The sequence below is a fragment of the Citrobacter sp. Cf125 genome (genome assembly GCF_030333935.1).
In the GTDB taxonomy this organism is placed as follows: domain Bacteria; phylum Pseudomonadota; class Gammaproteobacteria; order Enterobacterales; family Enterobacteriaceae; genus Citrobacter; species Citrobacter freundii.
On the sequence record NZ_JAOWEY010000024.1, the window covers coordinates 85,420 to 200,762 of the forward strand.

At 53.0% G+C, this 115,343-nt stretch carries 98 protein-coding genes and 1 riboswitch (2 of these 99 only partly in view); of the genes, 44 read left to right on the forward strand and 54 right to left on the reverse strand.

What is annotated here, in order from left to right; translation table 11 throughout:
- From OGV89_RS14745 to hrpB, 4 genes are all read right to left on the reverse strand, one after another.
- Nucleotides 1-616, reverse strand: the 5' portion of a protein-coding gene (locus tag OGV89_RS14745; protein ID WP_171279009.1) for a fimbrial biogenesis chaperone. 98 nt of this gene lie to the left of the window's left edge; the window shows 616 of its 714 coding nt (coding positions 1-616); its start codon is at nucleotides 614-616; its stop codon lies off the left edge, out of view.
- A 50-nt stretch (nucleotides 617-666) separates the two neighbouring features.
- A complete protein-coding gene (locus tag OGV89_RS14750; RefSeq protein WP_003837506.1) occupies nucleotides 667-1,209 on the reverse strand; it encodes a fimbrial protein in 543 nt (180 codons plus the stop codon).
- A 566-nt stretch (nucleotides 1,210-1,775) separates the two neighbouring features.
- Nucleotides 1,776-4,313, reverse strand: a complete 2,538-nt coding sequence (mrcB, locus tag OGV89_RS14755) for a bifunctional glycosyl transferase/transpeptidase (RefSeq protein ID WP_003018611.1) — start codon at nucleotides 4,311-4,313, stop codon at nucleotides 1,776-1,778.
- Nucleotides 4,314-4,490: 177 nt separating this feature from the next.
- Nucleotides 4,491-6,920, reverse strand: coding sequence for an ATP-dependent helicase HrpB (gene hrpB, locus OGV89_RS14760; protein WP_200002772.1), 2,430 nt, complete (start codon nucleotides 6,918-6,920; stop codon nucleotides 4,491-4,493).
- Nucleotides 6,921-6,993: 73 nt separating this feature from the next.
- On the opposite strand from hrpB, the gene thpR reads away from it, so the two are divergent.
- The 9 genes from thpR (at nucleotide 6,994) to panD (ending at nucleotide 14,152) form a co-directional block, all read left to right on the forward strand.
- Nucleotides 6,994-7,524: an RNA 2',3'-cyclic phosphodiesterase gene (gene thpR / locus OGV89_RS14765; RefSeq protein WP_016149571.1), complete on the forward strand. Its 531-nt coding sequence runs from the start codon at nucleotides 6,994-6,996 to the stop codon at nucleotides 7,522-7,524.
- Between the two features lie 15 nt (nucleotides 7,525-7,539).
- Nucleotides 7,540-8,244, forward strand: a complete 705-nt coding sequence (gene sfsA / locus OGV89_RS14770; RefSeq protein ID WP_048216831.1) for a DNA/RNA nuclease SfsA — start codon at nucleotides 7,540-7,542, stop codon at nucleotides 8,242-8,244.
- Nucleotides 8,245-8,421: 177 nt separating this feature from the next.
- The gene (gene dksA / locus OGV89_RS14775) at nucleotides 8,422-8,877 is read left to right on the forward strand and encodes an RNA polymerase-binding protein DksA (RefSeq protein ID WP_003018625.1); all 456 of its coding nucleotides are present in this window, start codon (nucleotides 8,422-8,424) and stop codon (nucleotides 8,875-8,877) included.
- A 69-nt stretch (nucleotides 8,878-8,946) separates the two neighbouring features.
- The gene (gene gluQRS, locus OGV89_RS14780; RefSeq protein ID WP_003837490.1) at nucleotides 8,947-9,843 is read left to right on the forward strand and encodes a tRNA glutamyl-Q(34) synthetase GluQRS; all 897 of its coding nucleotides are present in this window, start codon (nucleotides 8,947-8,949) and stop codon (nucleotides 9,841-9,843) included.
- A 71-nt stretch (nucleotides 9,844-9,914) separates the two neighbouring features.
- Nucleotides 9,915-11,312 carry a polynucleotide adenylyltransferase PcnB gene (pcnB, locus tag OGV89_RS14785; protein ID WP_203237415.1) on the forward strand — a complete coding sequence of 466 codons (1,398 nt, stop codon included), beginning with the start codon at nucleotides 9,915-9,917 and terminating at the stop codon, nucleotides 11,310-11,312.
- Nucleotides 11,309-11,788, forward strand: coding sequence for a 2-amino-4-hydroxy-6-hydroxymethyldihydropteridine diphosphokinase (gene folK / locus OGV89_RS14790; protein WP_003845772.1), 480 nt, complete (start codon nucleotides 11,309-11,311; stop codon nucleotides 11,786-11,788). The genes pcnB and folK overlap by 4 nt, the downstream gene beginning before the upstream one ends.
- 120 nt (nucleotides 11,789-11,908) lie before the next feature.
- On the forward strand, nucleotides 11,909-12,700 hold the full coding sequence (gene panB / locus OGV89_RS14795) for a 3-methyl-2-oxobutanoate hydroxymethyltransferase (protein ID WP_003018636.1): 792 nt from the start codon (nucleotides 11,909-11,911) through the stop codon (nucleotides 12,698-12,700).
- A 121-nt stretch (nucleotides 12,701-12,821) separates the two neighbouring features.
- A complete protein-coding gene (panC, locus tag OGV89_RS14800; protein WP_003018638.1) occupies nucleotides 12,822-13,676 on the forward strand; it encodes a pantoate--beta-alanine ligase in 855 nt (284 codons plus the stop codon).
- Between the two features lie 95 nt (nucleotides 13,677-13,771).
- Nucleotides 13,772-14,152 (forward strand): aspartate 1-decarboxylase, encoded by a 381-nt coding sequence (gene panD / locus OGV89_RS14805; RefSeq protein WP_003018640.1) that lies wholly within the window; start codon nucleotides 13,772-13,774, stop codon nucleotides 14,150-14,152.
- Nucleotides 14,153-14,158: 6 nt separating this feature from the next.
- Here panD and OGV89_RS14810 read toward each other — a convergent pair whose 3' ends face one another.
- The 4 genes from OGV89_RS14810 to OGV89_RS14825 form a co-directional block, all read right to left on the reverse strand.
- Nucleotides 14,159-15,388, reverse strand: coding sequence for a polysaccharide deacetylase family protein (locus tag OGV89_RS14810; protein WP_003018642.1), 1,230 nt, complete (start codon nucleotides 15,386-15,388; stop codon nucleotides 14,159-14,161).
- A gap of 61 nt (nucleotides 15,389-15,449) precedes the next feature.
- The gene (locus OGV89_RS14815) at nucleotides 15,450-15,890 is read right to left on the reverse strand and encodes a PTS sugar transporter subunit IIA (RefSeq protein WP_003845769.1); all 441 of its coding nucleotides are present in this window, start codon (nucleotides 15,888-15,890) and stop codon (nucleotides 15,450-15,452) included.
- 103 nt (nucleotides 15,891-15,993) lie between these two features.
- Entirely contained in the window at nucleotides 15,994-16,764 is a 771-nt protein-coding gene (locus tag OGV89_RS14820; protein WP_003018647.1) for an ABC transporter permease, read from the reverse strand.
- Nucleotides 16,761-17,687, reverse strand: a complete 927-nt coding sequence (locus tag OGV89_RS14825; RefSeq protein WP_003837480.1) for an ABC transporter ATP-binding protein — start codon at nucleotides 17,685-17,687, stop codon at nucleotides 16,761-16,763. Before OGV89_RS14825 ends, OGV89_RS14820 begins: the two co-directional genes overlap by 4 nt.
- 108 nt (nucleotides 17,688-17,795) lie before the next feature.
- Here OGV89_RS14825 and can point away from each other — a divergent pair, with 108 nt between their 5' ends.
- Complete coding sequence (gene can, locus OGV89_RS14830) at nucleotides 17,796-18,458, forward strand: carbonate dehydratase (RefSeq protein ID WP_003018654.1); 663 nt, start codon at nucleotides 17,796-17,798, stop codon at nucleotides 18,456-18,458.
- Nucleotides 18,459-18,551: 93 nt separating this feature from the next.
- Here the strand turns inward: can and hpt are convergent, their stop codons facing one another.
- The 3 genes from hpt to cueO form a co-directional block, all read right to left on the reverse strand.
- On the reverse strand, nucleotides 18,552-19,088 hold the full coding sequence (gene hpt / locus OGV89_RS14835; RefSeq protein WP_003018658.1) for a hypoxanthine phosphoribosyltransferase: 537 nt from the start codon (nucleotides 19,086-19,088) through the stop codon (nucleotides 18,552-18,554).
- A 251-nt stretch (nucleotides 19,089-19,339) separates the two neighbouring features.
- Entirely contained in the window at nucleotides 19,340-20,995 is a 1,656-nt protein-coding gene (gene tcp / locus OGV89_RS14840; RefSeq protein WP_032937569.1) for a methyl-accepting chemotaxis citrate transducer, read from the reverse strand.
- Nucleotides 20,996-21,179: 184 nt separating this feature from the next.
- Nucleotides 21,180-22,799 (reverse strand): multicopper oxidase CueO, encoded by a 1,620-nt coding sequence (cueO, locus tag OGV89_RS14845; RefSeq protein ID WP_003837475.1) that lies wholly within the window; start codon nucleotides 22,797-22,799, stop codon nucleotides 21,180-21,182.
- A 153-nt stretch (nucleotides 22,800-22,952) separates the two neighbouring features.
- Here cueO and OGV89_RS14850 point away from each other — a divergent pair, with 153 nt between their 5' ends.
- Nucleotides 22,953-23,300, forward strand: a complete 348-nt coding sequence (locus tag OGV89_RS14850) for a YacC family pilotin-like protein (RefSeq protein ID WP_003018667.1) — start codon at nucleotides 22,953-22,955, stop codon at nucleotides 23,298-23,300.
- A gap of 33 nt (nucleotides 23,301-23,333) precedes the next feature.
- On the opposite strand, the gene yacL is transcribed toward OGV89_RS14850, so the two are convergent.
- Nucleotides 23,334-23,696 (reverse strand): protein YacL, encoded by a 363-nt coding sequence (yacL, locus tag OGV89_RS14855; protein ID WP_003018670.1) that lies wholly within the window; start codon nucleotides 23,694-23,696, stop codon nucleotides 23,334-23,336.
- Nucleotides 23,697-23,870: 174 nt separating this feature from the next.
- Complete coding sequence (acnB, locus tag OGV89_RS14860; RefSeq protein WP_286558865.1) at nucleotides 23,871-26,468, reverse strand: bifunctional aconitate hydratase 2/2-methylisocitrate dehydratase; 2,598 nt, start codon at nucleotides 26,466-26,468, stop codon at nucleotides 23,871-23,873.
- Nucleotides 26,469-26,916: 448 nt separating this feature from the next.
- Here acnB and OGV89_RS14865 point away from each other — a divergent pair, with 448 nt between their 5' ends.
- Nucleotides 26,917-28,506, forward strand: a complete 1,590-nt coding sequence (locus OGV89_RS14865) for a DUF3300 domain-containing protein (protein WP_286558867.1) — start codon at nucleotides 26,917-26,919, stop codon at nucleotides 28,504-28,506.
- Nucleotides 28,507-28,516: 10 nt separating this feature from the next.
- Entirely contained in the window at nucleotides 28,517-29,311 is a 795-nt protein-coding gene (locus OGV89_RS14870; RefSeq protein WP_137348072.1) for a DUF2950 family protein, read from the forward strand.
- A gap of 63 nt (nucleotides 29,312-29,374) precedes the next feature.
- On the opposite strand, the gene traT is transcribed toward OGV89_RS14870, so the two are convergent.
- The 5 genes from traT to pdhR all read right to left on the reverse strand — a co-directional run bounded on the left by traT (nucleotide 29,375) and on the right by pdhR (nucleotide 37,396).
- Complete coding sequence (traT, locus tag OGV89_RS14875) at nucleotides 29,375-30,106, reverse strand: complement resistance protein TraT (protein WP_003837465.1); 732 nt, start codon at nucleotides 30,104-30,106, stop codon at nucleotides 29,375-29,377.
- 194 nt (nucleotides 30,107-30,300) lie between these two features.
- Entirely contained in the window at nucleotides 30,301-31,725 is a 1,425-nt protein-coding gene (gene lpdA, locus OGV89_RS14880) for a dihydrolipoyl dehydrogenase (protein ID WP_003018686.1), read from the reverse strand.
- A 175-nt stretch (nucleotides 31,726-31,900) separates the two neighbouring features.
- Nucleotides 31,901-33,790 carry a pyruvate dehydrogenase complex dihydrolipoyllysine-residue acetyltransferase gene (gene aceF / locus OGV89_RS14885; RefSeq protein ID WP_003018689.1) on the reverse strand — a complete coding sequence of 630 codons (1,890 nt, stop codon included), beginning with the start codon at nucleotides 33,788-33,790 and terminating at the stop codon, nucleotides 31,901-31,903.
- A 14-nt stretch (nucleotides 33,791-33,804) separates the two neighbouring features.
- Entirely contained in the window at nucleotides 33,805-36,468 is a 2,664-nt protein-coding gene (aceE, locus tag OGV89_RS14890) for a pyruvate dehydrogenase (acetyl-transferring), homodimeric type (RefSeq protein WP_003845758.1), read from the reverse strand.
- 163 nt (nucleotides 36,469-36,631) lie between these two features.
- Nucleotides 36,632-37,396: a pyruvate dehydrogenase complex transcriptional repressor PdhR gene (gene pdhR, locus OGV89_RS14895; RefSeq protein WP_003018699.1), complete on the reverse strand. Its 765-nt coding sequence runs from the start codon at nucleotides 37,394-37,396 to the stop codon at nucleotides 36,632-36,634.
- A 564-nt stretch (nucleotides 37,397-37,960) separates the two neighbouring features.
- Between pdhR and aroP the strand changes: the two genes are divergently transcribed.
- The 3 genes from aroP (at nucleotide 37,961) to OGV89_RS14910 (ending at nucleotide 41,848) form a co-directional block, all read left to right on the forward strand.
- Complete coding sequence (gene aroP / locus OGV89_RS14900; protein WP_085951556.1) at nucleotides 37,961-39,334, forward strand: aromatic amino acid transporter AroP; 1,374 nt, start codon at nucleotides 37,961-37,963, stop codon at nucleotides 39,332-39,334.
- Between the two features lie 157 nt (nucleotides 39,335-39,491).
- Nucleotides 39,492-40,898 (forward strand): glycoside-pentoside-hexuronide (GPH):cation symporter, encoded by a 1,407-nt coding sequence (locus OGV89_RS14905; RefSeq protein ID WP_003845756.1) that lies wholly within the window; start codon nucleotides 39,492-39,494, stop codon nucleotides 40,896-40,898.
- Entirely contained in the window at nucleotides 40,898-41,848 is a 951-nt protein-coding gene (locus OGV89_RS14910) for a glycoside hydrolase family 43 protein (protein WP_213354397.1), read from the forward strand. The genes OGV89_RS14905 and OGV89_RS14910 overlap by 1 nt, the downstream gene beginning before the upstream one ends.
- Before the next feature lie 92 nt (nucleotides 41,849-41,940).
- On the opposite strand, the gene ampE is transcribed toward OGV89_RS14910, so the two are convergent.
- Both ampE and ampD read right to left on the reverse strand, forming a co-directional pair.
- Nucleotides 41,941-42,795 (reverse strand): beta-lactamase regulator AmpE, encoded by an 855-nt coding sequence (ampE, locus tag OGV89_RS14915; RefSeq protein ID WP_003845752.1) that lies wholly within the window; start codon nucleotides 42,793-42,795, stop codon nucleotides 41,941-41,943.
- The gene (gene ampD, locus OGV89_RS14920; protein ID WP_003018719.1) at nucleotides 42,792-43,355 is read right to left on the reverse strand and encodes a 1,6-anhydro-N-acetylmuramyl-L-alanine amidase AmpD; all 564 of its coding nucleotides are present in this window, start codon (nucleotides 43,353-43,355) and stop codon (nucleotides 42,792-42,794) included. Before ampD ends, ampE begins: the two co-directional genes overlap by 4 nt.
- Nucleotides 43,356-43,442: 87 nt before the next feature.
- Here ampD and nadC point away from each other — a divergent pair, with 87 nt between their 5' ends.
- The 4 genes from nadC to hofC all read left to right on the forward strand — a co-directional run bounded on the left by nadC (nucleotide 43,443) and on the right by hofC (nucleotide 47,601).
- On the forward strand, nucleotides 43,443-44,336 hold the full coding sequence (gene nadC / locus OGV89_RS14925) for a carboxylating nicotinate-nucleotide diphosphorylase (protein WP_003837454.1): 894 nt from the start codon (nucleotides 43,443-43,445) through the stop codon (nucleotides 44,334-44,336).
- 243 nt (nucleotides 44,337-44,579) lie between these two features.
- Nucleotides 44,580-45,017: a prepilin peptidase-dependent pilin gene (gene ppdD / locus OGV89_RS14930; RefSeq protein ID WP_003018724.1), complete on the forward strand. Its 438-nt coding sequence runs from the start codon at nucleotides 44,580-44,582 to the stop codon at nucleotides 45,015-45,017.
- Between the two features lie 9 nt (nucleotides 45,018-45,026).
- Nucleotides 45,027-46,409 carry a type II secretion system protein GspE gene (gspE, locus tag OGV89_RS14935; protein WP_139935097.1) on the forward strand — a complete coding sequence of 461 codons (1,383 nt, stop codon included), beginning with the start codon at nucleotides 45,027-45,029 and terminating at the stop codon, nucleotides 46,407-46,409.
- Nucleotides 46,399-47,601 (forward strand): protein transport protein HofC, encoded by a 1,203-nt coding sequence (gene hofC / locus OGV89_RS14940; RefSeq protein ID WP_139935096.1) that lies wholly within the window; start codon nucleotides 46,399-46,401, stop codon nucleotides 47,599-47,601. The genes gspE and hofC overlap by 11 nt, the downstream gene beginning before the upstream one ends.
- A 56-nt stretch (nucleotides 47,602-47,657) precedes the next feature.
- Here the strand turns inward: hofC and OGV89_RS14945 are convergent, their stop codons facing one another.
- A complete protein-coding gene (locus OGV89_RS14945) occupies nucleotides 47,658-48,701 on the reverse strand; it encodes a GMP reductase (protein WP_003829510.1) in 1,044 nt (347 codons plus the stop codon).
- A 225-nt stretch (nucleotides 48,702-48,926) separates the two neighbouring features.
- Between OGV89_RS14945 and coaE the strand changes: the two genes are divergently transcribed.
- The 3 genes from coaE to yacG are packed head-to-tail and all read left to right on the forward strand — an operon-like array spanning nucleotide 48,927 to nucleotide 50,494.
- A complete protein-coding gene (gene coaE, locus OGV89_RS14950; RefSeq protein WP_286558870.1) occupies nucleotides 48,927-49,547 on the forward strand; it encodes a dephospho-CoA kinase in 621 nt (206 codons plus the stop codon).
- Nucleotides 49,547-50,290 (forward strand): cell division protein ZapD, encoded by a 744-nt coding sequence (gene zapD, locus OGV89_RS14955; RefSeq protein WP_003837445.1) that lies wholly within the window; start codon nucleotides 49,547-49,549, stop codon nucleotides 50,288-50,290. The genes coaE and zapD overlap by 1 nt, the downstream gene beginning before the upstream one ends.
- A gap of 9 nt (nucleotides 50,291-50,299) precedes the next feature.
- Nucleotides 50,300-50,494 (forward strand): DNA gyrase inhibitor YacG, encoded by a 195-nt coding sequence (gene yacG, locus OGV89_RS14960; protein WP_003018740.1) that lies wholly within the window; start codon nucleotides 50,300-50,302, stop codon nucleotides 50,492-50,494.
- A gap of 88 nt (nucleotides 50,495-50,582) precedes the next feature.
- Here yacG and mutT read toward each other — a convergent pair whose 3' ends face one another.
- From mutT to leuO, 23 genes are all read right to left on the reverse strand, one after another.
- Entirely contained in the window at nucleotides 50,583-50,972 is a 390-nt protein-coding gene (mutT, locus tag OGV89_RS14965) for an 8-oxo-dGTP diphosphatase MutT (protein ID WP_003837443.1), read from the reverse strand.
- A 56-nt stretch (nucleotides 50,973-51,028) separates the two neighbouring features.
- A complete protein-coding gene (gene secA, locus OGV89_RS14970; protein ID WP_003018746.1) occupies nucleotides 51,029-53,734 on the reverse strand; it encodes a preprotein translocase subunit SecA in 2,706 nt (901 codons plus the stop codon).
- 60 nt (nucleotides 53,735-53,794) lie between these two features.
- The gene (gene secM / locus OGV89_RS14975; protein ID WP_003018748.1) at nucleotides 53,795-54,301 is read right to left on the reverse strand and encodes a secA translation cis-regulator SecM; all 507 of its coding nucleotides are present in this window, start codon (nucleotides 54,299-54,301) and stop codon (nucleotides 53,795-53,797) included.
- A 283-nt stretch (nucleotides 54,302-54,584) separates the two neighbouring features.
- The gene (lpxC, locus tag OGV89_RS14980; RefSeq protein ID WP_003018750.1) at nucleotides 54,585-55,502 is read right to left on the reverse strand and encodes a UDP-3-O-acyl-N-acetylglucosamine deacetylase; all 918 of its coding nucleotides are present in this window, start codon (nucleotides 55,500-55,502) and stop codon (nucleotides 54,585-54,587) included.
- A gap of 100 nt (nucleotides 55,503-55,602) precedes the next feature.
- Nucleotides 55,603-56,754: a cell division protein FtsZ gene (gene ftsZ / locus OGV89_RS14985; protein WP_003018753.1), complete on the reverse strand. Its 1,152-nt coding sequence runs from the start codon at nucleotides 56,752-56,754 to the stop codon at nucleotides 55,603-55,605.
- Between the two features lie 62 nt (nucleotides 56,755-56,816).
- Nucleotides 56,817-58,079, reverse strand: coding sequence for a cell division protein FtsA (ftsA, locus tag OGV89_RS14990; protein ID WP_003018755.1), 1,263 nt, complete (start codon nucleotides 58,077-58,079; stop codon nucleotides 56,817-56,819).
- Nucleotides 58,076-58,909, reverse strand: a complete 834-nt coding sequence (gene ftsQ / locus OGV89_RS14995) for a cell division protein FtsQ (protein ID WP_003018758.1) — start codon at nucleotides 58,907-58,909, stop codon at nucleotides 58,076-58,078. Before ftsQ ends, ftsA begins: the two co-directional genes overlap by 4 nt.
- Before the next feature lies 1 nt (nucleotide 58,910).
- Nucleotides 58,911-59,831, reverse strand: a complete 921-nt coding sequence (locus OGV89_RS15000) for a D-alanine--D-alanine ligase (RefSeq protein ID WP_003837439.1) — start codon at nucleotides 59,829-59,831, stop codon at nucleotides 58,911-58,913.
- A complete protein-coding gene (murC, locus tag OGV89_RS15005) occupies nucleotides 59,824-61,299 on the reverse strand; it encodes a UDP-N-acetylmuramate--L-alanine ligase (protein WP_003018763.1) in 1,476 nt (491 codons plus the stop codon). Before murC ends, OGV89_RS15000 begins: the two co-directional genes overlap by 8 nt.
- A gap of 51 nt (nucleotides 61,300-61,350) precedes the next feature.
- Nucleotides 61,351-62,418 carry an undecaprenyldiphospho-muramoylpentapeptide beta-N-acetylglucosaminyltransferase gene (gene murG / locus OGV89_RS15010; protein ID WP_003018767.1) on the reverse strand — a complete coding sequence of 356 codons (1,068 nt, stop codon included), beginning with the start codon at nucleotides 62,416-62,418 and terminating at the stop codon, nucleotides 61,351-61,353.
- The gene (ftsW, locus tag OGV89_RS15015) at nucleotides 62,415-63,659 is read right to left on the reverse strand and encodes a cell division protein FtsW (protein WP_003018770.1); all 1,245 of its coding nucleotides are present in this window, start codon (nucleotides 63,657-63,659) and stop codon (nucleotides 62,415-62,417) included. Before ftsW ends, murG begins: the two co-directional genes overlap by 4 nt.
- Nucleotides 63,659-64,975, reverse strand: a complete 1,317-nt coding sequence (gene murD, locus OGV89_RS15020) for a UDP-N-acetylmuramoyl-L-alanine--D-glutamate ligase (protein ID WP_200082696.1) — start codon at nucleotides 64,973-64,975, stop codon at nucleotides 63,659-63,661. Before murD ends, ftsW begins: the two co-directional genes overlap by 1 nt.
- A gap of 2 nt (nucleotides 64,976-64,977) precedes the next feature.
- Complete coding sequence (mraY, locus tag OGV89_RS15025) at nucleotides 64,978-66,060, reverse strand: phospho-N-acetylmuramoyl-pentapeptide-transferase (protein WP_003018774.1); 1,083 nt, start codon at nucleotides 66,058-66,060, stop codon at nucleotides 64,978-64,980.
- Nucleotides 66,054-67,412 carry a UDP-N-acetylmuramoyl-tripeptide--D-alanyl-D-alanine ligase gene (murF, locus tag OGV89_RS15030; RefSeq protein ID WP_204529145.1) on the reverse strand — a complete coding sequence of 453 codons (1,359 nt, stop codon included), beginning with the start codon at nucleotides 67,410-67,412 and terminating at the stop codon, nucleotides 66,054-66,056. The genes mraY and murF overlap by 7 nt, the downstream gene beginning before the upstream one ends.
- Nucleotides 67,409-68,896 carry a UDP-N-acetylmuramoyl-L-alanyl-D-glutamate--2,6-diaminopimelate ligase gene (gene murE / locus OGV89_RS15035; RefSeq protein ID WP_003018780.1) on the reverse strand — a complete coding sequence of 496 codons (1,488 nt, stop codon included), beginning with the start codon at nucleotides 68,894-68,896 and terminating at the stop codon, nucleotides 67,409-67,411. The genes murF and murE overlap by 4 nt, the downstream gene beginning before the upstream one ends.
- On the reverse strand, nucleotides 68,883-70,649 hold the full coding sequence (ftsI, locus tag OGV89_RS15040; protein WP_286558872.1) for a peptidoglycan glycosyltransferase FtsI: 1,767 nt from the start codon (nucleotides 70,647-70,649) through the stop codon (nucleotides 68,883-68,885). Before ftsI ends, murE begins: the two co-directional genes overlap by 14 nt.
- 15 nt (nucleotides 70,650-70,664) lie before the next feature.
- Nucleotides 70,665-71,030: a cell division protein FtsL gene (gene ftsL, locus OGV89_RS15045; RefSeq protein WP_000625651.1), complete on the reverse strand. Its 366-nt coding sequence runs from the start codon at nucleotides 71,028-71,030 to the stop codon at nucleotides 70,665-70,667.
- Nucleotides 71,027-71,968 carry a 16S rRNA (cytosine(1402)-N(4))-methyltransferase RsmH gene (gene rsmH, locus OGV89_RS15050; protein ID WP_003018789.1) on the reverse strand — a complete coding sequence of 314 codons (942 nt, stop codon included), beginning with the start codon at nucleotides 71,966-71,968 and terminating at the stop codon, nucleotides 71,027-71,029. The genes ftsL and rsmH overlap by 4 nt, the downstream gene beginning before the upstream one ends.
- A 1-nt stretch (nucleotide 71,969) precedes the next feature.
- Nucleotides 71,970-72,428, reverse strand: a complete 459-nt coding sequence (gene mraZ, locus OGV89_RS15055; RefSeq protein WP_003018792.1) for a division/cell wall cluster transcriptional repressor MraZ — start codon at nucleotides 72,426-72,428, stop codon at nucleotides 71,970-71,972.
- A 613-nt stretch (nucleotides 72,429-73,041) separates the two neighbouring features.
- Nucleotides 73,042-74,046, reverse strand: a complete 1,005-nt coding sequence (gene cra, locus OGV89_RS15060; RefSeq protein ID WP_003018794.1) for a catabolite repressor/activator — start codon at nucleotides 74,044-74,046, stop codon at nucleotides 73,042-73,044.
- A gap of 180 nt (nucleotides 74,047-74,226) precedes the next feature.
- Nucleotides 74,227-74,718: an acetolactate synthase small subunit gene (gene ilvN / locus OGV89_RS15065; protein WP_003829566.1), complete on the reverse strand. Its 492-nt coding sequence runs from the start codon at nucleotides 74,716-74,718 to the stop codon at nucleotides 74,227-74,229.
- Between the two features lie 2 nt (nucleotides 74,719-74,720).
- Nucleotides 74,721-76,445: an acetolactate synthase 3 large subunit gene (ilvI, locus tag OGV89_RS15070; protein WP_174500997.1), complete on the reverse strand. Its 1,725-nt coding sequence runs from the start codon at nucleotides 76,443-76,445 to the stop codon at nucleotides 74,721-74,723.
- A gap of 318 nt (nucleotides 76,446-76,763) precedes the next feature.
- The gene (gene leuO, locus OGV89_RS15075) at nucleotides 76,764-77,711 is read right to left on the reverse strand and encodes a transcriptional regulator LeuO (protein ID WP_003837423.1); all 948 of its coding nucleotides are present in this window, start codon (nucleotides 77,709-77,711) and stop codon (nucleotides 76,764-76,766) included.
- Nucleotides 77,712-78,365: 654 nt separating this feature from the next.
- Between leuO and leuL the strand changes: the two genes are divergently transcribed.
- The 5 genes from leuL to leuD all read left to right on the forward strand — a co-directional run bounded on the left by leuL (nucleotide 78,366) and on the right by leuD (nucleotide 83,225).
- Nucleotides 78,366-78,452 (forward strand): leu operon leader peptide, encoded by an 87-nt coding sequence (leuL, locus tag OGV89_RS15080; protein WP_048998978.1) that lies wholly within the window; start codon nucleotides 78,366-78,368, stop codon nucleotides 78,450-78,452.
- A 91-nt stretch (nucleotides 78,453-78,543) separates the two neighbouring features.
- Nucleotides 78,544-80,115, forward strand: a complete 1,572-nt coding sequence (gene leuA, locus OGV89_RS15085; protein WP_003837421.1) for a 2-isopropylmalate synthase — start codon at nucleotides 78,544-78,546, stop codon at nucleotides 80,113-80,115.
- Nucleotides 80,115-81,206: a 3-isopropylmalate dehydrogenase gene (gene leuB / locus OGV89_RS15090; protein WP_286549033.1), complete on the forward strand. Its 1,092-nt coding sequence runs from the start codon at nucleotides 80,115-80,117 to the stop codon at nucleotides 81,204-81,206. Before leuA ends, leuB begins: the two co-directional genes overlap by 1 nt.
- A gap of 2 nt (nucleotides 81,207-81,208) precedes the next feature.
- Nucleotides 81,209-82,609: a 3-isopropylmalate dehydratase large subunit gene (gene leuC / locus OGV89_RS15095; protein WP_086538719.1), complete on the forward strand. Its 1,401-nt coding sequence runs from the start codon at nucleotides 81,209-81,211 to the stop codon at nucleotides 82,607-82,609.
- 10 nt (nucleotides 82,610-82,619) lie between these two features.
- Complete coding sequence (gene leuD / locus OGV89_RS15100; protein WP_286558875.1) at nucleotides 82,620-83,225, forward strand: 3-isopropylmalate dehydratase small subunit; 606 nt, start codon at nucleotides 82,620-82,622, stop codon at nucleotides 83,223-83,225.
- Nucleotides 83,226-83,270: 45 nt separating this feature from the next.
- Here the strand turns inward: leuD and idnR are convergent, their stop codons facing one another.
- From idnR to sgrT, 5 genes are all read right to left on the reverse strand, one after another.
- On the reverse strand, nucleotides 83,271-84,263 hold the full coding sequence (gene idnR, locus OGV89_RS15105) for a DNA-binding transcriptional regulator IdnR (protein WP_044699207.1): 993 nt from the start codon (nucleotides 84,261-84,263) through the stop codon (nucleotides 83,271-83,273).
- 82 nt (nucleotides 84,264-84,345) lie between these two features.
- A complete protein-coding gene (locus OGV89_RS15110) occupies nucleotides 84,346-85,629 on the reverse strand; it encodes an MFS transporter (RefSeq protein ID WP_003845721.1) in 1,284 nt (427 codons plus the stop codon).
- Between the two features lie 58 nt (nucleotides 85,630-85,687).
- Entirely contained in the window at nucleotides 85,688-86,452 is a 765-nt protein-coding gene (idnO, locus tag OGV89_RS15115) for a gluconate 5-dehydrogenase (RefSeq protein ID WP_003845719.1), read from the reverse strand.
- 277 nt (nucleotides 86,453-86,729) lie between these two features.
- A complete protein-coding gene (locus OGV89_RS15120; RefSeq protein WP_048219722.1) occupies nucleotides 86,730-87,908 on the reverse strand; it encodes a sugar efflux transporter in 1,179 nt (392 codons plus the stop codon).
- A 373-nt stretch (nucleotides 87,909-88,281) separates the two neighbouring features.
- Nucleotides 88,282-88,410, reverse strand: coding sequence for a glucose uptake inhibitor SgrT (gene sgrT / locus OGV89_RS15125; RefSeq protein WP_003018817.1), 129 nt, complete (start codon nucleotides 88,408-88,410; stop codon nucleotides 88,282-88,284).
- A gap of 99 nt (nucleotides 88,411-88,509) precedes the next feature.
- Here sgrT and sgrR point away from each other — a divergent pair, with 99 nt between their 5' ends.
- From sgrR to thiQ, 4 genes are all read left to right on the forward strand, one after another.
- Nucleotides 88,510-90,165, forward strand: coding sequence for an HTH-type transcriptional regulator SgrR (sgrR, locus tag OGV89_RS15130; RefSeq protein ID WP_003837406.1), 1,656 nt, complete (start codon nucleotides 88,510-88,512; stop codon nucleotides 90,163-90,165).
- 33 nt (nucleotides 90,166-90,198) lie between these two features.
- A riboswitch (TPP riboswitch) is annotated at nucleotides 90,199-90,322 on the forward strand.
- Nucleotides 90,323-90,352: 30 nt separating this feature from the next.
- Nucleotides 90,353-91,336 carry a thiamine ABC transporter substrate binding subunit gene (gene thiB, locus OGV89_RS15135; protein ID WP_003845717.1) on the forward strand — a complete coding sequence of 328 codons (984 nt, stop codon included), beginning with the start codon at nucleotides 90,353-90,355 and terminating at the stop codon, nucleotides 91,334-91,336.
- Nucleotides 91,312-92,922: a thiamine/thiamine pyrophosphate ABC transporter permease ThiP gene (thiP, locus tag OGV89_RS15140; RefSeq protein WP_003845716.1), complete on the forward strand. Its 1,611-nt coding sequence runs from the start codon at nucleotides 91,312-91,314 to the stop codon at nucleotides 92,920-92,922. Before thiB ends, thiP begins: the two co-directional genes overlap by 25 nt.
- Nucleotides 92,906-93,604 carry a thiamine ABC transporter ATP-binding protein ThiQ gene (gene thiQ, locus OGV89_RS15145; protein ID WP_003845713.1) on the forward strand — a complete coding sequence of 233 codons (699 nt, stop codon included), beginning with the start codon at nucleotides 92,906-92,908 and terminating at the stop codon, nucleotides 93,602-93,604. Before thiP ends, thiQ begins: the two co-directional genes overlap by 17 nt.
- Nucleotides 93,605-93,701: 97 nt before the next feature.
- Here the strand turns inward: thiQ and OGV89_RS15150 are convergent, their stop codons facing one another.
- Both OGV89_RS15150 and araC read right to left on the reverse strand, forming a co-directional pair.
- Complete coding sequence (locus OGV89_RS15150) at nucleotides 93,702-94,469, reverse strand: DedA family protein (RefSeq protein ID WP_003837398.1); 768 nt, start codon at nucleotides 94,467-94,469, stop codon at nucleotides 93,702-93,704.
- Between the two features lie 119 nt (nucleotides 94,470-94,588).
- Entirely contained in the window at nucleotides 94,589-95,434 is an 846-nt protein-coding gene (gene araC, locus OGV89_RS15155; protein WP_003018834.1) for an arabinose operon transcriptional regulator AraC, read from the reverse strand.
- Between the two features lie 339 nt (nucleotides 95,435-95,773).
- Here araC and araB point away from each other — a divergent pair, with 339 nt between their 5' ends.
- The 3 genes from araB (at nucleotide 95,774) to araD (ending at nucleotide 99,789) form a co-directional block, all read left to right on the forward strand.
- On the forward strand, nucleotides 95,774-97,483 hold the full coding sequence (araB, locus tag OGV89_RS15160) for a ribulokinase (RefSeq protein WP_003845711.1): 1,710 nt from the start codon (nucleotides 95,774-95,776) through the stop codon (nucleotides 97,481-97,483).
- 10 nt (nucleotides 97,484-97,493) lie between these two features.
- Nucleotides 97,494-98,996 (forward strand): L-arabinose isomerase, encoded by a 1,503-nt coding sequence (gene araA / locus OGV89_RS15165; RefSeq protein ID WP_016149540.1) that lies wholly within the window; start codon nucleotides 97,494-97,496, stop codon nucleotides 98,994-98,996.
- Nucleotides 98,997-99,093: 97 nt separating this feature from the next.
- The gene (gene araD, locus OGV89_RS15170) at nucleotides 99,094-99,789 is read left to right on the forward strand and encodes an L-ribulose-5-phosphate 4-epimerase (RefSeq protein ID WP_049002749.1); all 696 of its coding nucleotides are present in this window, start codon (nucleotides 99,094-99,096) and stop codon (nucleotides 99,787-99,789) included.
- Nucleotides 99,790-99,829: 40 nt separating this feature from the next.
- Here araD and OGV89_RS15175 read toward each other — a convergent pair whose 3' ends face one another.
- On the reverse strand, nucleotides 99,830-100,213 hold the full coding sequence (locus OGV89_RS15175) for a DUF4751 family protein (RefSeq protein ID WP_044699003.1): 384 nt from the start codon (nucleotides 100,211-100,213) through the stop codon (nucleotides 99,830-99,832).
- 596 nt (nucleotides 100,214-100,809) lie between these two features.
- Between OGV89_RS15175 and polB the strand changes: the two genes are divergently transcribed.
- The 3 genes from polB to rluA all read left to right on the forward strand — a co-directional run bounded on the left by polB (nucleotide 100,810) and on the right by rluA (nucleotide 106,870).
- Nucleotides 100,810-103,161, forward strand: a complete 2,352-nt coding sequence (gene polB / locus OGV89_RS15180; protein WP_060855462.1) for a DNA polymerase II — start codon at nucleotides 100,810-100,812, stop codon at nucleotides 103,159-103,161.
- A 131-nt stretch (nucleotides 103,162-103,292) separates the two neighbouring features.
- Nucleotides 103,293-106,199, forward strand: a complete 2,907-nt coding sequence (rapA, locus tag OGV89_RS15185; protein ID WP_003837386.1) for an RNA polymerase-associated protein RapA — start codon at nucleotides 103,293-103,295, stop codon at nucleotides 106,197-106,199.
- An 11-nt stretch (nucleotides 106,200-106,210) separates the two neighbouring features.
- Nucleotides 106,211-106,870: a bifunctional tRNA pseudouridine(32) synthase/23S rRNA pseudouridine(746) synthase RluA gene (gene rluA, locus OGV89_RS15190; RefSeq protein WP_162648361.1), complete on the forward strand. Its 660-nt coding sequence runs from the start codon at nucleotides 106,211-106,213 to the stop codon at nucleotides 106,868-106,870.
- A gap of 95 nt (nucleotides 106,871-106,965) precedes the next feature.
- On the opposite strand, the gene djlA is transcribed toward rluA, so the two are convergent.
- Nucleotides 106,966-107,781 (reverse strand): co-chaperone DjlA, encoded by an 816-nt coding sequence (gene djlA, locus OGV89_RS15195; protein WP_003837382.1) that lies wholly within the window; start codon nucleotides 107,779-107,781, stop codon nucleotides 106,966-106,968.
- Nucleotides 107,782-108,036: 255 nt separating this feature from the next.
- Here djlA and lptD point away from each other — a divergent pair, with 255 nt between their 5' ends.
- From lptD to apaH, 6 genes are read left to right on the forward strand one after another with little or no spacing between them, the layout of a single operon-like run.
- The gene (gene lptD, locus OGV89_RS15200) at nucleotides 108,037-110,394 is read left to right on the forward strand and encodes an LPS assembly protein LptD (RefSeq protein WP_016149536.1); all 2,358 of its coding nucleotides are present in this window, start codon (nucleotides 108,037-108,039) and stop codon (nucleotides 110,392-110,394) included.
- A gap of 53 nt (nucleotides 110,395-110,447) precedes the next feature.
- A complete protein-coding gene (gene surA / locus OGV89_RS15205) occupies nucleotides 110,448-111,734 on the forward strand; it encodes a peptidylprolyl isomerase SurA (protein ID WP_046670923.1) in 1,287 nt (428 codons plus the stop codon).
- Nucleotides 111,734-112,726: a 4-hydroxythreonine-4-phosphate dehydrogenase PdxA gene (gene pdxA, locus OGV89_RS15210; RefSeq protein WP_003837378.1), complete on the forward strand. Its 993-nt coding sequence runs from the start codon at nucleotides 111,734-111,736 to the stop codon at nucleotides 112,724-112,726. The genes surA and pdxA overlap by 1 nt, the downstream gene beginning before the upstream one ends.
- Entirely contained in the window at nucleotides 112,719-113,540 is an 822-nt protein-coding gene (gene rsmA, locus OGV89_RS15215) for a 16S rRNA (adenine(1518)-N(6)/adenine(1519)-N(6))-dimethyltransferase RsmA (RefSeq protein ID WP_003018865.1), read from the forward strand. Before pdxA ends, rsmA begins: the two co-directional genes overlap by 8 nt.
- Before the next feature lie 2 nt (nucleotides 113,541-113,542).
- On the forward strand, nucleotides 113,543-113,920 hold the full coding sequence (gene apaG, locus OGV89_RS15220; protein ID WP_003018867.1) for a Co2+/Mg2+ efflux facilitator ApaG/CorD: 378 nt from the start codon (nucleotides 113,543-113,545) through the stop codon (nucleotides 113,918-113,920).
- Nucleotides 113,921-113,930: 10 nt separating this feature from the next.
- Nucleotides 113,931-114,779 carry a bis(5'-nucleosyl)-tetraphosphatase (symmetrical) ApaH gene (gene apaH / locus OGV89_RS15225; RefSeq protein WP_003018869.1) on the forward strand — a complete coding sequence of 283 codons (849 nt, stop codon included), beginning with the start codon at nucleotides 113,931-113,933 and terminating at the stop codon, nucleotides 114,777-114,779.
- 96 nt (nucleotides 114,780-114,875) lie between these two features.
- Here apaH and folA read toward each other — a convergent pair whose 3' ends face one another.
- Nucleotides 114,876-115,343, reverse strand: the 3' portion of a protein-coding gene (gene folA / locus OGV89_RS15230) for a type 3 dihydrofolate reductase (protein WP_003018873.1). 12 nt of this gene lie beyond the right edge of the window; only the last 468 of its 480 coding nucleotides appear in the window; the start codon falls outside the window, past its right edge — the gene reads right to left on this strand; the stop codon is at nucleotides 114,876-114,878.

Sequence of the window (115,343 nt, forward strand, 5' to 3'; positions counted from 1 at the left end):
GCTCACCAAATGGAGCGACCATCATCGTTAATGCCGTCGGAGAGGACTGGTTTGTAGCCGGTTTAATCGCTTTTCCCGCCACAGAGATCTGTCCGAAGGTGACATAGAAGGGTGTGGGGTTTTTCACCACCAGTTGATTTTGATGGCGGCTAAATTGCAACGATTGCCAGGCCATTTTTGCCTCGTCTTCTGTCAATGAGGCCGGGCGATAAAACAGTTTTAATTTAGTTTTAATGGCAAATTGTAACGTGTTCTTGTCATGCAATACCTCTGGGATCGCTGCAACAGATTTGATGTTCGCCATAAATAATGACTCACGATCCTGAGGCAGCGCCGATTTATTTCCGGTATAAACCACGTGTAGCAGCGTCTGGCGGTTTTCGTCCAATTTGTAAATTGGCGGTATCATAATAAATGGCGCTTTGCTGTCATCAATATTACTGACCCAGCTCTGCACCAGATAACGTTTATCATTATCTTTATTTTTTAAAGCAATCTGTACTTCAGACTGGTTAGCCGGATATATAATTCGTGTGCCACCCACTACTACGCCAGCTTGAACCGAATTTAATCCCGAGGTTAATATAAATATTAATGCTGTGAAAAGTCGTTTCATCTTTCCATTCCATTGAAATACTGGCCCTGCCTGGGCCAGGTTTATGATGATTAACGATAAAGCAGAGTATAGGTCGCTTGTGCGGTATAATCACCGGTAGTTGGTAAAGTGCTACCAACCTGGATAACCTCAGCTTTATAATTAAAAACCACGCTCTCGCCGTTAGTCTTATTCAGTGCCGCTTCAGGATCTGAGCCATCAAATTTCACGTAGTTGCTGCTCCCTTCAGGAAGCATACGTACCCCGAGGTTCTGCGCAGTCCCTGTCGCCTGCAAGACTTCATCGTCGTATCCGGCAATACGCGTCCCATCAAATTTGATATTGAGGTTGGCAACCGCAGCATCACATTCTGTCAGCGTAATCGCAAAAGATTGCGTGTCGCCGACTTTTTTATCTTCGCCAAACGCAGTTTGAGAAAGGTTGTTAAACGTCACAGTACCGTTTGTCGCTGTACCATTTACATCAACCACGCAACTATCGGGAAGAATTTTCCCATTAAACGTTACCGTCCCGGTATCAACGGCAAAAGCAGATGTTGCTACAGTTGCCATTGCACTACTGACAAGCAACGAGATGATAATTTTTTTGCACATAACGTATTCCTTACATATGTTCACAAAAATCAATGAAGAGAAAAGTTAACACAGAGGGGAAATAGACAATGGCTGGAGAAGTGCTGGAATATAAATCCAACAACATCATAGATATAATATATCTTTATCAACTCATTCAGTTTAAAACATTCCCTTGTGTCATCTATTCTACGTACCATGATGAATAAAAGCTAATCAACACATTCACCAAAACTAAAGAAACAACACACAACATCTTGTTTTAGCAGAACAATTTATGGAAATGATATTTTCTTAATGGTGATTTTAGCCAGCATGAATATATTCATAAAAACAATATTACCCACATATGCATACGGGCAGATAATAAAAAAACGCAGAAAAAAATAGAATAAAATCAACCAACCGATGATATATACAAAAAAAATAATATATTGAATTTATGATTAAACGGAAAATATAGGCAGGAAACACCATCACTGTTAACCCTATCCTGAGCTTGCTATACAGACCGAAATGCGAATACAGCAAGAGGGAGAATTCCCCCACATCAGCAGGCACCGATGCGGGGGAGGACAGCTAAAAAATCAGTTACCGCCAAACATATCTTTTATCCAACCAGCCACGCCATCGCTGTCTTTCTTCTCTTGCTGCGGCGGTTGCTGCTGTTGAGGCTGCTGCTGCGGCTGTTGAGAAGATTGATCGAACGGATTCCCCGACTGCTGCAGCATTTCACCCTGCTGACACAGCGAATCAGGATCGGTGGTCCATACCGGAAGCGTGCGCATCCCGCCGCTACAAACGAAGTTACCGTCGTAGTCTACGCCCATATCCACCACATCCTCCGGTGGCGTCAGCACCAGCGGTGTTGGCGTCTGGTTAGCCAGATAACGCTGATAAATCGACATCGCGCCGCTGGCACCGTACAGCTTGGTTGGCTGGTTGTTATCGCGGCCCACCCAGGTGATGGTCACCTGGCTGCCGTCGATCCCGGCAAACCAGGTATCCACGTTGTTGTTGGTGGTCCCGGTTTTCCCTGCCAGATGCAAGCCAGGATATTTCGCGCCAAGCTGACGACCCGTACCACGCTGAACCACCTGCTGCATGGTCCACAGCGTCATATACGCCGCCTGCGCCGGAACGGCACGCTCAGCCTGCGGGAAGCTCTGGTACAGCACGGTACCATCTTCGGCAATCACCGAACGCAGCGCCGACAACGGCGCACGGTTCCCGCCGCTGGCGATAGTCTGGAACGCCTGTGCTACTTCGATTGGCGTCAGGTTCAACGCCCCGAGCAGCATGGCCGGAACCGGGTTAAGCTGATCTTTCGGCGCGCCCAGCTTCAACCAGGTATCAGTCACGGCAGGCAAGCCCAGCGCCATCCCCAGATTTACCGTCGGTACGTTCATGGAGCGGGTTAACGCATCCACCAGCATCACTCTTCCGCTTTCGCTATAGCGACGGTCATCGTTCTGCGGTGACCACACCTGGCCGTTCGGCTGGCGCAGCGCAATCGGCGCATCGGCAATCCAGGTATTCAGGCGGTAAAGCTTCGGCTGGCTGAGCGCAGTCAGATAGGTCGCCGGCTTCGCCAGAGAACCAATCGAACGACGCGCCTGCATCGCACGGTTATAGCCCGCGAACTGCGGCTCTGCCCCGCCAACCATGGCGCGAACTTCGCCACTGAATCGGTCAACCACCACAATCGCGGTTTCCAGATCGCTCAGCTTACGCTGTTTCTTCAGCACCGGAATGCCTTCCACCGCCGCTTTTTCCGCAGCGTCCTGCGCCACGGAATCAAAGGTGGTGAAAATTTTCACGCCGGAGAGATCTTTAACTTTATCGCCCAGCTTCGCCTGAAGCTCCTGACGCACCATCTGCATAAAGGCTGGCTGTGGCGAGATTACTCCACCACGCGGCTGTACGCCTAACGGACGCGCGCTCAGCATGTCATACAGATCCTGATCGATGATCTGCTGCTGTTGCAGCAAACGCAGCACGAGGTTACGACGCTCCAGCGCCAGCTTCGGATTACGCCATGGGTTATAGATTGACGCCCCTTTAACCATCCCCACCAGCAACGCCTGCTGGTCGAGACTCAGTTCTTCCACCGGACGACCGAAATAATAGAGGCTCGCCAGCGGGAAGCCGCGAATTTCATTATCGCCGCTTTGACCGAGATAGACTTCGTTCATGTACAGCTCAAGAATGCGATCTTTGCTGTAACGCGCATCCATCAGCAGCGCCATGTAGGCTTCGTTGGCCTTACGCCAGTAAGAACGTTCGCTGGACAGGAACAGGTTCTTCACCAGTTGCTGAGTCAGCGTACTCGCCCCCTGCACCGTGCGACCGGCCGTCAGGTTGGCCAGCACCGCACGACCAATCGAGTAGAGGCTGACGCCATCATGCTCATAGAAGTGACGGTCTTCGGTTGCCAGCAGCGTATCTACCAGCAGATCCGGAAATCCACTGCGCGGGACAAACAGGCGCTGCTCGCCGTTAGGTGAAGAGAGCATGGTAATCAGGCGTGGATCGAGACGGAAGAAACCGAACTGGCGGTTGTTATCCATATTCTCGATAGTGTCCAGATGATCGCCATCAAAGGTCAGACGTGCGCGCACCTGCCCTTCTTTACTGTCCGGGAAGTCAAACGGACGACGAATCATCTCAATGCTCTTCGCCTGTACGGTGAATTCGCCCGGACGCGTCATCTTCGAGACCTGACGATACTGCGTGGCCTCTAGCAGCTTCACCATCTCGTTCTTGCCGATGGGCATTTCTGGCTCAAGGTTAACCATGCGGCCATATACTGCCGCCGGAAGCTGCCAGACTTTACCGTCGATACGGCTACGGATTTTTTGGTCCAGATAGACGCCGTAAATGGCGATCAGCACCAAAAAAACAATCGACAGTTTTACCAGCAGCCAGAACCAGCCGCGTTTACCACGAGGCTTACGCCCTTTGCCTTTACCCTTACGCGGCATCGGTTCTTCATCCTCATAGTCATCATCATCATAATCGTCGTCATACTCTTCATCTCTGAGTTGACGACGGCTCACCTTTTGTTTCACCGGACGTGAGGGTTTCCCTTTACGTCCAATTGGCTCGCGGTCATTCCCCGCCATGCTTTTTCTCCGCAACATTCAGGCGCAAAGGCCCGATTCTCTGTTCTTCCGTCCTGCGACAGAAGAAGAAATCTCTCAATTTTCAGCTGTATTCATGCCAGATGGCGGCGTAAAACGCCTTATCCGGCCTACGTTCGCCCTGATAAGCGCAGCGCCATCAGGCAACCACGCATACAGCTATGAATACTTTTTGGTGCGCCGCGTTGGCGCGGTATTCGCCGGATCGTCCGGCCAGACATGTTTGGGATAACGCCCTTTCATCTCTTTTTGCACCTCGCGGTACGATCCCTGCCAGAACGCGCTTAGATCGCTCGTCACCTGTAGCGGTCTTTGGGCCGGAGACAACAGCTCCAGTACCAGCGGCACGCGTCCCTGGGCGATAGTCGGGGTGTTTGCTTCACCAAACATTTCCTGCATCCGAACGGCCAATACAGGAGGATTATCCTCATGATAGCGAATGGCAATCCGGCTTCCCGTTGGCACAGTGTAATGCGCTGGCAGTTCACTATCCAGACGTTGCAGCATTGACCAGTCCAGCAAACCGCGCAATGCCTGACCCACATTGAGTGCTTTTAACGCGCGTAAAGAGTGCACACCGCTCATGTGCGGCAACAGCCAGAGCTCCAGCGTCTTCAGCAGAGAATCCTCATCTACCGCAGGCCAGTCGTACTCCGGTAACCAGTTTGCCGCACATTGCAAACGCAGCCGAAACTGCTCGGCCTCCGGCGTCCAGTTGAGCACACTTAGCCCTTTATCGCGAATACCATTCAGCATCGCCTGATGCAACTCTTCTTCCGAGGGCTTGGCCAGCGGCTGTACTTTTACCGTCAACTGGCCGATACGCGACCGACGCAGTGCTTTTAACGTTCCCTGGGCTTCATCCCATTCGATGGTGTCGGACTGTTGCAGCAGTTCAGGACACGTCTGCATCAACGCTTCAATATCCAGCGGCAACGCTAACAAAATACGCGCATCTGGCGATGCGCTACCCTGCAGTAACAGCGGCGCTATCAGCCACTCATGGCGCCCCAGGGCGTCATCAGCATCCAGCATCGCGCCCATACCGTTGGCCAGTTGATAGCGCCCTTCTTGTCCACGTCGACGGGCGATCCGATCGGCGAACGCTTGCGCCAGCAACAAAGGGAGCAACGCGATGTCGGGCTGCCCGCTGCGTACGTTAAGTCGTTTCAATAATTGTTGACTGCGCTGCTGCCTGGCGGACTGATTTCGTGAAAACGCAACAGCTAAATCGGTGCTGCCCCCGCGCGGCGGTTCTTCCAGAATTGCTGCCAGTTTTGCCGCCGTTGCGGCTTCATTGTCATTGTTGGCGCTAACCAGCATAGCCGCTAAACGGGGATCATTACCCAATGCCGCCATTTTCTGCCCACGGGCGCTGAGCCTGTCGCCCTCAAGCGCGCCCAGCATCTGCAACAGCCGTTTTGCCGCCTGCAGGTTGATAGCGGGCGGCGTATCCAGCCAGTTCAGTTGCTCAGGATCGGTACATCCCCATTGCAGCAGCTCCATCAGTAGTCCGGACAGATCGCTCTGTAATATCTCAGGCTCTCCCTGCGCCGCCGCTCTTTCCGCCTGCTCTTTGGCAAGCAAATGTAGGCAGATACCTGGCTCCAGACGACCAGCTCGCCCGGCTCGCTGTGTCATCGATGCCTGGCTAATGCGCTGGGTAATCAACCGCGTTAAACCGGTACACGCGTCATAGCGCGCCACGCGCTCCTGGGCGCAATCCACCACCAACCGGATGCCTTCAATCGTTAAGCTGGTTTCGGCAATATTGGTCGCCAGCACCACTTTGCGCTTACCTTGCGGCGCGGGCAAAATCGCCTGACGCTGCTCAGCCAGCGTCAACGCGCCGTACAACGGACATAACACAACATCGCCGCCCACACGCGTTGCCAGTTGTTCCTGCACACGCAGGATTTCCCCAACGCCCGGTAAAAACAGCAGCAGCGACCCGCTTTCATGGCGCAGTAGCTCCGCCGTGGCTATCGCCACCGCTTCGTCAAAACGCAGATGTGCCGCCAGCGGCTGATACCGTCGCTCGACGGGGAATGTGCGGCCTTCAGAGATAATCATGGGCGCATCGGGCAATAACTGCTGCAAGCGCCCGTTATCGAGCGTTGCGGACATGATCAATAGTTTCAGATCGTCACGAAGACCTTGCTGTACATCCAGCAACAGCGCCAGCGCTAGGTCGGCCTGCAAGCTCCGTTCGTGAAATTCATCGAGGATCACTAACCCGGCGCCAGTGAGTTCGGGATCGCGTTGGATCATGCGCGTCAGGACGCCTTCCGTCACCACTTCCAGCCGGGTCTGCGACCCCACGCAGCTTTCCGCGCGCATGCGATAACCCACGGTCTCACCGGGCTTTTCGTTCAGCAACTCCGCCAACCGCTGCGCCACGTTGCGTGCCGCCAGACGACGCGGCTCCAGCAAAATAATCCGCCCCTTGATGCCACCATGTTCAAGCAGTCGCAACGGCAGCCAGGTCGATTTCCCGGCACCGGTCGGCGCGGTCAGCAGCACCTGCGGCGAGGCATCAAGGGCGGTAAACAGTTCAGGCACTACGGCGGCAACGGGCAACGACGTCACAAATAGCTCCAGAGGGTTAACATTCTTCGCGCTGCATTGTAGCATCGCGTTAATTCATAACCGAGTATCCATCATGTCTGAGCCAAAAAGGCTGTTCTTTGCGATTGAATTGCCAGGCGGGGTTCGGGAACAGTTAATCCACTGGCGAGCCGCGCAGTTCCCTCCTGAAGCAGGCCGTCCCGTCGCCGCCGAGAATCTGCATCTGACGCTGGCCTTTTTAGGTGATGTCAGCGCAGAGAAACAACAGGCGTTGTCGCAACTAGCCGGACGCATTCGCCAGCCAGGTTTTACGCTCAAACTGGATGATGCCGGGCAATGGCTGCGTTCGCGGGTCGTGTGGCTGGGGATGCGTCAGCCACCGCGCGGACTGTTACAACTGGCGAATATGCTGCGGGCGCAGGCCGCACGCAGCGGATGTTATCAAAGCCCGCAGCCGTTTCACCCACATATCACGCTGCTGCGCGATGCCGGACACGCGGTTCCCATCCCCCCACCGGGCTTTGGCTGGTCATTTCCGGTCACGGAGTTCGCACTTTACTCCTCTTCATTCGCACGAGGACGCACGCGTTATACGCAGCTGCAACGCTGGACGCTGACTGAATAATTAAAGGGACTGTTTATGCAATTTTCTCCACCTTTACAACCTGCAACGCTCATCCAGCGCTACAAGCGTTTTTTAGCGGATGTGATCACACCGGATGGCTCAACGTTAACGTTACACTGCCCAAATACTGGCGCGATGACCGGATGCGCCACCCCGGGTGATACCGTCTGGTATTCGACATCAGAAAATACTAAACGGAAATATCCACATACCTGGGAATTAATGCAAACCCAATCCGGGGCATTTATTTGTGTTAACACGCTGTGGGCCAATAGATTAACGAAAGAGGCGATTCAGCAGTCGTTAATTTCAGAAGTTTCAGGCTACAGCGTCTTGAAAAGTGAAGTAAAATACGGCGCCGAAGGGAGCCGTATCGACTTTTTGTTACAGGCAGATTCCCGACCTGACTGCTATATTGAAGTGAAATCAGTCACGTTGGCAGAAAAAGAGCAGGGTTATTTTCCCGATGCCATCACTGAACGAGGTCAGAAGCATCTTCGGGAATTGATGAGCGTAGCGGCTGAAGGCAAGCGGGCAGTGATATTTTTCGCCGTGCTGCATTCAGCTATTACACGGTTTTCACCCGCGCACCATATCGATGCAAAATATGCGCAATTATTAGTTGAAGCACAGCTTAAGGGGGTAGAAATTCTGGTTTATAAAGCGGAACTTTCTGCCCATGGCATGACTCTTAAAGAGCCGTTGCCCATTACCTTGTAATGGTGTAAACATTTGGTTAATTAGTATTCTGGACGCGTGGGCAAATACGCTTTTCCTCACAGGGTTGTCAAGTGTTACGTTTAGATAATTGCTATCCGGAAAAGCATCTGCTATTTATAGCGACCTGATTTTTCCCCCGAACATGGGGATCGATAGTGCGTGTTAAGGAGAAGCAACATGCAAGAAGGGCAAAACCGTAAAACATCGTCCCTGAGTATTCTCGCCATCGCTGGGGTGGAGCCGTACCAGGAGAAACCGGGCGAAGAGTATATGAACGAAGCCCAGCTGTCGCACTTCAGGCGTATTCTTGAGGCATGGCGTAATCAACTTAGGGATGAAGTTGATCGCACCGTATCTCATATGCAAGACGAAGCGGCTAACTTCCCTGATCCGGTGGACCGCGCCGCGCAGGAAGAAGAATTCAGCCTTGAGCTGCGTAACCGTGACCGTGAGCGCAAACTGATCAAAAAGATCGAGAAGACGCTGAAGAAAGTAGAAGACGAAGATTTCGGCTACTGCGAATCGTGCGGCGTAGAAATTGGTATTCGCCGTCTGGAAGCGCGTCCGACAGCCGATCTGTGTATCGACTGCAAAACGCTGGCAGAAATCCGCGAAAAACAGATGGCAGGTTAATCCGGTCATTTTTACCACATTTACTACAGGCGGGAGTTTCTCCCGCCTTATTATTTGTCAGTCCGTAAAATGAGCGATTCACACTATATTGGCCGCTTCGCCCCTTCCCCCTCCGGCGAACTGCACTTCGGTTCACTGATTGCCGCCCTCGGCAGTTACCTGCAGGCTCGTGCCCGGCGCGGAATCTGGCGAGTACGCATTGAAGATATTGATCCCCCTCGTGAAGTTCCCGGTGCCGCAGATACGATCCTGCGTCAGCTGGAACATTACGGCCTGCACTGGGATGGCGATATTTTATGGCAATCCCAACGCCATGAAGCCTACCGCGAGGCGCTTACCTGGCTGCATCAGCAGGATCTGAGCTATTACTGCACCTGCACGCGAGCGCGTATTCAAAGCGTCGGCGGTATTTACGACGGTCACTGCCGTGAGTTACGCCTCGGGCCAGAACAGGCGGCCGTCCGTATTAAACAACGCCATCCCGTGATGCAGTTTACTGACCGGCTACGCGGTGTGATTCAGGCTGACCCGCAACTTGCTGGTGAAGATTTTATCATCCACCGCCGCGACGGGCTGTTTGCCTATAACCTCGCCGTGGTAGTTGATGACCACTTTCAGGGCGTAACGGAGATTGTTCGCGGCGCCGATCTCATAGAACCCACGGTGCGGCAAATCTCTTTGTATCAGCAGTTTGGCTGGCAAGCGCCTGACTATATTCATCTTCCGCTGGCGCTCAACGAACAAGGCGCTAAACTTTCAAAACAAAATCATGCACCTGCGCTACCACAAGGCGATCCGCGCCCGGTGATTATTGCCGCGCTACGCTTTCTCGGCCAGCGTGCCGATATCCCGTGGCAGGAGATGCGTGTGGACCAGATCCTGGAGTTTGCCGTTGAGAACTGGCGTCTGACAACAGTGCCAGAATCAGCGATCTTAAATCCGGCATTCTCAAATGCGCCACGCTGAGCTATGATTAGCCGCTATTTTTACACAGCAACACTTGTTCTGATTGAAGTTTGACACTACCGAGGTGCACTATTTTTACCCGAGTCGCTAATTTTTGCCGCAAGGTGCTAAGCCGCGAGGAGCGCGAGGCTGAGCTCGCCGTCGCCCGTCCACATATGACGGTAATTCCGCGTGAGCAGCACTCTATCTCCCGCAAAGATATCAGTGAAAATGCCCTGAAGGTAATGTACAGGCTCAATAAGGCCGGATACGAGGCATGGCTGGTTGGCGGTGGTGTACGCGATCTTTTGCTGGGCAAAAAGCCGAAAGATTTTGATGTCACTACTAACGCAACGCCGGATCAGGTGCGTAAACTGTTTCGTAACTGTCGCCTGGTCGGTCGCCGTTTCCGTCTGGCTCATGTCATGTTCGGCCCAGAAATTATCGAAGTGGCGACGTTCCGCGGCCATCATGAAGGCAGCGAAGCCGATCGCACCACGTCGCAACGCGGGCAAAACGGTATGTTGCTGCGCGACAACATCTTCGGCTCCATTGAAGAAGATGCCCAACGTCGCGATTTCACGATAAACAGCCTGTATTACAGCGTGGCCGATTTCACCGTACGTGATTACGTCGGCGGTATGCAGGACCTCGAAGAGGGCATCATTCGCCTGATCGGTAATCCGGAAACCCGCTATCGCGAAGATCCCGTGCGTATGCTACGCGCCGTGCGCTTTGCCGCCAAGCTCGACATGCGTATCAGCCCGGAAACCGCAGAGCCGATCCCGCGTCTGGCAACGCTGCTGAACGACATTCCTCCCGCACGCCTGTTTGAAGAAGCACTTAAGCTGTTACAGGCGGGCTATGGGTATGAAACCTATAAAAAACTGCGTGAGTACAGCCTGTTCCAGCCACTGTTCCCAACCATTACACGCTACTTCACCGAAGACGGTGACAGCCCGATGGAACGCATTATCGCTCAGGTGCTGAAGAATACCGATAACCGCATTAACAATGATATGCGCGTTAACCCGGCGTTCTTGTTCGCCGCGATGTTCTGGTATCCGTTACTGGAAGCCGCGCAGAAAATTGCGCAAGAAAGCGGTTTGGCCTACTACGACGCTTTCGCGCTGGCAATGAACGACGTGCTGGACGAAGCCTGCCGCTCGCTGGCGATCCCGAAACGTCTGACCTCGCTAACCCGCGATATCTGGCAGTTGCAATTACGTATGTCCCGTCGTCAGGGTAAACGCGCCTGGAAGCTGATGGAACATCCAAAGTTCCGCGCAGCTTACGACCTGTTAGCACTGCGTGCCGAAGTAGAACACAACGCTGAACTGCAACGACTGGCGAAATGGTGGGGTGAATTCCAGGTTTCCGCGCCGCCGGAACAAAAAGGCATGCTGAACGAACTGGATGAAGAGCCTGACGTACGCCGTCGCCATCGCCGCCCGCGTAAGCGTGCGCCGCGTCGCGAAGGTAGCGCGTGACCGTCGTTTATATCGCCATCGGCAGTAATTTAGCTTCTCCCCTGGAGCAGGTGAATGCTGCCGTGCAAGCGATCGGCGAAATCCCTGACAGCCGTATCGTTGCGGTTTCTTCGTTTTATCGTACCCCCCCGTTGGGTCCACAGGATCAGCCCGACTATCTGAACGCCGCCGTAGCTCTGGATACCGCTCTCGCCCCCGAAGCGTTGCTGGATCATACCCAGCGAATTGAACTGCAACAGGGCCGGGTGCGCAAAGCTCAACGCTGGGGACCGCGAACGCTGGATCTGGATATTATGTTGTTCGGCGATGAGGTGATTAACACGGAACGTTTAACCGTGCCGCACTACGATATGAAAAACCGTGGTTTTATGCTGTGGCCGTTATTCGAAATTGCGCCTGAGCTTATTTTTCCGGATGGTATCAGACTGCATCAGCACCTCACCCATCTTGGTACTGCAAAACCTGCACACTGGTAAAGTATCTCCTCCCCTTTAGCGTTTACTGCTTTAGCGCCAAACGATTGCTTAAAACAATTGCCCCCCTGAATGTGACTGTTAGAATGCCGATAAATATGACTTTCATCATCAGGAAATGTTATGAAACCCACTACCATTTCACTGCTGCAGAAATGCAAGCAAGAGAAAAAACGCTTCGCGACAATTACCGCCTACGACTACAGCTTTGCCAAACTATTTGCTGACGAGGGCATTAACGTGATGCTGGTTGGCGACTCGCTGGGCATGACGATCCAGGGACATGACTCCACTCTGCCTGTCACCGTTGACGATATCGCCTACCACACTCGCGCTGTGCGTCGCGGCGCCCCTAACTGTCTACTGCTTTCCGATCTCCCATTTATGACGTACGCCACCCCGGAACAGGCGTTTGAAAACGCCGCGGTGGTTATGCGTGCGGGCGCCAACATGGTCAAAATTGAAGGCGGCGCGTGGCTGGTTGATACGGTGAAAATGCTCACCGAACGCGCCGTACCGGTTTGCGGCCATCTGGGGTTAACCCCGCAGTCGGTGAACGTGTTTGGCGGCTATAAAATTCAGGGCCGCGGCGATGCCGGACAAGTGCTGCTGGATGACGCGCTGGCCTTAGAAGCCGCTGGCGCTCAGCTGTTGGTGCTGGAGTGCGTGCCGGTTGAGTTGGCGAAGCGCGTCACTGAAGCACTTTCTATTCCGGTTATCGGTATTGGCGCAGGTAACGTCACGGACGGGCAAATTCTCGTTATGCACGATGCGTTTGGCATTACCGGTGGTCATATCCCGAAATTTGCGAAGAATTTCCTCAATGAAGCAGGCGACATGCGCGCCGCAGTGCGGCAGTATATGACTGAAGTGGAGTCCGGCGTTTACCCGGGCGAAGAACACAGCTTCCATTAATTTATCTGCCAGCACGCCATTACGCCGGATGGCGACGCTACGCGCCTTATCCGGCCTACATCTTCACACGTAGGCCTGATAAGCGAAGCGCCGTCAGGCATCGTATTTAAGGAGTCTTGTTGTGTTAATTATTGAAACCCTGCCGCTGCTGCGCCAGCATATTCGTCGTCTGCGTCAGGAAGGTAAACGCATCGCACTGGTTCCCACCATGGGAAATCTGCACGACGGCCATATGAAGCTGGTCGATGAGGCAAAAGCCCGGGCTGATGTGGTAATCGCCAGCATTTTCGTCAACCCGATGCAGTTTGACCGACCGGACGATCTGGTGCGTTATCCGCGCACACTGCAGGAAGATTGTGAAAAGCTGAACAAGCGCAAAGTCGATTATGTTTTTGCACCAGCCGTTGAGGAAATCTATCCACAGGGTCTGGAAGGCCAGACTTTTGTTGAGGTTCCCGGTCTCTCCACCATGCTGGAAGGCGCCAGCCGTCCGGGCCATTTCCGCGGCGTTTCCACTATCGTCAGCAAGCTGTTCAACCTTATCCAGCCTGACCTCGCCTGCTTCGGCGAGAAAGATTTCCAGCAGTTGGCGCTGATCCGCAAAATGGTGGCGGATATGGGTTATGACATTGAGATCGTTGGCGTGCCGATTATTCGCGCCAAAGACGGCCTGGCGCTTAGCTCACGTAACGGTTATCTGACCGCAGAACAGCGTAAAATTGCGCCGGGTCTGCACAAAGTGATGAATAGCATCGCAGAAAAACTGATTGCGGGTAATCGTGAGTTGCAGGAGATTATTGCTATTGCCGAGCAGGAGCTGAATGAAAAAGGCTTCCGCGCCGACGATATTCAGATTCGTGATGCCGACACGCTGCTGGAGCTGACGGAAACCAGCAAACGCGCGGTGATTCTGGCTGCCGCCTGGCTGGGTCAGGCGCGTCTGATCGATAATCAAAGCGTTACATTAGCCCAGTAGACAGGGGTTAAAAATCGGGCAATACTGCCTGAGAATTTCTCAAAGCAGGCCAGTTTCGTCTGCTTAGCCAAGGTAAACGACAGGGTATAGAAGTTATGATTCGCACCATGCTGCAAGGCAAGCTCCACCGCGTAAAAGTCACGCAGGCGGACCTGCATTACGAAGGCTCCTGCGCCATCGACCAGGATTTCCTCGATGCCTCAGGTATTCTGGAAAACGAAGCTATTGATATCTGGAACGTAACCAACGGTAAACGTTTCTCAACCTATGCAATTGCGGCTGAACGCGGCTCCAGAATCATCTCGGTGAACGGAGCAGCGGCGCATTGCGCTGATGTTGGCGATATTGTAATTATCGCCAGCTTCGTCACCATGTCTGACGAAGAAGCCCGCACCTGGCGTCCGAAAGTGGCCTATTTTGAAGGCGACAACGAGATGAAGCGCACCGCGAAAGCTATTCCGGTACAGGTTGCCTGACAGTACTTACCCCTGCGGCTGATTGACTATCAGCCGCGACATCGTCTCCAGCGAATCCGTCCTTAAAATATAAAGCCTTTTCAATAAGAACCGATTATCTCCCGGCTTAACCTTCCCTCTCACCGTAGTGACCGCCATGTGGAATCCCGCGTCGCCTGCTGCTTTTACCGCCGTGGCGTTATAACCCCCAAACGGATACGAAAGATACAGAACGTGAGGATTAAACTGGGACAATGCCCGGCGCGAACGGGCGAAATCGAACAGAATATTATGATAGCTGCGACTCAGTAGGATCGGCCGGCGATTCGCATCAACCCGATGCAAAAAATGGGTATGCGACTGGAAGTCGAACACGTCCCGGATCTCGTTCAGTTCAGAGAGACTCATAAACTGCAGCGATTTCGGATCCCACTTCTGCGGGTGGCGCTTGATGCGTGAGGAGATGATAAACGCCGTGGCCTTCATGCCGTGCTGCTTCAAAATGGGGTAAGCATAACGGCTCACCGACTTGAGACCATCATCAAAGGTCAGCACCACCGCCCGCGCCGGGAGATTCATTTTATTCTGCACGTAGCCTTCCAGTTGATACATCGTCAACGTGGTGTAGCCGCGATCCTGGAGCCAGGCCATCTGGTTGCTGAAAGCGCGTACGGAGGTTGTGGTGGAGGTATGGCGAAAGCGGGTATTCTCTTCATCGCGCAAAATATGATGGTAGGTTAACACCGGGATACCGTTGTCTTCCTGCGCATCCAGCGCGCTAACATAGGCCAGTCGGCCACCAATGCGAATCTGGTACCAGGTCTGGTTGAGTCGGTCTTTAAGCTTGCTGATAATCGGATAACGCAGATTATCCGCCAGCACGCCAAACGGGGCGCTACCGACATCCGGAGCGTTATAAACCGATGTATCTTTCCAGGTTATCAGACTTTGGTTACTGAGCGGTTTATTGAGATCGCCCAGACCATCATCGACTTTCTGCCGCCCCTGAACGGGCTCCAGGTGTCCCTTATCAATAAACCCGGTGCCAAAACCAAAGGAAAATTCGTAATAGTCTGCCGCAATAGGCTCAACAGCGAGGATCTGCCCGGCGCGAATATTCCCAACCGTCACCATCTTATTGCCAATCTGCGCCCATACGGCGGCGGCTTCGGTGGTTTGCATATAACGAGCAGGCAAAGCCGCAGCGACGCTGCCAGAAAACAGGAGCAATAAAACAAGCAGAACGCGCATAACCATATGAGATAACCGAGGCGAGTAACCTCGGCTATTGTAGCAAAAGCATCATCAATACCAATGATTAATACTCATACAAATCATGCTTCAATACGAAGGGGGGATTTTTTTGTTGTTGATGCCAGAGGCTGGAGACTTCGGGGCCTCCAAGTGCGACGATGCAATCCCGAAACGCAGAACTGCTCAGCGATTTCCGTGACGAAATCATTCGCTCAAGCAATGGATAGCTGATACCTGAAATCACTTCACACTGGGGGTGTTTATGACTCATTAACGACGCTACACGGTAAGGCGCAGCCCCAGCCATATCCGTCAGAAATACCACACCCTCACCTGAGTCTGTGGCATGCAGGGCGTGACACATCATGCGGCTTAGCATATTCGAGCTGAGTCCACGCCAGAAACTTACCGCCTGACATTGGGCCAACGGGCCGTACTTTTTCTCCAGACGATGCAGCATATCCTGTGCCTTATCGTCATGACAGGTAATTACCCAACCTAACATTGCCTACCTCCTTAGCAGGCAAGTAGTTTATCAGTGTGATAAATCCGTAATGGTGACAAGCATCAAAAGTCTTCCTCTCCCAGGCAAGGAGAGGAAGAAAGAATTAGCTGCGCAGGCCGCGTCCGCGCTGAATCAGGTACCAGCACAGCAAATAAAACGCAGCGATAAACACCACCAGCACACCAAACGTGGTGACTAGCGGAACATCATGAATCCCCAGGAAGCCGTAGCGGAAACCGCTAATCATGTAGACAATCGGGTTCAGATGCGACAGCCCCTGCCAGAACGGTGGCAGCAGCGTTAGCGAATAGAACACGCCACCCAGATAGGTCAGTGGTGTCAGTACGAAGGTTGGGATCAGGCTGATATCGTCAAAGGTTTTAGCAAAGACTGCGTTCAGCAAACCGGCCAGCGAGAACAGTACCGCCGTTAACATCAGCGTAAGCGCCACAAAGACCCAAGAATGCACCTGGAAAGGCACGAAGAACAGTGAAATAGCCGTTACCAGAATGCCTACGCACAAGCCACGTGCCACGCCGCCGCCGACGAAACCGGCGATGATCACGTGCGTTGGTACCGGGGCGACCAGCAGCTCTTCAATATTGCGTTGAAACTTAGCGCTGAAGAATGACGATGCCACGTTCGCGTACGAGTTGGTGATCACCGCCATCATAATCAGCCCCGGCACGATAAACTGCATGTAGCTAAAACCATGCATTTCGCCGATACGCGAGCCGATCAGGTTACCAAAGATAATAAAATAGAGCGTCATGGTGATGACGGGGGGAACCAGAGTCTGAACCCAGATACGCATAAAGCGGTGGATCTCTTTCGCCCAGATGCTTTTCAGCGCCACCCAATAAAGCTGCATCATGCGCGATCTCCTTGTTTTTCATGAACCAGAGAAACAAACAGTTCTTCCAGTCGGTTCGCTTTGTTACGCATACTCAATACCTGAATGCCCTGCGCGCTCAGCTGAGAGAAGACGCTGTTAACCCCCTGTTCACGCAGCACCTCCACTTCCAGCGTGGAAGTGTCTACCAGCCGGTACTGATAACCGTCCAGTTTCGGCAACGGGCTTTTCGGCGCCAGATCGAGGATAAAGGTCTCGGATTTCAGCTTGGAGAGCAGACCCTTCATCGAGGTGTTTTCCACCAGCTCGCCGTGCTGAATAATGCCGATATTGCGACACAGCATTTCTGCTTCTTCGAGGTAGTGAGTGGTCAGAATAATGGTGGTGCCTTTGTCGTTTAAATCCTTTAAAAAGCCCCACATTGAACGACGCAGTTCAATGTCGACACCCGCCGTTGGTTCATCCAGGATGAGTAATTTTGGTTCGTGCATCAGAGCACGAGCAATCATCAGACGGCGTTTCATCCCGCCGGAAAGCATGCGTGCACGCTCGTTACGTTTTTCCCATAAATCGAGCTGCTTTAAATATAATTCGCTGCGTTTGACCGCCTCTTTATGCTCAACGCCGTAGTAACCGGCCTGGTTGACCACGATCTGCTGCACGGTTTCAAACGGGTTAAAGTTAAACTCCTGCGGTACCAGACCAAGCTGGCGTTTCGCGTTAACCGTATCTTTTTCGAGATCGTATCCGAAGACGCTCACCCGCCCGGAGGTTTTGTTCACTAGCGAGCTGATTATTCCAATGGTGGTGGACTTTCCTGCGCCATTCGGTCCCAAAAGCGCATAAAAATCACCCGCTTCGACTTGCAAATCTATCCCGCGTAACGCTTGAACGCCACCGGGATAGGTTTTTTTAAGTTGTTGAAGTTCCAGAGCAATGGTCATGGTTTTTTACTTACCTTACGTTCTGACATTTTATATATAGTTTAATTAATGCTGGAGTTACCCTATATTAGCCCATCGAATTTATCTGGCTTCGGGTCGTACAACTCCATGAAAGACATAGATACACTCATCAGCAACAATGCACTATGGTCAAAGATGCTGGTAGAAGAGGATCCCGGATTTTTTGAAACGCTGACGCATGCACAGAATCCGCGTTTTCTATGGATTGGATGTTCCGATAGCCGCGTTCCCGCTGAACGATTAACCGGTCTTGAACCGGGCGAATTATTTGTTCACCGCAATGTTGCCAATCTGGTTATTCACACTGACCTGAACTGTCTCTCAGTCGTTCAGTATGCGGTGGATGTGCTGGAAGTGGAACATATTATTATATGCGGCCACTACGGATGCGGCGGCGTCCAGGCGGCGATTGAAAATAAAGAACAAGGGCTGATTGATAACTGGTTACTGCACATCCGCGATATCTGGTTCAAACACAGCTCACTGCTGGGCGAAATGCCGCAGGAACGTCGCATGGACACCCTATGCGAACTGAATGTCATGGAGCAGGTCTACAACCTCGGCCACTCAACCATTATGCGTTCAGCCTGGAAGCGCGGTCAGAAAGTTACCATTCACGGCTGGGCTTACGGTATTCATGACGGTCTATTGCGCGATCTCGACGTCACCGCCACCAGCCGCGAAACGCTGGAGCAGCGCTATCGCCAGGGGTTGTCTAACCTGAGTCAGAAACACAGCAACCATAAATAATGTGACATTGCCGGGAGGCGGAGACGCCTTACCCGGCCTACAAACCTACGCCGTAGGTCTGATAAGCGAAGCGCCATCAGGCGCTCCCGCCAATTACTCGTCCAGCAGCACCACTTTGCCAACATACGGCAGATGGCGATAACGCTGGGCATAGTCAATGCCGTAACCGACCACAAACTCATCTGGAATAGAGAATCCGATAAACTCGACCGGAACATTCACTTCACGACGAGAAGGTTTGTCCAGCAGCGTGCAGATAGCCAGGGATTTCGGCTCGCGCAGGCTCAGAATTTCACGCACTTTGGACAGCGTATTGCCGGAGTCGATGATGTCTTCGACAATCAGCACGTCTTTGCCACGAATGTCTTCATCCAGGTCTTTCAGGATCTTAACATCACGCGTAGTAGACATTCCGCTGCCATAGCTGGATGCCGTCATGAAATCGACTTCGTGGGAGACATGCACTTCACGGCACAGATCCGCCATAAACATAAATGAGCCACGTAACAGACCAACCAGCACCATATCGCTGCCGCTGTCTTTGTAACGTTCGTTAATCTGGCGCCCCAGTTCAGCAATACGCGCTTTGATCTCCGCTTCCGGGATCATCACTTCAACAGTATGTTTCATAAACCCTATAACTCACTGATTTTTATCAGTTGACACATCATGCAGATCGAAAGAAAGCGCTTACGTTGATACACCGACTGACAGACGGCGACCCGCTCTAACCACAAAACTTGCGACAGCATACAAACAATTCAGTTGATGAAGTATACCAGTAAAGAGAGCGGGTTCCTCTGATAGTTCACAGGAGAACCCGTTTGCGTCGTTTTTTGTATGCTTATTAATCAAAACCAGGTTCGCACGACAGCATGCGGCTAAAACGTTTCCCAATGCGGGTCTTGTGTCGTACTCCCTGCAGAGGTTGCTTGCGGAGCATCCTTAGGCGGTTTCCGATGCTCACTGTTGGAGGTATCGCGAGTGATGCGAAATGCTGCCACGGCCAGGCGTAACTGTTCAGCTTGTTGTTCCAACGAAGCGGCGGCAGCGGCAGACTCTTCTACCAGCGCGGCGTTTTGTTGTGTAACACTGTCCATCTGCGAGACCGCGAGACTCACCTGCTCAATCCCCCGACTCTGTTCCTCTGAGGCTGAGGCGATTTCCCCCATGATGTCCGTCACGCGGGTGACCGCAGCGACAATCTCTTTCATCGTTTTACCCGCGTCCGACACCTGCTGAGATCCCATCCCCACGCTGTGAGTTGAGTTATCAATCAACGCTTTGATCTCTTTGGCTGCCTGAGCGCTACGGCTTGCCAGAGTACGGACTTCACCCGCTACAACAGCAAATCCTCGTCCCTGCTCTCCTGCTCTGGCTGCCTCAACCGCCGCGTTGAGCGCCAGGATATTGGTCTGGAAAGCAATACTGTCGATGACGCTGGTGATCTGCGCAATTTGCTGTGAACTACCGGCAATTTCACTCATCGTGTGCACGACAGTATCAACAACCCGTCCACCACGCGCGGCAGTATCAGACGCATTCTTAGCCAATTGAGTCGCCTGTTTCGCATTGTCCGTATTTTGCTTCACGGTTGCAGTAAGCTGTTCCATGCTGGCGGCAGTCTCTTCAAGTGAAGCAGCCTGCTGTTCGGTACGCGAAGACAGATCGTTGTTACCTGACGAGATTTCCGCTGCACCGCTATGAATCGTTTCTGAGCTGTTACGCACCGACGTGACTGTCGAAATCAGCGACTGTCGCATTTCATCTAACCCCGTCGCCAAACGCCCCATTTCATTACGTCCCTGGACGTCGAGTTGATGGGTCAAATCACCACGGGTAATAATGCGAATATGCTCCATAATCTGCGCCAGGGGTTTAAGCAGCATATGCTGCAACCCACTCCAGATCATGCCCAGAACGATGAGCACAGCGACGACAATTGCCCCTAATGTCCATTGCATGCGGGTAAAGCTGTGCTGATTCTCCGCCGCCGCGTGCTGAAGCAACGCGTTATTTTCGTTACGCCACTGGTCATAGCTGGCTTCCATTTCATCTTGCGCCTTCTGAGCATCAAGATCGCCATAGGCCTGATAGTTATTCGCGCGCAGATACTCTATCGATAACGCCATCACGTCGTGCATCTGCCGATACTGTTTTTCCATTTCAGATGCAATTTGCGGATTCTGCCCCGACACCTGCGGCAATGACTGATAATGCGCGAAGTATCCCTCAGCCTTCTTCATCGACTCACTCGCCGTTTTTAGCAAAGTATCAATTGCCGCCAGTGAGGCCGGATCGCGTTGGTTCTTTAAGAAACGAATTGCTACGCGGGTTACCGTTACCCGGGTTTTAATCAGCGTATTGACGCTATCACTCAGATTTTCCTGTTGGGCATTCAGGGTGCCTGAGTTCTGGAAATTATGGCGATCATTGTTTACTGCAGAATAAAAAAAACTTCCTGTCACGACCTGTAGCAAACAGAAAATGGCGAGAACCAGAAGAATGCCGGTAATAACGCGCACATTTTTAATCATAGTATTTCATCCATTGAACTCACATTGGGTACCCAATGATTATCGGCTCTAAAGGCGATTACTTTATGTGCAATAGCAGAATTAGCAGGAGGAGGGAGTCGTGCGATGAAACGCTGTAAAGAGACTGTGTCTCATCCGGCTTACGAGAGATTTCTGTAGGCCGGATAAGCACAGCGCGATTTTTTTAGACGGTGAAGCCGAGCATCATCCCGGTATCTTCATGCTCTAACAGATGGCAGTGCGCCATATAGGCATGCTCTTTTGGCGCGTCATGGTCAAACTTAACCAATACCTCGCTCACGCCGCCTTCTACCCGCACCGTGTCCTTCCATCCCGCACGGTGTGCGGCAGGCGCTTTGCCATTCTCAGACAGAATGCGGAACTGCGTGCCGTGAATGTGGAACGGATGCAGCATCATGTCGCCCTGACCAGAAATCACCCAGCGTTCATGCTGCCCTTTTGCCGCGGCAAACATCGGTTTATTCATATCAAACGCCTGACCATTAATCCGGTTGGCATTATGGAAATCAAACGATCCGCCATGCTTCATGTTGCCCATGTTGCCATGCTGCATATTCCCCATCTCACCGTGGTTCATATTGCCATGATTCATATTGCCGTGGTCCATATTGTCATTATTCATATGGCCCATCATCTTTCCATGATCCATACCAGCCATGGCCTGACCGCCGAATTTCTTCATTAGCATTTGCATGCCCATCATATCGAGCATCGGATCCATCGACAGTTGCAGCTTGCGCACCGTCAGACCTTCCAGTGACGGCAGCGATGGCATGGATGTCAGCGTATCCGGCAGCGTGCCGGAAGCGGTAATCAGCAGCGGCTGAACACGCATCACCGGGTGCGGCTTATCAAATGGCGCAATTGCCATCCCCATCTGGCTGACTGGCAGAGTTACCAGATCAAAAGCTTTGCCGTCACTGACATCCACCAGCACTTCAAAGCGCTCGCCCATCAGCATAGGAAGCTCGGTCACTTTTACCGGTTCCGCCAACAGTCCACCGTCGCTAGCAATGACGTACAAAGGACGATTGTCGCTGGCCGCAATGTTCAGCGAGCGCGCGTTACAACCATTCAACAGACGCAGGCGCAGCCAGCCGCGCGGTGCGGCATGCTGAGGATAAATCGCCCCATTGGTCAGCAGCGTATCGCCAAACCAGCCGACTGCGGCGGTCATGATGTCCAGTTGATAATCAACCTGCCCATCAGCAGAGAACTGTTTGTCCTGAATAATTACCGGCACATCATCAATTCCCCACTGCTTAGGCAGCATCAGCTTGCGAATCTCTTCGTCTTCAATCAGCACCAGTCCGGCCAGCCCCATCGCTACCTGATGACCGGTCTTTCCATGCTGATGAGGGTGGAACCAGCAGGTTGCCGCGCGCTGATCCGGCGTGAAGGTCACTGAACGTTTCCCGCCCGCCGGGATTATGCCTTGCGGCCCACCGTCGACTTCACCAGGGATTTCCAGCCCGTGCCAGTGCAACGTCGTCTCTTCGGCAAGCTGATTATGGATATCCACGTTCACCGATTGCCCTTTGTTCAGCTTGACCGCAGGTCCGAGCAGATTGCCGTTATATCCCCAGGTCGTGGCCGTCTTACCGGCAAAGTTTGACTGCCCGGCTTGCACGATCAGCTGGATGCGATTCGAAGCATCGGCGGTTAACAGATCAGGAATGGGTAAGGCGGGACGGTCGGCGGCAAATACGCTCCGGCTCCACAGAGGTAACGCTGACGCGACACCCAGTGCCACGGAGTACTTTAAAAAGTCACGACGTTGCATTCTCACTTCCTTATATTCAGCAGCTTAAGCAGGCTATCTTTTAAGCATAAGCCTTCCCCTTACGGGAAGGTCAAGTGAACGGCTAATAATAAAGGTCGTCGCTTCGCTCGCAGTATGCTAACGTTTAAATTCCGTGATGCAGTGGTAGAAGCAATGAAGACGTTTTTCAGAACAGTTTTGTTCGGTAGCCTGATGGCCGTATGCGCAAACAGCTACGCGCTCAGCGAGTCCGAAGCCGAAGATATGGCCGATTTAACGGCAGTTTTTGTTTTTCTGAAAAATGACTGTGGATACCAGAATTTGCCTAATGGGCAGATCCGTCGCGCACTGGTCTTTTTTGCCCAGCAAAACCAGTGGGATCTGAGTAATTACGACACCTTCAATATGAAAGCGCTGGGTGAAGACAGCTACCGCGATCTCAGCGGTATCGGCATCCCCACGGCAAAGAAATGCAAAGCACTGGCGCGTGATTCTTTAAGCCTGCTGGCGTACGTGAAGTAACAGACATAGCGGAGCCCGCTGGCTCCGCATGAATTAACGCTGTTGCACAAATTCGCGGTATGCCGCCACAACCTGAAGAAAGTCCTCTACACCACAAAGTGAAAAACTTTCTTCGTCGTAATAGCTCATCCCCTCTTCCATCTCATCTCCAGAGAACTCCAACTGATTAGCGCGAACCATCACTTCTTCGCCATCCAGCCAGAGCGTGTATTCATGCCCTGCTCGCTGCCAGGAGCGCTCACTGCCCTTAACCGCACGCGCCGCCTGCTCCACTTCATCAAGTAAGGCCAGGTTTTCTTTCACTTCTTCATTAAACCAGTGCCCCACCACCTCGTGGCCCATGGACATACGCACTTTTACCACCCCGGTAATATCGCGCAGAAATTCGTAATCCATAATGTCTTCCTCTACTCCCGGCAATGCGCCAATACCGCATCGCGCCTTGCTGTAATTATCGCAGCAGCGCGGCAGAAAAAAAGCGTAGTGGGTATAAGGAATAGAAATAAAAATGCCCGGAGAAGCAGACTTCTCCGGGCATTGATGTGTTTTTACACAAAACGCGTTAGCGCATTACACCGCGGTCTGGAAAATCACACCATCGGCTTTCTCCGTATACTGAGACAGCTGGTCGAAGTTCAGATAACGGTAAGTATCCACGGCAGTTTTATCCACCTGCGCCACATAGGTCTGATACTCTTCCGCTGTCGGCAGTTTGCCGATCAGCGCCGCAACTGCCGCCAGCTCCGCAGAAGCCAGGTAGACGTTTGCCCCGGTACCTAAACGGTTCGGGAAGTTACGAGTAGAGGTCGAGACCACCGTTGCGCCGTCGGCAACACGCGCCTGGTTACCCATGCACAGAGAGCAGCCTGGAATTTCGATACGCGCACCGCTCTTACCGAACACGCTGTAATAACCTTCCTCGGTCAGCTGTGCCGCATCCATACGGGTTGGCGGAGCCACCCACAGACGTGTCGGCAGTTGGCCTTTGCGCGCATCCAGCAGCTTACCTGCGGCACGGAAGTGGCCGATGTTAGTCATACAGGAGCCGATGAACACTTCGTCAATCTTCTCACCCTGTACGTCAGACAGCAGACGCGCGTCGTCCGGATCGTTCGGTGCACACAAGATTGGTTCTTTGATGTCAGCCAGGTCAATGTCGATCACCGCCGCGTATTCTGCGTCAGCGTCGGCTTCCAGCAACTGCGGATCCGCCAGCCATTTTTCCATGCCCTGCACACGACGTTCCAGCGTACGACGGTCGCCGTAGCCTTCCGCGATCATCCACTTCAGCAGAACGATGTTAGAGTTCAGATACTCAATGATCGGCTCTTTGTTCAGCTTGATGGTACAGCCCGCAGCAGAACGCTCTGCGGAAGCATCGGTCAGTTCGAACGCCTGCTCCACTTTGAGATCCGGCAGACCTTCGATTTCAAGGATGCGGCCAGAGAAGATGTTCTTCTTACCTTTCTTCTCAACGGTCAGTAGACCCTGTTTGATCGCGTACAGCGGAATGGCGTGAACCAGGTCACGCAGAGTGATACCCGGCTGCATTTTACCTTTGAAGCGCACCAGTACCGATTCCGGCATATCCAGCGGCATCACGCCGGTCGCTGCAGCAAACGCCACCAAACCAGAACCTGCCGGGAAGGAGATCCCGATAGGGAAACGGGTATGGGAGTCACCACCGGTACCTACGGTATCCGGCAGCAGCATACGGTTCAGCCAGGAGTGGATAACGCCGTCGCCCGGACGCAGGGAGACACCGCCACGGTTCATGATGAAGTCTGGCAGCGTATGGTGCGTATTGACATCCACCGGCTTCGGATAGGCAGCGGTGTGACAGAAGGACTGCATCACCAGGTCAGCTGAGAAGCCCAGGCACGCCAGGTCTTTCAGTTCGTCACGGGTCATTGGGCCGGTGGTATCCTGAGATCCCACGGAGGTCATCTTCGGTTCGCAGTACGCGCCCGGACGGATACCTTTCACGCCGCAGGCGCGGCCAACCATTTTCTGTGCCAGGGAGAAGCCACGGCTGCTTTCCGCCACGTCTTTCGCCTGACGGAAGACGTCTGAGTGCGGCAGACCCAGCGCTTCGCGCGCTTTGGTGGTCAGGCCACGACCGATGATCAGCGGAATACGACCACCAGCACGTACTTCGTCGATCAGGACTTCGGTTTTCAGCTCAAAGCTGGCCAGCAGTTCGCCTGTTTCGTGGTTGCGTACTTCGCCTTTGAACGGGTAAACGTCAATCACGTCGCCCATGTTCATGTTCGACACGTCCACTTCAATCGGCAGTGCGCCCGCATCTTCCATGGTGTTGAAGAAGATAGGTGCAATTTTGCCGCCGAGGCACAGGCCGCCGCCGCGCTTGTTCGGCACATGAGGAATGTCGTCACCCATGAACCACAGCACGGAGTTGGTCGCGGATTTACGCGAAGAACCGGTACCGACAACATCACCCACATAAGCCAGCGGGTAACCTTTTTTCTGCAATTCTTCGATCTGTTTGATCGGGCCAACTACGCCCGGCTGATCCGGTTCGATACCTTCACGGGCGTTTTTCAGCATCGCCAGCGCGTGCAGCGGGATATCTGGGCGGGACCATGCGTCCGGTGCCGGAGAAAGGTCATCGGTGTTGGTTTCACCGGTCACTTTAAAGACGGTAACGGTGATTTTTTCAGCCAGAGCCGGACGGTTCAGGAACCATTCGGCATCAGCCCAGGATTGCATTACCTGCTTCGCATATTCGTTGCCCGCTTTGGCTTTTTCTTCCACATCGTAGAAGTTATCGAACATCAGCAGCGTTGAAGAGAGCGCTTTGGCGGCAATCGGTGCCAGTTTGGCGTCATCCAGCGCGTCGATCAGCGGATGAATGTTGTAACCACCCTGCATGGTGCCCAGCAGTTCAATGGCTTTTTCTGGGGTAACCAGCGGGGAGGTGGTGTCGCCTTTCGCGACGGCAGCGAGAAAACCAGCTTTAACATAAGCGGCTTCATCTACGCCAGGAGGAACACGGTTGATCAACAGGTCTAACAGGAATTCTTCTTCGCCCACAGGCGGGGTCTTCAGCAGCTCGACAAGTGCGGCCATTTGGGTTGCGTCTAAAGGTTTTGGCACAATCCCCTGGGCAGCACGCTCAGCTACGTGCTTACGGTATTCTTCTAGCACGACGATATCTCCTCGCTCTCATTGTCATAATGCGGCGCTTTTGTAGATGGGCGATTCTCTTCACGCTCCTGTGAGACAGTAGTTAGTAGGGTAAATGCCCGGTACCGCATAAGGCACAATAACAGGATTTTCATTAAGTGTTAATCCGTTTACAAAAAAGCAACATAAAAAATTGGCTGAATCGTTAAGAATGGTGTAGCGGCAAGGAGGAACGCAATTCAGGCTACCTAAAACCACCCTGAAACGGTTGATTTTCAAGCGCGAGATGCTGAATTTTCCAGCGACTTTTCAGCCATCAGATATAATTGTGTAATAAATCCTCACACTCTTTTTCCGGACCTACCGGGTGAATCCCCAATAAAAGTCAAAACTGTCTAACACGGGTGAATAATACTCGCGGCAACAGGAACGCCTCACGGCACAGCGCTTGTCTCGTTGGAGTCATTTTATGAAGTTGCCCCTTAAGCCACATCTGCTTGTCCTTTTGTGCAGTGTCGGGCTGTTTGCCGCCTCAGGCGTGATGTTCGTTAAAAGTCGTGCTATGGAGCCTGCAGCTCCGGCCCCCGTTGCACAGCAACCGTCAGCACCGGCTCCAGCGCCCGTAGCGGCCCCTGCCCCGGCCGACCAAACAGCGCCCGTCGTGGCACCAACCTACTCGGCAGCACAAATCGATCAGTGGGTTGCACCTATCGCACTCTATCCAGACTCGCTGCTGTCGCAAATTTTGATGGCCTCAACCTATCCGGCTAACGTCATCCAGGCCGCACAGTGGTCAAAAGACAATCCCAAAATGCAGGGCGATGCCGCCATTCAGGCCGTTGCCAGCCAGCCCTGGGATCCCAGCGTGAAATCGCTGGTCGCCTTTCCTCAGTTGATGTCGCTGATGGGTGAAAATCCGCCGTGGGTACAAAGTCTGGGCGATGCTTTCCTTGCGCAGCCAAAAGATGTTATGGATTCCGTTCAACGCCTGCGTGCACTGGCGCAACAGACCGGTGCGTTGCAATCGACACCGCAGCAGACAGTCACCACCGTGACCAAAGCGGCGCCGGCTAAAACCGTCACCAGCGAGTCGACGACCAGTTCAGCGACCACAACAGCCACGACCGCCTCAACAAGCCCAACGGTAATCAAAATTGAATCCGCCGATCCGCAGGTGGTGTACGTTCCTACCTATAACCCGAATACGGTTTACGGTACCTGGCCGAACACCGCCTATCCGCCAACCTATCTGCCGCCAACGCCCGGTGAGCAGTTTGGTAACAGCTTCGTTAATGGTTTAGGCTTCAGCCTCGGTGTTGCCACAACCTATGCCATCTTCAGCAACATCGACTGGGATGACGACGACGATCACCATCATAATGATGACTGGGATAACCATGGCGGCTATAACCGTAATGGTGATAACAACATCAATATTAACGTTGATAACTTTAATAAAATCAGTGGGCAACGACTGACAGACGCCAACCGTACCTGGCAGCACAACCCGGCCTATCGTGAGGGTGTGCCATACCCAAATAACCAGCTCAATAACCGCTTCCACTCCACTAACACGGCTACAGGTTTAAGTTCAACCCAGCAAAGACCGGTCAACCGTGATAGCCAACGCCAGGCTGCGATGAGCCAAATGGAAAAATCAACGGGAAAAACATTCCCGCAGACGGCGCGTACGGGCACGAAAGACGCCCAGCGTCAGGCATCCAGCCAACAGCTGAAGCAAATTTCCCAACGTAATAACTACCGTGGTTACGATACCAAACCGCAAACCGCGAAACGGACAAGCACACAGCAACGTGAGAATCGTCAGGCAGTCGCCCAGCGACAGGAGAAACGGGTCACGCAACCGGCGCAGCAGCGCAATCTTCAACAACGGACCAGCCAGCCACGCGCCAATGCGCTGAGCGGGAACGACAGTCGCTCCGCCAACTGGCAGGCGCAGCAACAGCGGGGGGCACAGAGCCGGCAGGTCGCCCGTAATCAGCCATCGCGCCAGCCTTCTGGCGGGCGTGCTGAACACCGTGAATTCCGTCATCGTTAAGGGAACCGACATGAAAAATAAACTACTCAGTGGAATTGTGTTGTTCATGGTTTCGGCTGCCGCGATGGCACAACAATCCTTCAGCACACCAGACCAGGCGACCGATGCGCTGGCAAACGCGATTAGTGAGCAAAATGAAAGTGCAATGAGCAACCTGCTCGGGGAAAACTGGCGTGATTTTCTACCGCCAGAAGGCGTCGATCCTGATGCGGTTGATCGTTTCCTGCGCGACTGGAAGGTTCGCCATAATACCGTTGTCGACGGCAATACCGCGCATCTGGTGGTCGGGGATAGCGACTGGCAACTGCCAATCCCGGTCGTCAAAAACGCTTCAGGCTGGCAATTTGATATCAAGGAAGCGGCCGAAGAGATCCTGACCCGTGAGATTGGACGTAACGAACTCGCGGCTATCGAGGCGTTACACGCTTATGTAGACGCCCAGCAGAGCTATTTTGCGATGAACCAGAAATACGCGCAAAAGATTGTCAGTTCTGAAGGGAAAAAGGATGGTCTGTACTGGCCTGTTTCGCCCGGCGAAGCGCCAAGCCCGCTCGGTCCGGCCTTTAGTCCACAGGAACCTGGCACGGGCTATCACGGCTATCATTTTCGTATCCTTCCCGACAAAACCAGCGGTTTTGCCATGGTGGCCTGGCCTGTTAGCTATGATCACACCGGCGTGATGAGTTTTATGATTAACGGTGATGATAAAGTCTATCAGGCCGATCTCGGCGTTGATTCTCAGCAAAAAGCACAGGTGTTAACCACATTCCATCCGGATAAAACCTGGCAGCCCGTAGCGCCCTGATACCAATTCGAAAGATAAGTTGGCCGGGTAAGGCGTAGTCGCCCCCCGGCAACCCACAGCAAATTACAGGATGTTAGCGACAGATTTCGCCAACTGAGCTTCCAGAACCGGCTTCGCTTCTTCGAACTTCAGATTCACTTTGTTAGCATTAGACACGACGCGAGTCTGATATTTTGCACGATCGCCTTGCGCGCTGCTGGTTTGCAACTTGATACCGGATGTCCCTTGACGCAACGCCGCAACGTTATCCGTTGTCACTTTCGCTTTGCTGCGTTCAGAGATCTGCAGGTCAGTGACCATGGTGTAGTTTACATCTTCCACCATCGCATCCGCAGCCATGCCGATCAGCCCCGCCGCGATACCAACACCCAGCGCCGCACCAGAGGAGTTGCTATTGTAGGCGGTAATCCCCGCACCCAACGCTGCGCCCATCGCGGCACCTTCATAACCCGTTTTCAGGAAGCCCTGAGCTTCACGCAGATCCATTTTGTCCGCTTTCAATACGTTCGCCTGTACCCAGTAATAAGCGCTGTCTGGTGAGCTGGTCACCTTATAACCTTTCGCGGACAGGTCATTTGCCAGCAGAGTTTGCAGGTTACTCATGTCTTTGTCAGAGGTATTTTTTACCTGAATGTAGACGGTCTTCTCGCTGGAAGGCTCCAGCCAGATGGTTTCACTCATCTGCGTTTTCACTTCAAGGTTACGTTTTTTAACGGCGGTGGTCATCGCGCCACAACCGGTCAGTGTCATTGTCGCGACAATCATGCCAACAACCGCGATTTTTTTTAAAGACATGTATTTTCCTTTTTTCGTGTAATAGAGAGTCCAGAGCCTCTTAACCGCGCGGCCAGTAGCCACACAATGGCGAAAAAAGTATCGGCAGTTGCGCAATTTTTTTTAGTGGAGATATCAATAAGATGACTACCAGAACTGGTAGCTTTCGGGAAAAAAAACGCCTCCGAAGAGGCGTTTTCACAAAAGCGGGAAGATTACTTTTTCTTCGCTTTCGGGTTCGGCAGGTCGGTGATGCTACCTTCGAACACTTCAGCTGCCAGACCAACGGACTCGTGCAGAGTCGGGTGAGCGTGGATGGTCAGCGCGATGTCTTCAGCGTCACAGCCCATTTCGATCGCCAGACCGATTTCACCCAGCAGCTCGCCGCCGTTGGTACCGACAATCGCACCACCGATCACACGGTGAGATTCTTTGTCGAAAATCAGTTTGGTCATACCGTCTGCGCAGTCAGAAGCGATAGCTCGGCCAGAAGCAGCCCACGGGAAGGTGGCGGTTTCGTAGCTGATGCCTTTTTCTTTCGCTTCTTTCTCAGTCAGGCCAACCCATGCAACTTCTGGTTCAGTGTACGCGATGGATGGAATAACTTTCGGATCGAAGTAGTGTTTCTTACCGGCGATAACTTCAGCGGCAACGTGACCTTCGTGAACACCTTTGTGCGCCAGCATCGGCTGACCGACGATATCGCCGATAGCAAAGATGTGCGGCACGTTGGTGCGCAACTGTTTGTCAACGCGGATGAAGCCACGGTCATCAACTTCAACGCCAGCTTTGCCCGCGTCGAGGTTTTTACCGTTCGGTACACGACCGATAGCTACCAGCACAGCATCGTAACGCTGAGCTTCGGCAGGGGCTTTTTTGCCTTCCATGGAAACGTAGATACCGTCTTCTTTCGCTTCAACGGCGGTCACTTTGGTTTCCAGCATCAGGTTGAATTTCTTGCTGATGCGCTTGGTGAAGACTTTAACCACGTCTTTGTCGGCAGCTGGGATAACCTGGTCGAACATTTCAACCACGTCGATCTCTGAACCCAGTGCATGGTACACGGTACCCATTTCCAGACCGATAATACCGCCGCCCATAACCAGCAGGCGCTTAGGAACAGTTTTCAGTTCCAGCGCGTCAGTGGAGTCCCACACGCGCGGATCTTCGTGCGGAATGAACGGCAGTTCGATCGGACGGGAACCCGCCGCGATGATCGCGTTGTCGAAGTTGATTACGGTTTTGCCGTTTTCGCCTTCAACTTCCAGGGTGTTCGCCCCGGTAAATTTACCCAGACCGTTAACCACTTTCACTTTACGGCCTTTGGCCATACCAGCCAGACCGCCAGTCAGTTGAGTGATAACTTTTTCTTTCCAGGTACGAATCTTGTCGATATCGGTTTTCGGCTCGCCAAAAACGATACCGTGTTCAGCCAGCGCTTTGGCTTCTTCGATAACTTTTGCTACGTGCAGCAGCGCTTTAGAAGGGATACAGCCGACGTTCAGACAAACACCACCGAGGGTGCTGTAACGTTCTACGATGACGGTCTCCAGACCTAAATCTGCGCAACGGAAGGCAGCAGAGTAACCTGCAGGGCCTGCCCCAAGTACCACGACCTGAGTTTTGATTTCAGTGCTCATCATGACCTCTTAATTTATACCCGTCGTCCACCGGGTCGTTCTATCCGCCCGTATTTTACAAAATTGTTAACAATTTTGAAACAACAAACGGCAACCGATTTGTCTTTCGCACAATAACCTCACTGACTTCATGAGATTACCAGAAAAAAGCCGGCCGTCGGGCCGGCTTTTTCGCTTACATCACCAGGCGGCGAATGTCAGACAGCATGTTGTTGATGATGGTGATAAAGCGCGCACCATCCGCACCGTCAATTACACGGTGGTCGAAGGAGAGCGAAATCGGCATCATCAGACGCGGCATAAACTCTTTACCGTTCCACACTGGCTCCATAGAGGACTTGGAGACACCGAGGATAGCCACTTCCGGCGCGTTCACAATCGGCGCGAAGTGGGTAGTACCCAGGCCACCGATGCTGGAGATGGTGAAGCAACCGCCCTGCATTTCGCCAGCAGTCAGCTTGCCATCACGCGCTTTCTTGGAGATCACGGTCAGTTCACGAGACAGCTCGGTAATGCTCTTCTTGTTCACGTCTTTGAAGACCGGAACAACCAGACCATTCGGAGTATCAACCGCTACACCGATGTTGATGTATTTCTTCAGGGTCAGGCGCTGACCGTCTTCAGACAGGGAGCTGTTGAAGCGCGGCATCTGTTCCAGAGCTGCGGCAACGGCTTTCATGATGAAGACTACTGGGGTGAATTTCACGTCCAGTTTACGTTTTTCAGCTTCGGCGTTCTGCTGTTTACGGAACGCTTCCAGATCGGTGATATCGGTCTTATCGAAGTGAGTAACGTGCGGGATCATCACCCAGTTACGGCTCAGGTTAGCACCAGAGATTTTCTGGATACGGCCCAGTTCCACTTCTTCGATTTCACCAAACTTGCTGAAGTCCACTTTCGGCCAAGGCAGCATGCCCGGGATACCGCCGCCTGCTGCTGCAGCCGGAGCCGCTTCAGCACGCTTGATAGCGTCTTTCACGTAAGCCTGAACGTCTTCACGCAGGATACGACCTTTACGGCCAGAACCTTTCACTTTCGCCAGGTTCACACCGAATTCGCGCGCCAAGCGACGAATCAGCGGTGTTGCATGAACGTAAGCGTCGTTTTCAGCAAACTCAGATTTGCCTTCCGCTTTCGCGGCCGGAGCTGCGGCTTGCGCAGGCGCTGGTGCTGCGGCCGGAGCCGGAGCAGCTGCTTGTGCTGGAGCGGCTGCAGGTGCTGCGCCTTCGACTTCGAAGACCATAATCAGAGAACCGGTTTTAACTTTGTCGCCGGTGCTGATTTTGATTTCTTTCACGGTGCCCGCGAACGGTGCCGGAACTTCCATTGACGCTTTATCGCCTTCAACGGTGATCAGTGATTGCTCAGCGGCAATTTTATCGCCCACTTTAACCATCACTTCAGTGACTTCGACTTCGTCACCGCCGATATCCGGTACGTTAACTTCTTTCGAGCCGGAAGCAGCCGGAGCCGCCGCTGCTGCTGGAGCAGCCGCCTGAGCCGGTGCAGCAGCAGGCGCTGCGCCCGCTACTTCGAAGACCATAATCAGGGAACCGGTAGACACTTTGTCGCCAGTGTTGATTTTGATCTCTTTAACGGTACCTGCGAACGGTGCCGGAACTTCCATTGACGCTTTGTCACCTTCAACGGTGATCAGAGACTGTTCAGCCGCAACGGTGTCGCCCACTTTAACCATGATCTCGGTAACTTCAACTTCGTCGCCGCCGATGTCCGGTACGTGTACGTCTTTCGCCGCCGCAGCAGCAGGTGCTGCTGCCGGAGCCGCTTCTTTCTTCTCTTCTGCCGGAGCAGGTGCAGCTGCTGCTGCACCGTCGGCGGAATCGAAAATCATGATCAGTTTGCCGGTCTCAGTTTTATCGCCAACAGAGACTTTAATCTCTTTAACGATACCAGCCTGAGGAGACGGAACTTCCATAGAGGCTTTGTCGCCTTCTACGGTGATCAGCGACTGTTCAGCTTCAACTTTGTCGCCCACTTTGACCAGGATCTCGGTGATTTCAACTTCATCAGCCCCGATGTCCGGTACATTGATTTCGATAGCCATTATTCTTTTACCTCTTACGCCAGACGCGGGTTAACTTTATCGGCATCGATGTTGAATTTGGTGATTGCGTCTGCAACCACTTTCTTATCGATTTCGCCACGTTTAGCCAGTTCGCCCAGGGCCGCTACAACCACGTAGGAAGCATCAACTTCGAAGTGGTGACGCAGGTTTTCACGGCTGTCAGAGCGACCGAAACCGTCAGTACCCAGTACGCGATAATCATCAGCCGGTACATAAGTACGAACCTGTTCGGCAAACAGTTTCATATAGTCAGTAGATGCTACTGCCGGAGCGTCGTTCATCACCTGAGCGATGTACGGAACGCGCGGAGTTTCCATCGGGTGCAGCATGTTCCAGCGCTCACAATCCTGGCCATCACGCGCCAGTTCAGTGAAGGAGGTTACGCTGTAAACGTCAGAACCTACACCGTAGTCGTTCGCCAGGATCTGTGCTGCTTCACGGACGTGACGCAGGATAGAACCGGAGCCCAGCAGCTGAACTTTACCTTTCTTACCTTCGAGGGTTTCGAGTTTGTAGATACCTTTACGGATACCTTCCTCGGCACCTGCTGGCATTGCCGGCATGTGGTAGTTTTCGTTCAGCGTGGTGATGTAGTAGTAAACGTTCTCTTGTTTCTCACCGTACATACGCTCCAGACCATCGTGCATGATGACCGCAACTTCGTACGCGTAAGACGGATCGTAAGAGATACAGTTCGGGATAGTCAGAGACTGAATATGGCTGTGACCATCTTCGTGCTGCAGACCTTCACCGTTCAGCGTCGTACGACCGGAAGTACCACCAATCAGGAAGCCACGAGCCTGTTGGTCGCCGGCCTGCCAGCACAGGTCACCGATACGCTGGAACCCGAACATGGAGTAGTAGATGTAGAACGGAATCATCGGCAGATCGTTGGTGCTGTAAGAGGTCGCAGCCGCCAGCCAGGATGCGCCAGCACCCAGTTCGTTGATACCTTCCTGCAGGATCTGACCTTTCTCGTCTTCTTTATAGTAAGCAACCTGCTCACGGTCCTGCGGGGTGTACTGCTGACCGTTCGGGCTGTAGATACCGATCTGACGGAACAGACCTTCCATACCGAAAGTACGTGCTTCATCAGCGATGATCGGAACCAGACGATCTTTGATCGACTTGTTCTTCAGCATCACGTTCAGGGCACGAACGAAAGCGATAGTGGTGGAGATTTCTTTGTTCTGCTCTTCCAGCAGCGCACCGAAGTCTTCCAGAGCCGGCAGTTCCAGCTTCTCGGTGAAGTTCGGCTGACGAGCTGGCAGGTAGCCATGCAGTTTCTGACGCTGAGCGTGCAGATAAGTGTGCTCTTCAGAACCTTCCGGGAAGGTGATGTAAGACAGGTTTTCAACCTGCTCATCGGTCACAGGAACGTTGAAACGGTCGCGGATATAACGCACGCCGTCCATGTTCATTTTCTTAACCTGGTGAGCGATGTTTTTACCTTCAGCGGTGTCACCCATGCCGTAACCTTTAATGGTATGGGCCAGGATTACAGTTGCTCTGCCTTTGGTTTCCTGCGCTTTTTTCAGTGCAGCGTAAACTTTCTTCGGATCGTGACCACCGCGGTTCAGAGACCAAATCTGCTCATCAGTCCAGTCAGCAACCAGTGCTGCGGTTTCCGGGTATTTACCGAAGAAGTGCTCACGTACATATGCGCCATCTTTGGATTTGAAGGTCTGGTAGTCGCCGTCAACGGTTTCGTTCATCAGCTGGATCAGTTTACCGCTGGTGTCTTTACGCAGCAGCTCATCCCAACGACCGCCCCACATGACTTTGATAACGTTCCAGCCAGCGCCCGCGAAGATGCCTTCCAGTTCGTTAACAATCTTGCCGTTACCGGTTACCGGGCCGTCAAGACGCTGCAGGTTACAGTTGATAACAAAGACCAGGTTGTCCAGTTTTTCACGGGTCGCGATGGTGATCGCACCTTTTGATTCTGGCTCATCCATCTCGCCGTCGCCCAGGAAGGCGTAAACGGTTTGTTTAGAGGTATCTTTCAGACCACGGTGTTCCAGATATTTCAGGAATTTAGCCTGGTAGATAGCACCGATTGGGCCCAGACCCATAGATACGGTCGGGAACTGCCAGAATTCTGGCATCAGTTTCGGGTGCGGGTAGGAAGACAGGCCTTTGCCATGTACTTCCTGACGGAAGTTGTTCATCTGCTCTTCAGTCAGACGACCTTCCAGGAATGCGCGTGCGTAGATGCCCGGAGAGATGTGACCCTGGAAGTACACCAGATCGCCGCCATCTTGCTCGTTGCGTGCACGGAAGAAGTGGTTGAAGCAAACATCATATACCGTTGCGGAGGACTGGAAGGATGCCATGTGGCCACCCAGCTCGAGGTCCTTTTTAGACGCGCGCAGTACGGTCATGATGGCGTTCCAACGGATAGCAGAACGAATACGACGTTCCAGCTCCAGATTGCCCGGGTATTCCGGTTCATCTTCAACGGCAATAGTGTTTACATAATTGCTGGCCCCTGCACCTGCCGCTACTTTCACGCCGCCTTTGCGGGCTTCTGAAAGCAGTTGGTCGATCAGATACTGAGCACGCTCAACACCTTCTTCACGGATGACCGATTCGATCGCCTGTAGCCAGTCGCGAGTTTCGATCGGATCCACGTCATTTGGGAAACGTTCTGACATGGGGGTATTCCTTATCTATCTAATACGTTGAGTTATCTGGAACCTGTCCCATTACGTTCTCGCCAGAGAGCGTAATAAGACAGGTTCTGCGTTTAGTTGCCGCGCACTTTATATGGCGCTTGATTTACAACATCTTCTGGTTAACGTTCTGCCAGAAAAATCACTAATTCTTTCGTTGCTCCAGACGGCGTAAGGCGCGTTCACGACGGCTTTCCTCACGGCTTCTGTCCAGCAGAATCTCTTCGATAAACGCCAGGTGACGGTGGGACGCTTCACGCGCCTCTTCCGGCTTCCCGGCAATAATTGCTTCAAAAATACGGGTACGGTGACTGCTAACCAGTGGCAGCATTTCACGACGCGCATACAGCAATTCGAAGTTTTGCCGAACGTTCTGGGCCAGCATCGGCTCCATACACCTTAGCAAATGGAGCAGCACCACATTATGTGCCGCTTCGGTGACAGCAATTTGATACTGGAGTACTGCATCAGATTCACCGTCAAGATCGCCGGACTGTTGAGCAAGCTCGATCGCATGGTGGAGTTCACGGATACGCGTTTTGTCTTCATCCGTGCTGCGCAGTGCAGCGTAATAAGCTGCAATACCTTCCAGCGCATGGCGCGTCTCAAGCAGGTCAAACTGGGATTCAGGATGGTCGGAGAGCAGCTCTACCAGTGGGTCGCTAAAGCTCTGCCACAGGCTGCTCTGAACAAAAGTGCCACCGCCCTGACGACGAAGCAGTAACCCCTTCGCTTCAAGGCGTTGGATCGCCTCGCGTAAGGAGGGGCGGGAGACGTCGAACTGTTTTGCCAGCTCGCGTTCCGGTGGGAGTTTTTCTCCGGGGCGAAGCGTCCCCTCAAGAATTAAAAACTCCAGCTGCTGCTCAATCACATCGGAGAGTTTTGGTTGGCGGATTTTGCTGTAGGCCATGATTTCCTGTCTTAAGCCATTTGCCCGGAGTCAATTGGTCTTACCAATTTCATGTTCTTGACGCTAAAGTAACAAAGTATTCACCTTCTGTCCATACAGGTTTTGATTGAAATCAGTAAAGGAGGCATATTTTAACAACATTACAGAAATAACGTTTCAAACATGTAACTATGCACAAATGTTAAATTTACCCACCTCGAGGTAGTTTTAACGGAATTGAAACGAAAAATTATCTCATCTGAACCGATTCACCTGCTTATTTATCGATACTTAAACCACTATTAATGAATAGAAATTCAAAATGGAAATTTTGTGGTAGATAAACTCGCATTTACAAATGGTTTCTTTTTATTCAACTCGTCATCTTCCCCGCATAAAGCAGGTGCATTCGCGCTCGCATATCATTATTCTGATCAAGACAAAAGTATTAAGGCAACATTTTATCAAAAGCATCTGTAAACAAATTAATACAACAAACGGAATTGCAAACTTACACACGCATTGCTGCGTAGTTCAAAAAATAAGTACTCGAAATATGAAGAGTAAAACCACACACGAGGTTTCATGATGGAAAGTCAACAGCATGGCGATCAGCTCAAGCGCGGTCTTAAGAACCGCCATATACAGCTAATCGCGCTGGGTGGCGCGATTGGTACCGGGTTATTCCTCGGTAGCGCATCCGTTATCCAGTCTGCAGGACCGGGTATTATTCTGGGTTACGCTATTGCCGGCTTTATCGCCTTTTTGATTATGCGTCAGTTAGGTGAAATGGTGGTTGAAGAGCCGGTAGCAGGCTCCTTTAGCCACTTTGCTTATAAATACTGGGGCAGTTTCGCGGGTTTCGCCTCTGGCTGGAACTACTGGGTACTGTACGTGCTGGTTGCCATGGCTGAGCTGACTGCAGTCGGTAAATATATCCAGTTCTGGTACCCGGAGATCCCAACCTGGGCCTCTGCTGCAGCCTTCTTCGTGATTATCAACGCCATTAACCTGACCAACGTGAAAGTGTTTGGTGAGATGGAGTTCTGGTTCGCCATTATTAAAGTCATTGCTGTCGTCGCGATGATCATCTTCGGCGGCTGGCTGCTGTTCAGCGGCAACGGCGGGCCGCAGGCCAGCGTCAGCAACTTGTGGAACCAGGGGGGCTTCCTGCCGCATGGCTTCACCGGTCTGGTGATGATGATGGCGATTATCATGTTCTCTTTCGGTGGACTGGAGCTGGTTGGGATCACCGCAGCAGAAGCGGATAACCCGGAGCAAAGCATTCCCAAAGCAACCAACCAGGTTATCTACCGTATCCTGATTTTCTATGTGGGTTCGCTGGCGGTTCTGCTTTCCCTGATGCCGTGGACGCGCGTTACGGCTGATACCAGCCCGTTTGTCCTTATTTTCCACGAGCTGGGCGACACGTTTGTTGCTAATGCCCTGAACATCGTGGTGCTGACTGCTGCCCTTTCTGTCTATAACAGCTGTGTGTACTGCAACAGCCGTATGCTGTTCGGTCTGGCACAGCAGGGCAATGCGCCGAAAGCGCTGATGAACGTCGACAAGCGCGGCGTGCCGGTGAACACCATTCTGGTTTCCGCACTGGTGACGGCTCTGTGCGTGCTGATCAACTACCTGGCGCCAGAATCTGCCTTTGGCCTGTTGATGGCGCTGGTAGTTTCCGCACTGGTGATCAACTGGGCAATGATTAGCCTTGCGCACATGAAGTTCCGCAAAGCCAAACAGCAGCAGGGTGTTACCACCCGCTTCCCGGCGCTGCTCTATCCGCTGGGTAACTGGGTGTGCCTGATTTTCATGGCTGCAGTACTGGTGATTATGCTGATGACGCCGGGCATGGCGATCTCGGTGTACTTAATCCCGGTATGGATTGCTATTCTTGGCATTGGTTACCTGTTCAAACAGAAAACGGCCGGCACGGTTAAAGCACATTAATTTTTCCTCCCCCACCTGCGCCAGGTGGGGGTTGTTACCTGCCTCACACTTTCCCACTCACGACTGTTTAGTCCATATCAGCGGCGTTATCCTGCAACGCAAAAACACCGGTACCAGACAATAATTCTCTCCATATCTCATTCATGGAGTGCAGTTGATGGAAACCAGTAAGCTCACGGTGAAAGAAAAGATTGGCTATGGAATGGGCGACGCCGGATGCAACATCATCTTTGGCGCCATCATGTTGTTTGTTAACTATTTTTACACAGACATTTTTGGACTCGCGCCTGCACTGGTCGGCGTATTACTGCTCTCAGTACGCGTTATCGATGCCGTTACCGACCCTATAATGGGCGCAATGGCCGACCGCACCCGCAGCAAATATGGTAGATTTCGTCCATGGCTTTTGTGGATGGCTTTCCCGTACGCATTATTCAGCGTACTGATGTTTACCACCCCAGAATGGACATATAACAGCAAAGTTATCTATGCCTTTGTTACCTATTTCCTGCTCTCAATTACCTATACGGCGATCAATATCCCCTATTGCTCTCTCGGCAGCGTCATCACCAACGATCCGCAAGAACGCGTCGCCTGCCAGTCATATCGCTTTGTATTGGTAGGAATTGCAACTCTGCTGCTCTCCCTTACCCTGCTCCCCATGGCCGACTGGTTCGGCGGGGAAGACAAAGCCAAAGGGTATCAAATGGCGATGGCGGTACTGGCCTTCATCGGCATGTGTATGTTCCTGTTTTGCTTTGCAACCGTCCGTGAACGTGTACGCCCTGCTGTCCAGACCAATGACGATTTAAAAGCCGATCTGAAAGACGTATGGAAGAACGATCAATGGGTAAAAATCCTGCTATTAACCTTGTGCAACGTCTGTCCGGGTTTTATTCGCATGGCTGCCACCATGTACTACGTGACCTGGGTTATGCAGCAGAGTACACAATTTGCGACGTTGTTTATCAGCCTTGGCGTTGTAGGCATGATGATCGGCAGCATGTTGGCGAAGGTGTTAACCGATCGCTGGTGCAAACTGAAAGTGTTCTTCTGGACCAATATCATCCTGGCGATTTTCTCCGCCGCGTTTTACTTCTTCGATCCGAAAGCCACCATGATGATTATGGTGCTCTACTTCCTGCTCAACATCCTGCATCAGATCCCATCCCCGCTGCACTGGTCGCTGATGGCGGATGTCGATGACTACGGCGAGTGGAAAACCGGTAAACGTATCACCGGAATCAGCTTCTCCGGCAACCTGTTCTTCCTGAAACTGGGCCTGGCGATTGCCGGAGCGATGGTTGGCTTCCTGCTCTCCTGGTACGGCTACGACGCTGGGGCGAAAACGCAAAGCGATTCCGCCATTAACGGTATTATGCTGCTGTTTACCATCATACCGGGCGCAGGCTACCTGATTACTGCAGGCGTGGTTCGTCTGCTGAAAGTTGACCGCGAGTTTATGCAGCAAATCCAGACAGATTTAGAAAAGCGCCGCGCCAACTACCGTGAACTGAATGAATACCACGATATAAAAACGACTGAAACCGTAAGGAAAGCCTAATGAATCAGTGGCCAAATCCCTTTATTGAACAGCGTGCCGATCCGTTTATCTTACGTGACGGTAGCCACTACTATTTCATTGCTTCAGTACCTGAATATGACCGGCTGGAGATACGCCGGGCCGACTCGCTGGAAGGGTTGCGCACTGCCGCCCCGGTTATCATCTGGCGCAAGCCAGAAAGCGGCCCCATGAGCCAACTCATCTGGGCGCCCGAAATCCATCATCTGGCAGGCAAGTGGTACATCTATTTTGCCGCCACCCACACACAGTCGCTCGACAAGCTGGGGATGTTCCAGCATCGCATGTTTGCGCTCGAATGTGCCGACACCGATCCGCTGACCGGAAAGTGGACGGAGAAAGGTCAGATTAAAACGCAGTTTGATACCTTTGCGCTCGATGCCACCACCTTTAACCATCAGGGAAAACAGTGGTATCTATGGGCGCAGAAATCGCCCGATATCGACGGAAACTCCAATATCTATCTCGCAGAACTGGAAAATCCATGGACGATTAAAGGCGAGCCGGTCATGCTAAGCCATCCTGAATATGACTGGGAATGCCGGGGTTTTTGGGTCAACGAAGGTCCTGCCGTCATGGTTCACGGCGACAAGTTGTTTATCAGCTATTCCGCCAGCGCTACCGATGAGAACTACTGTATGGGATTATTGTGGATTGACTTAGACGCAGATCCGCTCAACCAGCAGAACTGGCACAAATCACCGCGCCCGGTCTTTACCACCAGCTATGAAAACCGCCAGTTTGGGCCAGGACACAACAGCTTTACGCAAACGCCAGAAGGTGAAGATGTGCTGGTGTATCACGCGAGAAATTACACCGAAATCGAGGGCGATCCGCTGTACGACCCAAACCGCCACACTCGTCTGAAGCTCGTGCGTTGGGACGAAAACGGCATGCCAGATTTTGGCATCCCGCCTGCTGATACGAACTAAACCGTTGCACTGCCCGGTGGCGCTAACGCTTACCGGGCCTACACGTTTTTCCATTGTAGGCCGGATAAGCGTTAGCGCCATCCGGCACAACGCTATACTAATGCCCCATAAATGGTCAGCAACGCAATAATCACCACCACCACAAACGAGGTCTTCTTCGCCATAGAAACAGCCGCTTTTGGCGTTTCGACTTTATCGGTATGAGGTTCGCGCGCCAGCGAGAACTGCGCCAGACGCGTCAACACCTGATATTGCGAAGTATGCATATCCGCAAGCGAGGCAAACCAGGCCGGTAGCGCTTTCTCGCCGTGTCCTAACAGCGCATAGACCACGCCCGCCAGGCGCACCGGGATCCAGTCCAGCACATGCAGGATCGCATCGATACCCGACTGCAGACGCTGATGCGGCGTCTGATAGCGCGCCAGCCAGGACTGCCAGGCACGTAAAAAAGCATAACCCACCAGCGTCACCGGTCCCCACGGACCACCGACGATCAGCCAGAATAACGGCGCCAGATAAAAGCGAAAGTTGTTCCATAACAGCGCGTTCTGCAGTTCACGCAAAAACTCACGCTCATCGCAGTCCGGCGGCACGCCATGAATCAGCGTCAATTCGCTGGCCATCGCCTCACGGGCGTGAGCGTCATCGCGAGCCGCCGCGTTCAGATAGGCATGATAATGAAGACGCGTCTTGCCAGCGCCGATGCACAGCAGGCCAATTAAGATCCACGCCACCAGCAAGGGCACGTTAAACAGCAGCCCATGGAGTGCGCGCAGTAGCAGAAACGTCACTCCCATCGCAATAAGAGTCATGCCTACCGTACGCATCATCGAGAAATGCTTAATCCGGCGGAAAAAAGCTTCAACCCGGTGATCAAGCTGCCAGTGCTCACCCAGCTTAAACAGGCGTTCAACAATCAACACCAGTAATGTTGTAAACAGCGTCATGTCATCTCCTTGTGCGACGAGGGGGTGACCAGGGCGCGAAACCTTGCCCAGTCAAATGAGGGCCCGGGATCGGTCTTACGCTCGGGCGCAATATTGCAATGTCCTGTCATATTGTTAGCAATAGCCGGATAACGCGTAATCAGGGCATTGGTCACGGCTGCTAGTTGCTGGTACTGCGCGTCGGTATAGGCCAGCGTATCCGTCCCTTCCAGCTCAATACCAATTGAGAAATCATTACAGCGTTCACGGCCCTGATAGCTCGAGACGCCGGCATGCCAGGCGCGTTTATCAAAGGGGACATACTGCACGATTTCACCATCACGGCGAATTAAACAATGGGCCGAAACGCGCAAATGGGCGATTCCGGCAAAATAAGGATGGGCGTTGGGATCAATCGTGCCAGTGAACAGCGCGTCTATCCACGGGCCGCCAAACTCGCCGGGCGGCAGGCTGATATTATGCACCACCAGCAGAGAAGGGTTTTCGTCATCCGGGCGGCAATCGTAATGCGGAGAGGGAACGCGTCGCGCCTCTGCCAGCCAGCCCTCGTCTAACAACATGCAGAATCTCCTTATTGGTGGTGCTCATATCAGGTTCAGGGTAGCATGTTTCCACCTTATGATTCGTTAGCAATTTGGAGTTTTATCATGCCGCCTCGCCGCTATAACCCTGACTACCGACGTGACGCGCTGTTGGAACGCATAAATCTCGATATCCCTGCCGCTGTCGCTCAGGCACTGCGTGAAGATTTAGGCGGAGAAGTTGATGCCAATAACGATATCACCGCACAGCTTTTACCCGAAGACATGCGCTCCCACGCTACCGTAATTACCCGCGAAGATGGCGTTTTTTGTGGGAAACGTTGGGTGGAAGAGGTCTTTATTCAACTGGCTGGCGATGATGTAAACATCACCTGGCATGTCGAAGATGGCGACAGCATTAAGGCTAATCAGCCACTGTTTGAACTGGACGGCCCTTCCCGCGTGTTACTGACCGGTGAACGTACCGCGCTTAATTTTGTGCAGACGCTTTCAGGTGTAGCAAGCGAGGTGCGTAAATACGTCGACCTGTTAGCTGGGACCAAGACCCAACTGCTGGATACGCGTAAAACCCTGCCAGGACTGCGTACCGCGCTAAAATACGCCGTATTGTGCGGCGGCGGCGCGAATCATCGTTTGGGGCTGTCCGACGCTTTCCTGATTAAAGAAAACCACATTATTGCTTCCGGCTCGGTACGTCAGGCCGTAGAAAAAGCATTCTGGTTGCACCCGGATGTGCCGGTTGAAGTCGAAGTAGAAAGCCTGGATGAGCTGGACGACGCGCTGAAAGCCGGGGCCGACATCATCATGCTCGATAACTTCGAAACCGACCAAATGCGCGAAGCGGTAAAACGCACCAACGGCCAGGCGCGTCTGGAAGTCTCGGGCAATGTCACCCATGAAACGCTGCGCGAATTTGCCGAAACCGGCGTGGATTTCATCTCTGTTGGCGCGCTGACCAAACATGTTCGCGCTCTCGATCTCTCCATGCGTTTTCGCTAATTGCTGATTGTATTGCCCGATGATGCTTCGCTTATCGGGCCTCCTACACAGGTTTATTCTGTAAGCCGAATACGGCATTTACGCCGCCATCCGGCAGTTTCTGCGAGCCTCTTAGCAAATACATTGTCTGATTCTGTAATTTCGTAAAAGTCCTCGGAATCCGCCTTCCCATTCTGTTTTTTGTCTCTCGCCGTCCTCCCGTCGGTTTGCCAAAGTAGCGCCAGCAAACTCAAGGAGTAAACAATGAACAAGCAACGAGGCTTTACGCTTATCGAACTCATGGTGGTGATTGGCATTATTGCCATTCTTAGCGCCATCGGTATTCCGGCATATCAAAACTATCTGCGCAAGGCCGCGCTGACAGACATGCTGCAAACCTTTGTCCCCTATCGCACAGCGGTTGAGCTCTGTGCACTGGAGCATGGAGGAACAGATACCTGCGATGCCGGAACGAATGGTATTCCCACGCCAACAACTACCCGTTACGTCTCAGCCATGAGCATTGAAAAAGGCGTTGTCAGCCTTAGTGGGCAGGAAAGCCTGAACGGGTTAAGCATCACCATGACGCCGGCTTGGGACAATGCCAACGGCATTACCGGTTGGAACCGTAACTGCATCATCCAGAACGACAGCGCATTGCAGCAGGCCTGTGAAGATGTTTTCCGCTTCGATACCCACTAAGGAACAGAGATGAATACCACCCAGCTTACAGCGCTATGCCAACGTTATCAGGGAATATTACTGGATGCAGACAATGAAGTGGTGCATATCGCCGTCGTAGACGCCCCATCACACGAACTGCTGGATGCACTGCATTTTGCCACCACCCGGCGCATCGACATTGTCTGCTGGACACGTCAGCAAATGGAAGGCCACACGCATACACCGCAGAAAATGCTCCCGGCAGTAGTCACAAAAAGCAGCGCCAGCGCAGCAGACTTGCTGAATCAGACGTTTCATTCCGCTCTGGAGAAACGGGCTTCTGATATTCATTTTGAGCCAGCGGAAAATTACTATCGGATCAGATTACGTGTGGATGGAGTACTCCACGCTTTACCGGAAGTCACGACCGAGATGGGCATTGCCATCACCGCGAGGTTAAAAGTATTGGGCAGTCTGGATATTGCCGAGCATCGGCTTCCACAAGACGGACAATTTACCGTTGAGATTTCAGGAGAACCTATCTCGTTTCGCATCGCCACCCTGCCCTGTCGCTACGGCGAAAAAGTCGTGTTGCGGCTACTTCATCAGGTCGAGCAGTCACTGGAGATCGCCGCACTGGGAATGCAAGACGCGCAGCTGGCCGCATTTTCGCAAGCCTTGCAGCAGCCTCAGGGGCTGATTCTGGTTACCGGGCCTACCGGAAGCGGTAAAACGGTCACACTGTACAGTGCGCTGCAAACCCGAAACACGCCAGATGTTAATCTCTGTAGCGTGGAAGATCCGGTAGAGATCCCGATCACAGGCATCAACCAGACGCAAATTCACCCACGCGCCGGTTTGACTTTTCAGGGAGTCTTACGTGCTCTGTTGCGCCAGGATCCCGACATTATCATGGTGGGTGAAATCCGCGATGGAGAAACAGCAGAAATAGCCCTTAAAGCCGCACAAACCGGTCATCTGGTTCTTTCTACGCTGCATACCAATTCCACCAGTGAAACGCTGGTGCGTCTGCAACAAATGGGGGTTGCACGCTGGATGATCGCCTCCGCGCTGACGCTCGTCATTGCACAGCGATTGGTCAGAAAGTTGTGCCCCCATTGCCGACAACGTCAGAGTACGCCTATCACACTCCCGAAAGCTGTCTGGCCTACACCACTACCGAATTGGCAGGCCCCTGGCTGCAAACATTGTTATCACGGATTTTATGGCCGTACGGCATTGTTTGAAGTACTCCCTGTTACTCCGGCATTACGTCAGAGTATTGCCAGTGGCGCCCCCGTAGACGGAGTGGAACCTGATGCTCAGCTATCAGGGAGAACGCTTTTCGAGAATGGCTGTCAGGCCGTCGAGCAAGGATTAACGACATTTGAAGAGCTGATTCGTGTACTGGGCATGCCTCATGTCCGCTAAACAGCTTTGGCGCTGGCAAGGCATTAACAACAAAGGTAAATCGCTGGAAGGAATGCTATGGGCCGATACCCGACCGTCATTAATGCTGGCTCTTGAGAAACAACAGATTACGCCGCTACGCATTAAGCGTATGCGTGTCAAAACCTCGCACTGGAGCCGTACAAGAAGTGCCGAAACCATACACCAGTTGGCGACATTGCTAAAAGCAGGGTTAACGCTCTCAGCAGGGCTAGCTCTGCTTGCTGAACAGCATCCCAGCAGTCAATGGCAGGCGCTACTGCGTACGCTGGCTTACGATATGGAACAGGGCATTACCCTCTCCACCTCGCTATCACAATGGCAACACGTTTTTCCGCCCCTTTACCAGGCAATGATCCGCACCGGAGAGCTTACGGGTAAGCTGGACGACTGCTGTTTTGAACTCGCCTACCAGCAAAAGAAACAACAGCAACTTGCTGATAAAGTTAAAAAAGCCCTGCGTTATCCGCTTATCATCATCACAATGGCGGTGTTGGTCGTATTTGCGATGTTGCAGTTTGTACTCCCTGAGTTTGCCGCCATCTACCAGACATTCAACACCCCGCTACCGGCCCTCACTCAGTGGATTATTACCATCGCACACTATAGCAGCCAATGGGGATGGCTGGCGGTAGCACTTGGCCTGGTAGCGGTTGCGGCACATCATTTGATAAATCAGAAACCGTACTGGCTCGTTCTGCGCCAGAAATTGCTGCTCAGCCTCCCGGTCATAGGGCCGATGGTGAGAGGGCAAAAGCTCACGCAGATCTTCACCGTTCTGGCGTTAACGCAAAATGCGGGCATTCCCTTTTTGCAGGGTCTTGAGAGCGTTACCGAAACGCTGGCTAACCCTTTCTGGTCGCAACGTTTAGCGCTGGTTCAGCACGACATTAGCGCCGGAAAGCCGGTCTGGTTAGCGCTTAAAAATAGCGGTGAATTCAGCCCATTGTGCATACAGCTGGTCCGAACAGGTGAAGCTTCCGGCTCGCTGGATGCAATGCTGCGCAATCTCGCGCATCACCATGGCGAGAAAACCCTGGCTCAAGCTGAGAATTTGGCTGCATTACTTGAGCCTGCGTTGCTGGTCATTACGGGGCTTATCATCGGTACGCTGGTTGTCGCGATGTATTTACCGATTTTCCATTTGGGAGATGCGATGAGCGGAGTGGGTTAAATTCAAATGCCAGATGGCGACGTAACGCCATCCGGCATTTCACAGAACGACCTGTTTTACAGGCTATTGAATACGCGGTTCTCTTGTTCCTGTACACGAATAAACGTTGTACGTTTGGTCAGCTCTTTCAGACGGGATGCGCCTACATAGGTGCAAGCAGAACGCAAACCGCCGAGAATATCGCGAGCGGTATTATCAACCGGGCCGCGCAGAGGCAGCTTAACGGTTTTACCTTCAGCGGCACGATACTGAGCAACACCACCAACATGGCGGGTCATAGCAGATTCTGAGCTCATACCGTAGAACAGCATGAATTTCTCACCGTTTTCTTCAACAATTTTGCCGCCGCTTTCTTCGTGACCGGCCAACATACCGCCGAGCATAACGAAGTCTGCGCCGCCGCCAAACGCTTTTGCAACGTCACCCGGCATTGTGCAGCCGCCGTCGCTGACAATCATGCCGCCCAGACCGTGGGCTGCATCCGCACATTCAATAACCGCAGAAAGCTGTGGATAGCCAACGCCGGTTTTTACACGCGTGGTGCATACAGAACCTGGGCCAATACCTACTTTGACAATATCAGCACCGGAGAGCACCAGCTCTTCACACATTTCACCGGTGACCACATTGCCCGCACAAATCGTTTTTGTCGGCCATGCTTCACGCGCTTTCGACACAAACTGAACAAAATGCTCTGAGTAGCCATTTGCCACATCAATGCAGATAAAATTCAGCGCTGGGTTGAGCGCCAAAATCTGTTTGGTTTTTTCGAAGTCTGCGTCAGACGTGCCAGTTGAAACCATTACGTGTTTGAGTACATCGGCAGAGCTCTCTGCGATGAAGGCGGCCCAGTCTTCAACAGAATAGTGTTTGTGCACAGCGGTCAGGATGTCGAAGGATGCCAGCGCCGTTGCCATGGCAAACGTCCCGACAGTGTCCATGTTCGCGGCAATAATAGGTACGCCGGACCAGGTCTGACCTGAATGCTTAAAGGTAAATTGACGTTCCAGCTCAACATCGGAACGGCTTTTAAGAGTAGAACGCTTAGGGCGGATAAGAACGTCTTTGAAACCTAACTTCAGATCTTCTTCGATACGCATGTGCGGATTCCTGGGGTTAATGGCGAAAAATCGAAACTCACAACTCCAGTGACGCTATCATACGCACTAATCAATGCCGCGCAAGACTGCGAAATTCTCTTTTTTTACGCTACAATCCCATAAATTTACCTGGCGAATAGTAGGTTAATCCTGCAACAGCCTCGCCTTCGCACGCTTAACTTTTAACTGTTTGATAATCAAACTTAAACTCCAGGATCGGCATCTATGAGGTATACGGTAGCCTTAACCGGCGGCATTGGCAGTGGTAAAAGCACCGTTGCAAATGCGTTCGCTGACCTCGGAATAAACATCATTGATGCAGATATTATTGCGCGCCAGGTGGTTGAACCCGGCACACTTGCTCTTAAGGCGATCGAAGAACATTTTGGTTCCGAGGTTATCGCCGCAGACGGATCGTTGCAGCGGCGCATTTTACGCGAACGCATTTTTACCGCCCCAGAGGAGAAAAGCTGGCTGAATGCCCTGCTCCATCCGCTTATTCAGCAGGAAACGCAGCGCCAGTTTCAGCAAGCGACCTCACCTTACCTGTTATGGGTTGTCCCTTTGCTGGTGGAAAATTCGCTGTATAAAAAAGCCGACCGCGTACTCGTGGTGGATGTCACGCCCGAAACCCAGCTCAGACGCACCATGCAGCGTGATGACGTCACACGTGAGCATGTTGAACAAATTCTTGCTGCCCAGGCAACGCGTGAAGCGCGGCTGGCCGTGGCAGACGATGTTATTGATAATAATGGCGCACCGGAAGCCATCGCCTCGGATGTCGCCCGCCTGCACGCGCTCTATTTGCAATGCGCGTCGCAGTTTGTCTCACAGGAAAAACCGTAATGCACACCCAGGTCCTTTTTGAACACCCTCTCAATGAGAAGATGCGTACATGGCTGCGCATTGAATTTTTAATCCAACAGCTCTCCGTTAATTTACCCATTGCTGACCATGCCGGCGCTCTGCATTTTTTCCGCAATATCGGAGATTTACTGGATGTATTTGAACGCGGCGAAGTCCGTACCGAACTCCTCAAAGAACTGGAGCGACAGCAGCGTAAACTCCAGGCCTGGGTCGAAGTTCCCGGCGTCGATCAAAGCAGAATCGACTCTTTGCGCCAGCAGTTAAAAAGTGCAGGCAGCATTCTGATTTCTGCCCCGCGTATTGGACAAACGCTGCGCGAAGATCGTCTGATTGGTCTCGTACGTCAGCGTTTAAGTATTCCTGGCGGGTGCTGCAGCTTCGATCTGCCGACTCTGCATATCTGGTTACACCTGGCGCAATCGTATCGTGACGCGCAGGTTGAAACCTGGCTTGCCAGCCTGAATCCGCTCAATCAAGCGCTGTCGCTGGTGCTGGATTTAATTCGCAACTCAGCGCCGTTTCGTAAGCAAACCAGCCTGAATGGTTTTTATCAGGACAACGGCGAAGATGCAGATCTGCTGCGCTTGCAGCTGCCGCTTGATTCGCAGCTTTATCCGCAAATTTCTGGTCATAAGAGCCGTTTTGCCATCCGCTTTATGCCGCTGGATAGCGAAAATGGTCAGGTGCCTGAGCGCCTCGATTTTGAACTGGCGTGCTGTTAAGGAGTCAACATGTCTGAACAAACCATCGTCAACTGCCCAACCTGCGGCAAGCCTGTAGTATGGGCTGAAGTCAGTCCGTTTCGCCCATTCTGCAGCAAGCGCTGCCAGTTAATCGATCTGGGAGAGTGGGCTGCAGAAGAGAAACGCATCCCAAGCTCAGGCGATCTGTCGGAAAGCGACGACTGGAGTGAGGAGCAGAAGTAATTCTGCTAATACGTAGGGCGGGCAAGCGTAGCACCCCCGCCATAATTTTCCGGATGGCGGTGTTGCCTTATCCGGCCTACGAACACCATTATCCAGTAATCAGCTTTTCAATTACCGGTGCATTCGCCGGCGGGAAATCTTCCGCATTCAGAGCATATTGCGCTATCCACTGCGCCGGTTGCCCCTCTTTTCCCCACGGCTCGCCTTCCCAGCTTTCAACCAGCCAGAACCACAGAGTGATATGCCTGTCCGGAAACTGATACTCCAACTTTTCGAACAATGAACTTTGAGTCGGCGTGATCCCTACTTCTTCCTGTAGCTCGCGAATCAGCGCCTGCTCCGGCGTTTCGCCCGCTTCAATTTTCCCGCCGGGGAACTCCAGCTTATTGGCCATGTGGGCATCAGCCGCACGCTGGGTGATAAAAATTTCATTGTGCTGATTACGAATAATCCCGACGGCGATCTGCAATATTTTCATTTTCATCGTCCATAAAAAAGGCGCAGAAGTCTGCGCCTTTTCAATAAGTTATTTTCTTAGCTCAGACGGCCATGACACTGTTTGTATTTCTTGCCGGAACCGCAAGGACACGGATCGTTACGACCCACTTTACGATCGCCGGTTTGTGCCGCCAGCTCTTCTGCCGCAGCAGAATCATCACCTTTATGGCTCAACTGCTGCATCTGCGCTAAACGCTCAGCTTCTTCGCGACGCTGCTGCTCCATCGCTTCTACTTCTTCAGGCATACGCACCTGAACTTTGCTCAGAGTGCTGATCACTTCGTACTTCAGAGATTCCAGCATTGATGCAAACATAGAGAAGGATTCACGCTTGTATTCCTGCTTCGGATCTTTTTGCGCATAACCACGCAGGTGGATACCCTGACGCAGGTAATCCATCGCAGCCAGGTGCTCTTTCCACAAAGAGTCGAGCGTTTGCAGCATCACGCCTTTTTCGAAGTGACGCATCATCTCCGCGCCCACAACTTCTTCTTTGCGCTGATAAACTTCTACTGCGTTTGCCAGAATACGTTCGCGCAGCGTTTCTTCGTGCAGCTCAGGTTCTTTATCCAGCCACTCTGAAATCGGCATATCCAGATCGAAGTCGTTTTTCAGACGTTCCTGCAGACCCGGAATATCCCACATTTCTTCCAGAGACTGCGGCGGAATATAGGCATCAATCGTCGCTTTGAATACGTCTTCGCGAATGCTGTTAATGGTTTCGCTAACGTCAGTTACGTCCAGCAGTTCGTTACGCTGGGTGTAGATAGCACGACGCTGGTCGTTGGCAACATCATCATATTCCAGCAACTGCTTACGAATATCGAAGTTGCGGCTTTCCACTTTACGCTGCGCGTTAGCAATTGCTTTGGTCACCCATGGGTGTTCAATGGCTTCACCAGGCTTCATACCCAGTTTACGCATCATGCCGGACACGCGGTCAGAGGCAAAAATACGCATCAGCGCATCTTCCATCGACAAATAGAAACGAGAAGAACCCGCATCCCCCTGACGACCAGAACGACCACGCAGCTGGTTATCGATACGACGAGATTCGTGACGCTCAGTACCGATAATATGCAAACCACCAGCAGCTAATACCGCGTCATGGCGAACCTGCCACTCGGCTTTGATCTGCGCGATTTGTTCCGGAGTTGGGTTTTCCAGCTCGGCAACTTCCGCCTGCCAGCTACCACCCAGCACGATATCGGTACCACGACCCGCCATGTTAGTAGCGATTGTCACGGCAGACGGGTAACCCGCCTGTGCGACGATATCCGCTTCGCTGGCATGGAACTTGGCGTTGAGGACGTTATGTTTGATGCCTGCCTTGGTCAGCTCGTTAGAGACCACTTCAGATTTTTCAATGGAGATAGTACCCACCAGCACCGGCTGGCCATTTGCGGTACGCTCTTTAATATCTTCAATGATCGCCTGAATTTTTTCCGCTTCGGTCATGTACACCAGATCCGGTAAATCCTTACGGATCATCGGACGGTTAGTTGGTACAACTACAGTATCCAGCTTGTAGATGGAGCTAAATTCAAAGGCTTCGGTATCTGCTGTACCGGTCATACCGGCCAGTTTTTCGTACAAACGGAAGTAGTTCTGGAAGGTAATAGATGCCAGCGTCTGGTTCTCGTTCTGGATCTCTACGCCTTCTTTAGCTTCAACAGCCTGGTGCAGACCATCAGACCAGCGACGCCCCTGCATGGTACGGCCGGTGTGTTCATCAACGATGATAACTTCGCCGTCTTTCACGATGTAGTCAACATCGCGGGTAAACAGCACGTGCGCACGCAGTGCGGCAGTCACGTGGTGCATCAGCATAATGTTGCCTGGAGAGTACAGAGACTCGCCCTCATCCATAATGCCTTCGTTAACCAACAACTCTTCAATCAGTACCAGACCACGTTCGGTCAGGTTAACCTGGCGCGCTTTCTCATCAACAGAGAAGTGGCCTTCCCCCTGGAACGTGTCGGAATCTTCCTTCTCCTGACGGATCAGGTGTGGGATGATTTTGTTCACTTTTTTATACATTTCCGAGCTGTCTTCAGCCGGGCCGGAAATGATCAGCGGCGTACGCGCTTCATCGATCAGGATGGAGTCAACTTCATCGACCAGCGCATAGTGCAGTTTACGTTGAACACGCTCTTCCGGACTAAACGCCATGTTGTCGCGCAGGTAATCAAAGCCGTATTCGTTGTTGGTACCGTAAGTAATATCGGCGTTGTAGGCTTCACGCTTGGCTGGCGCTGGCAGGCCAGACATGTTGATACCAACGGTCATGCCGAGGAATTCAAACAGCGGGCGGTTATTTTCGGCATCACGCTGAGCCAGGTAGTCGTTCACGGTAACCACGTGTACGCCCTTCCCGCTTAATGCGTTCAGGTAGGCTGGCAGCGTCGCGGTCAGGGTTTTACCTTCACCAGTACGCATTTCCGCGATGCAGCGATCGTTAAGCACCATACCGCCCAGCAGCTGAACGTCGAAGTGGCGCATACCGAACACGCGTTTACTCGCTTCACGCACCACTGCGAACGCTTCCGGGATCAGGCTCTCAACGCTGGCACCTTTTTCCAGACGGGCGCGGAATTCAGCGGTCTTCGCTTTCAGTTCATCATCGGAGAGTTTTTCCATCTCCGGTTCCATTGCGTTGATGACATTGACCACTTTACGCATACGACGCAGCGTACGCTCGTTACGGCTACCGAATACTTTGGTTAATAATTTGATTAGCATAATAAAATCTCAAACGCCCCGCGATGCGGAGTCAAAAATTATAAGTTGGAAGGTTCTTTTTTAGCTGAGGCGTTGAGGACCAGCGCGGATACCCTGCAGCTGGCTGATCCAGACCGGAACGCTAAATGCGGCCTGAGAAGTAAAGTGGGCGTATGTCACGCGACTTACTGTCGCGGGCGGAGTGCCTTCTTGCGTCAGCATCGCGCTGAGCGTATTCAGTAACGCAAGATGGTGCGCCTGGATTGGCAACGGCTCTTCGGCAACAGGCAACGCCTGAGGCGCCATGGCAAAAGAAAGATGGCGGATAACCGTACGAATGGCATGTTGATGCCAGTAATCGACGGTAAAATTTGGGCGGCGATTAGTCGCTTCCAGCAAAGCAAGCTGGCTAAAGTTAACTTTAGCGGATTGATCGTGATTGCTGGCGGTCGCCTTCGCGGGGGTATTGGGTTCAGCAGCATTACCGAGCGCGGGCAGGCCAAAACTCGCCGCGACCATCCCCAACAGGAGATGCGGCCAGAAGTACCGTCTGCCTAACTGTCGCCAACGCGTCAGTATTCCACTCACGTTTTTGCCACCTGATATACCCTGCGTTTGGGGTTACGAATGCAAAACATTTTTTTTGCGCACGAATCTTATCATTAAAGCGTACGCTCCACAGCAGTAATGACAACCGGCCATGGGTAAATATGCTCAAGAAAGCAGCGATCGCACACTATTTTAACCTAGTGGCAGGGAAATATTTGCGTTGGAAAAGGCTGCGCTAATGAGTACATAAAAAAACGACTGGCTCACCTGGCCGGAGAGAGTGCCAGATTTACCAGTCGAATTTATACGACAGTGTATGTCGTTATGCCAGTACGGTCGAAGGTGCTTTGAACGCCAGAGGCAGTTCTGCATCGTCCTGGAAGGTCACATATTCCCAGGCTTCCTGTTTTGCCAGGACCGCCTGCAACAGTTTGTTATTCAATGCATGACCGGATTTATACGCGGTGAATGCACCAATAATGTTGTGACCACACATGAACAAGTCACCAATCGCGTCGAGCATTTTGTGACGAACGAATTCGTCTTCAAAACGCAGACCGTCTTCGTTCAATACGCGATAATCGTCAACAACGATGGCACAATCGAAGCTGCCGCCCAAGGCCAGGCCACGGGACTGCAGATATTCGATATCACGCATGAAGCCGAAAGTACGCGCACGGCTGATCTGACGCATGAACGCATCTGCAGAGAAGTTCATCGCGTAGCGCTGCGTGCTGGCATCAATCGCTGGATGGTTAAAGTCGATGGTAAAATCCAACGAGAAACCATTAAACGGTTTGAATTCAGCCCACTTATCGCCATCTTCGACACGAACGGTCTCTTTGATGCGAACAAATTTCTTAGCGCTGTTCAGTTCTTCAATACCCGCATCAAGCAGCAGGTATACGAATGGAGCAGCACTACCATCCATGATCGGGATTTCCGGGGCGTTAACTTCAATAACAATGTTATCGATACCTAAGCCCGCCAGAGCAGCATTCAGGTGCTCTACGGTTGAAATCCGCACATCATGCTCATTGACCAGACACGTACAGAGCATGGTATCACGCACAGATTTGGCATCGGCCGGGAAATCTACCGGAGGATTCAAGTCGGTGCGACGATAGATGACCCCGGTGTTGGCCGGCGCAGGGCGTAGCGTCAGCGTGACTTTTTTGCCGGTATGTAAACCGACGCCAGTCGCCTGAACGATACGTTTAAGTGTCCTTTGTTTGATCATCGTATAATCTCGCCAAATTAACTATCCAACCGAAGTGTACTATACATTCGGCGGGCCAGTTTAGCACAAAGAGCGCAGATTCCCAAATTCCAGCTAATTCTTAATCAGCTTGCTTACGCAGGAATGCAGGGATATCCAGATAATCCGGCTCTTTAGTGGTTTGCGGTGTATTGTCGTTCACCACTTTCGCTACCGGCTTCTGTTCTTGCGTCAACGGCGCCATGCCGTGTTGCTGGTAACGATCCATTACCGGCTGCTGTACCTGCTTGTTGGTTACCAGAGTGATTTCAGGACGCTTGTCCATACCAATTCCAGTCGCAACAACGGTCACACGCAGTTCGTCGTTCATATCCGGGTCCAGAGAGGTACCGATTACCACGGTCGCGTTATCCGATGCAAAGGCACGGATGGTGTTACCCACGGTTTCGAACTCATCCAGACGCAGGTCGAAGCCCGCAGTAATGTTGACCAGCACGCCGCGTGCGCCGGACAGATCGATGTCTTCCAGCAGCGGAGAAGAGATAGCCATTTCAGCCGCTTCTTCTGCACGGTCTTCACCGCTCGCCACGCCAGAACCCATCATCGCGTAGCCCATTTCGGACATCACGGTGCGTACGTCTGCAAAGTCGACGTTCATCAGGCCCGGACGAGTAATCAGTTCAGCGATACCCTGAACTGCACCTTTCAGTACGTCGTTCGCTGCGCCAAACGCATCCAGCAGGGAGATACCGCGGCCCAGTACTTTCAGCAGTTTGTCATTCGGAATAGTAATTAGAGAGTCCACATGTTTGGACAGCTCGGTGATACCCTGCTCCGCGAATGCCATACGCTTCTTGCCTTCAAAGTTGAAAGGCTTAGTCACGACAGCAACGGTCAGAATACCTAAATCTTTTGCTACTTCAGCAACCACTGGCGCTGCACCGGTACCGGTACCGCCGCCCATGCCTGCTGCGATAAACACCATGTCTGCCCCGTCAAGCGCTGCACGCAGAGCTTCACGATCTTCGTCTGCCGCATTACGGCCGACTTCCGGGTTCGCACCCGCGCCCAGACCTTTGGTGATGCCGCTACCAATCTGAATGGTCTGTCCAACCGCCGTTTTACGCAACGCCTGAGCGTCGGTATTCACTGCGAAGAATTCAACACCTTCGATGCGCTCACGCACCATGTGTTCAACGGCATTACCGCCACCGCCGCCGACGCCGATGACTTTAATCACCGCGTCATTGGTAAGTTCCATAGGTTCAAACATAGTTTCTCTCTCCGTTGTGCCTGTCGCCTGAGACCGTTAATGTGCGATGGTCTCTTTAAAAATTAAAACTCTTTTCGCAGCCAGCTATTGAGTCGTTTGATCCACGAGCCAACTGATGCCGTTACGCGTTTTTCTACTTCAGCCTCACCACTCAAATGGGATTCTTTTCCGTAGTGAAGCAGCCCCACTGCCGTTGAATAATACGGCTCCTGAGCATAATCCGTCAGACCAGTGATATTCAGCGGCGCGCCAATACGTACTTGCGTATGGAACACGCGCTGTGCGCAGGCCGCCAGACCTTCAATTTGCGCAGCACCACCGGTTAACACAATCCCCGCCGCCAGATGATGTTTCACACCCTGCTGGCGAAGCTGTTCTTGTAATTGCAAAATTTCTTCGTTGACCAGGTTGAGCAGCTCGGTATAACGCGGCTCAATGACTTCTGCCAGGGTCTGACGTTGCAGGCTGCGCGGTGGACGACCACCTACGCTTGGCACTTCAACGCTTTCGTCTTTACCCACGATGGACCCCAGCGCACAGCCATGGCGCACTTTAATGGCTTCAGCATCGCTCGGCGGCGTACCAAAGGCATACGCGATATCACTGGTCACTACATTCCCTGCATAAGGGATAACTTTAGTGTGGCGCAACGCCCCGCCAGTATAAACGGCGATGTCCATTGTACCACCACCAATATCCACCACGCAGACACCCAGCTCACGTTCATCTTCCGTCAACACGGAATAACTGGCTGCCAACCCGGCAAAAATCAGTTGGTCAACTTTCAGACCACAACGTTCAACAGCTTTGACAATGTTCTTCGCCATGTCGTTGTGGCAGGTAATAAGGTGGACTTTTGCCTGCATACGTACGCCGGAAAGACCTACCGGATTTTTAATGCCTTCCTGGTAGTCAATGGCGTATTCCTGCGGAATAACGTGCAGAACACGATGTTCGTCGCGAACGCGTACGGATTTTGCCGTATGTACCACGTTTTCCACATCTTCCTGCGTCACTTCCTCTTCGGAAATGGGCACCATACCAATTTCATTTTGACAGCTAATATGTTTACCGGAAAGTGCCAGATACACCGAGGAAATCTGGCAATCTGCCATCAGTTCAGCCTGGTCAATGGCGCGCTGTACGCACTTCACCACTGACTCAAGGTCATTCACCCCGCCTTTATCCATACCTCGCGATGGGCAACTGCCCACGCCAATGATATTGACCATACCGTCGGGCAGAACTTCCCCTACTAAAGCGGCTACCTTCGCGGTGCCAATCTCCAGTCCAACTACCAGTTTTCTGTCCGTCGCCTTGATCATTGTTGTTCTGCCTGTGCCTGATTCTGTTGCTGATTAGATTCCTCAGGAGGCAAGGGAACCCAGCCTACTGCCGCTCCTGAGTCATAACGCAAATCAACGTAGCTAATCCGTTTGCCATCGGTTTGCGCCTGCTGCTGTAAAACCGGGTAGAGTTCCACAAAGCGAGCCAAACGTTTTATCGTATCGCCCCTGCCCAGATTGAGCTTAATATCGTTATTCAGCGTCAACTGCCAGGAACGACGAGCGGTCATCGCCGCTTCCTTCAGGGTGAATCTATCCTTAGCCAGCACCTGCCCCATATCACGGAACCCTTGCAACACTTCACTTGCGCTGCCTTCCGGTCCGTACAACATAGGTAATACCTGCTTATTGGCCCGACCGGTTGGGACGCTGAACGTATTGCCTTCGGCATCCACCATATGCTGGTCATTCCAACGCGCAATGGGCACATATTCAACCAGATGAATCTTCAATTCATCGGGCCATTGCTTTCTGACGCTCGCCTGTTTAATCCAGGGGAGACGTTCAATTTGACTCTGAATGATGTTCACATCCTGAGTCATAAAGGTTCCCGGAGCGCCCAGAGCCAGAATGGACTGACGAATATCGTCATTGCGCGTGTAATGCCGTTCGCCGGTTAACACCAGCTTTGACAATGGCAACCGCTGCGCATCTTCCATCCACCCCAACACTACCCAGCCGCTGACAAACACGGTGCACAGCACTGTCAGCAGGAACAGTATTCCTGCAAGACGCGTTCCATTATTGCGGCGTGAGGAGTTTACTTCTTCTTCATCACCGTTTCGCGTGTTCAGCGCAGCCTGCGACATATCAGTCCGCCAACTCCAGAATTCTTACCACCAACTGCGAGAAGCTCAGGCCAGCCTGACGTGCCGCCATCGGCACCAGGCTGTGGCTGGTCATACCCGGAGAGGTATTCGCTTCCAGCAGATAAAACTGGCCATCGCTGTCCAGCATGACGTCAATGCGACCCCAACCTTTACAGCCCAATGCGGTCCATGCTTTCAGGACTAATTCCTGCAAACGGGCCTCTTGTTCAGCTTCCAGACCTGCAGGGCAGAAATATTGTGTCTCATCAGAGAGATACTTCGCCTCATAATCATAGAAGGTTCCCGCGGGTTGGATACGTATTGACGGTAAAATTTCTTCACCAAGTATCGCAACTGTAAATTCCGGGCCACTGAGCCATTTTTCGATCAGTACTTCTTCATCATGCTGAAAAGCCAATGCTAATGCACCCTGCAAAGCATTTTCTTCTTCAACTTTTGACATCCCTACGCTGGAGCCTTCACGGCTTGGCTTCACAATCAGCGGCAAACCTAACGCAGAAATTTTTGTAACCGATTCATTGCTAAGACCTTTTTCGAACTCAGAGCGGGTCAATGCAACCCAGGGCGCGACGGGTAAACCTGCGCCCTGCCACAGCAGCTTGCTGCGCAGTTTGTCCATCGAAATTGCGGACGCCATGACGCCGCTGCCGGTATATGGCAGGCCAATTTGCTCCAGCATGCCCTGCAACGTGCCATCTTCCCCGCCACGACCGTGCAGCGCAATAAACACCTTCTGAAAACCCATAGATTTCAGAAGAGTGACATCAATCTCTTTAGGGTCAACCGGATGGGCATCGACACCACCTTCACGTAACCCTGCCAGTACGGCCGCGCCGGAATTCAGCGAAACTTCACGCTCTGCGGAGGTTCCTCCTAACAGGACCGCGATTTTATCAGCCATGTTGTTCTTCCTCCGGGTTTTGCGGCTTCAGTTTGATTTCAGCTAAGGAACGCGCGATTTTGCCGATATTTCCAGCGCCCTGCACCAAAATCAGATCGTTGCCGGTTAATACCGGCGCCAGCATGTCTGCCACCTGAGCCGGATCGGATACCAGAATCGGGTCGATCTTACCGCGACCACGGATCGTACGGCACAGCGAGCGGCTGTCAGCCCCCGGAATCGCGGCTTCACCCGCGGCGTATACATCCAGCATCAACAGCGCATCGACCTGAGTCAGCACGTTGGCAAAGTCGTCATATAGATCGCGTGTACGCGTAAAGCGGTGCGGCTGGAACAGCATTACCAGATTTTTGTCCGGCCAGCCCGCGCGTGCAGCTTTAATCGTGGCATCCACTTCCGTTGGGTGATGGCCATAATCATCAACCAGCATCGCCGTCCCGGCTTTACCGTTTACCGGCTCAAGCGGAAATTCGCCGAGGAAGTCAAAACGGCGTCCGGTGCCCTGGAAACTTTCCAGCGCGCGCAGAATTGCGTCGTCTTCAATGCCTTCTTCTGTTGCAACTGCCACCGCCGCCGCCGCGTTCAGCGCATTGTGACGGCCCGGTGCGTTCAATGTCACACGTAAATCGGCCATCCCCTGACGCAGCAGCGTGAAGTGCCCTTGTGGACCAATCTGCTGGTAATCTTCAACGCGCACATCAGCATCATCGCTGAAACCATAGGTTGTGGTTTGACGACCGACGCGCGGCAACAACTCGCGGATCACCGGATCGTCAACGCACATCACCGCACGACCATAAAACGGTAAGTTATGCAGGAAATTAATAAACGTCTGCTTTAAATTTTCGAAGTCGCCATGGTAGGTATCCATATGATCGGCTTCGATATTGGTAACAATCGCCACCATCGGCTGCAAATGTAGGAACGACGCATCACTCTCATCCGCCTCCGCAATTAAATAACGGCTATGACCCAGACGCGCATGGACGCCTGCAGCCTTCACCAGACCGCCGTTGACAAACGTCGGATCCAGCCCCGCTTCCGCGTAGATACTGGAGACCATCGCTGTGGTCGTGGTTTTACCGTGCGTCCCGGCAATGGCGATACCGTGACGAAAACGCATTAATTCAGCCAACATTTCAGCACGACGGATCACCGGAATACGTGCTTCATGCGCCGCAACAATTTCCGGGTTATCCGCAGAAATGGCGCTGGATACCACCACCACGCTCGCATCACGCACGTTTTCCGGGCGATGGTTGAAGAAAATCGTGGCGCCCAGATTCGTCAACTGCTGAGTCACCGGATTCGGCGCCAGGTCAGAACCGCTGATCTGATAACCTTCGTTGGCCAAAACTTCGGCAATACCGCCCATACCAGCACCACCGATGCCGACAAAGTGAATGTGCCGAACGCGACGCATTTCGGGCACTATGGAACGCAGTTTTGCCAGTTGTTGTGTATTCATTCTTTAGCCATTAACTTCTTAGTTCATGCGATGCAAAAGGCATCACCACAATTACGCCCGGGCAGCCCGGCTCACTTCATTAGCAACACGCTCTGTGGCATCCGGTATGGATGCGGCGCGCGCACGTTCTGCCATGGTTAATAAGGTTTCTCGCGACCACCCGGAAAGGGTGTTAGCGACGGCATCCACAGTAAACTGCGGCTGCTCAAGAATTTTGGCGGCGCCCGCTTTCTCCAGCGGCAGCGCATTCCAGTACTGCTGTCGGTCTTTGTGCTGGAAAGGCACAAACAGCGCAGGCAAACCTGCGGCAGCAATTTCACTTACCGTCAGCGCACCTGAGCGACAAACTACGACATCCGCCCACGCGTAGGCGGCTGCCATATCATCAATAAACTCAGTGACCTTGTGCTGCGGTTGTCCAGCGTCAGCATATGCCTGTTCAACGGTTTGCTGCGCACCTTTGCCGCTCTGATGCCAAATAGTCACCGCGTCACCAAGCTCTGCGGCAACCTGCGGCATCGTCTGGTTCAATACGCGTGCACCCTGAGACCCCCCGACGACCAGCACGCGAACCGGGCCTTCACGCCCTGCCAGACGTACTTCGGGCGACGGCAGCGCCAGAACGTCGGTGCGTACCGGGTTACCCACCACTTCCGCATTCGGGAAAGCGCCAGGAAAAGCCTGCATCACCGTAGTGGCAATTTTCGCCAGCCACTTGTTGGTTAATCCCGCAATGCCATTCTGCTCATGCAGTACAACCGGAATGCCTAATGACCAGGCTGCCAGACCGCCAGGGCCTGACACGTAGCCGCCCATACCCAGCACCACATCAGGCTTAAACTGCTTCATGATGGCGCGCGCCTGACGCCAGGCATTAAAAATACGCACGGGGGCGGCAAGCAGAGCGTTGACACCTTTGCCACGCAAACCGGAGATGCGAATAAAGTCAATTTCAATGCCATGCTTCGGCACTAAGTCCGCTTCCATACGATCGGCGGTGCCCAGCCAACGAACTTGCCAGCCCTGAGCCATTAAATGATGCGCGACCGCCAGCCCCGGGAACACATGCCCGCCGGTACCGCCTGCCATCACCATTAACCGCTTCGGTTGACCACTCATCGTGCACCTCGTGTAAACGCCTGGGCTTTTTCCAGACGCGTTTCATAATCAATACGTAACAAAAACATGATGGCCGTCGACATAATCAACAAACTGGAACCACCATAACTGATCAGCGGTAACGTCAGACCTTTGGTTGGCAGCATACCAGCTGCCGCACCGACGTTTACCAGCGCCTGGAAGCTAAACCAAATCCCGATGGAGCAGGCTAAAAAACCTGAAAAACGGTGGTCAATTTCCAGCGCTTTGCGGCCAATCGACATCGCGCGAAAAGCGACGAAGAATACCATTAAAAGTGCCAATACCACACCGATATAACCCAGCTCTTCCCCAATGATGGCGAAGATGAAGTCGGTGTGCGCTTCCGGTAAATATTCCAGTTTTTGCACCGAATTACCTAACCCCTGTCCCCAAATCTCACCGCGACCAAAAGCCATCAGCGATTGCGTTAACTGGTAGCCGCTGCCAAACGGATCTTCCCATGGGTTCCAGAAGGAGGTTACGCGGCGAATACGATACGGTTCGGCAAGGATCAGCAGCACTACCGCCGAAATCCCCATACCGATAATGGCAATGAACTGCCACAGTTTCGCTCCAGCAAGAAACAGCATCGCCAGCGTCGTGACAAACAGCACCACTACCGTACCAAGGTCAGGCTGCGCCAGCAGCAAGATTGCCAGCACCAGAATCACACCCATCGGCTTTAAGAAGCCGCGCAGGTTGTTACGCACTTCATCGACTTTACGCACCAGGTAGTTGGCGAGATAACAGAACAGCGACAGCTTGGTGAATTCCGCAGGCTGAATACGCAGTGGACCCAACGCGATCCAGCGCGATGCCCCGTTAACGGAGCTCCCCACCACCAGAACGATCAACAACATGATGATCGAGGCGATCAGCATCGTCGTGCTGTACTTTTGCCAGAACTCCATCGGCAGACGTAGCGTCACCATCGCCAGACAGAACGCGAGGAAGATATACAGCGCGTCACGTTTAGCGAACAGGAAGGGATCGCCTGCCAGGCGTTGCCCTACGGGCATCGATGCCGATGTCACCATCACAAAACCGATCGCTGCCAGACCAAAAGTCAGCCACAGCAGCATGCGGTCATACATGATCAGGCTGTCCGCGTCTTTATCACGCGAAGCCATCACCCAGCCTTTAAGTGCCGCGAAGATCCACGCCAGGACACCCAGTCCCGGTACGCGCGGCATTTTCAGACGAGGGAGAGAGAAGCGCATCAACCCAACTCCTTCGCCAAACGGGTAAAGACGTCACCACGTTGCTCAAAGTTCTTGAACTGGTCAAGGCTGGCACAGGCTGGCGACAGCAGCACCATATCACCCGACTTCACACGCGGTGCGAGCAGACGCATTGCCTGCTCCATGGTTTCAGTGTGTTCCGCAACCTCAGGACGCAGAGCGGCAAGCTGTGCGCCATCGCGACCAAAGCAGTACAGACGAATGTTGTCGCCAGTCAGGTAACGTTGCAGCGGCATAAAGTCGGCGGATTTTCCGTCGCCGCCCAGCAGCAGGTGCAGCGTGCCGTCAACGTGCAGGCCATTCAGCGCGGCTTCAGTGCTGCCGACGTTGGTCGCTTTTGAATCGTTGATCCAACGCACGCCGTTATGATTCAGTACCAACTGGAAACGGTGCGCCAGGCCGGTAAAAGTGGTCAGCGCTTTCAGGCTCGACGCCCGTGGTAAACCTGCGGCATCCGCCAGCGCCAGCGCCGCCAGGGCGTTGGTATAGTTATGCTGACCGGAAAGCGTCATCTCTTTCACGTTGAGGACTTTTTCCCCTTTCACCCGCAGCCAGGTTTCGCCCTGCTGACGATTAAGGTGATAGTCCCCCATATTGACGCCAAAGCTCACGCAGCGCTCATCCGCCCCGCGAACCGGCATGGTCAGCGCATCATCAGCATTGACCACACACACTTTCGCATTCTCATAGACACGCAGTTTGGCCGCACGGTACTGCTGCAAGCCAAACGGATACCTGTCCATATGATCTTCGGTGACGTTCAAAATGGTGGCCGCCACGGCCTGTAAACTGGAGGTTGTTTCCAGTTGGAAGCTCGACAGCTCGAGAACATACAACTCGCGTTCGTCATCCAGCAGCATCAACGCGGGTAAGCCGATATTTCCGCCAACCCCCACGTTCACGCCGGCAGCTTTCGCCATCTCGCCGACCAGCGTAGTGACGGTGCTTTTCCCGTTGGACCCGGTGATCGCGACGATCGGCGCCTGTGCTTCGCGACAGAACAGCTCAATGTCGCCAACAATTTCAATCCCGGCATCAGCAGCAGCGCTCAACGAAGGGTGCGCCAGGGCAATACCAGGGCTGGCGACGATGAGATCGGCAGCCAGCAGCCAGTCATCATTCAGGCTACCAACATGACGCTCAACCGCTTCCGGTAATTTATCCAGACCAGGCGGCGTCGCACGGGTATCCATTACGCGCGGCGTCACGCCACGCGCCAGGAAGAAATCCACGCAGGACAGTCCGGTCAACCCCAGACCGATAATGACGACTTTTTTACCCTGGTAATCAGCCATGATTAACGTACCTTCAGCGTTGCCAGGCCAATCAGCACCAGCATCAGCGAAATAATCCAGAAGCGCACAATGACGCGCGGTTCCGGCCAGCCTTTCAGTTCATAGTGATGGTGAATCGGCGCCATACGGAAGATGCGCTGTCCGCGCAGCTTAAAGGAGCCAACCTGCAGAATGACCGACAGTGTTTCCACAACAAATACGCCGCCCATGATTACCAGCAGGAACTCTTGACGCAGCAGCACGGCAATAATGCCCAGCGCGCCACCCAGCGCCAGCGAACCGACGTCACCCATAAAGACCTGCGCCGGATAGGTGTTAAACCACAGGAAACCTAATCCCGCACCGACAATCGCCGTACAGACGATCACCAGTTCGCCTGCATGGCGTAAATAGGGAATGTGCAGATAGTTGGCAAAGTTCATGTTACCGGTAGCCCATGCCACCAGCGCAAAACCCGCTGCTACGAACACGGTCGGCATAATCGCCAGACCATCCAGGCCATCGGTAAGATTGACCGCGTTGCCGGTCCCCACAATCACGAAGTACGCCAGCAGAACATAGAACAGACCCAGTTGCGGCATCACGTCTTTAAAGAACGGCACCACCAGCTCGGTAGCCGGGGTGTCTTTACCGGCGAGGTACAGCGCAAAGGCTACACCCAGCGCAATCACCGACATCCAGAAGTACTTCCAGCGGGCAATCAGGCCCTTGGTATCTTTGCGCACCACTTTGCGGTAGTCATCGACAAAACCGATAATGCCGTAGCCAATCAATACCACCAGCACGCACCATACGTACGGGTTCGACGGATATGCCCACAGCAGTACGGAGATAACTATCGCGGTGAGGATCATGATCCCACCCATGGTTGGCGTACCGCGTTTACTGAAGTGCGATTCCGGACCATCGTTACGTACGACCTGTCCAAAGGACATTTTTTGTAAGCGGGCAATCATGCGCGGGCCCATCCACAAAGAGATGAACAGCGCGGTCAGCAGGCTGACGATGGCGCGAAACGTCAGATAGGAAAAGACGTTAAAGCCGGAATAATATTTGACCAAATGTTCGGCCAGCCAAACTAACATGTCCCATTCTCCTGTAATGCGCGTACTACCTCTTCCATGGCGGCACTACGTGAACCCTTCACTAAAATCGTCATGACCTGATGTTCTGCAATCAATGCTTTAAGATGCGCGGCCAGCGCACTTTTATCCGCAAAATGTTCGCCAACGCCACTGGCGTCGCTAATTGCCTGACTCAGTTTTCCCGTACTCAGTACACAGTCGATGCCTGCGGCTTTCGCAGCAACACCCACCTGTACATGGCATGTTTCGCTTTCTGCGCCAAGCTCTGCCATATCGCCAACGACCAGTACGCGATAGCCCGGCATTTCAGACAGCACCTGCACCGCTGCGGTCATCGAACCGACGTTCGCGTTATAGGAGTCGTCCAGCAGCAGCTGATTTTCCGCGAGTTGAATCGGGAACAGACGCCCCGGTACCGCTTGCAGATCCTTCAAACCCGCTTTGATCGCCTCGTGCGTCGCGCCTACCGCCATAGAGAGCGCCGCCGCCGCAAGGGCGTTAGCGATATTATGGCGACCCGGTAACGGCAGCAGGACATCAATGCTTCCGGTCGGCGTTTGCAGAGAAAATTCCGTGCCATGCGAGGTCACATGAACGTTGGTCGCCGAAAAGTCGCTATTGGCTGCATTCGGGGAGAAACGCCAGACTTTGCGATCGCCGATGATGCTTTGCCAGTTCAGCCAGTCGTTGTTGTCGGCATTCATAATGGCGATACCGTTCGCTGACAGACCGGTAAAAATCTCACCTTTTGCCTTCGCAACGCCCGCCAGAGAGCCGAAGCCTTCCAGGTGCGCGGCGGCCAGGTTGTTCACCAGCGCCGCTTCCGGACGCGTCAGGCCGACGGTCCAGGCGATTTCGCCCTGATGGTTGGCACCGAGCTCAATCACGGCATAGTCGTAATCGTTGTTTAAGCGCAGCAGCGTCATCGGTACACCGATGTCGTTATTCAGGTTGCCCGCGGTATATAGGGTGTTACCACACTGGCTCAGAATGGCAGCCGTCATCTCTTTGACGGACGTTTTACCGGATGAGCCGGTCAGCGCGACAACGCGCGCCGGAACCTGGGCGCGAACCCACGCAGCCAGTTCACCAAACGCCAGACGCGTATCGTTAACAATCAGCTGCGGCAGGTTGGTGTCCAACGGACGGCTGACCAACAGCGCACCGGCCCCGCTCTCTTGCGCTTTGTCTGCAAAATCATGGGCATCAAAGCGTTCGCCTTTCAGTGCCACAAACAGGCAGCCCGGCGTCACTTTACGCGTATCGGTTGTTACGGCATCAAGGGTCAGATCGGCCCCTTTCAATTCGCCACGGAGGATCTCCGCCAGTTGGCTGAGCGTTACGCTAATCATGCGATAACCCCCAGCAGACGCGCTGCCGTGACGCGGTCAGAATAATCGAGGCGCTGTGAACCAACGATCTGGTAGTCTTCATGACCTTTACCGGCCACCAGCACCACATCATTTTCTTTCGCCTGCATAATGGCGTTTGTCACCGCTTCTGCGCGACCTTCCATCACCTTCGCCTGTCCGGCATCCAGCATCCCCGCCAGAATGTCGTTAATAATGGCGCGCGGCTCTTCGGTACGCGGGTTGTCATCAGTCACCACGACAACATCTGCAAACTGCTCGGCAATTGCGCCCATCAACGGACGTTTGCCTTTATCGCGATCGCCGCCGCAGCCAAAGACGCACCACAGTTTGCCAGTACAGTGCAAACGTGCCGCCTGTAGCGCTTTTTCCAGCGCATCTGGCGTATGGGCGTAATCAACAACCACGGTGGTTTTACCCGGCGCACTGAACACTTCCATACGCCCGCAAACCGGCTGCAATTGTGTCGCCGTTTTCAGTAAATCAGCTAACGGATAGCCCAGTGCCAGCAGCGTTGCCAGCGCCAGCAGCAGATTGCTGACGTTAAACGCCCCCATCAGGCGGCTTTCAATTTCACCGTCGCCCCATGAGGAGGTAAAACGAATCGTTGCCCCGCTGTCGTGATACTTCACGTCAACCGCTTTTAACCAACGACCGTGACAGTTCGGGTTGATGTGGTCTTCCATCGAAACGGCAACCGCATCCGGGAGTTTCGCCAGCCAGCGACGACCGACTTCATCATCCGCATTGACGATGGCCTGACCGCAATGGTGCGTGGAATACAGCAGCCATTTCGCGGCTTCGTAATGTTCCATGTCGCCGTGGTAGTCGAGATGGTCACGGCTTAAGTTAGTAAATACTGATGCGGCAAACTTCAGCGCCGCCACGCGATGCTGAACCAGACCGTGTGAAGAGACTTCCATTGCGCCAACCGTTGCGCCCTGCGCAACCAGCCCCGCCAGCACATGCTGGACATCAACGGCTGAACCGGTGGTATTTTCCGTCGGGATCACTTTGCCCAGCAGGCCATTGCCTACTGTTCCCATCACCGCGCTGGTTTCGCCAAGCAGTTGGCTCCACTGTGCCAGCAGTTGGGTGGTGGTGGTTTTACCGTTGGTCCCGGTCACACCGACCAGACGCATTTTCTCAGAAGGCTCGTGGTAAAAACGGCCTGCCAGTGCAGATAAACGTTCGTTAAGCTGACTAAGATAGATGACCGGAACGCCGTGCATTTCACGGATTTCACCATCAGTAGCTTCATCTTTCGCTTCTGCAATAATGGCAGCCACACCTTGCGCTATCGCCTGCGGGATATACCGACGCCCGTCCGCCTGATGACCTAATACTGCGACAAAGAGATCGCCCGATGCAGCCACACGGCTGTCAAGCGTCATCTCCCGCAGTGCTCGCTCCGGTGCACCCGGCACCCATGGAGCAAGAAGGTCGCGCAAATTACGATCTGCCACCTGTTGCCTCGCCTTGATTATTCACAAATTCATTTTTATCGCCCGTTGTCAGCGCATCCGGCTCGATGTTCATGGTACGCAGTACGCCGCCCATGATGGCACCAAAGACCGGCGCGGAAACGGCGCCACCGTAGTATTTACCCGCCTGCGGATCGTTGATAACAACAACCAGCGCGAAGCGCGGCTGACTCGCAGGCGCAACGCCTGCGGTATAAGCAATGTATTTGTTGATGTAGCGGCCATCCGGCCCTACTTTTTTCGCCGTACCGGTTTTAATGGCGATACGATAGCCTTTAATCGCCGCCTTCACGCCGCCGCCACCGGGCAGCGCCACGCTTTCCATCATGTGCACCACGGTGCGTACGGTCGCTTCCGGGAAGATACGCTCGCCCGGAACTGGAGGGTCAACTTTAGTAATCGACAGTGGGCGATAAACGCCGTAACTGCCGAGCGTTGCATAGACTCGCGCTAACTGTAACGGCGTTACCATTAGCCCATAGCCGAAAGAGAAGGTGGCCCTCTCTATGTCAGACCACCGTTGTTTTTGAGGATATAAGCCACTGCGTTCTCCGACCAACCCCAAATTGGTCGCTTTTCCCAGCCCAAAACGTGAGTAAGTATCTACTAACGCTGAGGACGGCATCGCTAACGCCAGCTTGGAAACACCGACGTTACTCGACTTCTGCAAAACCCCGGTGAGGGTTAATTCGCTATAACGTGCCACGTCTTTGATTTCGTGACCATTAATTCGGTAAGGGATAGTGTTGAGGACCGTATTTTCGCGTACCACACCGCGCTGCAGCGCGGTCATCACCACCATCGGTTTAACGGTAGAACCCGGTTCAAACACGTCGGTAATGGTGCGGTTACGCATCGCGTCTTTTGGCGTACCGGTGAGATTGTTCGGGTTGTAGGACGGACTGTTGGCCATTGCCAGCACTTCACCGGTGTTCACATCCACCAGTACCGCACTGCCTGACTCCGCCTTGTTGAACGCCACGGCGTTATTCAGTTCACGGTAGACCAGTGCCTGTAAACGCTCATCAATGCTCAACGCGAGGTTATGCGCCGCCTGGCTGTCGGTAGAAGAGATATCTTCAATGACGCGGCCATACCGGTCTTTACGTACAATACGCTCGCCCGGTTGTCCGGTGAGCCACTTGTCGAAGCTCTTCTCAACGCCTTCAATGCCCTGGCTGTCGACGTTCGTAAAACCGATGAGGTGAGCAGTCACTTCCCCGGAAGGGTAGTAACGGCGGGATTCTTCTCGCAGATGGATACCTGGCAGCTTCAGTTTTTTGATGTAATCAGCCATGTCAGGGTTTACCTGACGCGCCAGATAGATAAAGCGCCCTTTCGGGTTGGCGTTAATGCGGGAAGCCAGTTGATCGAGCGGGGGATTCAGCGCGGTTGACAGCGCTCTCCAGCGTTCGCCAACGCTCACTCCGCCGGCATCATGTACTTCTTTCGGGTCGGCCCATATAGCTTTAACCGGAACACTCACCGCCAGCGGACGACCAGAGCGGTCGGTAATCATTCCGCGCGATGTAGACACTTCCTGGACGCGTAGAGAGCGCATATCACCCTGACGCACCAGCATGTCCGGCGCGATGATTTGCAGCCAGGCAACGCGACCCAGTAGAAAACCCAGTGCCAGCAAAATACAGCCGCACAGTAACGCAAAACGCCAACTGATAAAGTTGGCTTGTTCTTCCTGGCGTTTTGGTTTGTGCGTTTTTGCCGCTGCTTTCATGCGTCGCGTTTATCCTTATTTTTGTACTACGATATTTTCTTGTGAGGGATCGACATGCTGCATTTGCAGCTTTTCCGTTGCGATCCGTTCAACACGGCTATGGTCGCCGAGCGCGTTCTCCTCAAGGATCAAGTTACGCCATTCGATATCCAGCGCATCTCGCTCCAGGACCAGTTGCTCACGCTGCGCAGTCAGTAACCGCGTGTGGTGCGCTGTTGTCACGACGGTAACCGCCGTCAAAATAATGCAAATGAACAGGCAGAGTGGCAGCTTCCCAAACCGCAAAAGATCGTCACCGATCACGCCAGGCAAGGCATGGCGCTCGTTGCTTCCTATCGATCCTTTAACTTTGCTGAGGGCTTCTGTCACTCTGCTGATCATGCGTTCGTCCTCTCTGCAATACGCAGAACTGAACTACGGGCACGAGGATTCTCAGCGACCTCTTCTTCACCCGGCATCATCTTGCCTAGTGCTCTTAACTCACGGCCGCCCAGTTTTTTGATCTGCGCTTCGGTCATCGGTATTCCAGCCGGTACCTGAGGACCACGGCTTTGTTCACGCATAAAGCGTTTCACAATGCGGTCTTCAAGCGAATGGAAACTGATGATCGAAAGGCGACCACCTGGAGCCAGCACGCTGAGCGAGCTTTTTAGCGCCTGCTCTATCTCCTCCAGTTCACTGTTCACCCAAATGCGCACCGCCTGGAAGGTACGGGTCGCGGGATGTTTGAATTTGTCCTTCACCGGCATTGCCGCCGCAATAACTTCCGCCAGTTCTTTGGTGCGGGTCATCGGTTCGATGCGGTTACGCTCCACGATGGCTCGGGCAATGCGTTTGCCGAAGCGCTCTTCGCCAAAGGTTTTAATCACCCAGGCAATGTCTGCTTCATCGGCGGTTTGCAGCCATTCGGCCGCTGACTGACCGCGTGTTGGGTCCATACGCATATCTAACGGACCGTCACGCATAAACGAAAAACCGCGCTCTGCGTCATCGAGCTGCGGTGAAGAAACGCCCAGATCGAGAAGAATCCCGTCGATCTTACCGGTCAGTCCACGCTCAGCGACATAGTCAGCCAGCGCAGAGAAAGGTCCATGTACGATGGAGAAGCGAGGATCGGTAATCGTTTTAGCAACGGCAATAGCCTGCGGATCGCGATCGATTGCCAGTAAACGCCCCTCTTCGCCAAGCTGGGAGAGGATCAGACGTGAGTGACCACCGCGACCAAATGTCCCGTCAATGTAGATGCCGTCTGGACGAATATTCAGGCCGTTTACGGCTTCATCCAGCAACACCGTTGTATGTTTATAATTTTCCGTCATTTTATAGAGACAAATCCTGCAATCGTTCCGACAACGCGCCAGTAACAGACTGCTCAGCGTCGATATCTTCCTTGACCTGTTGATACCAGGTCGTTTCATCCCACAGCTCAAACTTATTGAACTGCCCAACCAGCATCACTTCTTTCGTTAGCCCTGCGTGTTGCCGCAGAATAGGCGCTATCAGTAATCGACCAGCGTTATCCATCTGACATTCGCTGGCATGACCCAACAATAAGCGCTGTACGCGACGCTCAACTGGATTCATGCTCGACAGACGCGATAGCTTCTGCTCGATTATTTCCCATTCAGGCAGGGGGTACAGCAGCAGGCACGGGTGATGGATGTCAATGGTGCAAACCATTTGACCGGTAGCGCTCTCAAGCAGTTGATCCCGATAACGGGTAGGCACAGATAAGCGCCCTTTACTGTCGAGATTAACTAACGTTGCTCCCCGGAACATGCCAGTCTCACCCCCGATTACCACTTTATCCCACAAATTCCCACTTAAAGGAGTTTACGGAGCGGAGGAAAACCTTGTCAAGCAAGTCGCGGCGCTTAGCGGAGCAAAAAACCCATTGTTTACGGCTAATATCAGCGTTGAACAAAATCCGTACAGCAAACGAAGCAAATTAACGTCATGAATATTTGTAAGAAAAAAATCCAACAACTCATCATTGTTTAAAACAACTGAATATCATCAGAAGAAAATATAAAGTGTCAGTTTGCGACGCGAGCGGCATTTTAGGACAATATGCAGCGAGTTAACAGTACCAGTTAATCGGTCTGTACGCCGCGCAGGACCAAGGTAAGCACCAGATGGCCGCAATACGAGAGCAAAGTGTTTGTTAATTCGGCAAATCCACACATGCATGTAACAAAATAATACAACCGTAACGCGTCGTTACGTATCAATAACCCAAAAATGGATAGTTGCATTTTTAATTCGGGGTATTTCAAGAATACATTTCAGATAATTCTAAAGAATATTCTTAAATATAATGCGGTTATTTCTGAGAATAGAAAAACTGAAGACGTCAGAGGCTTATCCCGCCGACGTCATCAATTGAGGAAACTTAGTTACGGCTGAGAATACCGCGACGGTACAGATTACGCCGTATACGCGTTAAACCTGGTTTTGGTTTACGCGGTTCGTCCAGGCTTGCCAGTACAATCTCCAGCACGCGTTCAGCGACATCACGATGGCGCTGTGCCACCGCCAGTACAGGGCACTGCAGGAAGTCGAGCAGTTCATGATCACCAAAAGTCGCAATCGCTAAATCAGACGGCAACTGCCCATCACGACGCAGGGTCACATCCATCACCCCCTGCAACAGGGCAAACGACGTGGTAAACAACGCCTGAGGCATTGGGTGCGTTTCCAGCCATTTATCAAACAGCTGCGCTGCAGCTTCCCGCTCATAGCTGTTGGCGTACAGGAAATGGACTTCACGCGGATCGTCCTTCCACGCGGTACGAAAACCCTGTTCGCGCAGGAAACTGACAGATAATTCAGGAAGCGCGCCCAGATAGAGGACGGTTTCAGCAGGGAATTTGCGTAACTCTTCCGCCAGCATTTCCGCATCATCCTGATCTGCACCCACAACGCTGGTAAAATGTTCGCGATCCAGTGCACGATCCAGCGCCACAATCGGGAATGAACTGTTTGCCCAGCGTTGGTAGAACGGATGTTCAGGCGGCAAGGAAGTCGACACAATAATGGCATCGACCTGGCGCTGTAAAAGATGCTCAATACAGCGCATTTCGTTATCTGGCTGATCTTCAGAGCAGGCAATCAACAGCTGATACCCACGTTGACGCGCCTGGCGCTCCAGATAGTTTGCGATCCGGGTATAGCTCGTGTTCTCAAGATCCGGGATCACCAGCCCGATAGAACGTGTGCGTCCAGCACGCAGCCCGGCCGCCACGGCATTCGGGTGGTAATTATGCTCGCGCACCACCGCCATGACTTTTTCAACCGTTTTGTCGCTTACGCGATATTGCTTTGCTTTGCCATTAATAACGTAGCTTGCAGTCGTTCGCGAAACGCCGGCCAACCGAGCGATTTCATCCAGTTTCACAATTGCCCCTTGCGTAAAATGTACAAACCATAACCTTTGTGATGGCATGGGTTAAATTTATTAACATCTAAGCGCAGAATAATGACTCCGGCAACCGCTTTTGTCTCTGGTTACCGCTGATTTCGCAAAAAAAAGCCCAACCTGAGTCGTTGGGCTTGCGAATTAAGAACCCGATCATGATTAACGCATGATTTTATCGCCACGGGAAAGCCCCACCACGCCGGAGCGAGCAACTTCCACAATTTTAGCGACTTCACGCAGCGTTGCCAGAAACGCATCCAGCTTATCGCTGGTGCCCGCCAGTTGTACGGTGTAGATAGACGGCGTGACATCGATGATTTGCCCGCGGAAAATCTCCGTGTTGCGTTTCACTTCTTCCCGGCCATAACCGCTGGCCTGGATTTTCACCAGCATGATTTCTCGTTCAACGTGAGCGCCCTGCCCCAGCTCGCTAACGCGCAGAACATCCACCAGTTTGTGGAGCTGCTTTTCGATCTGCTCAAGGACTTTCTCATCCCCTACCGTCTGAATCGTCATCCGCGATAAGGTCGGATCGTCGGTCGGCGCGACGGTCAGGCTTTCAATGTTGTAACCACGCTGGGCGAAGAGGCCAATCACACGCGATAATGCACCTGACTCGTTTTCAAGCAATACTGATAATATCCGGCGCATAATCAGGTCCTCTCCGTTTTGCTTAACCACATTTCATCCATCCCCCCCCCACGAATCTGCATCGGGTAGACATGTTCACTACCGTCGACGGTGACATCGACAAACACCAGACGATGGTTATGCACATGTTCCAGCGCTTCGCCCAGCTTGCTCTCAAGTTCTTCAGGCCGATTAATCTGGATACCGATATGCCCATAAGCCTCAGCAAGGCGCACGAAATCGGGCAGCGACTGCATGTAAGACTGTGAGTGACGCCCGGAGTAGATCATGTCCTGCCACTGTTTGACCATGCCGAGATAACGGTTGTTAAGGTTGAGTACCAGCACCGGCAGCTCATATTGCAGCGCCGTCGACAGTTCCTGGATATTCATCTGAATGCTGCCATCCCCGGTGACGCACACTACCGTTTCATCCGGCAAAGCCATTTTCACCCCTAACGCCGCAGGTAAACCGAATCCCATAGTGCCGAGGCCGCCTGAGTTAATCCAGCGACGCGGTTTATCGAACGGATAGTAAAGTGCGGCAAACATCTGGTGTTGGCCAACGTCAGAGGTCACATACGCCTCCCCTTTCGTCAGACGCCAGATGGTTTCAATCACCGCCTGCGGCTTAATACTTTCGCTTTGCGTGTCGTATTTCAGACACTGACGGGCGCGCCAGTGCTCAATCTGTTGCCACCAGTCACGATTATCATCCAGCGGCTGCTGAGATTTCTCCTGCTCCAGCAGTTCGAGCATCTGATCCAGCACCAGGCGGGCATCCCCCACAATCGGAATATCCGCAGTAACGGTTTTGGAAATAGAGGTCGGATCGATATCGATATGCAGCACGGTCGCATTCGGACAATATTTTGCCAGGTTATTCGTCGTTCGATCGTCAAAGCGAACGCCGACAGCAAAGATCACATCGGAATGATGCATGGTCATATTGGCTTCGTAAGTACCGTGCATGCCCAACATGCCCAGCGCCTGACGATGCGTGGCCGGAAACGCGCCCAACCCCATAAGCGAGGAGACAACCGGCAGATTCAGCGCTTCAGCAATCTGAGCTAACTGCTCATGGCAAGCGGCATTGACCGCGCCACCGCCCACATAGACAACCGGTTTCTTCGCCGCGACCAGCGTCTGCAACGCCCGTTTTATCTGTCCTTTATGTCCCGTCGTCGTCGGATTATACGAGCGCATACTCACCGAGTCCGGCCAGCTATAAGGCAGTTTCTTCGCCGGATTCAGAATATCCTTCGGCAAATCCACCACCACTGGCCCCGGACGACCGCTTGCTGCCAGCCAGAAGGCTTTTTTCAGCACCTGCGGGATATCTTCCGTTTGTTTGACCAGGAAGCTATGTTTCACCACCGGGCGGGATATACCTACCATGTCGCACTCCTGGAAGGCATCGTAGCCAATCAGCGACGTTGCGACCTGTCCGGAGAGGATCACCAGCGGAATGGAATCCATGTAAGCCGTTGCGATCCCGGTAATCGCGTTGGTCGCCCCCGGCCCGGAGGTGACCAATACGACCCCCACTTCTCCCGTGGCACGCGCAAGGCCATCAGCCATATGTACCGCCGCTTGTTCATGGCGGACCAGCACATGATCAATACCGCCGACCGTATGCAGGGCATCATAAATATCGAGGACGGCCCCCCCGGGATAACCGAATACCTGCTTCACACCCTGATCGATGAGCGATCGGACGACCATCTCGGCTCCAGACAACATCTCCATGGCTTGCCTCACTCTTATAATGAATTGCGGTTTAACAACACATTAACCGCTGACGATGACGCATGGCAATTGACTCCGAAGGGGTGGCACTGGAGTAAATAAGAATAAAAAGGAGGAAAGACGCGAATAAACGGAGAATTAAACCAGCATAAGCAATCAGTATGATAAATAATCGCTTAAAAATGGGAACTTACAGCGATTACTCTATTTTTTGACACTTTTGGACAGACGTAAAAAATAGAGTTCAGCATAAAATTTCAGTTATAAAGTTAAAAGCAGAATAAACAGGATGCGCCGTCCGGTTTACTCTGCTAAATGCTACTGCTTACAAACGGAGACTAACAACTCTTCCATCCATTGATGTCCTTTATCCCGGCCTGCGGCTTCATGCCATGAAAGATAGCATGTGCGGCTGTTCAATTTTAACGGTAAAGGCAAGATCTGTAGTTCTAAAGAATCGGCAAATTCTTCTGCTAACCAACGTGGCGCAATAGAGACCAAATGCGTTTGCGACACAATATTAAGAACGCTAATTAATGCCATGCCCTGATAAGCCACGGAGGATTGTTTATCCGGTGTGTCATACCACGGTTGGCTGAATGATGCGAAGCGATCAAGTGACACCACCGCATGCTGTTCATTATAGACATTGCTTTCCAGTAAAGGACCACTAATGCGCGGATGCTTTTTACTTGCCACTAACACCATTTCGTCATTGAATAACGGAATACTGGTAAATTCAGGACGTCGGAACTCTTCATAGCTAATAACGAATTCAGTTTCCTGGTAACGTAATTGATGCTCTGTATTTTGATTGAGTGAAGATTTAAATACGACATGAATGTTTGGTGCAACTTGCTCAACCCTATTATAAATCAACGAGGTCAGAATATTATCCAATGGGCTGCATACGCAAAGATTGAATACGCGCTCGCTGCTGGCTGGCTCAAAACCCGATCCAGGCAGTTCATTCTGCACTAATTGCAATGCCTGGCGAACAGAACCAAATAGCTGGAAGGCTCTTGCTGTCGGCTGGATACCGCGTCCATAACGAACAAAAAGCTCATCATTAAACATAATTTTCAGGCGCGCAACCGCATTACTGACAGCAGGTTGCGACATCCCCAAAGTATGCGCGGCACGGGTAATGTTTTGTTCTTGCATCACCGCATCAAAGACGGTTAATAAATTAAGATCAACCATGCGAAGCTGTGGTTTCCCAATATCTATAATATTTGTTTTATCTGTTATTTTTACTTCTGGCATATTTAACTCCACTGTCACTCTAAACTCCCTTTTCCCAGACGGAGTGAAGAAATAATCTCCGTTAATATGATTTACCATACATATAAGATGAGAAAAAGAAAAAACATTAAAATTAGGAAAACATAAAGGCACAAACCTAAATGAACAAAAGACCAATGCGATCGCAGTGTGGCTGGTGTCACTGCACGGTGATTCATATGTTTAAATTTCAAAAACAATATAACCATAAGCATGGCGAATATACAATCATACGTATCGTGAATGTGTATTTAAGTTTTAATTAAATGTTTATATTATTAATACATTAAAAGTTAACATTAATTTATCAATTTTGTGGTGTCACACCACCCATAGCCATTCATAATTACTATAAAAACAGATAAATCATTAAGATATGAAATCCCAAGAGCGACTTTTCCTTCAGTTCGCCGTTACAATAAATGCAAATAACTATGCTCAAATATGTCAAACCATGAAAATTATGTACAACCATCAACTGATTAATTTTATGTACCCCGAAAAATTCAGCACAATTCGCTTAAGTTTTGCAGAAACTTTCCCCCTCTCACGAGGCATTTGCTGAGGTGAGGGTTGACATCAGTCTTCATATCCAGTACCACTAAAAGCATATCGCATTCGCCTGGAGCTTAATTGATGACTTACATTGCTCGTTTCAACGGTCTACTACTACTAAACGCATCTTCGTTGCGCGGTAGACTGGTGGACGACATTCAGCATTAAGTCAGCTCCAGTTAAGACAAAAAACCCGCGCCGTTGCGCGGGTTTTTTTATGCTCGAAGCAAGGCGCCCTAAGAAACCAAGGACCTAAACCATGAGCCAGCAAGTCATTATTTTCGATACCACCTTACGCGATGGTGAACAGGCGTTACAGGCAAGCCTGAGTGTGAAAGAAAAACTGCAGATTGCGCTGGCCCTTGAGCGTATGGGCGTTGACGTGATGGAAGTGGGTTTCCCCGTTTCTTCACCGGGCGACTTTGAGTCAGTTCAGACTATCGCTCGTCAGGTTAAAAACAGCCGCGTTTGTGCCTTAGCTCGCTGCGTAGAAAAAGATATCGACGTTGCCGCAGAATCTCTGAAAGTCGCTGAGGCTTTCCGTATTCATACGTTTATCGCCACCTCGCCGATGCACATCGCGACGAAATTACGCAGTACGCTGGATGAGGTCATTGAGCGCGCGGTCTACATGGTTAAGCGTGCGCGTAATTATACCGATGACGTGGAGTTCTCCTGCGAAGATGCAGGCCGTACCCCTATCGCCGATTTGGCTCGCGTGGTTGAAGCTGCCATTAACGCGGGAGCCAAAACCATTAACATCCCCGATACCGTCGGTTACACCATGCCTTTCGAATTTGGGGCAATCATTTCTGGCCTGTATGAACGCGTACCAAATATCGATAAAGCCATCATCTCCGTACACACCCATGATGATTTAGGTTTGGGCGTAGGCAACGCACTGGCAGCCGTTCACGCCGGAGCGCGTCAGGTGGAAGGCGCGATGAACGGTATCGGCGAACGCGCCGGTAACTGCTCACTGGAAGAAGTGATCATGGCGATCAAAGTGCGTAAAGATATCCTGAATGTACAGACCCGCATCAATCACCAGGAGATCTGGCGCACCAGTCAATTAGTCAGCCAAATCTGCAACATGCCTATTCCGGCTAACAAAGCCATTGTCGGTAGTGGTGCCTTTGCCCACTCTTCCGGCATCCATCAGGACGGCGTACTGAAAAATCGTGAAAACTACGAAATCATGACGCCTGAATCCATCGGCCTGAACCAGGTACAGCTGAACCTGACGTCCCGTTCCGGACGTGCCGCGGTGAAACACCGTATGGACGAGATGGGATATAAAGAAAATGAATACAGCCTGGACAACCTGTACGACGCATTCCTGAAACTGGCGGACAAAAAAGGTCAGGTATTTGATTACGACCTGGAAGCGCTGGCCTTCATTAATAAACAGCAGGAAGAACCGGAGCATTTCCGTCTGGATTACTTCAGCGTGCAGTCCGGCTCAAACGACATCGCCACCGCCTCCGTCAAGCTGGCCTGTGGTGAAGAAGTCAAAGCCGAAGCGGCGAACGGTAACGGTCCGGTCGATGCCATTTATCAGGCAATCAACCGTGTAACTGAGTACAACGTCGAACTGGTGAAATACAGCCTGACCGCCAAAGGGCACGGTAAAGATGCGCTGGGTCAGGTGGATATCGTTGCCAACTATAACGGTCGTCGTTTCCACGGCGTCGGTCTGGCGACAGATATCGTCGAATCTTCCGCTAAAGCAATGGTTCATGTGCTGAACAACATCTGGCGCGCCGAAGAAGTCGAAAAAGAATTGCAACGCAAAGCTCAGAACAACGAGAACAACAAGGAAACCGTGTGATGTCGACGAATTATCATATTGCTGTTTTGCCGGGTGACGGTATTGGCCCGGAAGTGATGGCGCAAGCCCTGAAGGTACTGGACGCAATCCGCAACCGCTTTAACATGCGCATTACCACCAGCCACTACGACGTGGGTGGTGCCGCTATCGATAACCACGGTCAGCCGCTGCCGCCTGCAACGGTTGAAGGCTGTGAACAAGCTGACGCCATTCTGTTTGGCTCCGTTGGCGGCCCGAAATGGGAAAATCTGCCGCCAAACCAGCAGCCAGAGCGTGGCGCGCTGCTGCCATTGCGTAAGCACTTCAAATTATTCAGCAATCTGCGCCCAGCTAAGCTCTATCAGGGTCTGGAAGCGTTTTGCCCTCTGCGCGCAGATATTGCCGCGAACGGTTTCGACATCCTGTGCGTACGCGAACTGACTGGCGGAATTTACTTCGGTCAACCAAAAGGCCGCGAAGGCAGCGGACAACATGAAAAAGCCTTTGATACCGAGGTTTATCACCGTTTCGAGATCGAACGTATTGCGCGTATCGCGTTTGAATCCGCCCGTAAACGTCGCCGTAAAGTCACGTCGATTGATAAAGCTAACGTACTGCAAACGTCTATTCTGTGGCGCGAAATCGTCAATGAAATTGCTAATGAATATCCAGACGTTGAACTGGCGCATATGTACATCGACAACGCGACAATGCAATTAATTAAAGATCCTTCCCAGTTCGACGTGCTGCTGTGTTCCAACTTGTTTGGCGACATTCTGTCTGACGAGTGCGCCATGATCACCGGTTCAATGGGCATGTTACCGTCCGCCAGCCTGAATGATCAGGGCTTCGGTTTGTACGAGCCTGCTGGCGGCTCCGCTCCTGACATCGCCGGGAAAAACATTGCCAACCCTATCGCCCAAATCCTGTCGCTGGCGCTGCTGCTGCGCTACAGCCTGGATGCCAATGATGCGGCAACCGCAATTGAGAGCGCCATCAACCGCGCATTAGAAGAAGGCATCCGCACCGGTGACTTAGCCCGTGGCGCTGCCGCAGTCAGTACCGATGAAATGGGCGACATCATTGCCCGTTACGTCGCAGAAGGGGTGTAATCATGGCCAAAACGTTATACGAAAAATTGTTTGATGCGCACGTCGTCTTTGAAGCGCAAAACGAAACCCCGCTGTTGTACATCGACAGACATCTGGTGCATGAAGTGACCTCTCCGCAAGCGTTTGATGGCCTGCGCGCGCATGGCCGTCAGGTACGCCAGCCGGGTAAAACCTTTGCCACCATGGATCACAACGTCTCTACCCAGACCAAAGACATCAACGCGTCGGGTGAGATGGCACGCATCCAGATGCAAGAGCTGATTAAGAACTGTAACGAATTTGGCGTCGAGCTGTATGACCTGAACCATCCGTATCAGGGTATCGTTCACGTGATGGGGCCAGAACAAGGCGTGACGTTGCCGGGTATGACCATCGTCTGCGGCGATTCCCACACCGCTACACACGGCGCGTTCGGCGCGCTGGCGTTTGGTATTGGCACCTCTGAAGTTGAACACGTTCTGGCGACGCAGACCCTGAAACAGGGGCGCGCCAAAACCATGAAGATTGAAGTCAACGGTAAAGCAGCCCCTGGCATTACCGCCAAAGATATTGTGCTGGCGATTATCGGTAAAACCGGTAGTGCAGGCGGTACCGGACACGTAGTTGAGTTTTGTGGCGAAGCCATCCGCGCGCTGAGCATGGAAGGCCGCATGACCCTGTGCAACATGGCGATCGAATTGGGCGCAAAAGCGGGCCTGGTCGCGCCAGACCAGACCACCTTCAACTATGTCGAAGGCCGTCTGCATGCACCGAAAGGCAAAGACTTTGACGACGCGGTCGCCTACTGGAAAACCCTGCAAACGGATGAAGGCGCCACTTTCGACAGCATCATCACCCTGCAAGCGGAAGAGATTGCGCCGCAGGTCACCTGGGGAACAAACCCGGGTCAGGTCATTTCGGTGAACGATAATATTCCCGACCCGGCATCCTTTGCCGATCCCGTTGAGCGCGCATCGGCTGAAAAAGCGCTGGCGTATATGGGGCTGAAGCCAGGTATTCCGTTAACGGAAGTGGCTATCGATAAAGTGTTCATCGGTTCCTGCACCAACTCGCGTATTGAAGATTTACGCGCCGCGGCGGAAATCGCCAAAGGACGTAAAGTTGCGCCAGGCGTACAGGCACTGGTGGTGCCGGGCTCTGGCCCGGTGAAAGCGCAGGCGGAAGCAGAAGGTCTGGACAAGATCTTTATCGAAGCAGGATTCGAATGGCGTTTACCAGGCTGTTCCATGTGTCTGGCCATGAACAATGACCGCCTGAATCCGGGCGAGCGCTGCGCATCCACCAGCAACCGTAATTTTGAAGGCCGTCAGGGCCGCGGTGGTCGCACGCATTTAGTCAGCCCGGCCATGGCCGCCGCTGCCGCCGTTACCGGTCATTTTGCCGACATTCGCAGCATCAAATAAGGAAACTACCATGGCAGAGAAATTTACCCAGCATACCGGCCTGGTTGTCCCACTGGATGCCGCCAACGTTGATACCGACGCAATCATTCCCAAACAGTTTTTGCAGAAGGTTACGCGTACCGGTTTTGGCGCTCATCTGTTTAACGACTGGCGTTTTCTGGACGAAAAAGGGCAACAGCCAAATCCTGAGTTCGTTTTGAACTTCCCGGAATATAAAGGGGCATCAATTCTGCTGGCGCGCGAAAACTTCGGCTGCGGTTCGTCACGCGAACATGCGCCGTGGGCGTTGACCGATTACGGTTTTAAAGTGGTGATTGCCCCAAGCTTCGCCGACATCTTCTACGGCAACAGTTTCAATAACCAACTGCTGCCGGTGACTCTGAGCGACGCGCAGGTAGATGAAATGTTTACCCTGGTGAAAGCCAATCCGGGCATTAAATTTGAAGTGGATCTGGAAGCGCAGGTGGTGAAAGCGGGCGATAAGTCCTACAGCTTTAAAATCGACGACTTCCGCCGCCACTGCATGCTGAACGGTCTGGACGGCATCGGGCTGACGCTGCAGCATGAAGCGGCCATCACCGAGTACGAAGACAAGCAGCCAGCGTTTATGCAGTAATCTCTCCCGCTGGTCACCGCACGGTGGCCAGCCTCTACTCTTCGCCTACAGCGTATCGCCGTAATAGATTTGGTAGCCAAGATTAACGCTGCCCGGCGCATCCTTCCCGCCAAGACGTTTAATCAAAATATCCGCCGCCGTTTTGCCAATCTCAAAGCGTGGTGTAATCACGCTGGCGATTTTTTGCAGCCGCGCACGGCCAATTTCCAGCCCGTGGAAACCGGCAATCGCCATTTTTCCCGGCACATCGTACTGCTGTGCCTGACACTCCAGCAGCACGCCAACCGCCAGGTCATCGTTGGTACAGAAAATAGCGTCAATATCCGGCTTTTCCGCCATCGCCTGCTGGAACATTTTGCGCCCCAGCGCTACCGACGAAATCGTTTTTGGCGCCAGGTGATACGCCTCCAGCCCCTGCGCAGCCAGCGCATTCTCGGTACCTCGGTAACGACTCAAATCGCGAGGGTCGTCCATTGATCCAAAGAACGCAATGTGACGTTTTCCACTGTCGATAAACGCCTGGGTCATCTCGAAGGCCGCTTTTTCGTTATCGAAACCGACCTGTATATCCAGATACTGGCCGCTAATATCCATCAGTTCCGCCACAGGTACGCCGCTGGCGCGCACGTACTGGATCATCCGCTCGGTATGCAGCTTTCCCGTGAGGATCAGGCCGTCGATATTGTAAGAGAGCAGATTCAGAACCTCGCGTTCTTCACGCTCGGCGTCATATTCGTAGTTGGCGATCAGCGTCTGGTACTGGCAAGCCGAGGTGACGGATTCAATTCCCGCCAGCACGTCGGCAAAGATCTGATTACGAAACGAGGGGATCAGCACACCAATAGTTTTGCTACGTGCGTTGAGCAGAATTTCCGGAGCGCGGTTAGGAATGTAGTTGTTCTCTTCCATGATTTTCGAAATCAATTCACGGCTGCGTTGCGACACCTGATTCGGGTCACGCAGATAACGGCTGACCGTCATCTTATTCAGACCGGCCAGATTAGCGATATCCTGTAATGTCATCCGATTGTTTTTCATGAGGTTCTCTACGACCAACATCCCATTATGCTCGCAGAGAACCTTATCACAGCCGGTTAGCGACTGCACTCCTCGCTCAACCTTAACGCGTTACCATCTCAGCCGACGGCGACATGGTTTCATTTTGCGCACGAACGCAGTACATCAGCACCACCGATGACAGCAGAGCAATCGCCATGAAGGTGTAGGAGACGCCCGGCCCGCCGGTCACGCCGTTGAGGTAACCCACCAGCCACGCGCCGAGGAATGCCCCTAACGCGCCAAAACTGTTGATCATTCCCATCGACACGCCGGAGACGTTGCGCGGCAGCAGTTCGGGGATCAGCGCAAAGAACGGTCCGTAAGGCGCATACATACAGGCGGCGGCCACGACCAGCAGCGCGTAAGAGAGCCAGAAGGACTGGTTGCCCAGCATCCACGAGGCAAAGAACGCAATGGCAGCAATCAGCAGCAGCGGCCAGATAAACAGCTTACGGTTCTGGTATTTATCGGACAGCCAGGAAACCGTCAGCATCAGGCAGATCGCCGCCAGATACGGCACTGCCGCCAGCCAGCCCACCGCCACAATATCCATCTGCGCCGCGTTTTTCAGAATCGACGGCATCCACATCATGAAGCCATACACCCCGATGCTCCACAGCGCATGCACCGCGCAAAGCATAATGACGCTGCGTGAACGCATCGCTTCACCGTAGTTGCGCATCGGTTTGATGTCCCGCTGCTCGCGGTCCATCGCCTGCTGTAACGCCTGCTTCTCCTGCTCGCTCAACCAACCCGCATCCGCCGGTTTGTCGCGCACCAGAATCACCCAGCAGAAAGCCCAGATCACCGCAGGAATACCTTCAATGATAAACATTTCGCGCCAGCCCCAGGCTTCAATCAGGTAGCCAGAGACAATCGACATCCACAGCACTGTGACCGGGTTACCGAGAATTAAAAAGGTGTTGGCGCGCGAGCGTTCAGTTTTGGTAAACCAGTTGCTGATATAAATCAGCATCGCGGGCATCACCGCCGCTTCGACGATGCCGAGAATAAAGCGGATCGCCATCAGCGTTGGGATATTGCTGACAAACCCGGTCGCCGCGGCACAAAGCCCCCAGAGGATCAGGCTGTAAAAAATCATTTTACGGACGCTATGTTTAACGGCATACATGGCGCCAGGCACCTGGAAAAAGAAATATCCCAGGAAAAAGAGCGCGCCAATCAGCGAGGCCGTGCCCTGGGTGATCCCTAAATCGTGTTCGATACCAGCGGCAGCGGCAAAGCCGTAATTGGCGCGGTCGAGATAAGCTAAGCTGTAGGTAATAAAAATAATCGGCATTAAATACCACCAGCGACGCGCTGGCAGTTTTGCGAGCATATTCATACTCACTCCTTGGATTATCATTAAAGGATGAGGTTGCTTCCCGCGGCCTCGTTAGCGATCAAACAGCGGCCAGCATGCCGCCGTCTACAAACAGAAGATGCCCATTCACAAAGTCAGAGGCGGGCGCAGCGAGATAAACCGCCGCGCCGATCAACTCTTCCGGGTTACCCCAGCGAGCAGCGGGCGTGCGCTGGAACAGCCAGGCGGAGAATGCTTCATCGTTGACCAGCGCGGTGGTCATGTCGGTAGCGAAATAGCCGGGAGCAATGCCGTTGACCTGAATATTGTATTCCGCCAGTTCCACGCACATGCCACGGGTTAACATTTTGACCGCGCCTTTTGACGCCGCGTAGGGGGTAATGGTTTTACGACCTAATTCGCTTTGCATTGAGCAGATATTAATAATCTTCCCGCGGCGGCGTTGCACCATGTAGCGGGAAACCTGTTGCGATACCAGAAAGACCGATTTCTGGTTTACATCAATCACTTTGTCCCATTCAGCCTCCGGGAATTCGGTGAAGGGATAACGACGCTGGATTCCGGCATTGTTAATTAAAATATCAATGGCCCCAACGTCCTTTTCAATTTGCGCGATGGCGCACGCCACCTCTTCCCCGTTGGTAACATCAAATCCATAGCCAACAGCGCGATAGCCTTCGGTCACCAGTTTGTCCGCCGCCACCTGAGCACGCAGTTGGGTAATGTCGTTAATAACAATCTCAGCACCGTGCGCCGCCAGACCGCTGGCCAGCAGGTTACCAATGCCCTGAGCGGAACCGGTAATCAGCGCGCGTTTACCTGTCAGGTCGAATAGGTTTTTCATAAAAAACTCCTTTTTTGATAACTGTTACGCGTAACTGTATACGCGTAACAGTAGAAAAAAGAAGATCCAGGAAGAGGAAAATGATCGTTATGTGATCAACGTTACATTTACGTGCAAGATAAAAAAAGAGGGATAGGCCTGATAAGCGTAACGCGTTCAGGCCGTAGGGACAGGTTGCCTGATGGCGGCGTAAACGCCTTATCCGGCCTACAAAAACGACAAAAACTAATGCAAAATATCGCCAGTCCGGGCACTGCGACGCCAGGACTGCGCCGGACTAAACGTCCTTCACCCGCCCGGTCATCCACAGCGTAACCACCGCAATCACCGCAATCACCCAATAGACGGCATAGTGACCGTAGCTTTGCGCAACTGCCCCCTGAATCACCCCTGCCAGAATGACTCCCGTTGAAATACTGTTGGTAAATAATGTGGTCGCTGACCCCGCACGTCCGGGCATCAGATCCTGAAACCACAGCATGCCTATCCCGGCGATAATACCGATAAATACCGCGTTAAACAGTTGCAGCACCAGCAGCGCCGTACGGCTGTGAAAGAAGATCAAACCAATATAAAACAGCACGCCTGCCGCTACGGCCGCGATCATCATTCGCCGTTTACCAAAGCGCTTCACGTAATAGCCTGCCAGAATCATCGCCGGAATTTCCAGCCCAGCCGCCGTCCCCATCAGGATCCCAGCCAGCTTGTCCGGCAAGCCCAGTTCAAGACTTATCCACAGTGGCATATCAATGATGTACATGGTGTTGCAGGTCCACATCAGCGTGGAGGCAATAAACAACATACGCACATTTTTGTCCTGCCAACCGCCGGTCTGTTCCAGCGGCACGTCTACAGGCTGCTCCACCCGCGCGACAGACGGCAGTATCAGCGCAATCAGCACCAGGCTAATGGCAAAAATACCTGCGGCAATGGAAAACATCGCCGTAAAGCCGTAATTCAGCGCCAGCATGAATGCCAGTGGCGGTCCTATCACCCAGGCCAACGAAAGCTGCGCACGCATCACCGAGCTAAACATCACCACTTCACGCGCGGAGTTATCAGCATATTCTCGCGCCAGCGCAAACAGCTGCGGCATGGCGGTGTTCGCCAGCGAGGCCAGCAGCACACCGCAGGTGATCAGCGTGAGATAGTGGCGATTAAAGGCAAACAGCAGCGCATTGCCAATCGCCATCAGGCAGCAAAACATGATCAGCTTGCGCCGATCGCCCTGGCTGTCGGATCGTTTCGCCAGGCCAAGGCTGACGACGATCCCGACAATCGCATTGACGGTGTAAAACAGCCCGACCCAAAATGGCTGCGCCCCGACTTCACGGCTCAGGAACAGACTCAGGGTGGGTGCCTGCAATGCCCCCGCCACGCCCATCATAAAAGCGACCAGCATAAATGCCGCGTAAACGCCGTTGAGGCGCCGTCCCATGGTCATAATCCAGAGCATATCTTTCCTTTTAAGCGCAGCTGAAACGAAAAAAGCCAGCAGATAATACCTGCTGGCGGGTGAACGAGGCTGTATCCTGCCATTATATCTGGCATCGACGCTGGGTAAAAAACGCATAATCCAGGCGGAGGGCGCTGGGTATAGAAATCTATTCCCAAGCCTGACAACGCAGAGTATGCGTTTTTTACACGCGTCCCGGAGGGCTGGGGCCATTTTTTCACATAGCTGTGTTGCTCACACCTTATTTGGTTCACCAAATTTCACTGTTCGCGCCTTGCCATGTGAAAAAATAGCCACCAGCGATGCTCAGATATAATGGCAGGATACAGCCTGCACCAATACTCAGTCACACATGATGTCTGCAATTTCCAATTCAGGAGTCAGATGTCATCTCCCACTGCATCAGCTCTTCGAGCATCTTTAAGCGCTGCGGTGCGCTCAGGCAAGCCAACCAGGACGATTTTTCCGTCGTGGTAAAGTACTTCAACCAGAACTGACGCATAGATGACCCCTTCGTTGTCTCATCGCTTCATCGGAATCTATTATTGGCTTAATATAGGGATTATAAAATTGCTGAGTTTTCCGCAGGAGTTCCCCTTTTATGTCTTCTGGTCGTTTGCAACAACAGTTCATCCGTCTGTGGCAATGCTGTGACGGCAAAACGCAAGACACGACGCTCAACGAGCTGGCGGATCTGCTGAGCTGCTCGCGCCGCCATATGCGTACGCTGCTTAATACCATGCAGGATCGCGGCTGGTTAACGTGGGAAGCTGAAGTTGGACGAGGTAAACGCTCGCGCCTGACATTCCTCTATACCGGGCTGGCGCTCCAGCAGCAGCGCGCGGAAGACCTATTGGAACAGGATCGCATCGATCAACTGGTGCAACTGGTCGGTGACAAAACGGCCGTACGGCAAATGCTGGTCTCCCATCTGGGTCGCAGCTTTCGCCAGGGTCGGCATATCATGCGCGTTCTCTATTACCGCCCCATGCACAACCTGCTCCCCGGCACGGCATTACGCCGCTCCGAAACCCATATCGCCCGGCAAATCTTCAGCGCCTTAATTCGGGTAAATGAGGAAAATGGGGAACTGGAAGCGGACATTGCCCATCACTGGCAGCAAATTTCACCTTTACACTGGCGATTCTTCCTGCGTCCGGGGATCCATTTTCATCATGGCCGCGAGCTGGAAATGGCAGATGTTATCGCCTCACTGATGCGCATTAACAGCCTGCCGCTGTACTCACACATCACGCAGATCGTCTCTCCCACGGCCTGGACGCTGGATATCCATCTGGCCCAGCCAGACCGCTGGCTTCCCTGGCTATTGGGGCAGGTCCCCGCCATGATCCTGCCGCGAGAATGGGAAACGCTAAACAACTTCTCCAGTCACCCGATTGGTACCGGTCCGTATGCGGTAATACGAAACACCAATAACCAACTGAAAATTCATGCATTTGATGATTACTTTGGCTACAGGGCCCTGATCGATGAAGTTAACGTTTGGGTATTACCTGACATCGGAGAAGAACCTGGCGGCGGGTTGACGCTAAAAGGTCCCACAGAGGATGAAAAGGCGATCGAAAGCCGCCTCGAAGAAGGTTGCTACTACCTGCTGTTTGATGCGCGTAGCCACCGTGGCACTAACCAGGAGGTCCGTGAATGGGTAAGCCGCATTCTCTCGCCAACGAATTTAATCTGCCACGCCGACGAACAGTACCAGCGACTGTGGTTTCCCGCGTATGGTTTACTCCCCCGCTGGCATCACGCAAAACCCGGCCATGGTGAAAAACCCGCCGGGCTGGAAACGCTGACTATCACTTACTATCGCGATCACATCGAACACCGGATTATCGCGCAGATCATGAAGACATTGCTCGCGCAGCATCAGGTGCAGTTGAATATTCAGGAGATCGACTACGATCAATGGCATGCAGGTGAAATCGTCAGCGATATCTGGCTCAACAGCGCCAACTTTACCCTACCGCTCGACTTCTCACTGTTCGCCCATTTGTGCGAAGTCCCGTTGCTGCAAAACTGTATCTCGCGGGACTGGGAAAACGATGCGGCTCGCTGGCGAACGGGCGAAATGAGCCTGGCAGCATGGTGCCAACAGCTGCTCGCCACAAAGGCCATTGTGCCATTAATCCACCACTGGCTGATCATTCAGGGACAGCGCAGTATGCGCGGGCTGCGCATGAATACCCTCGGCTGGTTTGATTTTAAATCGGCGTGGTTTGCTCCGCCGGATCCTTAATTGCTGCTAAGCAACAAAATCATTACACTAACGCCGTTCTCAACGGGGTGCTAAATAAAAACATACACAAAATCATTCGATCTGCGTATGGGCTGAGAGATACCCGTCGAACCTGATCCGGATAATGCCGGCGAAGGGATTTGAGGCTTATCTCAAGTCCTTTGCCACCCAACTCTTGAGGTGCAAAGTGTTTAAAAAATGTCTTCCGCTTTTACTGCTGTGTGCAGCGCCTGTCTTCGCCAAACCTGTACTGACCGTCTATACCTACGACTCGTTCGCAGCTGACTGGGGCCCGGGCCCAACAATCAAAAAAGCCTTTGAAGCTGACTGCAATTGCGAGCTGAAACTGGTCGCGCTGGAAGATGGCGTCTCGCTGCTTAACCGCCTGCGCATGGAAGGAAAAAACAGCAAAGCCGACGTCGTGCTGGGTCTGGATAACAACCTTCTGGAAGCCGCCACACAAACCAAACTGTTTGCCAAAAGTGGTGTAACCAACGACACCGTTAACGTACCCGGCGGCTGGAAAAACGATACCTTCGTGCCGTTTGACTACGGTTATTTCGCCTTCGTTTATGATAAGAACAAGCTGAAGAATCCGCCCAAAAGCCTGAAAGAACTGGTAGAGAGCGACCAAAAATGGCGCGTCATTTATCAGGATCCACGCACCAGCACGCCAGGTCTGGGTCTGCTGCTATGGATGCAGAAAGTCTATGGTGATAAAGCGCCAGAGGCGTGGCAGAAACTGGCAGCCAAAACCGTCACCGTCACCAAGGGCTGGAGCGAAGCCTACGGCCTGTTCCTGAAAGGTGAAAGCGATCTGGTGCTCAGCTACACCACCTCTCCGGCCTATCACATCATCGCCGAGAAAAAAGACAACTACGCCGCCGCTAATTTTAGCGAAGGCCACTATTTGCAGGTGGAAGTCGCCGCCCGTACCGCGGCCAGCAAGCAGCCGGAACTGGCCGAGAAATTCCTGAAGTTCATGGTGTCTCCTGCATTCCAGAATGCGATTCCGACCGGCAACTGGATGTATCCCGTGACGCAAGTCGCCCTGCCGTCAGGATTCGAGCAACTGAATAAACCGACCACCGCGCTGGAATTTACGCCGCAGCAGGTTGCGGCTCAACGTCAGGCATGGATTAGCGAATGGCAACGCGCCGTCAGCCGTTAATCCCCGGCTGGCTGGTTCCAGGGCTTACCGCCGCCACGCTGATGGTGGCCGTTGCCCTGGCCGCGTTTCTGGCACTGTGGTTTAACGCCCCGCAGGGAGAGTGGTCCTCGCTGTGGCAAGATGACTACCTGTGGCACGTGGTGCGCTTTTCTTTCTGGCAGGCTTTTCTATCCGCTGTGCTGTCGGTTGTCCCGGCGATTTTCCTTGCCAGAGCGCTCTATCGCCGCCGTTTTCCAGGACGTCTGGCGCTGCTGCGCCTGTGCGCCATGACATTAATCCTGCCGGTGCTGGTCGCGGTCTTCGGTATTCTTAGCGTCTACGGTCGCCAGGGTTGGCTGGCCTCACTCTGGCATGTCTTCGGGCTGGAATGGACCTTTTCGCCTTACGGTTTGCAGGGCATTCTGCTGGCGCACGTCTTTTTCAATCTGCCGATGGCCAGCCGCCTGCTGTTACAATCGCTGGAGAGTATTCCCGGCGAACAGCGGCAGTTAGCCGCTCAGTTGGGTATGCGTGGCTGGCATTTCTTCCGTTTTGTTGAATGGCCGTGGCTGCGTCGTCAGATCCTGCCCGTCGCAGCACTCATCTTTATGCTGTGCTTCGCCAGCTTCGCCACCGTTCTGTCGCTGGGCGGCGGGCCACAGGCCACGACCATCGAGCTGGCTATCTATCAGGCGCTGAATTTTGATTACGATCCTGCCCGCGCAGCCATGCTGGCGTTGATCCAGATGGTTTGTTGTTTGGCGCTGGTGCTTCTCAGTCAACGTCTGAGCCGCGCGATTGCTCCCGGTGCTACCCTGGTACAAGGCTGGCGCGATCCTGACGATCGTTTGCACAGCCGCCTGACAGACGCTCTGCTGATTATTCTGGCCCTGCTGCTGTTGTTGCCGCCGCTGCTGGCGGTGATTGTCGATGGCTTTAACCGCCATATTCTGGATGTTCTTAGGCAACCTGTACTGTGGCAGGCGCTGGGAACCTCGCTGCGCATTGCGCTGGCGGCAGGAGCGTTGTGCATTGTACTCACCATGATGCTGTTATGGAGCAGCCGTGAACTACGTGCCCGACAGCAGGTGCTGGCAGGTCAAATGCTGGAGCTGAGCGGCATGATGATCCTCGCCATGCCGGGTATCGTGCTGGCAACCGGCTTCTTTCTGCTGCTCAATAACACTATTGGGCTTCCCGAATCTGCCGACGGCATTGTCATTTTTACCAATGCGCTGATGGCGATCCCTTATGCTTTGAAGGTGCTGGAAAACCCAATGCGTGACGTCACTGCGCGCTATAGTATGTTGTGCCAGTCGTTGGGCATTGAGGGATGGTCGCGGCTGAAAGTGGTTGAACTGCGCGCCCTGAAGCGCCCGCTGGCACAGGCGATGGCGTTTGCCTGCGTGCTGTCGATTGGCGATTTTGGCGTAGTGGCGTTATTTGGTAATGAAGATTTCCGCACCCTGCCGTTTTATTTATATCAGCAGATTGGCTCTTATCGCAGTCAGGATGGCGCAGTTACGGCGTTATTACTGCTGATCCTGTGCTTTACGCTGTTTACCGTTATTGAGAAATTGCCGGGTCGAAATGTTAAAACTGATTGATATCACATGGCTTTATCACCATCTGCCCATGCGCTTTACGCTGTCGGTCGCGCGCGGTGAGCAGATAGCGATACTCGGGCCCAGCGGCGCCGGGAAAAGTACGCTGCTGAATCTGATTGCCGGCTTTCTCACGCCTGCCAGCGGTAACATGGTGATTGACGGTGAAGATCACACCACGACACCACCCTCGCGCCGTCCTGTTTCTATGCTGTTTCAGGAAAACAACCTGTTCAGCCATCTGAGCGTACAGCAAAACATCGGCCTTGGCCTGAATCCTGGATTGAAGCTTAACGCATCGCAGCGGGAGAAAATACTCCACATCGCCCAGCAAATGGGGATCGACTCTCTGCTGGAACGTCTCCCCGGTGAGCTTTCCGGCGGACAGCGGCAGCGCGTGGCGCTGGCGCGTTGTCTGGTGCGGGAGCAACCTATTTTACTGCTTGATGAACCGTTCTCTGCACTTGATCCCGCGCTGCGCCAGGAGATGCTAACGCTGGTGGCCGAAGTCTGTCGCGAGAAGCAGCTGACGTTACTGATGGTTTCCCACAGCGTAGAAGATGCGGCGCGAATTGCGCCCCGCTCGATTGTGGTCGCCGACGGGCGCATCGCCTGGCAGGGCGATACGGACAATCTGTTAAGCGGCAACGCTAGCGCCTCGGCGCTATTGGGCATTAAAGCATAATGCGTTGCCGGATGACTGCGTGAACGCCTTATCCGGCCTACATAATGTGCGACCTGTAGGCCGGATAAGGCGAAGCCGCCATCCGGCAAAGGAATCGTCAGTAACCCACCACTTTGCGCAGAATATCGATATACACCGGCATCAGCGGATGGCGCAGTAACGCCACCAGCGCGACCACGCCGATCCCGAGCGTCAACGGCGCCAGATACAGCAAACGGCTGCGGGGGAAATACGCCGTTAAGCGATCGACAGCCGCTTTGCCACTGCGCCATAGCCGCCAGCAAAACCAGCCGCCAACCCAGAGCAACACCGCCGTCGCCAGCAGCAACCATTTGAAATCCCCGCTCTGCATATCAGAAGGAATATCAATTGCCGCTCCCGCCAGGATCCCCGGCAGGAAGTAGAACGGTGGCCACAGCACGCAGCCGATAATATTCGGGACGATAAATTTAGCGACAGGCAGATCCAGCATGCCTGCTACCATCGGCACCAGCGGACGCGTCGGTCCGACAAAACGCCCCACCAGAATAGTAAACATGCTGTGCTGATGCAGGGCGTGCTCGGTTTTATCCAGCAACGCCTTGTTCTTTTTCATGAACGACCAACGGTGCAATGGCTTTTTAAAGCGCCAGCCCAACCAAAAAGAGATCCAGTCCCCCAATAAGCAACCTATAATGCCCGCAAGCCAGGCATGCCAGAAGTTCAGTTCGCCGCTGCCAATCAGCGCCCCCAGCCCCGCCATCATCACGGTCCCGGGTAGAATCAGGCCAACCAGCGCCAGCGACTCCAAAAAAGCCACCAGAAGTACGGCGATCAGAGAGTACAGGGCGGACTGGAGAATAAAGTGTTCCAGCAATGCTTGCATAATGTGTCCGTCAAATTTACGAAGCAGGGATTTTGATAACCCCTCTCAACTTCGTCAAGCCATCAATTGTCTGAATAGATTGCGAGTTATGACAACTTTCAGGATACATCATTCACTTTTTATTCACATCCAGCGCGAAACTCGCTCGGACTGGCGCCGGTACATTTTTTGAAAACACGAGAGAAATAGAGCTGGTCGTCAAAACCAACATTGCGACCTACGGTGGCAATGGGCATACGTGTGGTACTCAGTAATAGCTTCGCCTGGCTGATGCGCTGGTCCTCGCGCCAGCTTAATACGCTGATACCTAACTGCTGACGGAACAGATGCGACAAACGGGAAGGCGACAGGCAGACGTGCTGCGCGACGCTGGCGATATCAAAATTGCTGTCCGCCAGGTGATCGCTGATGTACTGGCAGGCATCGCGGACGCGGTTGTCCATGGGCGGGTGTAGCGATTCATTGATGGCTTCCATACGTCGGAGCAACAACTGTTCCAGTAAATTAATCGCCAGCAGTTCGGAATAACGACCTTCTCCCTGCCCGGCGTTAATTATCTGCCCAAACAGCTCGTTAAAATGCGGCTGATGCGCTTCATCCGGGCGGAAAAAACCGGTCTGGGCAAAAATGGCTGGCCAGGTCAGCCACTCCTGCCAGTAGGCGCGCGGGCGAAAGTAAACCCACTGGTGATACCACTCGCTGGCGTCAGGGTGGCGTCCGTAGTGGTGAATTTCTCCGGGTGGAAACAACAGAATATCGCCAGGCCGACAGACAAACTGCTTGCCCTGATTATTGATAACCCCTTCACCACGGATGGTGAGATTGAGGATATAACCCTTCATACCCAGCGGCCTGTCGATAAAAAAATCCAGGTATCCGTTCGCCTCAATGGGGGTTAATCCGGCCACCAAATGCGCGTTAAACGAATAACCTGGCAACAGGGGATCGTTTTGCGTTTCAGCCATAATTTCAATACTCCCTATGTCCTGCCAAGAAACAATTTGTCCATATTACGCCAGACATCATCGCTGTCGCCCCTGCGGGCCGCTGTATTTGCGGTAATGGACCACCAATCCCGCTTGTGAAAAGCTCTTTGTAAAAAACATGTACTACGCCAACGTCAAAATCGGCTAACAAAAGTGTCTATAACTACGGCAGAAATGTCCACATTGATTATTTGCACAGCGTCACACTTTGTGATGCCACAGCATTTTAATCCATAAGATTAGCGGATCCTGCCTGACGGTTTTTATCGCTACTCACTACTGTTTATCCATACCCGTATTTTTGGATGGAGTAAGACGATGGCGATTGCAATTGGCCTCGATTTTGGTAGTGATTCAGTACGCGCTTTGGCGGTGGAATGTGCCACCGGCGAAGAGATCGCCACCAGCGTTGAGTGGTATCCACGTTGGCAGGAAGGGCAGTATTGCGATGGCCCAAACAACCAGTTTCGCCATCATCCGCGCGACTACATTGAATCCATGGAAGCGGCGCTGAAAACCGTATTGGCCGAACTGAGCGCTGAACAGCGCGCGGAAGTGGTCGGGATCGGCGTTGACAGTACCGGCTCAACCCCGGCGCCCATCGATGCAGACGGTAACGTACTGGCACTGCGTCCGGAGTTCGCGGAAAACCCGAATGCAATGTTTGTCCTGTGGAAAGATCACACCTCAGTAGAAGAAGCTGAAGAAATCACCCGCCTGTGCCACACACCGGGCAAGATCGATTACTCCCGCTATATCGGCGGCATTTATTCCAGCGAATGGTTCTGGGCCAAAATCCTGCATGTAACTCGTCAGGACCATGCGGTAGCCGAAGCTGCGGTCTCGTGGATTGAGCTATGCGATTGGGTTCCGGCCCTGCTCTCCAACACCGTACGCCCACAGGATATTCGTCGCGGTCGCTGCAGCGCCGGACATAAATCCCTGTGGCATGAAAGCTGGGGTGGTCTGCCGCCAGCCAGTTTCTTTGACGAACTCGACCCCATCCTCAACCGCCATCTGCAATACCCAATGTTTACCGATACCTTCACCGCGGATCTGCCGGTTGGCACCCTGTGCGCTGAGTGGGCACAGCGCCTGGGGCTACCGGAAAGCGTGGTGATTGCAGGCGGTGCTTTTGACTGCCATATGGGCGCGGTTGGCGCAGGCGCACAGCCTAACACGCTGGTGAAAGTCATCGGCACGTCGACCTGCGACATTCTGATTGCCGACAAGCACAGCGTCGGCGAACGCGCGGTGAAAGGCATATGCGGCCAGGTTGATGGCAGCGTGGTACCTAGTTTTATTGGCCTCGAAGCTGGCCAGTCTGCATTCGGTGATATCTATGCCTGGTTTAGCCGCGTGCTGAGCTGGCCTCTGGAACAGCTTGCCGCACAGCATCCGGAACTGCAGCCCCAGATTAAAGCCAGTCAAAAACAGCTGCTGCCTGCACTCACTGAAGCATGGGCGAAAAATCCATCGCTGGAGCATCTCCCGGTGGTGCTCGACTGGTTCAACGGTCGCCGTACGCCCAATGCCAACCAGCGTTTGAAAGGGGTAATTACCGATCTGAACCTGGCAACTGACGCGCCAGCGCTGTTCGGTGGGCTGATTGCCGCCACGGCCTTTGGCGCACGCGCCATAATGGAATGCTTCACCGAACAAGGCATTGCTGTTAACAACGTAATGGCGCTTGGCGGTATCGCGCGCAAGAACCCGGTCATCATGCAGGCCTGCTGTGACGTGCTGAACCGCCCGCTACAGATTGTCGCTTCAGACCAGTGCTGCGCACTCGGTGCGGCTATCTTTGCTGCCGTTGCCGCGAAAGTACACGCCGATATCCCAGCCGCTCAGCAGCAAATGGCAAGCGCCGTGGAAAACACGCTGCAACCTCGCCCAGAGCAGGCTCAACGTTTTGAACAACTCTACCGCCGCTATCAGCAGTGGGCGGTAAGCGCTGAACAACAATACCTTCCGACTGCCGCTCCGGCGCAACAAGCCCCGGTAGACCTGGCAACCCTGACACATTAAGGACACGACAATGACGATTTTTGATAACTATGAAGTGTGGTTTGTGATTGGTAGCCAGCATCTGTATGGCCCTGAAACCCTGCGTCAGGTAACCCAACATGCGGAGCACGTCGTTAACGCACTGAATACTGAAGCCAAACTGCCCTGTAAGCTGGTATTAAAACCGCTGGGCACTTCCCCTGACGAGATTACCGCTATCTGTCGTGACGCTAACTACGACGATCGCTGTGCAGGGATGGTGGTCTGGCTGCATACCTTCTCCCCGGCCAAAATGTGGATCAACGGCCTGACTATCCTTAATAAACCGCTACTTCAGTTCCACACCCAGTTCAACGCCGCCCTGCCGTGGGACAGCATTGATATGGACTTTATGAACCTGAACCAAACCGCGCACGGCGGTCGTGAGTTCGGCTTTATCGGCGCACGTATGCGTCAGCAGCACGCCGTGGTCACCGGTCACTGGCAGGACAAACAGGCACACGAACGCATCGGCTCCTGGATGCGCCAGGCCGTGTCCAAACAGGACACTCGCCATCTGAAAGTCTGCCGTTTTGGCGACAACATGCGCGAAGTTGCGGTCACAGATGGCGATAAAGTCGCTGCGCAGATCAAGTTCGGTTTCTCGGTAAACACCTGGGCCGTGGGCGATCTGGTGCAGGTCGTGAACGCAATTAGCGACGGCGAAATCAACGCGCTAATCGATGAGTATGAAAGCACTTACACCATGACGGCGGCGACGCAAGTCCACGGTGAAAAACGTCAGAACGTCCTGGAAGCTGCCCGTATTGAACTGGGGATGAAGCGCTTCCTGGAACAGGGTGGATTCCACGCCTTCACCACCACATTTGAAGATTTACACGGCCTGAAACAGCTTCCGGGTCTGGCCGTACAGCGTCTGATGCAGCAAGGCTATGGCTTTGCGGGCGAAGGCGACTGGAAAACCGCCGCTCTGCTTCGCATCATGAAGGTGATGTCAACCGGTCTGCAGGGCGGCACCTCATTTATGGAGGATTACACCTACCACTTCGAGAAAGGCAACGATCTGGTACTCGGTTCGCACATGCTGGAAGTTTGCCCGTCCATCGCGGTGGAAGAGAAACCGATCCTCGACGTACAGCACCTCGGCATTGGTGGTAAAGACGATCCCGCCCGTCTGATCTTCAACACCAAAGCCGGCCCGGCCGTGGTTGCCAGCCTGATCGATCTCGGCGATCGTTTTCGCCTGCTGGTTAACTGCATCGACACGGTACAAACACCGCACTCCCTGCCGAAACTGCCTGTAGCTAACGCGCTGTGGAAAGCTCAACCCGATCTGCCGACCGCATCTGAAGCATGGATCCTGGCCGGTGGCGCGCACCACACCGTGTTCAGCCACGCGCTGGATCTGAACGATATGCGCCAGTTCGCTGAAATGCACGATATCGAGATCGCTGTGATCGATAACGATACCCGCCTGCCGGCCTTTAAGGACGCGCTGCGCTGGAACGAAGTGTATTACGGGTTCAAACGTTAATTGTCGAAACGGATTGCCCGGTGGCATTTCATTTACCGGGCCTACAAATCACCGTAGGCCGGATAAGCGAAGCGCCATCCGGCATTCAGGAGTTAACATGCTAGAAGATCTTAAACGTCAGGTACTGGAAGCCAATCTGGCGTTGCCTAAGCACAATCTGGTCACCCTGACCTGGGGGAACGTCAGCGCCGTCGATCGCGAGCGCGACGTGTTTGTGATTAAACCTTCCGGGGTCGATTACAGCGTAATGACCGCAGACGATATGGTGGTAGTCAGTATCGCCACGGGTGAAGTAGTCGAAGGCCAGAAGAAGCCCTCTTCCGACACCCCAACGCACCGACTGCTGTATCAGGCATTCCCGACCATTGGCGGTATTGTTCATACCCACTCGCGTCACGCGACAATCTGGGCGCAGGCGGGTCAGTCGATTCCGGCCACGGGTACCACCCATGCGGACTATTTCTACGGTTCGATTCCCTGCACACGGAAAATGACCGACGAAGAAATCAACGGCGAATATGAATGGGAAACCGGCAATGTGATCGTTGAAACCTTTGAGAAACAAGGTATTGACGCCTCGCAGATGCCTGGCGTGCTAGTGCACTCTCACGGTCCGTTTGCCTGGGGAAAAAATGCCGAAGATGCAGTGCATAACGCCATCGTGCTGGAAGAAGTCGCCTACATGGGGATCTTCTGTCGCCAGCTCGCGCCGCAATTGCCAGATATGCAACAAACCCTGCTAGATAAGCATTACCTGCGTAAACACGGTGCTAAAGCCTACTACGGGCAGTAACCTTTATATAAGCGCGTTTTGATCGTCGCGCGCTTTATTTCTACTCGGCTATATATTCAGCAAAAGCACTTTGATAAACACAGTTATTAGAAGAAACATACTCAATCACATTGTCATAATTCCCATGAGTTTCCTCTCCTTCCAGTGAATGGAAGAAAATATAATCTGTTATCGTTGACTGCCATTTCTGCCCACACAACAAATAATTAATTACCGTATCACGATGACCATTTCTTCTGTCATGCCCCTGCCAGTGAAAAAAAGCGTTTCCACTTTCAATTATTTCAGTCCGCCAAATTTGTCCGGTCCATGTTTTGTACTCAATATATTTGCTCACAGTTTTAATTAATGGGTTTGATAGCTGAGTATTAACAAATAGATAGTGCTGGTATCCAGGCAAAATTGCCTGAGTATAAACATTCATAAAAACACCATCTCATCACTTTCCCGGATATGTATTAAGAAGCACCCGAACAGTAAGCTGAAAATAAATTATATCCCGAGATAAAAACCAAATTCTACAGAGAGATTCCCGACGAATTCGAACTGAAAATCCGTTTCTATTCGGCAATAAATACGATTAAATATATATTATATTTCAAACTCATATCCGGATGCTTCGAATAAAATCTTTACATCAACCATTAATAAACACAAATAAAAAAAGTAACTTTTCCTGAATCCGAGAAAGATGTAGCAAAAATAAATAAGCACAAATCCGAAAAACAGCAAACATCCGATAATGGACTTTATAATATCAATTCAATACATAACCCAGATGGACAATCGCCATTTAAAACAACAGCCACACCAATAAAATAGTTCACTGCAACTCGTCTTAGGCACGATATTCATATATTAAATACGAAGATAACCCAGGCTGACACAACACATTTTTTACTCAGAGACGCTTTTTACTCCAGCGGGTACCGCGTCTTACGTCGAATAACTGTACAAAATAACAGTACAATCATGTAAACCAGGCTATAATAGTGTCTGGCTTTTTGACGGATACACAGCGTGGCGCAGGCAGGCTTTATTCTAACCCGACACTGGCGGGACACTCCGCAGGGAACTGAGGTCTCATTCTGGCTGGCTACAGACGATGGGCCGCTGCAGGTCACGCTTGCGCCTCAGGAGTCAGTCGCGTTTATTCCCACCAGTCAGGTTCCTCGCGTCACGTCATTATTACGCACTGAAAACGGCTATCGCCTGACGCCTCTTCAGTTGCAAGACTTCCACCGCCAGCCCGTTTCCGGCCTGTATTGCCGCTCACATCGCCAGCTTATGCGGCTGGAAAAACTGCTGCGCGAAAACGCAGTCACCGTCTACGAAGCTGACGTACGGCCGCCGGAGCGGTATCTGATGGAGCGCTTTATCACCTCCCCTGTTTGGGTCGAAGGCGACAGACATGACGAAATGCTGGTTAATGCCCGCCTGAAGCCGAACCCTGACTATCGACCACCGCTAAAATGGGTATCGCTGGATATCGAAACCACGCGCCACGGCGAACTCTACTGCATCGGTCTTGAGGGCTGTGGGCAGCGTATTGTCTATATGCTCGGCCCGGCAAACGGTGACGCCTCTGCGCTGGATTTTGAACTTGAGTACGTTGCAAGCCGCCCGCAGTTGTTGGAAAAGCTCAATGACTGGATTGCCCGTCACGATCCTGATGTGATAATCGGCTGGAACGTCGTGCAATTCGATTTACGCGTCCTGCAAAAGCACGCCGAACGTTACCGCATTCCCCTGCGTTTTGGTCGTGACAATAGCGAGCTGGAGTGGCGCGAGCATGGCTTCAAAAACGGCGTGTTCTTCGCGCAGGCTAAAGGTCGCCTGATTATCGACGGCATTGAGGCGCTCAAATCCGCATTCTGGAATTTCTCGTCATTTTCGCTGGAGACGGTGTCGCAGGAGCTACTGGGCGAAGGGAAGTCAATTGATAATCCCTGGGACAGGATGGACGAAATCGATCGCCGGTTTGCCCAGGATAAGCCCGCGCTCGCCACCTACAATCTCAAAGACTGTGAGTTGGTCACGCGTATTTTTCATAAAACCGAGATCATGCCATTTCTGCTTGAGCGATCGACGGTCAACGGTCTGCCGGTCGACCGGCACGGTGGTTCAGTTGCCGCCTTCGGACATCTCTACCTGCCACGAATGCACCGGGCGGGGTATGTGGCACCGAACCTGGGTGAAGTCCCCGCTCACGCCAGCCCCGGTGGCTACGTGATGGACTCGCGCCCCGGCTTATACGACTCGGTACTGGTGCTGGATTACAAAAGCCTGTACCCCTCAATAATACGTACTTTTTTAATCGATCCGGTGGGGCTTATCGAAGGAATGGCGCAGCCGGATCCGGAGCACAGCACCGAAGGGTTCCTTGACGCCTGGTTCTCACGTGAAAAGCACTGCCTGCCGGAAATCGTGACCCGGATCTGGCATGGTCGCGATGAAGCAAAACGCCGCGGCAATAAGCCGCTCTCGCAGGCGCTGAAAATCATCATGAACGCATTTTACGGCGTGCTGGGAACCACCGCCTGTCGCTTTTTCGACCCGAGACTGGCCTCGTCCATTACCATGCGCGGTCATGCGATCATGCGCCAGACCAAAGCACTGATTGAAGCTCAGGGCTACGACGTTATCTATGGCGATACCGACTCGACCTTTGTCTGGCTGAAAAAGGCGCACTCAGAAGACGATGCCGCCCGGATTGGCCGTGAGCTGGTGAGCTATGTCAACGACTGGTGGGCGCAGTCGCTGAAGCAACAAAACCTGACCAGTGCGCTGGAGCTGGAATTTGAAACCCATTTTTGTCGCTTTCTGATGCCGACCATTCGCGGTGCAGATACCGGCAGTAAAAAACGCTATGCAGGGATGATTCAGGACGGCGCTGAGCAACGTATGGTGTTTAAGGGACTTGAAACGGTACGAACCGACTGGACGCCGCTGGCCCAACAGTTTCAGCAGGAGCTATACCTGCGAATTTTTCGTAACGAACCTTATCAGGAGTTTGTTCGCGAGACTATTGACCGTCTGATGGCCGGTGAAATGGATGAACAACTGGTGTACCGCAAGCGCCTGCGCCGCCCGTTAAGCGAATACCAGCGAAATGTTCCACCACACGTGCGTGCCGCGCGCCTCGCCGATGAGCAGAATGTAAAGCTGGGGCGTCCACCGCAGTATCAAAATCGCGGAACCATAAAATATGTCTGGACGGTCAATGGCCCAGAACCTGTTGATTATCAGCTATCTGTGCTCGATTACGAGCATTATCTGACACGCCAGATCCAACCCGTTGCCGAGGGAATTCTTCCCTTTATTGACGATAATTTTGCTACACTACTCACAGGGCAACTGGGGTTATTTTGACGCGTGACGAAACCGTCGCCATCCAGTACCATAGCGCCCTTTCCATTCCTGGACCCCAATACACTTGCTGCCACTTTACTCTGGCAGAGGGTGAGTATTGCCTGCAACTAAAGATATAGAGCCGAACATATATGCCTTTTACACTTGGTCAACGCTGGATCAGCGATACAGAAAGCGAATTGGGACTTGGTACCGTTGTCGCCATGGATGCGCGAACCGTCACATTACTTTTCTCATCGACGGGCGAAAACCGTCTGTATGCGCGCAGTGATTCCCCCGTGACCCGCGTGATGTTCAATCCAGGCGATACGATAACAAGCCATGAAGGCTGGCAACTGCATGTCGATGAAGTAAAAGAAGAAAACGGCCTGCTTGCCTATATCGGAACCCGCCTGGATACCGAAGAAACCGGTGTCATGCTGCGTGAAGTACTACTCGACAGCAAACTGGTATTCAGCAAACCACAAGATCGCCTGTTTGCCGGCCAGATTGACCGCATGGATCGCTTTGCTCTGCGCTATCGCGCGCGTAAATTTCAGAGCGAACAATACCGTATGCCGTGGAGTGGTTTGCGTGGTCAACGTACCAGCCTGATTCCTCACCAGCTGAACATTGCCCATGATGTTGGCCGTCGTCATGCCCCTCGCGTTTTACTGGCAGACGAAGTGGGTTTAGGTAAAACCATTGAAGCCGGGATGATCCTGCATCAACAGCTGCTGTCAGGCGCCGCAGAGCGCGTGCTGATCATCGTGCCGGAGACATTACAGCACCAGTGGCTGGTCGAAATGCTGCGTCGCTTCAACCTGCGTTTTGCCCTGTTTGATGATGAGCGTTATGCAGAAGCGCAGCACGACGCCTACAACCCGTTTGAAACCGAACAACTGGTCATCTGCTCGCTGGACTTTGCCCGTCGCAGTAAACAGCGCCTGGAGCATCTGTGTGACGCCGAATGGGATCTGCTGATCGTCGATGAAGCGCATCACCTGGTGTGGAGCGAAGACGCGCCCAGCCGCGAATATATGGCCATTGAACAACTGGCAGAACGTGTGCCGGGCATCCTGCTGCTAACCGCTACACCGGAGCAGCTGGGCATGGAAAGTCACTTTGCTCGTCTGCGCCTGCTGGACCCCAGCCGTTTCCACGATTTCGCCCAGTTTGTTGAAGAGCAAAAAAATTATCGTCCGGTCGCCGACGCCGTCGCTATGTTACTGGCAGGCAACAAGCTGAGTAACAGTGAGCTGAACATGTTAGGCGACATGATTGGCGAGCAGGACATTGAGCCGCTATTGCAAGCGGCAAACAGCGACAGCGAAGATGCCCAGAGCGCGCGTCAGGAGCTGGTTTCGATGCTGATGGACCGCCATGGCACCAGCCGCGTGCTGTTCCGTAACACCCGTAATGGTGTGAAAGGCTTCCCAAAACGCGAGCTGCACACCATCAAGCTGCCGCTGCCGACCCAATACCAGACGGCGATTAAAGTCTCCGGCATTATGGGTGCGCGTAAAAGCGCGGAAGACCGGGCGCGCGATATGCTCTACCCGGAACAGATTTATCAGGAATTCGAAGGCGATACCGGCACCTGGTGGAACTTTGACCCGCGCGTGGAATGGCTGATGGGCTATCTGACCAGCCACCGCTCGCAAAAAGTATTAGTTATCTGTGCAAAAGCCACCACCGCGCTTCAACTGGAGCAGGTCCTGCGCGAGCGCGAAGGTATCCGTGCTGCCGTGTTCCATGAAGGGATGTCGATCATTGAGCGTGACCGCGCCGCAGCCTGGTTTAGTGAAGAAGATAGCGGCGCTCAGGTAATGCTGTGTTCTGAAATCGGCTCCGAAGGGCGTAACTTCCAGTTCGCCAGCAATCTGGTGATGTTTGACCTGCCGTTCAACCCGGACCTGCTGGAACAGCGTATTGGCCGTCTGGACCGTATTGGTCAGGCGCATGATATTCAGATCCACGTCCCGTACCTGGAAAAAACCGCACAATCCGTGCTGGTGCGCTGGTACCACGAAGGTCTGGATGCGTTCGAACACACCTGCCCGACCGGCCGTACCATCTACGACACGGTCTATAACAATCTGATCGGCTACCTGGCTGAACCAGAAAATACCGATGGCTTTGACGATCTGATCAAAACCTGTCGCGAACAACATGACGCGCTGAAAGCTCAGCTGGAGCAAGGTCGTGATCGTCTGCTCGAGATCCACTCTAACGGCGGTGAAAAAGCGCTGGCACTGGCTGAGAGTATTGAAGAACAGGACGATGATACCAGCCTGATCGCCTTCGCCATGAACCTGTTTGATATCGTTGGTATTAATCAGGATGACCGTGGTGACAATTTGATCGTGCTGACACCGTCCGATCATATGCTGGTGCCAGATTTCCCTGGATTGCCGGAAGATGGCTGCACCATTACGTTTGAGCGTGATGTCGCTCTGTCGCGTGAAGACGCTCAGTTTATTACCTGGGAGCATCCGTTAATCCGTAATGGTCTGGATCTTATCCTCTCTGGCGACACCGGCAGCAGCACCATTTCGTTGTTGAAAAACAAAGCATTGCCGGTCGGAACTCTGTTGGTTGAGCTGGTGTATGTGGTTGAAGCGCAAGCGCCGAAACAGCTGCAGCTGAACCGCTTCCTGCCGCCAACGCCGGTACGTATGCTGCTGGATAAAAACGGCAATAACCTCGCTGCACAGGTTGAGTTCGAAACCTTTAACCGTCAGCTCAGCGCCGTTAACCGCCACACCGGCAGTAAACTGGTCAACGCCGTGCAGCAGGACGTTCATGCTATTCTGCAACTCGGTGAAGCACAGGTGGAAAAATCAGCCCGCGCGCTGATCGACGCGGCGCGTAAAGAAGCGGACGAAAAACTGACTGCGGAACTCTCCCGTCTGGAAGCGCTGCGTGCCGTTAACCCGAACATCCGTGATGACGAACTCAGCGCAATTGAAAGCAACCGTCAGCAGGTGATGGAAAGCCTGGATCAGGCGGGCTGGCGTCTGGATGCCCTGCGCCTGATCGTCGTGACGCATCAGTAACGGAGCCATACATGGGGATGGAAAACTACAATCCGCCGCAGGAACCCTGGTTGGTCATCCTGTATCAGGATGAGCACATTATGGTGGTCAACAAGCCGAGCGGTTTATTGTCTGTGCCGGGTCGTCTGGATGAGCACAAAGACAGCGTGATGACGCGTATCCAGCGCGATTATCCGCAGGCTGAATCCGTACATCGTCTGGATATGGCCACCAGCGGCGTGATTGTAGTCGCGCTAACCAAAGCGGCAGAGCGCGAGCTAAAACGCCAGTTTCGCGAGCGCGAACCGAAAAAACAGTATGTTGCACGCGTCTGGGGGCATCCCGCTCCGGCCGAGGGTCTGGTTGATTTACCGCTGATTTGCGACTGGCCGAACAGGCCAAAGCAAAAAGTGTGTTATGAGACCGGGAAATCAGCGCAGACAGAGTATGAGGTGGTGGAGTTCGCGGCGGATAACACCTCCCGGGTAGTGCTTAAACCGATTACCGGACGCTCCCACCAGCTGCGTGTGCATATGCTGGCGTTAGGGCATCCAATCCTCGGCGATCGCTTCTATGCTCCGCCTGAAGCGCTGGCGTTGGCGCCCCGCCTGCTGCTGCACGCCGAGATGCTAACCATCACGCATCCCGAATACGGCAACAGTATGACGTTTAAAGTCCCGGCGGATTTTTAAATTCTGAGCCAATTTATGCCGGGGGCGCTTCGCTTGCCCGGCCTACATTCATTACCGTAGGCCGGATAAAGCGCTAGCCGCATCCGGCATAATTATTATTTAAAGCCTTTTTGTTCTTTGATTAACTCGTAAGCCTTCTGGATTTCCTGCGCTTTTTGCTTCGCCATTTCCATCATCTCTGGCGGCAGACCTTTCGCGACCAGTTTGTCCGGATGGTGCTCGCTCATCAGCTTACGGTAAGCGCGCTTTATGGTAGTCGCATCATCGGTCGTTTTCACACCCAGCACATTACAGGCGTCTTCCAGCGTCGGGCCGCGTTGCGCCTGCTGCCAGCTACCGCCGCCAGACTGCTGCTGATATCCGCCGCCAAACTGCGCGCCGCCCTGCATCATGCGCAGGAACTGATCAAATTGGGTACGTGAGATCCCCAACTCTTCAGCAATCACATACAGCACTTCACGCTCATTAGGATGTAACGACCCATCGGCAAATGCCGCCTGGATTTGAATTTCCAGAAACATGCGGATCAGATCGAATCGACCGAAACAGACGCTGCGAAACTGACGCATCTTTTCACGTAATGGATAATTATCCGATTTTCCTACCCGGAAGGCGTGTTGTGCAGCCGTTCGCGAGTCACCGTGCAAATTCATCCGATCCATCAACTGGCTGGCGATATGAATATCGGCTTCCGTGACGCGACCTTTGGATTTGGTCAGATGTCCCATCACCTCAAAAGTGGTGGCAAAAAACAGCGCCTGGCGTTCACGTTGGTTGGCAAACCACGCCATTTTGCGCATGCGGGCTTTGTCGAACATGTGGCCAACTAACAGCCCCAGAACCACACCCCAGAAGCCGCCACCCATCATTAAGGCCACGGCTACACCAATTATCTTTCCCCAATACTGCATAGACTCCCCAAATCTTTATGCTCTCAGCCAGGCTATGTCCCACAATATAAGGTGCTTTTACCGATTTACGGCTGCGGTCAATTGTGGGACATCGCCTATAATTTGCATTATCATACCTGTCATTCAATGCCGTGCCTAACACCACGGATGCCTAAATGGGCAGGATTAACACTAGCGCAGTGAAGATGAGATAAGTTAGGCTGTGACCGTTTGTCACGCGCGACGCTACTGATGATGGAACAATAAATACAACGTATGAAAAAACGTATTCCCACTCTTCTGGCCACCATGATTGCCAGTGCCCTCTATAGCCATCAGGGCCTGGCAGCCGATCTCGCCTCACAGTGTATGCTGGGCGTGCCGAGCTATGACCGTCCTCTGGTACAGGGCGAGACTAATGAATTACCCGTCACCATCAATGCCGACAACGCTAAAGGGAATTATCCCGATGACGCGGTATTTACCGGCAACGTGGACATCGCACAGGGTAACAGCCGCCTGCAGGCCGACGAAGTACAGCTTCATCAGAAGCAGGCTGAAGGCCAGCCGGAGCCAATACGTACCGTCGATGCGCTGGGCAATGTCCATTATGATGACAATCAGGTTATTCTGAAGGGGCCGAAGGGCTGGTCGAATCTGAATACCAAAGATACCAACATCTGGGAAGGTGATTACCAGATGGTGGGCCGTCAGGGACGCGGGAAAGCCGATCTGATGAAACAGCGTGGCGAAAACCGTTATACCATTCTGGAAAACGGTAGCTTTACCTCCTGTCTGCCAGGTTCCGATACCTGGAGCGTCGTCGGTAGCGAAGTGATCCACGACCGTGAAGAACAGGTCGCAGAGATCTGGAACGCCCGTTTTAAACTGGGTCCGGTTCCGGTCTTTTACAGTCCTTATTTACAGTTACCCGTCGGCGATAAGCGCCGTTCCGGTTTTCTGATCCCGAACGCAAAATATTCCACTAATAACTATTTTGAGTTCTACCTGCCGTATTACTGGAACATTGCGCCCAACATGGACGCCACCATCACGCCACATTATATGCACCGTCGTGGCGGGATCATGTGGGAAAACGAATTCCGCTACCTGACGCAAGCAGGTGCGGGCCTGATGGAGTTCGACTATCTGAACTCCGATAAAGTGTATGAGGACGAACATCCGAAGGATGACAATTCACGTCGCTGGCTGTTTTACTGGCAACACTCTGGGGTGATGGACCAGGTGTGGCGTTTCAACGTTGACTATACCAAGGTCAGCGACACCAGCTACTTTAATGATTTCGATAACAAATACGGTTCCAGTACCGACGGCTACGCCACGCAAAAATTCAGCGTCGGCTACGCGGTACAGAACTTTGATGCCACAGTTTCGACCAAGCAGTTCCAGGTCTTCGACGCGCAAAACAGTAACAGCTACTCTGCGCAGCCGCAGTTAGATGTCAACTACTACCAGAATGACGTTGGTCCGTTTGATACCCGTATTTATGGTCAGGCGGTGCACTTCGTTAACACCAACGACAACATGCCGGAAGCGACGCGTGTTCACCTTGAACCGACCATCAATCTGCCATTGTCGAACAACTGGGGAAGTATCAATACCGAAGCAAAACTGCTGGCAACGCACTATCAGCAGACTAATCTGGATTGGTACAACAGCAACCCGCAGAACACCAAGCTCGATGATTCAGCTAACCGCGTCATGCCGCAGTTTAAAGTTGACGGCAAGATGGTGTTTGAGCGTGACATGCAAATGCTGGCGCCGGGTTATACCCAGACGCTGGAGCCGCGCGCGCAGTACCTGTACGTACCGTATCGCGACCAAAGTCATATCTATAACTATGACTCGTCCCTGCTGCAATCCGACTATAGCGGCCTGTTCCGTGACCGTACCTATGGCGGTCTGGACCGCATTGCCTCCGCCAACCAGGTCACGACTGGGGTCACATCTCGCGTTTATGATGACGCAGCCGTTGAACGTTTTAATATATCCGTGGGTCAAATCTACTATTTCACCGAGTCTCGCACCGGCGATGACAACATTAAATGGGAGAATGACGACAAAACGGGCTCACTGGTATGGGCGGGCGATACCTACTGGCGCATCTCCGATCGCTGGGGTTTACGCAGTGGGATCCAGTACGATACCCGTCTGGACAGCGTTGCAACCAGTAGCAGCAGTATCGAATATCGTCGCGACGAAAACCGTATGCTGCAGTTGAACTACCGTTATGCCAGCTCGGAGTATATCCAGGCTACTCTGCCGTCTTACTACTCTACGGCAGAGCAGTATAAAAACGGGATCTCACAGGTGGGCGCAGTGGCAAGCTTCCCAATCGCCGACCGTTGGTCGATTGTTGGCGCTTACTACTTCGATACCAACGTGAACAAAGAAGCAGATTCAATGCTGGGGCTGCAGTACAACTCCTGCTGTTACGCCATTCGCTTCGGTTACGAACGTAAGCTGAACGGCTGGGATAACACCCAGAAACACGCGATTTATGACAACACGATCGGCTTTAATATCGAACTGCGCGGCCTGAGCTCCAACTACGGTCTCGGCACCAACCAAATGTTGCGTTCAAACATTTTGCCGTATCAAAGCTCTTTATGATCTGATTGACTTACAACGTAATCCGCATCGCGGTTAATTGAAATGGAAAAAGTATGAAGAACTGGAAAACGCTGCTTCTCGGTATCGCCATGATCGCGAATACCAGTTTCGCTGCCCCACAGGTAGTCGATAAAGTCGCAGCCGTCGTCAATAACGGCGTCGTTCTCGAAAGCGACGTCGATGGCTTAATGCAGTCAGTAAAACTTAATGCGAGTCAGGCTGGTCAGCAGTTACCGGACGACGCCACGCTGCGTCATCAGATCCTGGAACGTTTGATCATGGATCAAATCCTCCTGCAAATGGGTCAGAAGATGGGTGTTAAAATCTCTGACGAGCAGTTGGATCAGGCTATTGCCAACATCGCCAAGCAGAACAACATGACGCTGGATCAGATGCGCAGTCGTTTGGCACAGGATGGTTTAAGTTATTCGACCTATCGTAGCCAGATCCGCAAAGAGATGACCATCTCTGAAGTGCGTAACAACGAAGTTCGCCGTCGCGTCACCATCCTGCCTCAGGAAGTGGATGCCCTGGCGCAACAGGTAGGCAACCAAAACGATGCCAGCACCGAACTTAACCTGAGCCACATTCTGATCCCATTACCGGAAAACCCAACTTCCGACCAGGTTAACGCGGCTGAAAGCCAGGCACGCTCTGTTGTTGATGAAGCGCGTAACGGTAGCGATTTCGGCAAACTGGCTATTACTTATTCCGCTGACCAGCAGGCGCTGAAAGGCGGCCAGATGGGTTGGGGACGTATTCAGGAGCTGCCGGGTATCTTCGCCCAGGCGTTAAGCACTGCGAAAAAAGGCGATATCATCGGCCCAATTCGTTCAGGTGTCGGCTTCCACATCCTGAAAGTCAATGATATGCGTGGCCAAAGCCAGAGCATCTCCGTGACTGAAGTTCACGCTCGCCATATTCTACTTAAGCCGTCGCCGATCATGACCGATCAGCAGGCGCGTCTGAAGCTGGAACAAATCGCGGCAGATATTAAGAGCGGTAAAACTACCTTCGCGGCAGCCGCTAAAGAGTTTTCTCAGGATCCAGGCTCTGCCAACCAGGGCGGCGATCTGGGTTGGGCTGCAGCGGATATTTTCGACCCAGCTTTCCGCGATGCGCTGACCAAACTTCATAAAGGCCAGATGAGCGCCCCGGTGCACTCCTCTTTCGGTTGGCATCTGATCGAACTGCTGGACACGCGTAACGTTGATAAAACTGACGCGGCGCAGAAAGACAGAGCTTACCGTATGCTGATGAACCGTAAATTCTCGGAAGAAGCAGCAACCTGGATGCAGGAACAGCGCGCCAGCGCTTACGTTAAAGTTCTGAGCAACTAATGGCTCGTACTCAACGTGTTGTTATCACTCCCGGCGAACCCGCCGGGATTGGCCCGGACCTGGTGGTTCAGCTCGCCCAGCGCGATTGGCCTGTAGAACTCGTTGTCTGTGCGGATGCAGGACTTCTCAGTGACCGGGCAGCGATGCTCGGTTTACCGCTTTCACTCCTCCCCTACTCTCCAGATACCCCAGCCAGACCGCAATCAGCAGGCACATTGACGCTGTTACCGGTTGCGCTGCGGGCACCTGCTGTCGCGGGTCAGTTGGCGGTAGAAAACGGGCAATATGTAGTGGATACGCTGGCTCGCGCCTGCGATGGTTGTCTGCAAGGTGAGTTTGCGGCGTTGATCACCGGTCCGGTTCACAAGGGCGTAATCAATGACGCAGGCGTTCCGTTTACCGGGCATACCGAGTTTTTTGAAGAGCGCTCACAGGCAAAGAAAGTTGTTATGATGCTGGCGACCGAAGAGCTGCGCGTTGCCCTGGCAACCACGCATTTGCCGCTCAGAGCCGTTGCCGACGCCATTACGCCCGCCCTGCTTCAGGAAGTGATCGGCATTTTGCATCATGATTTACGCACTAAGTTCGGCATTGCCGATCCACATATTCTGGTGTGCGGTCTTAACCCGCATGCTGGTGAAGGCGGTCATATGGGAACGGAAGAGATAGACACCCTCATTCCGGTACTCGATGAACTGCGTGCGCAGGGGATGAAATTAAACGGCCCGCTGCCCGCAGATACGCTTTTTCAGCCCAAATATCTCGACCACGCGGATGCCGTGCTGGCAATGTACCACGATCAGGGTCTCCCCGTGCTAAAATACCAGGGATTTGGTCGCGGTGTGAATATCACGCTGGGCCTGCCCTTTATTCGCACATCCGTCGATCACGGCACCGCACTTGAACTCGCGGGCCATGGACAAGCAGATGTCGGCAGTTTTATTACGGCGCTTAATCTCGCCATCAAAATGATTGTTAATACCAATGAATAATCGAGTCCATCAGGGCCATTTAGCCCGTAAACGTTTCGGGCAGAACTTCCTCAACGATCAGTTTGTGATCGAAAGTATTGTCTCTGCTATCAACCCGCAGAAAGGTCAGGCTATGGTCGAAATCGGCCCAGGCCTGGCGGCATTGACCGAACCAGTAGGCGAACGTCTGGACAAGCTCACGGTCATTGAACTGGACCGCGATCTGGCAGCACGCTTACAGACACACCCGTTTTTAGGGCCTAAGCTGACGATTTATCAGCAAGATGCTATGACCATGAACTTCGGCGAACTGGCACAAACGATGGGACAGCCGCTGCGTGTATTCGGCAACCTGCCGTACAACATCTCCACGCCACTCATGTTCCATCTTTTTTCCTATACTGATGCCATTGCCGACATGCATTTCATGTTGCAAAAAGAGGTGGTCAATCGTCTGGTTGCAGGGCCAAACAGTAAAGCGTATGGTCGATTAAGCGTCATGGCGCAGTATTACTGCAATGTGATCCCGGTACTTGAAGTGCCGCCATCTGCATTTACGCCTGCGCCTAAAGTCGATTCCGCCGTAGTGCGTCTGGTCCCTCACGCGACGATGCCGTACCCGGTTAAAGATGTTCGTGTGCTGAGCCGTATTACCACCGAAGCGTTTAATCAGCGCCGTAAAACGGTACGTAACAGCCTCGGTAACCTGTTTAGCGTTGAAGTACTGACAGAGCTGGGCGTTGATCCGGCGATGCGAGCGGAAAATATCTCTGTCGCGCAATACTGCCGGATGGCTAACTATCTGTCAGAAAACGCGCCATCGAAGGAGAGTTAAACATGATCAATTCGCCCCGAGTGTGCATTCAGGTACAAAGCGTCTACATTGAGGCGCAATCCTCACCTGATGATGAACGTTACGTTTTTGCTTACACCGTAACTATCCGCAATTTGGGGCGAGCGCCTGTGCAGCTGTTGGGGCGTTATTGGTTAATCACTAATGGTCATGGCCGCGAAACAGAAGTCCAGGGTGAAGGCGTGGTTGGCGTCCAGCCCCATATCGAACCCGGCGAAGAGTACCAGTACACCAGCGGTGCGGTGATTGAAACGCCGCTGGGCACCATGCAGGGTCACTACGAAATGATCGATGAACAAGGCATCGCCTTTACCATCGACATTCCCGTATTCCGACTCGCCGTTCCAACACTCATTCATTAAAACAATAACTATGGCGACATACCTTATTGGCGACGTTCACGGTTGTTACGATGAACTGGTAGCCTTGCTGCATCAGGTAGACTTTAATTCCAAAAAAGATACCCTATGGCTCACCGGCGATCTGGTCGCTCGTGGGCCGGGCTCGCTGGACGTTTTGCGCTACGTGAAATCACTGGGCGACAGCGTGCGGTTGGTATTGGGTAATCACGATTTACACCTGCTGGCCGTATTTGCTGGTATCAGTCGTAATAAACCTAAAGACAGGGTCACATCGCTGCTCGAAGCACCGGATGCCGACGAATTACTTAACTGGCTCCGCCGTCAACCGCTGTTGCAGGTAGACGAAGAGAAGAAGCTGGTGATGGCACATGCCGGTATCACCCCACAGTGGGACCTGCAGACGGCAAAAGACTGTGCTCGCGATGTTGAAGCCGTGTTGTCGAGCGACTCATATCCCTTCTTCCTTGATGCGATGTACGGCGACATGCCCAATAACTGGACCCCGGAACTGACCGGGCTGGCACGCCTGCGTTTTATTACCAACGCCTTTACCCGCATGCGTTACTGCTTCCCCAACGGTCAACTGGATATGTACAGCAAAGAGTCACCAGAAGACGCGCCTGCCCCGCTGAAGCCATGGTTTGCCATTCCTGGACCTGTCAGTGAAGCGTACAGCATTGCATTCGGGCACTGGGCATCGCTGGAAGGCAAAGGCACACCAGAAGGTATTTACGCGCTGGATACGGGGTGTTGCTGGGGAGGCGATCTCACCTGTCTGCGCTGGGAAGACAAACAGTACTTTGTGCAGCCATCAAATCGCCATCTGAATCTGGATCCTGGCGAAGCGGTCAACGCCTGAGAGATTTATGCCTGATGGCGCTACGCTTATCAGGCCTACATCTGGCACAAGAATAGGCCGGATAAGGCGTTTCGCCGCCATCCGGCACTTACAGGATTAACGACGCTCCAGAATCTCGAAGCAGTAGCTGTGAGAGTTTTGCGCGTCGGCATCGTGGAATTCACTGAACACCGACTCCCAGTCATCCGGTTCGTAGTCCGGGAAATGCGTATCCCCTTCGACTTCAGCATCAATGTGCGTCAGATACAGCTTCTGCGCTTTTGGCAGGAACTGCTCATACACGCGCCCACCGCCAATCACCATAATCTCTGGTTCATCACCGCAGGCCGCAATGGCTTCATCAACAGACTTCACCCACTGCACACGATCGTCAGTGCCAGGCTTGCTGCTGATGACGATATTTTTACGCCCAGGTAACGGTCGCCCGATGGATTCCCAGGTGTGGCGTCCCATGACAACCGGCTTGTTTAAGGTATTACGTTTAAACCAGGCGAGATCGGCAGGGAGGTTCCACGGCATGGCGTTCTCCATACCGATGACGCGATCTACCGCTAACGCCGCAAT

Bases quoted from the DNA above. Each gene is read 5' to 3' on its own strand.
- OGV89_RS14750 (WP_003837506.1), bottom strand. From the start codon at position 1,209: ATGTGCAAAAAAATTATCATCTCGTTGCTTGTCAGTAGTGCAATGGCA.
- mrcB (WP_003018611.1), bottom strand. From the start codon at position 4,313: ATGGCGGGGAATGACCGCGAGCCAATTGGACGTAAAGGGAAACCCTCA.
- thpR (WP_016149571.1), top strand. From the start codon at position 6,994: ATGTCTGAGCCAAAAAGGCTGTTCTTTGCGATTGAATTGCCAGGCGGG.
- sfsA (WP_048216831.1), top strand. From the start codon at position 7,540: ATGCAATTTTCTCCACCTTTACAACCTGCAACGCTCATCCAGCGCTAC.
- dksA (WP_003018625.1), top strand. From the start codon at position 8,422: ATGCAAGAAGGGCAAAACCGTAAAACATCGTCCCTGAGTATTCTCGCC.
- gluQRS (WP_003837490.1), top strand. From the start codon at position 8,947: ATGAGCGATTCACACTATATTGGCCGCTTCGCCCCTTCCCCCTCCGGC.
- panB (WP_003018636.1), top strand. From the start codon at position 11,909: ATGAAACCCACTACCATTTCACTGCTGCAGAAATGCAAGCAAGAGAAA.
- panD (WP_003018640.1), top strand. From the start codon at position 13,772: ATGATTCGCACCATGCTGCAAGGCAAGCTCCACCGCGTAAAAGTCACG.
- OGV89_RS14810 (WP_003018642.1), bottom strand. From the start codon at position 15,388: ATGGTTATGCGCGTTCTGCTTGTTTTATTGCTCCTGTTTTCTGGCAGC.
- OGV89_RS14815 (WP_003845769.1), bottom strand. From the start codon at position 15,890: ATGTTAGGTTGGGTAATTACCTGTCATGACGATAAGGCACAGGATATG.
- OGV89_RS14820 (WP_003018647.1), bottom strand. From the start codon at position 16,764: ATGATGCAGCTTTATTGGGTGGCGCTGAAAAGCATCTGGGCGAAAGAG.
- OGV89_RS14825 (WP_003837480.1), bottom strand. From the start codon at position 17,687: ATGACCATTGCTCTGGAACTTCAACAACTTAAAAAAACCTATCCCGGT.
- can (WP_003018654.1), top strand. From the start codon at position 17,796: ATGAAAGACATAGATACACTCATCAGCAACAATGCACTATGGTCAAAG.
- hpt (WP_003018658.1), bottom strand. From the start codon at position 19,088: ATGAAACATACTGTTGAAGTGATGATCCCGGAAGCGGAGATCAAAGCG.
- tcp (WP_032937569.1), bottom strand. From the start codon at position 20,995: ATGATTAAAAATGTGCGCGTTATTACCGGCATTCTTCTGGTTCTCGCC.
- cueO (WP_003837475.1), bottom strand. From the start codon at position 22,799: ATGCAACGTCGTGACTTTTTAAAGTACTCCGTGGCACTGGGTGTCGCG.
- OGV89_RS14850 (WP_003018667.1), top strand. From the start codon at position 22,953: ATGAAGACGTTTTTCAGAACAGTTTTGTTCGGTAGCCTGATGGCCGTA.
- yacL (WP_003018670.1), bottom strand. From the start codon at position 23,696: ATGGATTACGAATTTCTGCGCGATATTACCGGGGTGGTAAAAGTGCGT.
- OGV89_RS14865 (WP_286558867.1), top strand. From the start codon at position 26,917: ATGAAGTTGCCCCTTAAGCCACATCTGCTTGTCCTTTTGTGCAGTGTC.
- OGV89_RS14870 (WP_137348072.1), top strand. From the start codon at position 28,517: ATGAAAAATAAACTACTCAGTGGAATTGTGTTGTTCATGGTTTCGGCT.
- traT (WP_003837465.1), bottom strand. From the start codon at position 30,106: ATGTCTTTAAAAAAAATCGCGGTTGTTGGCATGATTGTCGCGACAATG.
- lpdA (WP_003018686.1), bottom strand. From the start codon at position 31,725: ATGAGCACTGAAATCAAAACTCAGGTCGTGGTACTTGGGGCAGGCCCT.
- aceF (WP_003018689.1), bottom strand. From the start codon at position 33,790: ATGGCTATCGAAATCAATGTACCGGACATCGGGGCTGATGAAGTTGAA.
- aceE (WP_003845758.1), bottom strand. From the start codon at position 36,468: ATGTCAGAACGTTTCCCAAATGACGTGGATCCGATCGAAACTCGCGAC.
- pdhR (WP_003018699.1), bottom strand. From the start codon at position 37,396: ATGGCCTACAGCAAAATCCGCCAACCAAAACTCTCCGATGTGATTGAG.
- aroP (WP_085951556.1), top strand. From the start codon at position 37,961: ATGATGGAAAGTCAACAGCATGGCGATCAGCTCAAGCGCGGTCTTAAG.
- OGV89_RS14905 (WP_003845756.1), top strand. From the start codon at position 39,492: ATGGAAACCAGTAAGCTCACGGTGAAAGAAAAGATTGGCTATGGAATG.
- OGV89_RS14910 (WP_213354397.1), top strand. From the start codon at position 40,898: ATGAATCAGTGGCCAAATCCCTTTATTGAACAGCGTGCCGATCCGTTT.
- ampE (WP_003845752.1), bottom strand. From the start codon at position 42,795: ATGACGCTGTTTACAACATTACTGGTGTTGATTGTTGAACGCCTGTTT.
- ampD (WP_003018719.1), bottom strand. From the start codon at position 43,355: ATGTTGTTAGACGAGGGCTGGCTGGCAGAGGCGCGACGCGTTCCCTCT.
- nadC (WP_003837454.1), top strand. From the start codon at position 43,443: ATGCCGCCTCGCCGCTATAACCCTGACTACCGACGTGACGCGCTGTTG.
- ppdD (WP_003018724.1), top strand. From the start codon at position 44,580: ATGAACAAGCAACGAGGCTTTACGCTTATCGAACTCATGGTGGTGATT.
- gspE (WP_139935097.1), top strand. From the start codon at position 45,027: ATGAATACCACCCAGCTTACAGCGCTATGCCAACGTTATCAGGGAATA.
- hofC (WP_139935096.1), top strand. From the start codon at position 46,399: ATGTCCGCTAAACAGCTTTGGCGCTGGCAAGGCATTAACAACAAAGGT.
- OGV89_RS14945 (WP_003829510.1), bottom strand. From the start codon at position 48,701: ATGCGTATCGAAGAAGATCTGAAGTTAGGTTTCAAAGACGTTCTTATC.
- coaE (WP_286558870.1), top strand. From the start codon at position 48,927: ATGAGGTATACGGTAGCCTTAACCGGCGGCATTGGCAGTGGTAAAAGC.
- zapD (WP_003837445.1), top strand. From the start codon at position 49,547: ATGCACACCCAGGTCCTTTTTGAACACCCTCTCAATGAGAAGATGCGT.
- yacG (WP_003018740.1), top strand. From the start codon at position 50,300: ATGTCTGAACAAACCATCGTCAACTGCCCAACCTGCGGCAAGCCTGTA.
- mutT (WP_003837443.1), bottom strand. From the start codon at position 50,972: ATGAAAATATTGCAGATCGCCGTCGGGATTATTCGTAATCAGCACAAT.
- secA (WP_003018746.1), bottom strand. From the start codon at position 53,734: ATGCTAATCAAATTATTAACCAAAGTATTCGGTAGCCGTAACGAGCGT.
- lpxC (WP_003018750.1), bottom strand. From the start codon at position 55,502: ATGATCAAACAAAGGACACTTAAACGTATCGTTCAGGCGACTGGCGTC.
- ftsZ (WP_003018753.1), bottom strand. From the start codon at position 56,754: ATGTTTGAACCTATGGAACTTACCAATGACGCGGTGATTAAAGTCATC.
- ftsA (WP_003018755.1), bottom strand. From the start codon at position 58,079: ATGATCAAGGCGACGGACAGAAAACTGGTAGTTGGACTGGAGATTGGC.
- ftsQ (WP_003018758.1), bottom strand. From the start codon at position 58,909: ATGTCGCAGGCTGCGCTGAACACGCGAAACGGTGATGAAGAAGAAGTA.
- OGV89_RS15000 (WP_003837439.1), bottom strand. From the start codon at position 59,831: ATGGCTGATAAAATCGCGGTCCTGTTAGGAGGAACCTCCGCAGAGCGT.
- murC (WP_003018763.1), bottom strand. From the start codon at position 61,299: ATGAATACACAACAACTGGCAAAACTGCGTTCCATAGTGCCCGAAATG.
- murG (WP_003018767.1), bottom strand. From the start codon at position 62,418: ATGAGTGGTCAACCGAAGCGGTTAATGGTGATGGCAGGCGGTACCGGC.
- ftsW (WP_003018770.1), bottom strand. From the start codon at position 63,659: ATGCGCTTCTCTCTCCCTCGTCTGAAAATGCCGCGCGTACCGGGACTG.
- murD (WP_200082696.1), bottom strand. From the start codon at position 64,975: ATGGCTGATTACCAGGGTAAAAAAGTCGTCATTATCGGTCTGGGGTTG.
- mraY (WP_003018774.1), bottom strand. From the start codon at position 66,060: ATGTTAGTTTGGCTGGCCGAACATTTGGTCAAATATTATTCCGGCTTT.
- murF (WP_204529145.1), bottom strand. From the start codon at position 67,412: ATGATTAGCGTAACGCTCAGCCAACTGGCGGAGATCCTCCGTGGCGAA.
- ftsI (WP_286558872.1), bottom strand. From the start codon at position 70,649: ATGAAAGCAGCGGCAAAAACGCACAAACCAAAACGCCAGGAAGAACAA.
- ftsL (WP_000625651.1), bottom strand. From the start codon at position 71,030: ATGATCAGCAGAGTGACAGAAGCCCTCAGCAAAGTTAAAGGATCGATA.
- rsmH (WP_003018789.1), bottom strand. From the start codon at position 71,968: ATGACGGAAAATTATAAACATACAACGGTGTTGCTGGATGAAGCCGTA.
- mraZ (WP_003018792.1), bottom strand. From the start codon at position 72,428: ATGTTCCGGGGAGCAACGTTAGTTAATCTCGACAGTAAAGGGCGCTTA.
- ilvN (WP_003829566.1), bottom strand. From the start codon at position 74,718: ATGCGCCGGATATTATCAGTATTGCTTGAAAACGAGTCAGGTGCATTA.
- ilvI (WP_174500997.1), bottom strand. From the start codon at position 76,445: ATGGAGATGTTGTCTGGAGCCGAGATGGTCGTCCGATCGCTCATCGAT.
- leuO (WP_003837423.1), bottom strand. From the start codon at position 77,711: ATGCCAGAAGTAAAAATAACAGATAAAACAAATATTATAGATATTGGG.
- leuL (WP_048998978.1), top strand. From the start codon at position 78,366: ATGACTTACATTGCTCGTTTCAACGGTCTACTACTACTAAACGCATCT.
- leuA (WP_003837421.1), top strand. From the start codon at position 78,544: ATGAGCCAGCAAGTCATTATTTTCGATACCACCTTACGCGATGGTGAA.
- leuB (WP_286549033.1), top strand. From the start codon at position 80,115: ATGTCGACGAATTATCATATTGCTGTTTTGCCGGGTGACGGTATTGGC.
- leuC (WP_086538719.1), top strand. From the start codon at position 81,209: ATGGCCAAAACGTTATACGAAAAATTGTTTGATGCGCACGTCGTCTTT.
- leuD (WP_286558875.1), top strand. From the start codon at position 82,620: ATGGCAGAGAAATTTACCCAGCATACCGGCCTGGTTGTCCCACTGGAT.
- idnR (WP_044699207.1), bottom strand. From the start codon at position 84,263: ATGAAAAACAATCGGATGACATTACAGGATATCGCTAATCTGGCCGGT.
- OGV89_RS15110 (WP_003845721.1), bottom strand. From the start codon at position 85,629: ATGAATATGCTCGCAAAACTGCCAGCGCGTCGCTGGTGGTATTTAATG.
- idnO (WP_003845719.1), bottom strand. From the start codon at position 86,452: ATGAAAAACCTATTCGACCTGACAGGTAAACGCGCGCTGATTACCGGT.
- OGV89_RS15120 (WP_048219722.1), bottom strand. From the start codon at position 87,908: ATGCTCTGGATTATGACCATGGGACGGCGCCTCAACGGCGTTTACGCG.
- sgrT (WP_003018817.1), bottom strand. From the start codon at position 88,410: ATGCGTCAGTTCTGGTTGAAGTACTTTACCACGACGGAAAAATCGTCC.
- sgrR (WP_003837406.1), top strand. From the start codon at position 88,510: ATGTCTTCTGGTCGTTTGCAACAACAGTTCATCCGTCTGTGGCAATGC.
- thiP (WP_003845716.1), top strand. From the start codon at position 91,312: ATGGCAACGCGCCGTCAGCCGTTAATCCCCGGCTGGCTGGTTCCAGGG.
- thiQ (WP_003845713.1), top strand. From the start codon at position 92,906: ATGTTAAAACTGATTGATATCACATGGCTTTATCACCATCTGCCCATG.
- OGV89_RS15150 (WP_003837398.1), bottom strand. From the start codon at position 94,469: ATGCAAGCATTGCTGGAACACTTTATTCTCCAGTCCGCCCTGTACTCT.
- araC (WP_003018834.1), bottom strand. From the start codon at position 95,434: ATGGCTGAAACGCAAAACGATCCCCTGTTGCCAGGTTATTCGTTTAAC.
- araB (WP_003845711.1), top strand. From the start codon at position 95,774: ATGGCGATTGCAATTGGCCTCGATTTTGGTAGTGATTCAGTACGCGCT.
- araA (WP_016149540.1), top strand. From the start codon at position 97,494: ATGACGATTTTTGATAACTATGAAGTGTGGTTTGTGATTGGTAGCCAG.
- araD (WP_049002749.1), top strand. From the start codon at position 99,094: ATGCTAGAAGATCTTAAACGTCAGGTACTGGAAGCCAATCTGGCGTTG.
- OGV89_RS15175 (WP_044699003.1), bottom strand. From the start codon at position 100,213: ATGAATGTTTATACTCAGGCAATTTTGCCTGGATACCAGCACTATCTA.
- rapA (WP_003837386.1), top strand. From the start codon at position 103,293: ATGCCTTTTACACTTGGTCAACGCTGGATCAGCGATACAGAAAGCGAA.
- rluA (WP_162648361.1), top strand. From the start codon at position 106,211: ATGGGGATGGAAAACTACAATCCGCCGCAGGAACCCTGGTTGGTCATC.
- djlA (WP_003837382.1), bottom strand. From the start codon at position 107,781: ATGCAGTATTGGGGAAAGATAATTGGTGTAGCCGTGGCCTTAATGATG.
- lptD (WP_016149536.1), top strand. From the start codon at position 108,037: ATGAAAAAACGTATTCCCACTCTTCTGGCCACCATGATTGCCAGTGCC.
- surA (WP_046670923.1), top strand. From the start codon at position 110,448: ATGAAGAACTGGAAAACGCTGCTTCTCGGTATCGCCATGATCGCGAAT.
- pdxA (WP_003837378.1), top strand. From the start codon at position 111,734: ATGGCTCGTACTCAACGTGTTGTTATCACTCCCGGCGAACCCGCCGGG.
- rsmA (WP_003018865.1), top strand. From the start codon at position 112,719: ATGAATAATCGAGTCCATCAGGGCCATTTAGCCCGTAAACGTTTCGGG.
- apaG (WP_003018867.1), top strand. From the start codon at position 113,543: ATGATCAATTCGCCCCGAGTGTGCATTCAGGTACAAAGCGTCTACATT.
- apaH (WP_003018869.1), top strand. From the start codon at position 113,931: ATGGCGACATACCTTATTGGCGACGTTCACGGTTGTTACGATGAACTG.